Genomic DNA, 114,232 nt, shown 5'->3' with positions numbered 1-114,232 from the left:
CGAATCGGGCATTCCTGACGTGTCCGCGCGGGGGCGCGGGGAGTGTCAGTGGGTCGTGGTTCGATCGTCCGCGTGACACCGACCCCCACCCTCGCACCTCGTCTGGCGCCGCCCGGGACCGTTCCCGGCGGCGCCGGTCCCGTGCGCCTCGACGAGAGCCAGTCGGCCGCCGTCGAGACCGCGCTCGCCCGCCGCGCGACGCTGGTGCTGGGGGCGCCCGGCTCGGGCAAGACCACGATCGCCTGCGAGGTCGCCGTGCGTGCCCTCGCCGGTGGCACGAGCCCGGAGCGGGTGCTGGTCCTCGCGGCGTCGCGGCGCGCCGCTGCCCGGCTGCGGGACGAGGTGGCGGCACGGGCCGGGCGCACGGTCGGTGCGCCGATGGTCCGCACGGCGTCGTCGGCGGCGTTCGCCGTGCTCCACAAGCGGTCCGCGGCGCTGGAGCTGCCCGCCCCCACGCTGGTGTCGGGCCCGGAGCAGGACCTGGTGCTCGCCGAGCTGCTCGCGGGGCACGTGGCGGGCGAGGGCCGGCCGCTCGCGCTCCCGGCCGGCCTGCCGGAGGAGTCGCTCGGTCTGCGGGGCCTGCGCCAGGAGCTGCGCGACCTGCTCATGCGCGCGGCCGAACGCGGTCTCGGCCCGGTCGAGCTCGACGAGATGGGCCGGGCGAACGAACGCCCCGAGTGGGTCATGGCCGCGCAGCTCTACGAGGAGTACCTCGACACGATGGCGCTGCGGCTCGCGACGCCCGACGCGGGGCCGCGCTACGACCCGGCGGTCGTGATCGACGAGGCCGCGCAGGCCCTGCGCTCCTGGGCGGAGGACGTGCCCGGGGTGGCCCGCCCCGCCTGGGACCTCGTCGTGGTGGACGACTACCAGGAGGCCACGGCCGCGACGGTCCGGCTCCTGCGGGTGCTGAGCGACGACGGCGCGCGTCTCGTGCTGCTGTCCGACCCTGACGCGGCGGTCCAGACCTTCCGTGGCGCCGCACCCGGGCTCACCGGCCGCGCCGCCGCCCCCGCCGGCCCCGGGCGGGCCTTCGGCGCGTTCGACGCCGAGACGGTGGTGCTCGGCACGGTCTGGCGGCAGGACGCCGGACTGCGCGCGGTGACCCGCGCCGTGACCGACCGGATCCCCGTCTCCGCGAGCGCGCTCCACCGGCGGGCCGGCGGCCGCACCGAGACCGAGAGCGAGACCAAGGCCGAGAACGAGAACGCAACCGGCGCCGTCGATCCCGTCCAGGTGGCCGTGCTCGCGGGTGCGGCCCAGGAGGCCGCCTGGATCGCGCGCGAGCTGCGGGCCGAGCACCTGCTGCGCGGCACCCCCTGGGACCGGATGGCGGTGATCGCCCGCAGCGGCACGCGACTGGGGGCGCTCCGGCGGGAGCTCGTGTCGGCGTCGGTGCCGGTCGCGCTGCTCGGGTCGGACCTCCCGCTGCGGGACGAGCCCGCCGTGGCACCGCTCCTGGCGGCCGTGCGGACCTGCGCCGGTGCACCCCGGGGGAGCCTGGAGGCGCTGATCGCCGAAGAGCTCGACGGCTCCGCCCACGAGGTGCTCGACCCGGAGACGGCCGCGCTGCTGCTGGTCTCACCGCTCGGCGGGCTGGACGCGGTGGCACTGCGCAGGCTGCGCCGCGCGCTGCGGGCCGAGGAGCTGTCGGCGGGCGGCGGGCGGACGTCGGACGCGCTGCTCGTCGAGGTGCTCGCGGACCCGGCCCGGGCCGCGCTGCTGCCCACGCAGGTTCGGCGCGGGCCGCTCGCCGTCGCCCGCGTGCTGGCGGCCGGCCGCGAGGCCGCCGCCGAGGCCGGCGCCACCGCGCAGACGGTGCTGTGGGCGGTCTGGGCCGCGTCCGGGCTGGCCGAGCGGTGGAGCGCCGCGGCGCTCGCGGGCGGGCCGGCGGGACTGCGGGCCGACCGCGACCTCGACGCCGTGCTCGCGCTCTTCCGCGCCGCCGAGACGTTCGTGGACCGCATGCCGGGCGCGCCGGTCGCCGCGTTCGTCGACTACCTGGCGTCCCAGGACCTTCCGGCGGACTCGCTGGCGGCCTCGGCCCAGGGAGCGGGCGCCGTGGAGGCGCTCACGCCCGCCGGCGCGGCCGGCCGTGAGTGGGACGTGGTGGTCGTGGCCGGTGTGCAGGACGGCGTGTGGCCGGACCTGCGCCTGCGGGACTCCCTCCTGGGCTCGCAGGCCCTGGTCGAGCTCGTCGCCGGCCGGTCGCAGGACGGCCGGGTGGTCGGGTCGGAGGCCCGGCGGCAGGTGCTGACCGACGAGCTGCGCGCCTTCGCGGTGGCGGTGTCCCGGGCTCGGCGCCGGCTCCTGGTCACGGCCGTGGAGGACACGGAGGAGGCACCCAGCGTCTTCTGCGACCTCGTCGCGCCGCGGAACGACGGCGGCGACGGTCCCGACCCGCGCCGGGTACCGGTCGGGCCGCCGCTGGACCTGCGCGGTGTGGTGGCCGCGGCTCGCTCGGAGCTGGTGCGGTCGGCGGGGGGACAGGTGGCACGAGCCACGCCTGCCGTCGCGGCGACGCCGCCTGCCGAGCCCGAACCCGCACCCGAGCCCGCACCCGAGCCCGAGCAGGCACGCGTCGGGCGCACCGCCGTCGAGCACCCTGCCGCGGCGCTCCTCGCGGACCTCGCCGCGGCGGGCGTCGCGGAGGCCGACCCGAGCACCTGGTACGGCGTGGCCGGGGTGTCGAGCGAGGTGCCGTTGTGGGGCGAGCGGGACACGGTGACGGTGTCGCCGTCGAAGGTCGAGACGGTGACCACGTGCGCCCTGCGCTGGGCGTTCGAGGCGGCGGGCGGTACCCGGCCGGACGCCACCCACCAGACCCTCGGCACCCTGCTGCACTCGATCGCCCAGAGCCACCCGAAGGGGTCGCTCACGGATCTGCGCAAGGAGCTGGACCGGCGCTGGCCGGAGCTCGCCCTGCCCGACGGCTGGCCGTCGCTCCAGCTCCGCAAGCGGGCCGAGCGCATGGTGGAGCGCCTGGCGGACTACCTCGCCGACGCCGGCGAGCCGCTCCTGGTCGAGGCAGACTTCGACCTGCGGGTGGGCCGCGCGCGCCTGCGTGGTCAGGTGGACCGCGTCGAGGATGCGGGCGACGGCGCCGTCACGGTGGCCGACCTGAAGACCGGCAAGACCGCGGCCAGCAAGGACAAGGCAGCGGAGAACCCGCAGCTCGGCGCGTACCAGCTCGCGGTCGAGGAGGGTGCGCTCGACCTGCCGGAGGGCACGGTCAGCAAGGGCGCGAGCCTCGTCTACGTGGGGACCGAGACGGTCTCGGCGAGCGTCCGGAACCAGCCGGCCCTGGCGCCGGACGAGGACGGCAGCAGCTGGGCGCGGGACACCGTCGAGGGCGCCGCCGACACCATGGCCGCCGCGCGGTTCGCGGCACGGAACAACGACCTGTGCGAGGTGTGCGTGGTGCGACGCTCCTGCCCGCTGCAGCCCGAGGGACGGAACGTGGTCGAGTGAGCGAGCCCGAGATCCGGCTGTCGGCGCGTGCCATCGCACGCCTGCTCGGCCGCCACGAGCCCACCGACGAGCAGGTCCGTGTCATCGAGTCGCCGCTGGAGCCCGCGCTGGTCGTCGCGGGTGCCGGGTCGGGCAAGACCGAGACCATGGCCGCGCGCGTGGTCTGGCTCATCGCCAACAGGCTGGTCCAGCCCGAGCAGGTGCTCGGCCTGACGTTCACGCGCAAGGCCGCGGGCGAGCTCACCCAGCGGGTGCAGACCCGGCTGGCGCAGCTCAACCGCGCGCTGGGCGAGGAATCGGGCGAGGCGCTCGCCGGCCTGGACCTCGACCGGCCCACCGTCGCGACCTACAACGCCTACGCCGCGTCCCTCGTGGCCGACCACGGCCTCCGCCTCGGTGTCGAGCCCAGTGCCCGCCTGCTGGGCCAGGCGGAGCAGTGGCAGCTCGCCTCCCAGGTCGTCGAGTCCTGGGACGAGGACCTCGGCACCGACAAGGCTGTCAGCACGGTCACGGCGGCGGTCGTGGCGCTGTCCGGCGCCCTGGGCGAGCACCTCGTGGACCCGGCCGACGCGCGCGACCGGCTCACCGAGATGGCCGAGCACCTCGAGTCCGTCCCGCTCGGCCCGCGGCAGAAGAAGCGGACCAAGGACGTCGACAAGCTCATCGCGTCGGTGGCGGAGCGGGCCCGGTTCGTGGACCTCGTGGTCGAGTACCGGCGTCGCAAGCGCATCGCCGAGGCCCTCGACTTCGGCGACCAGGTCGCGTTCGCCGCCGAGCTCGCCCGGGACGTGCCCCTCGTGGGCGCCGCGGAGCGGGCCCGGTTCGAGGTGGTGCTGCTCGACGAGTACCAGGACACCTCCTACGCGCAGGTCGAGCTGCTGTCCGGGCTGTTCGGCGGCGGGCACCCCGTGACCGCCGTCGGCGACCCGCACCAGTCCATCTACGGGTGGCGTGGTGCCTCGGCGGCGGGCCTGTCCCGCTTCCCCGACCGCTTCCGGCACCGCGACGGCGCACCCGCCGCCGTGCACTACCTCTCGACGTCGTGGCGGAACGACGCCGCGGTGCTCGCCGCGGCGAACGTCGTGTCCGGCCCGCTGCGCTCGCGTACGGGCGCGGGCGGCAACGTCGAGGTGCCGCCGCTGGACCTTCGTCCCGGTGCGGGCGACGGCGTGGTCTCCGCGCACGTGGCCGCCACGCTCGAGGAGGAGGCCGACGCGGTCGCCGAGTGGGTCGCCGCACGCTGGCGCTCCGGTGCGCACCCGGACGGGCGCTCGACGGCGGCGGTCCTGTGCCGGGCACGGGCCCAGTTCCCCGCCCTGGAGGTGGCCCTGCGCCGGCGCGGCCTCCCGGTGGAGGTCGTGGGCCTGGGCGGCCTGCTGTCCACGCCCGAGGTGGTCGACGTCGTCGCGCTGCTCCAGGCCGCGCACGACCCGTCCCGCGGTGACTCGCTGCTGCGTCTGCTCACGGGTCCGCGCCTGAACCTCGGCGCCGCCGACCTGCATGCCCTGGGCTCCTGGGCGGCCGACCTGGCCCGCCTGGACGACCCGCGCCGAGCGGTCGCGGAGACCAGGCCGGAAGACGTCCCGCCGGCCGCGACCGCCGGGACAGCCACCGCGACCAGCGCCGGGACAGCCACCGCGACCAGCGCCGGGACACCCGCAGAGGCAGCCACCGGCACCACCGACGCCCTGGACGAGGACCCCCGCGTCGTCGAGGGTGACGTGACCGACCATCGCTCGATCGTCGACGCGCTCGACGACCTGCCGCCGGAGGGCACCCCCGCTCGTGACGGCCGGGTGCTGTCCGCCGATGCCCACCGACGCCTGACGGCCCTGGCCCGGCTGCTGCGCGACCTCCGTGGCCTCACCTACCTGTCGCTGCCCGAGCTGGTGGTCCAGGCCGAACGTGCGCTGGGCCTCGACGTCGAGGCGGCCACGGCCCTCGCGCTCGCGGGCGCCGGGGTCGGGGGAGCGGTGAGCGACCGCGGCCGGGAGCACCTCGACGCGTTCCGGGACGTCGCCGCGTCGTTCGCGCAGTCCTCGGACACCGCGACGCTCGGCGCCTTCCTCGCGTGGCTCGGCGTCGCCGGGGAGCGCGAGCGCGGCCTGGACATGCCGGTCCACGAGCCGGACCCGGACGCCGTCCAGGTGATCACCGCGCACGCCGCCAAGGGCCTGGAGTGGGACTCGGTCGCCGTGGCGGGCCTCGCCGACGGCGCCTTCCCCACGTGGGACCGGGGCGCCCGGTCCGGGGAGACATCGTCGGGCTGGCTCTCCGACCTCGGGGAGCTGCCCTACCACCTGCGCGGCGACGCCGACGACCTGCCGCGCTTCGACTGGGAGCACGCGTCCGACACCAAGGACCTGGTCGCGTTGCGTGACGAGTTCAAGGCCGAGTGCGGCGAGCACCGGCTCGCGGAGGAACGCCGGCTGGCGTACGTCGCGTTCACCCGCGCCCGGCGCGAGCTCTTCCTCACGGCCTCGTGGTGGGGTACGGCGAGCCGGCCGCGCGGCCTCTCCCCGTTCCTCGCCGAGCTGGTCGACGCGGGCCAGGTCACCGCCGACCTGTGGGCACCCATGCCGGAGCCGGACGCCGAGAACCCGCGCAACGCGGAGGAGATCACCGCGCTCTGGCCGGCCCCGGAGCACGCCGGCGCCGCCCCGGCGCAGCCGACGGCCCGCGACGTGCTGCGGGCCACGGCGGCGCTCGTGGACGATGCGGCGGAGGACCGCCTGGTGGCGCTCGCCGCCGCAGGGCTGCCGCCCGACGCGCTCACCGCACCGCGTGGCACCCTGGCGGACGCCGCCGGCCATGACCTGGTCGACCTCACCCGCATGCTGCTCGCCGAGCGTGACCGGCACGCGGACCGGGAGGTCGCGTTCCCCGCGCACGTGTCGGCCTCGGGGCTGGTCCGGCTCGCCGCGGACCGCGACGCCTTCGCGCTGCAGCTCCGCCGCCCGGTGCCGGTGCAGCCCACGGTCCACGCCCGCCGGGGCACCCGGTTCCACGAGTGGGTGGAGCAGTTCTTCACGTCCGCGACCCTGCTCGACGTCGACGACCTGCCGAGCGCCGAGGACGACGACCTGCCCGAGGACACCGACCTCGACAAGCTGCGCGACACGTTCCTGGGGTCGGAGTGGGCGGCCCGCACGCCGGTGGCGGTCGAGGCCGACGTCGAGACCCCGGTGGCCGGCGTCATGCTGCGCTGCCGCATGGACGCCGTCTTCCGGGACCCGGCCGCGGGACCCGACGCCGTGGTCGTCGTGGACTGGAAGACCGGCCGCGAACCGCTCGACGCCGCGGCGCGGGCGGCCCGCGAGGTGCAGCTCGCCGTCTACCGGCTGGCGTGGTCCCGCTGGACCGGGCTGCCGCTGGACCAGGTGAGCGCCGCGTTCTACTACGTGGGGTCGGACGCGACCGTCCGTCCGGACCGGCTGCTCGACGAGGCCGAGCTGGAGGCGCTGATCCGGGGCGCCTGACGCGCGTCGTCGCCCACGGGGGCGTCAGCCGCCCATCGGGCCGCCGAGCCACTCCTCGATGAGGGCACGGCCGATCGAGTTGCGGCCGTGCGGACTCAGCCGGCCCTCGGCGAGCGCCGCGGTGAGCTCGGCGCGCGTGAACCAGTCGGCCTCGGCGATCTCGTCCTCCTGCCGGACCAGCTCCGTGGTGGTCGCGCGGGCACGGAACCCCAGCATCAGCGACGCGGGGAACGGCCAGGGCTGGCTGCCGCGGTACTCGATCGACCCGGGGTCCACGACGACGCCGACCTCTTCCGCGGTCTCGCGGACCACCGCCTGCTCCAGGCTCTCGCCCGGCTCCACGAACCCGGCCAGCACCGACCGGCGGTCCGTGCCCCACTCGGGCCCGCGCGCGAGGAGGAGCCGGTCGTCGGCGTCGGTGATCGCCATGATCACCGCGGGGTCGGTGCGCGGGAAGTGGTGCGACCCGTCGGCCGGGCAGACCCGCACCCAGCCGGCCTGCGCCACGTCGGTGGGCGTGCCGCACAGCGGGCAGTGGGTGTGCGAGGCGTGCCACCGGGCGAGGGCGAACGCCTCGACCGCCAGGCCCTGCTCCAGGTCGGGCACGTCGAGCGTGCGCATCCCGGCCCAGTCGACGTCGAGCTCCGGCTCCGGGTCGGTCCCGGGCTCGGCCAGGACGGCCGCCAGGTAGGCGACGCCGTCGGCCTCCCCGAGGAACAGGTGGATGTGCGCGGTGAGGTGCGCGACGTCGGCCGAGGGGAACAGCGCGACCCGCGACCCGGTCGTGGCCACCCGGTCGCCGCGCAGCACCAGCACCCGGGTGCCCGGCTCCTTGCGGAGGTCGTCGACGAGCCGGGGTTCCGCGCGCCGGTGGGCGGCGCGGTCGTGGGCGGCGCGGAGGAAGGGGAGATCGAGAGGGAGCACTGCACGACGGTAGCCGCCCGGCGGGGTGAGCCGCCGGGCATCACGCGATATGGAGCGCCCACGAACCTTGTCTAGCAAGTCTTGTATTGCAAGTCTTGCTATGCAAGGTTACCGTGGGACCCATGACCGAGGAGCGCATCGCCACGAACCTCCGCAAGGGAGTGCTCGAGTACTGCGTGCTCGCGCTGCTCTCCCACGGCGAGAAGTACGGCCTCGAGCTGGCCGACGACCTCACCGGACGTGAGCTCATCGCGAGCGAGGGCAGCCTGTACCCGCTGCTCGCCCGCATGCGGGAGAACGGGCTCGTCGAGCCCCGGTGGGACGCGTCCGGCACCGGCCGGCCCCGCCGCTACTACGCCATCACCGAGCACGGCACCGAACAGCTCGCCACCTTCGCCCGCGTCTGGGCGTCGCTCGGCGCGCAGGTCGACGCACTTCTGGAGGGATCACGATGACGGAGAGGACCATGATGAACGCGAACACCGAAGGCGCCTACCTGCGTGACGTGGGCAGACGCCTGCGAGCGCTCACCCCGGAGCAGCGCGGTGCCGTGCTCGACGACGTCCGCGCGCACTTCGCGGACGCCGCGGACGCCGGCAGGTCTCCCGAGCAGGCGGTGGAGAGCCTCGGCGACCCGGCGACGTTCACCGCGCGCGTGCGGGCCGAGCTGGGTCACGACGACGGCCGGGCCGACCGGATCCGCCGTGTGCTGCAGTGGACGGCGGTGGGGACGGCGGCGTTCACCGGGATGTTCGTGTCGTTCCTGTGGCCCGACGACTCCCTCCCCGGCCTCGACGCCCGGTACGACGAGCACGGCTTCGGGATCGTGCTGTGGAACCTGCTCCCGGCGGTGGTGGCCGCGGTCCCCGTCGCCGTCCCCGCGCGTGCCCGCACCGTGGTCACCGCCGTGGTCGCCCTCGTGCTGACGGTCGTGACCGGTACCGCGCAGACGGTCTTCGTCCCCACTGCGATGCTCGCGTGGGCGGCCCTCGTCGTTCCGGTCCTCGCGCGCACGGGCCGGCCTGCCGTCGGCTGGCGCGTCGTCGGCGGCGCCCTCGCGGGTCTGCCGGCGCTCCTCACCCTGGGCGGTGTCGTCGCCGGGAGCTTCGACACCGATGTGTGGACCGTGCTGGCGCTGGTCGCGATGCTGGCCCTCGGCGTGCTGATCGCCCTCGGCAAGGTCTGGGCCGGCGCCGTGCTGGCCGCGCTCGGTGTGGTGGCGATGGTCTGGGCCACCCTGAGCCCGGGCCTCCTCTTCCTCGGTGTGTGGTGGGGCGGTGGCCTGTTCCTCGCTCTCGGCCTGAGCCATGTCCTCGCGCACTCCGCCGCGCGCCCCTCGGCTCGCGGGTAGCCGCACCGGACCCGGTCCGGATCCGCGGCGGATCCGGACCGGATCCGCCGCGGAGCCCGGGGACACGCCCCCGACCTGGTCCCTGGCACCGCGGGCGCTGCAATACGGTGTGCACGTGTCCCGCACGCCCCTCGCCCTCGCCGCCCTCTCGACCGCCGCCGTGCCCGGCCTCGACGCCCGGTCGGTCCGTGTCGGAGACCTCACGGGCGACTACGACGTCGCGGTCGTCACCGGTCAGGACGACCAGGAATGGGTGGTGCGCGCACCGCGCACCACCGTGGCCGGCGCCGCACTGGAGGCGGAGATCGAGCTGCTCGACGCGCTCCGGCTGTACATCGACACCGGGGTCCTGCCGTTCGTCGTGCCGCAGGTCGCGGGCTACGCGCTCCTGCCGGAGGGCGGCCGGGCGGTGGTGCACCGGCGGATCATCGGCAGCACCCTCGACGTCGAGTCGCTGGAGCCGGGCCCGGGGCTTGCCGCGGACCTGGGCCGGGCCATCGCCGCGATCCACGAGCTGCCGACGTCGGTCGTGGAGACGTGCGGGCTGCCCAGCTACACCGCCTCCGAGTACCGGGAACGCCGGCTGACCGAGGTCGACGAGGCGGCACGGACGGGCCGTGTCCCGCCCACGCTGCTGCGGCGCTGGGAGACGGCGCTGGAGGACGTGTCCCTCTGGAAGTTCCGGCCGGTCGTGTCGCACGGCGACCTCGCGCCGGACCAGCTCCTCGTGGACCGGCAGCGGGTCGTGGCCGTGTCGGGCTGGTCGGAGGCGCGTGTCGCGGACCCCGCGGACGACCTGGCCTGGCTCATCGCGGCCGCGCCGATCGAGGCGGTCGACTCGATCATGGAGGCGTACCAGCTGCGCCGCACGGAGCTGAGCGACCCCCGGCTCGCGGAGCGCGCGATGCTCGTGGGCGAGCTCGCGCTCGCGCGCTGGCTGCTGCACGGCGTGCGGCACCGGCTGCCCGAGGTGGTCGAGGACGCGACCTCGATGCTGGAGGACCTGGACGAGGCGACCCTCGACCAGGGCTGAACGGCGCGACCGGACGGGCACCCGGAGGAGCGCGGGGAAGCGCCGGGTACCGGTCCGGCCGGCCGGGTCGTGATCGGCCGGCTCGCGCCGGCCGGGGCCGTGGTCGGCCGGGAGCCGTCAGCAGCCGTCAGCAGCCGTCAGCAGCGGTCAGCACGGGGTCAGCAACTGGGTCAGCACGGGGTCGGCACAGCGTCAGCACGGCGTCAGCGGCAGCTCGAACGCCGCCGGGCCCCCGGCGGCACCGCCCGGGAGGACGCCGCGCCAGTACGCCCGCCGTCGTCCGGTGTCCCCGCGGGGGTAGGTGAGGCCCGCCTCGCGGGCCGCCCGTTCGACGTCGCGCATCGTGGACGCGCGGCCCGCCGGGACCGGCACCCGCCGGACCGGTCCGTCGGCCGGGTGCGCGTGCACCTCGCAGCCGGCGAGGTCCGGGCTCGCGCCGTGCCACACGCGCACGACGACGGCGGGGTCCGGCCCGCTGCCCGGCGGGACGTCGCCCGCGACGGTACGGACGGCCGCGGCGAGCTGTGCCGCCAGCGGCGACAGCCCCGGCCGGCGTGCCGCTGCCGGGACGAGCGAGTGCAGCACGGGGACGACGCCCTGCTCCTCGACGGTGCCGGCGATCTCGTCGGCCACGGCGTGGAGGCTGCCGGGGGCGTGGCCCATCGCCACGCCGCGCGCCGCCCAGACGAGCATGGGCAGGTCGTTGACCCCGTCGCCGACCGCCACGGTGCGCTCGGCGGCCACACCGAGGGCGTCGCGCACCCGGCCCAGGCCGAACGCCTTGTCGGTGCCGTGGGCGGTCACGTCGACCCAGTCGGCGCCCGCGGGCGTCACGGTCACGCCGGCCTCGCGCAGGTGCGTGACGTGGTCGGCGATCCGGTCGGCGTGGAGCACCACCCGCGCGCCGTGCTCGACGCGGAGCTGGCTGCCGGGGCTCAGGCTCTGCGGCCCGTTCAGCGCTCCCGGGGCGAACCGGCGGTTGACCCGCCAGCCGCGGCCGACCTCCTCGACGGCGACGAAGACGTCCGGGGCGAGTGCGACCGCCCGGCCGATCACGGGCCCGGTGGCGAACGTGCGCACCTCGACCACGTCGTAGCCCGACGGCGTCGCCGGGTCCAGCCGGACGGTCAGCGCGCCGTTCGAGCAGACCGCCCACCCGCGGGCCAGCCCGAGCCGGCGCGCGACGGACAGCATGCCCACGAGCGACCTGCCCGTCGCGAGCACCACGTGGTGCCCGCTCGCGCGGACCAGCTCCAGCGCGGCCACCGTCTCGGCCGGGATCCTGTCGTCCGGGCCGACCAGGGTCCCGTCGACGTCGAGCGCCACCAGGTGCGGCAGGACGCGGACGTCGTCCCGGCCCGGTGCCGGGACCGTCCTCGTGTCGCGCTCAGTTCCCATGCCCCTCGACCCTTCGCCCTGTGGTCCACCTCGCGGCACGACGGCTGCCGTGCGCCACGCACCAGCGTGACGATCGACGAATGCCCGAGTTGACACAGTTTGTGTCACATATTTTCTGAGGGCGGTATGGCCCTGTCGGACGCGCCCGACCTGGCCGTATGGTGTGATTTCGCCCGCTGTCCGGCTAGCAAGGGACGATGCGATGACCGACTACGACTCGATCGGCCCCCGGATCGCGCAGCAGCGCAAGGCGCGCGGCGTCACCCAGGTCGCCCTGGCGCACGACGCCGGGGTGAGCGTGTCGCTGCTGCGCAAGCTGGAGCAGGGCTCCCGGATCGCCTCCCAGCCGGTGGTCGCCGCGCTCGCCCGGGCGCTCCACGTCGACGTCACGACCCTCACCGGCCAGCCCTACGACCGCGAGGGGCCGGACCCCGACCGCATCCACTCCGCGATGCCCGACCTGCGCCGCGCGCTGGCGTACTGGGACCTGCCGACGGACCTGGGCGTGGCCCCGCGCGACCCGGCCGGGCTCGTGGACGACGCCGCCCGGATCGCCACCCTCTACCAACTCGACCGCAACTCCGAGGTCGCGCACCGCCTGCCGGCCCTGCTGACCGAGACGTTCGCCGCACTGCAGGACAGCGACGGGGAACGGCGCGACCTGCTGTGCGAGGCGTTGCTCGGCATGTTCTACGCCACCCACGCCGTCACCTACCAGTCCGGCTACGAGGACCTCTCCACCATCGTCGAGGACCGCATCGCCGGGATCGCGGCGGACCGGGGCGACCCGGTGGCGCAGGCGTTCGCGAGCTGGGTGCGCACCACGTCCCTGATGCGCCTGGGCGAGTACGACGTCGGCCTGCGCATCCTCGGGCAGGCGCTCGACGACGTCGACCCCGGACGGCGCGAGGACCCGGCGGCGCTGCGCGCGGTGGGGTCGCTCCACCTGCGGTCGGCCATCCTCGCCGCCCGGGCCAACCGGGCGGACGAGGCCGCGGCGCACGTCGCAGAGGCGGAGCGAGCCGCGGCGCACACCGGGCCGGACACCGACAACGACTGGCGCAACCTCGCCTTCGGGCGCACCAACGTGGCGATCCATGCGGTGGCGACCGCCGTCGAGTCGGGGGACGGCCCGCGTGCGCTCAAGCTCGCGGACGAGGTGCACTTCTCCGGCGACGTGCTGCGCCGGCTGCCGATCCGGGTCGGGCACCACCACATGGACGTCGCCCGGGCGCAGCTCTGGCAGGGACGGACCGACAGCGCGCTCGCGAGCCTGGAGAAGGCGCGGCGGCTCGCCCCGCAGCAGACACGCCGTCACCCCACCACGCGGGAGGTGACGCGGACGCTCGTGCGGTCGCACCGGCGCGCCAACGAGCCTCTCGCGCGGTTCTCGGCGTGGCTCGGCCGGGACGCGGACCGCTAGCGGCTCAGGCGGCCAGGGCCCGCCTCACGTCGACCAGCGACGGGTTCGTCGCGGCCGAACCGTCGGGGTACACCACCGTCGGGACGGTCTGGTTGCCGCCGTTGACCTGCTCCACGAAGGCGGCCGCCTCGGGGTGCTCCTCGATGTCCACGACGGTGTAGCCGATGCCCGCCGAGTCGAGCTGCGTGCGCAGCCGGCGGCAGTACCCGCACCAGGTGGTGGAGTACATCAGCACGGTGCCGCTCTCGGGAACCTGCGCGGTCAGCTCGGACATCGGTCCTCCTTGCCGGTGGGCATGTCAGTGGTTGCTGCGAGAATCGCAGACGATGCTCACCCAGACCAACTCCGCCGGTACCCCGAATCATCCGGGACCGCTGAGCCCCGACGCGATCCTCACCGCCCTCGACCCCGAGCAGCGCGAGGTGGCGCTCGCGCTCAACGGCCCGGTCGTCGTGCTTGCCGGTGCGGGCACCGGCAAGACGCGCGCCATCACGCACCGCATCGCGTACGGCGTCCGCATCGGCGCCTACAAGCCGACGGGCGTGCTCGCCGTGACCTTCACGGCGCGCGCCGCGGGGGAGATGCGCACGCGCCTGCGCGAGCTCGGCGTCCAGGGCGTGCAGGCCCGCACGTTCCACGCCGCGGCCCTGCGCCAGCTCAGCTACTTCTGGCCGCGCGTCGTGGGCGGCGCGCCCCCGCGCCTGCAGGAGTACAAGGCGCAGCTCGTCGCGGAGGCGGCACGCCGGCTCGGCCTCTCCGTGGACCGGGTGGCCGTGCGCGACCTGAGCAGCGAGGTCGAGTGGGCCAAGGTCTCGCTCGTGCTGGCCGACGACTACGAGAAGGCTGCCCGGGCGGCCGGCCGCGAGGCGCCGTCCGGCTACGACGCCCAGACGGTGTCCCGCCTGATCACCGCATACGAGGACGTCAAGACGGAACGCGGTGTCATCGACTTCGAGGACGTGCTCCTCATGCTCGGCGACATGCTGAACAGCCACAAGGCCGTGGCCGACGAGGTCCGCTCGCAGTACCGGCACTTCGTCGTGGACGAGTACCAGGACGTCTCGCCGCTCCAGCAGTTCGTGCTCGACCAGTGGCTCGGCGGGCGCTCGGAGCTGTGCGTGGTCGGCGACCCGTCGCAGACCATCTACTCCTTCACGGGTGCCACCCCGCGCCACCTCCTGGACTTCCGGCGCACCTACCCGCAGGCCCAGGAGATCCGCCTGGTCCGTGACTACCGCTCCACGCCCCAGGTGGTGCACCTGGCCAACTCCGTGCTCCAGCGCGCCGGCCGCGCGGGCGGTGCGCACCAGGCGCTGGAGCTCGTCGCACAGCGCAAGCCCGGCCCGCCGGTCACCTTCCACGCCTACGACGACGACGAGGCCGAGGCCAAGGGCATCGCCGCGCGCGCCGCGCGGCTCATCGGGTCGGGCCGTGTGCGTCCCAGCGAGATCGCCGTGCTGTACCGCACCAACGCCCAGTCGGAGGCCTTCGAGGCCGCGTTCGCCGACGCCGGCGTGGGCTACCTGGTGCGCGGCGGCGAGCGGTTCTTCCAGCGCAAGGAGGTGCGCGACGCGATCGTGCTGCTGCGCGGCGCGGCGCGGGCCGCCGATCCCGAGCTGCCCATGCCGGACCAGGTGCGCGACATCCTGGCGACCGCCGGGTGGGCCGACCAGGCCCCTGCCGCGCGCGGCGCCGCCCGTGAGCGCTGGGACGCCATGCAGGCGCTCGTCGCGCTCGCGGACGACCTGGCCGCCGCCGCGACCCCCGAGAACCCCGCGACGGTCGCCGGCCTCGTGGCCGAGCTCGACGAGCGCGCCTCCGCCCAGCACGCGCCCACGGTCGAGGGCGTCACCCTCGCCTCGCTGCACGCGGCCAAGGGCCTGGAGTGGGACGCGGTCTTCCTCGCGGGCATGAGCGAGGGCCTCATGCCCATCTCGCTCGCGGAGACCGACGCCGCCGTCCACGAGGAGCGCCGTCTGCTGTACGTGGGCATCACGCGGGCCCGCGAGCACCTCGAGGTCTCCTTCGCCCGCTCGCGGAACCCGGGTGGGCGCCCCACGCGGAAGCGCACGCGGTTCCTCGACGGGCTGTGGCCGGACGAGCCGCGCGCGGCGCGGTCCCGTGCCACGGCCAGGACCCAGCCCCGCGCGCTGCTGACCGGTGAGCACGACACCGCGCTCTTCGACGCCCTGCGCGACTGGCGGCTGGAGGTGGCGCGCGAGATCGACAAGCCCGCCTACACCGTGCTGACGGACGCCACGCTGGCGGCCATCGCCGAGATCCGACCTTCGGGCACGGCCGAACTCGCTCGCGTGAACGGCATCGGTCCGGCGAAGATCGACCGGTACGGCGCCGCGATCCTTGCGATCGTGGCCGGTGCGACGGGTTCCTGACGGTACTCTGAGGGGTCTTTCGTGGTGCGTCCGGCGACCCGCGAAAAACTTCTCGAGAAAAGTTCGAAAAAGAGTTGGCCCGCCACGGCGGCCCGGCATAGTGTTCAGATGTCCCTGACAGCAGTGGGCGAGACCGAGAGGTCTGGCCCGGATTCGAGTGAGGAGGTGGGTGTCTTGGAGATGAACATGATTCCGCAGACGGATCTGCACGTGTGCGGGTATGTGCTCGGTAGCGAGCCTGCCCCGGTCAACGGCGCAGCTCTGTCCTTCCGCGCGCGCACTCACCGCGGAGGCGTCAAGCCGTCCGCGCTCGCACCCGACTCCGCATCTCCAGGAGACTCGCCGGTCTAGACGACCGAAGAGATCCAGGCCGCGGAGTCCATCTGGGACCCGCGGCCTTAGTTTTTGCCCGGAGACCGGCCCACCAGCGGCCGGACCGGCAAAGACCTAGCCCGGGGTCCTGTACCACCCGACGTTCACCGACGACGTTCATCACACAGGACACAGGAGACAACCGTGCGCCTCACTGCGCTCCTCGACACTCTTCCCCAGGGCGGCTCGGGCCCCTGGGACCCGCCTCAACACCCCGCCACGAGCGGGACCGGTTCGGACTCGGCGGAGTTCAACCGGCTCATGGACACACTGCTGCCGTGCCGTACCAACGACCCGGAGCTGTGGTTCGCCGAGCACAGCGCGCAGGTGGAGCAGGCCAAGGCTCTCTGCCGCACCTGCCCCCTCATCGAGGGCTGCCTCGCCGGCGCCCTCGAGCGGAACGAGCCCTGGGGCGTCTGGGGCGGCGAGGTCTTCGTCGACGGCGTCGTCGTGGCCCGCAAGCGTGGCCGTGGCCGGCCCCGCAAGTCGGAGAACGTCGCCGCCTGATCCTTCAGGAGGGAAGGACCACGCACCCGCAGCGCGGGTGCGGGTCCACCTGGTGAGCTCGGGGTAGTCCTGCCGGGAGAGAGATCTCCAGGCACGCACCGACGGCCGCCGGCCGGTGCCCGTCCAGCTGGGCGAGCACCTGGCCGGCGGCCGTCGCCGATGCCAGGGCAGCGAGCGTTGCCTCGTGCGTCGGCTCCGTGGTCTCACGGAGCTGGGCGGCCAGTGCCGGCCACTCCCGGTCGGCGTCGGCGCGTGCGAGGTCCACGCACGCCACGCACGCCGACCGGCCCGGCCGGACGAGCGGACCGACCACGACGTCGGCCTCCCGCACCACCACGGGCAGGTGCGGCACCCCGAGACCCAGCAGCCGCTGGTAGCGCGCCGGGTGCGCGGCGTGCGGCTCGACCACCACCACGAGGTCCAGCTCCGTGAGGTCGAGCCCGCCGTCGTCCACGTGTGCCCGGGTGCGCGGGGAGCGCCGGGCCAGGAGCGAGCGGACGGCGTCGTGCCGGACCTGGCCGACGTCGGCCGGCCGCAGCCCGCCCAGCCCGAGGTCGGTGACCTGCACCGGCAGCGGGTCGTGCAGCACCAGGCAGCCTGTCCCCGCCGTCGCGAGGTGCTGCGCCACGCTGGTGCCCAGCCGGCCCAGGCCCATCAGGCCGACCGTCCGCCGGGCCCGGTCCGCGAGCGTGGCCAGGCCCGCGCCGTCCGGCCGCAGCATGCCGAGCACCGTCGCGTCCGCCGCCCCGTCGGCGGGCGCCGTCACCGCGCCCACCGTCCCCGCGACGGGGACCAGCACGCCCGCGCGGACCAGGACGGACACGATCTCGTCCCGCCGCTCGACCGGCACACCGCAGCGCGCGGCCGCCTGCTCGAGCGTGACGTGCCGCCGTTCGGCGACCTCGCCGAGCCACGTCTCCTCGGCCGGGGTGAGCCCCGACAGGACGAACGACCAGCGCGGGTCGGAACCGCACTGGACCTGCCCGCCGCCACGGCTGAGCACGGGCGTGCCGGGCCGCAGCCGGAGCAGGGGAGCGCGGTTCATGCCGACAACCATGCCCGACGGCGGAACCCGCTCCGGACCGCCGTCCACAGGTCCAGAGGTATCTTCAGCGCGTCAGGTGGCCCAGGAGTTCCCGAGTGCGCCCAGAGCCGAAAGCACGGCGCACCACTTGCCCGCCCGGTTACGGTGACCTTATGAGCGACCAGCACCAGCCCGGCGATTCCCCCCAGTCGTGGGAGGAGATGCTGCGCTCCATGCTCGGCGACGGCGCAGACGAAGTGATGGCCGAGATGCGGGAGCGGGGCATCGATCCGACCGCCCTCGGTGGCCCGCCCGACCCCGTGATGATGCAGTACGCGCTCGCCCAGGTGCAGAAGATGCTCTCCGCGGAGGGCACCGGACCTGTCAACGCGGACGTCGCGCACGACGTCGCGCGGCAGGTGGCCGTCAGCGAGGGCGACCCGTCGCTGACGGGCAAGCAGGCCAAGGACGCGACCGACGCCCTCGCGGTCGCCGAGCTCTGGCTCGACGCCGTCACCGACCTGCCGCCCGCGGGCGGCACCCGGCGCGCGTGGAACCGGTCCGAGTGGGTCGAGGCCACGCTCCCGGTGTGGAACGAGCTCGCGGCGCCCGTGGCCTCGTCGGTCTCGGAGGCGCTGGCCACGGTGCTGCGCGACCAGCTCCCGGAGGGGGTCGACGACGGCGAGGCGGTGCCGGGCATGCCCGCCGGCGTGCTGCACGGTCTGGGGGGATCGATCGACCCCACCCAGATGATGCGCCGGCTGGGCTCCGCGGTGTTCGGCATGCAGGTCGGCCAGGCCGCCGGCACTCTGTCGCGCGAGGTCTTCGGCGCCACCGACGTCGGCCTGCCGCTGCTCGACAGCCCCGACACCGTGCTGCTGCCCACGAACGTGGCGGCGTTCGCCGACGGCCTGGACGCCCCGCTGGAGGAGGTCCGGCAGTTCCTGGCGGTCCGCGAGGCGGCGCACGCGCGGCTGTTCACGCACGTCCCGTGGCTGCGTTCGCACCTGCTGTCCATCGTGGAGCGGTACGCGCGCGGCATCACCATCGACCTCGACGCGCTCGAGGCGCAGGTGCGCGACATCGACCTCGCCGACTCCGACGCGCTGCGCAGCGCGCTGTCGGGGGGCGTCTTCGGCCTGCAGAACACGGACGAGCAGAAGGCCGTGCTGCTCAACCTGGAGACCACGCTCGCGCTGGTGGAGGGCTGGGTGGACGAGGTGACGGCCGTCGCCACGCTGCCGCACCTGCCGCACGCCGTGCCGCTGCGCGAGATGATCCGTCGTCGTCGCGCGGCCGGGGGCCCGGCCGAGCAGACGTTCTCCACCCTCGTGGGCCTGGAGCTGCGGCCGCGCCGGTCGCGCGACGCCGCGACGCTGTTCTCGATCGTGGCCCGGGCGCAGGGCAGCGCGGGCCGTGACGCGGTCTGGGACCACCCCGACCTGCTGCCCGGCACCCAGGACCTGGACGACCCGTCGGGTTACCTGGTGCGCCGCGAGGCGGCCGAGAACGAGCACGCGGACGTCGACGCGGCGCTGCGGGAGATCTTCGGCGACGAGGAGGCGGCCGAGCCCCGCCCGGCCGGCGATGCCCGCCCTGCCGACGACCAGAGGGCCAGTGACGACCGCCCTGCCGACGACCAGGGGGCCGGCGACCAGGGGGCCCGCGACGACCAGGCGGACGACGGCCCGGCCGACGAACCGCGGGACGACGCGGACGGCGAGACCAGGTAGTCCCGCCCGGCCCGTCCGGCGTTCAGGCGTCGTCGCCGTCGTCGCTGGTGGGTAGCCCCGGTTCGTCCTGTGCGTGCGAGGCGCCCTCCAGGAACCCGCGCGCCCGGTCGGTCCGGGGGTAGACCTCCAGGATCTTCCAGAACTCCGGGCCGTGGCCGGCGTGCAGCAGGTGCGCCAGCTCGTGCAGCAGCACGTAGTCGAGCACCCACGACGGCATGCCCTGCACGCGGGTGGAGATGCGGATCGAGCCGTCCAGCAGCGTGCACGACCCCCAGCGCCGGCCCTGGTTCGCCGACCACCGCACGCTGGACGGCCGCGCCCGGCCGTCGAGGTACTTGGTCGACAGCTCGCAGGCCCGGTCCATGAGCTCCTGGTCGGACGGGCGGCGGCGCCGCTCCTTGTCCTCCAGCCGAGCCACCATCTTGGCCACCCACTCCCGTTCCTGCGCCCGAGAGAAGCGCGCGGGAATCGCGACGATGGTCCGTCCACCGTCGCGATATGCGCTCACCGTGGCGGTGCGACGGCGGCTCCGGCGCACCTCCACGGACGTCAGGGCGTCGTGGGCCACGGAACGACCGTAGCGTGTTATCGGCGTCCCGTGGGGTATAACACACCGTTCAAGTGGAAATTCTTTGCCCGGAGGCGTAGTGGTGGCGTCATGGGAACAGGTGCCGGGGGCCGCCGTCGGGCCGGGTTCGCGCCCTGGTTCATGGAACCCTCAGCCAAGTGCGGAATGATGGGGCGGTGACCGACATGCGTGACCGCCAGCCCACCCCGCAGCCCGAGCCGGCACCGTTCGAGGACCTGCCGCCCGAGGTCGCGCCGGTCACCCGTCGCACCGTCACGCTGGGTGTGTCCCTGCTGGCCACCGCGGTCCTGGCCGCGGTGGCGCTCGTGCTGCCCACGCCGTACGCGATGCGGTCGCCCGGCCCCACGGAGGACACGCTCGCCAAGGGCCTGATCGAGATCGAGGGCGCGCGCACCTACGAGTCGTCGGGGGAGCTGCTCCTGACGACCGTGTCCGTGCTGGGCGGTCCGGGCTACCCGGTGATGTCCGGGCAGGTGATCCAGGGCTGGCTCGACCCGCGGCGCTCGGTGCTGCCCGTGGAGGCGATCTTCCCCGAGGCGACCACCAAGGAGGAGCAGCGGGAGGTCAGCCAGGCGGAGATGGTCTCGTCGCAGGAGTCCGCGACGGCGGCGGCCCTGACCGAGCTGGGCTACGACGTGCCCGCGGTGCTCGACGTCGCGGGCACGGAGGAGGGCTCGGGGGCCGCGGGCAAGCTCCAGGAGGGCGACGTCATCACCCGGTTCCAGGGCGAGCCCGTCGGCACCTACGCGGACCTCATCACCGGGCTCGCCGAGACGGAGGCCGGCAGCACGGTCACGCTCGGCGTGCGGCGCGGCGAGCGCACCATGGACGTCGACGTCACGACCTCGGGCAACGGCCAGCGTGCCGTGCTCGGCGTCTACATCGACCCGCGGTACGACTTCCCCGTCGACGTCTCGATCCAGATCGAGGACATCGGCGGCCCGAGCGCCGGCACGATGTTCGCGCTCGGCATCATCGACCGGCTGACGGCCGAGGACGAGGCGAACGGACACATCATCGCGGGCACCGGCACGATGAGTCCCGAGGGCACCGTGGGGCCGATCGGCGGCATCGAGCAGAAGCTGTACGGCGCCGTGCGGGACAAGGCCGACTGGTTCCTCGCCCCCGCGGACAACTGCGACCAGGTGGTCGGCAACGTGCCCGACGGGCTGCACGTGGTCAAGGTCTCGACGCTGGCCGAGGCACGCGACGCCGTCGAGCAGATCGGGCGCGGTCACGGCGCCGACCTGCCGACGTGCCCCTGACGCCGGCGCGTATGCCGACCTGTTGACCGTGTGTTGTACATCTGGAGGATGTGGGAACCTTGTGCTGGGAACCTTGAGCACCGCCCGGCCGTTCCACCTGGGTACGGCCCAACCATTGATGACGTGAGGTAACGCAGTCGTGTCCTTCGCCGCAGCACCGCGCCGCCCATCTGGCGGCGGCGCCCCTCGAGCCCGACGACGCAGTCCGCTGGGGGTGGCGGTCGTCGCGGTCGCGGTCCTGATCGCGGCCCTGCTCCTCCTGGCCCAGTTCTGGACCGAGGTGATGTGGTTCACGCAGCTCGGGTTCTCCTCGGTGATCTGGACCGAGTGGGGCATGCGCGCGGCGCTGTTCGCCGCGGGCTTCCTGATCATGGGCGGGGCGGTGTTCTGGTCGTTCACCGCGGCGTACCGGTCCCGGCCGATCTACGCCCCGAGCACGCCCGAGCAGGCGACGCTCGACCAGTACCGCGAGGCCGTCGAGCCGCTGCGCCGGGTCGTGATGATCGCCGCGCCGGTCCTGGTCGGCTTCTTCGCGGGCGTCGCGGCGTCGGCGCAGTGGCGCACCGTGCTCCTCGCGTTCAACGGTGAGCCCTTCGGCGAGAACGACCCGCAGTTCGGCATGGACCTCGGGTTCTTCGTCTTCATGCTGCCCGCGCTGCGGTTCACGGTCGGGTTCCTCATCTCGGTGGTGGTCATCGCGGGCATCGCCGGCGTGATCACGCACTACCTGTACGGCGGCCTGCGGGTGGGCCCGGCGGCGGCCGGCGGCCCCCGCACCACCACCGCGGCGCGCGTGCACCTGGCCGTCGTCGGTGCGGTGCTCCTGCTCCTGATCGCCGCCAACTACTGGCTCGACCGGTACTCGATCCTGACCAACGCGGGCGACCGGTTCGACGGCGCCTCGTACTCCGACGTGCACGCGGTGATCCCCGCCAAGGGCATCCTCACCGTCGTCGCCATCTTCGTGGCCGCGCTGTTCGTCGTCACGGCGTTCCGTGGTGACTGGCGCCTGCCGGCGATCGGTGTCGGGCTCATGGTGGTGTCCGCCATCGCGATCGGCGGCATCTACCCCGCCGTCGTGCAGCGGTTCCAGGTGAACCCGAACGCGCAGGAGCTGGAGAGCGAGTACATCCAGCGCAACATCGACGCGACGCTCTCGGCGTTCGGCATCGAGGACATCGAGAAGGAACAGTACGACGCGACGACCCAGGCGGAGGAGGGCGCCCTGCGCGCCGACGCCGACACCGCCGCGTCGATCCGCCTGCTCGACCCGCAGATCGTGTCGCCGTCGTTCCGCCAGCTCCAACAGAACAAGCAGTACTACAACTTCAACGACTCCCTGTCGGTCGACAAGTACGAGATCGACGGCGAGTCGCGGGACACCGTGATCGCGGTGCGCGAGCTGAACCTCGACGGGCTGGGCCAGGACCAGCGCAACTGGGTCAACGACCACACCGTGTACACGCACGGTTACGGCGTGGTGGCCGCGTACGGCAACCAGCCGGGACCGGACGGCCGCCCGGCGTTCTTCGAGGGCGGCATCCCGTCGCAGGGCGCGATCAGCGACATGGAGGGCGAGTACGAGCCGCGCATCTACTTCAGCCCGAGCACCCAGACGTACTCGATCGTCGGCGCCCCGGAGGGCACCGAGCCGTGGGAGCTCGACTACCAGGCGGACGACGCGGACGACGGCGGCCAGGTCAACACGACCTTCACCGGCGACGCCGGACCGGACGTCGGCTCGTTCGGCAGCAAGCTGCTGTACGCGCTGAAGTTCGGCGAGGAGCAGATCCTGTTCTCGGACCGCGTGACGAGTGAGTCGCAGATCCTCTACGACCGTGACCCGCAGCAGCGCGTCAGCAAGGTCGCGCCGTGGCTCACCCTCGACAACCGGGTGTACCCGGCAGTCGTGGACGGCCGCGTGAAGTGGATCGTCGACGCGTACACCACCAGCGACGCCGTCCCGTACTCGACGTCCACGCCGCTGGACGAGGCCGTCGCGGACACCCTCACGCAGCAGCAGGGCGGCGCCGTCGTGCTGCCCGAGGAGGTCAACTACATCCGCAACTCGGTGAAGGCGACCGTCGACGCCTACGACGGCTCGGTCGACCTCTACGCGTGGGACGACCAGGACCCGATCCTCAAGGCCTGGACCAACATCTTCCCGGCGTCGGTCAAGCCGATGGACGAGATCTCCGGCGACCTGATGAGCCACCTGCGGTACCCGGAGGACCTGTTCAAGGTGCAGCGCACGCTGCTCAGCCAGTACCACGTGACGGACTCGGCCGAGTTCTTCTCGGGTCAGGACTTCTGGAACAACCCGACCGACCCGACGTCGGAGACCACCCCCGCGCCGCTGCAGCCGCCGTACTACCTGACGCTGCAGATGCCGGGCCAGGACGAGTCCACGTTCTCGCTGACCTCGACCTTCATCCCGGGCGGTAACACCGACCGTGAGGTGCTCACCGGGTTCCTCGCGGTGGATGCCGACGCCGGGAACGAGGCGGGCACCAAGTCCGAGGACTACGGCAAGCTACGCCTGCTCGAGCTACCCCGGGACACGACCGTGCCCGGCCCTGGCCAGGTGCAGAACAACTTCGACTCGAACCCGACGATCTCCGAGCAGCTGAACATCTTGCAGATCGGTGCGTCCACGGTGCGGCGCGGCAACCAGCTCACACTGCCGGTCGGTGGCGGCCTGCTGTACGTGCAGCCCGTCTACATCCAGTCGACCGGTGGCACGCAGTTCCCGCTGCTGCGCAAGGTGCTGGTGTCCTTCGGTGACGACATCGGCTTCGCCGACACGCTCGACGAGGCGCTGGACCAGGTGTTCGGCGGCGACTCGGGTGCGCAGGCCGGGGACGCCGGCACAGCCGAGGACGAGGCACCGGTCGCGCCGCCGGACGGCGAGACGGGTACCGACCCGACGACGGAACCCTCGACGGAGCCGTCCACGGAGCCCACCGACGGCGCCACCGAGGAGCCTGGCACCGCGCCCACCGGTGACCTGGACGCCGCCCTGCAGGAGGCTGCCGACGCCCTGGCGGACTCGGACGCCGCGCAGCGTGCCGGTGACTGGGCCGCGTACGGCGAGGCGCAGGACCGCCTGCAGAAGGCCCTGGAGGACGCGATAGCCGCCGAGGAGGCCCAGCAGCAGGGCTGATCCTTCGCAGCACAACCTGTCAGACCTGCAGGTCACTCCGGTGACCTGCAGGTCTGACTGCTTTACGGGAGCCGCCGGGCCACCACCACGGAGTTGATGACGTCGTCGGTGGGGTGCACGACCTCCAGCACCTCGAAGCCCGGCATCGCTCCGACGTCCACCGGCGGGTACAGGAGGGTGCGCAGCCCGCGCGCGCTGCGCGCCAGGAGCAGGGCACCGGGCCGCATGGCGCCCGCCATCCGCCGCAGGATCCCGGCCTTGGCCGACGGCGTCTCACCGACCAGCGCCGCGAGCACCACGGCGTCGTAGCCGGTGAGGTCGGCGTCGGCAGCGTCGGCCTGCTCGAACCGGACGCCCGGCGGGCCCACCCGGTCGCCGACCTGCCGGGCCAGGACGACCGCGGCGAGGTCCCGGTCCAGGCCGACGACAGGGCAACCGAGTGCGCCGGCGTACCCGAGGGTGCTGAGGGGGAGAGGGCCGCAGCCGACGACGGCCACGGTCGCCGGGGTGCCGCCCGAGCTCGTGAGCAGCCCGACCTCGAGGGCGGTGAGCCGCTGGTAGTTGTCGAGGTAGGGGAACGACGTCAAGGTGCTTCCGGGATCCGGCGCGGCGACGATGCGTTCCGCCCACGCGTGCTCCAGGGCGGTCTCACCGCGTGCGGACAGGTCGCGGACGGCGGCTCTGCGACGGCTGATCTCCTCGTGCGCCAGGATGTCGCGGGCCTGGCCCTCGGGCGCGGCGAGCACCGTGTGCACGAGGTCGCTGAACAGGGCGTCCGTGCGCGGGTCCGGTCGCAGGTGCGGGAGGGCGGCGAGCTGGTCCGTGAGGTGGGCGATGTGGTCGGCGGTCTGGGTGGTGTCGCTCAGCTCCGTCGTCATGGGGTCGATCGTTCCACGACCGGAACGGTTCGATCGCCTGTGACCTGCGTCTCGACGACCCGGCCCGGTTTGCATACCGGCGCTCGGGGTGCGTAGAGTAGGGATCACCGACGCGGGGTGGAGCAGCTCGGTAGCTCGCTGGGCTCATAACCCAGAGGTCGCAGGTTCAAATCCTGCCCCCGCTACACATGAGATGCCGCAAGGCATCGAGGACAGCCGGACCTACGGGATCGTAGGTCCGGCTGTTTTTTGCTGCGGCGGGTCGACGCCGCCCGCTCGGCAGGTGACCAGCAGGTAGCCTGTGAGCCGTGGTCGGCCCGAACGAAGTGCAGTGGCTCTCGCCTGACGAGAACGACGCCTGGATGTCCCTGTGCTGGTTGATGACCAAGCTTCCGGGGGCGATCGACGCGCAGCTGCAGCGCGACAGCGGCATCACCTTCTTCGAGTACGTCGTCCTTGCCTCCCTGTCCATGTCGCCGGGGCGGCGCATGACGATGACGGCCCTCGCGGAGTTCGCCAACGGGTCCCTGTCCAGGCTGTCCAACGTGGCCAAGCGTCTCGAGCAGCGCGGCTTGCTCGTCCGTGAGCCTGCTCCGGAGAACGGCCGCATCACCGAGGCGATGCTCACGGAGGCCGGGATGGCCGTGGTGGAGCAGGCTGCCCCCGGTCATGTCGAGAACGTGCGCCGGTGCGTGTTCGACGCCCTCGGCGCGGACCAGGTGACCCAGCTGCGCGACATCGGCCGTCAGGTCGCCGCTCAGGTGGAGCCCGGGCGCTCCTGGCCGCCCGGTGCCGAGAGCGCCGCGCTCTAGCCGTCGAGGTCGTCCGGTCGGCGCACGGGTGCATCGCGACACTTCATGCTTGACTTCAAGTTTGAAGTGAACCTACGATCGACGCCTCTCCGGCAGAAAGAGGAAGACCTCGTGAAGCTAGGAATCATGCTGCCCGTCTCGGGGCCGTACGCGTCGCCCGCCACCATCACCGTCATGGCGCAGGCCGCCGAGCGCCTGGGATGGGACTCGCTCTGGACCTACGAACGTCTGCTGCGCCCGATGGCGCCGATCTGGCCGGGCCCCGACGGCACGCTCGAGCGGGCGCCCGAGGTCTATCACACCACCTACGAGCCCCTGCAGACCCTGAGCCACGTCGCCGCGCTCACCAGCCGCATCACCCTGGGGACCAGCATCCTCAGCGCGCTGCTGCACACGCCGGTGGTGCTGGCCCGCCGCCTGGCGACGCTCGACCAGTTCAGCGGAGGCCGCGTCATCGCCGGGTTCGGGCAGGGCTCGATCCCCCAGGAGTTCGCGACGGCCAACGTGCCCTGGAAGCGTCGCGGGTCCGGTCTCGACGACATGGTGGCGGCCGTCCGCGCCGTCTGGGGCCCCGACCCGGTCGAGTACGACGGCCGCTTCTACTCGATCGAGGCCTCGGAGATCAATCCCAAGCCGGTGCGCGGCAGCATCCCCATCATCATCGGAGCCTTCACCGACGCCGGGATCGATCGCGCGGCCCGTATCGCGGACGGCATCACGCCCGTGGCCTTGTCCCTGGACGCCGTGGCGGCGCAGGCCGCCAGGTTCCGGCAGGGTGCGGAGCGGCTCGACCGGGACACGTCCGCCCTCATGGTGATCGCCCAGTCGAACACCCCGATGACTGCTGCACCGATGGGCGGGGACCGCCCCTTCCTCGGTGGTGCGCCGAAGCAGCTCGCCGAGGACATCGAGAAGCTCCGGGGTCGAGGGGTCGACGGCGTCACGTTCGCCTTCCCGTCGTCGGAGCCGGTGAACGTCCAGATCGAGATGCTCGACGAGCTGCGCACGCTCGTCCCGACGCACTAGGCGCCTCCGCGCGACGGTGCAGCGCCCTGCGCGAACGGGCCACCGCGACCATGCGTCGCTGACGCCGGTCGACGGTGGCCCGTGGTCAGGTCGGACGAACCCGGCTCAGAGGGAGTTGACGATCCGCTCGTGGTCGAGCTCGCCCGCACGGGTCTGGATGCCCGCGGCGAGCAGCGCGTGAGCCCGCTGTGTGACCTCGGGCCCGATCGTCGCCGTCAGCCCGTCGTTCTCGACCGCGTACGCCGCGCGCGGGATCTCCCCGGCCACCGTGTTCACGGCGGCCTTGACGGCGGAGACGACCTCTGGCCGCAGTCGCGCGATCCGTACCGCGAGGTCGCTGACGAAGGGGTCCAGCTCCGCAGCGGGCAGAGCGCGGTTCACCAGGCCGTAGCGCTCCGCCAGCTCGGCACCGACGAGCTCACCGCCCAGGATCAGCTCGAGAGCACGGGCGCGCCCGGTCAGGCGGGTCATGTGCACGGTTCCACCGCCCCCGGGAAGGATGCCCATGATGGCCTCGGTCTGGGACTGACCCGATCTGCCGATCGCGGCGAACCGCATGTCGAGGGACATGAGGAACTCGTTGCCGGCTCCTCGTGCGAAGCCGGACAGCTTGCCGATGGTGACCTGGGGCAGGCTGCGCACCTCTTCGCTCAGGACCTGCAGGATGTTCATGCCGTCCGGGACGGGTACGCCCGGCGCTGCGGCGATCGCGGCGCGGGTCGCGGCCGGCAGGGCCTCCGGGTCGGTGAGGTAGCCCATGTCTCCGTGGGCGCTGAAGAACTCGGGGTCGGCGCTGTCGAACACGATGACGCGGATGCTCTCGTCGCTCCGGGCCCGGTGCACGAACCCGCGCAGCGACGGCAGCAGGGTGCCGTCCATCAGGTTGAGCGGGGGGTGGTCCAGCGTCACGGTCGCGAGACCGTCCGAGATCGCGATCCGCAGGCCGGACAGGTCGTCGTAGTTCATGAGGGCTCCCTGGGGTGATGTGAGGTGGTGCGCCGGCGGGCCACGGCGCCAGACGCCGCGGCCCGCATGATTCGTCACCCTAGGAACCCACCAGGTTCCCGATCGGGAACCTACGCTTGTGCTATGTCAGGGTTGGCTGTCGACATGTTCGACGAAATCTGCCCGTCGCCGATGCAGCCGCTTCGGATGAAGGACAAGTGGGCGCCGATGGTGCTGCGCTGTCTGCAGGACGGTCCGCACCGGTTCTCCGAGCTGCGTGTCCCGCTGTACCGCACCACCGCCAAGGAGCTCACCCGGTCGCTGCGCAACCTGGAGCGCGACGGGTTCGTGAGCCGGGCGTCCACGGGACGTGCGGTGACCTACGAGCTCACCTCTCTCGGCCGTGGCCTGCTCGACCTGCTCTCCACGGTCTACGCGTGGAGCGACGAGCACGGGCAGGAGCTCCTCGACGCCTACGACCCGGACGGTGACGCCGGCTAGCCGGCGCCGCGCGGTGTGGTGGCGGCCAGCGCCCGGTCGACGAGGTCGTCGAGCACGGCGGTGGTCGCGGGCCTGCCCTCGAACGTGACCAGAACGAGGACCGCACCCGTCAGGAGCGCGAGCGTGGGCTCGACGTCACGTCGTGCGACGTGGGCCGTCAGGACCGCGCGCATCCCGCTGGTCCCCGTGTCGTACAGGCGTGTGCGCAGGCCCCGGACCACCTCGTTGCCGTGCGCCCGCTCGACGACACCCCCCAGGAGCCGGTCGAGGTGGCCGCGGGTGAGGTCGTCGGCGAAGTCCGCGAGTGCGGCACGGAGGTCGGCCCGTAGGTCGCCGGTGGCCGCCGGGTGGTCCGCGACGTCGCAGATCTGCTCGATCGAGGCACGGATCAGGTCGAGCCGCGTGGGCCAGTGGGCGTAGACCGTGGCCTTGGAGTAGCCGGCGCGGCGCGCCACCTCGGCGTGCGTGACCGCGTCCCACCCTTCCTCCAGCAGCAACGTGCTGGTCGCGCCGACGACGTCACGCCGGGTCCGCGCGACGCGAGGGTCCAGCACTTCTGCGGGTTCGCTCGGCATGGCCCCGATCCTACGAGTTGCTGAACTCCGTTGACACTGTTGAACGGCTAGTTCAATACTGTGCTGTATGACCAATAGCGGCGCGGACCCTGCGCACGCCCTCGCGGCCGCAGGCCCGCCGCGGGGCACGAGGATCTTCCAGCTTCCCACCGGCACGTACGAGACCCCGGCCGCCCTGGCCTTCCAGGGCGGCTCGTTCCGGGACCGGCGTCAGTTCGCCGCCACGGCGGTGCTGGTGCAGCACCCCGCGGGCGACGTGCTCATCGACGCCGGGTTCGGCGCGCAGGCCGAGGAGCACATCCGGATGCTGCCCGCGTTCCGGCGTGCGCCGCACAGCCTCGGCCCGACGGTGAGCGAACAGCTGGACGCCGCCGGTTACGACCGCGCCCGGCTGATCGGGGTGATCCTGACCCACTCCCACTGGGACCATGTCAGCGGCCTGGACTCGCTCGACGTGCCGGTGCTCGTGACCGAGGAGGAGCTGCGGTACGCGGACCGTCAGCGCGGCGACCGCGTGTTCCGGCGGGTCGCCGCAGGTCGTCACCTCCGGACGTACGACCTCGACGGCCCCGCGCACCTGGGGTTTCCGGCCAGCCACGACCTGCACGGGGACGGCTCGGTCGTCATCCTGCCGGCACCCGGCCACACCACCGGGTCGGTGGTGGTCGTCGTGACGGTGCGCCCCGACGAGCGCTACGCCTTCATCGGTGACCTCGCCTGGCAGCTCGACGGGATCACGCGTGGCGTCCGGCGGCCGCTCCTGATGCGCCTGCTCGCCGACAGCGACCCGGCGCAGATCCGCCGGGACCTCGCGCGGGTGACCGCGCTCTCGCGTCACATGCGGATCGTCCCTGCCCACGACGCGCGCGGGTACGACGGGATACCGCTGCTCGTGCCGGGCCACGGCACCGACCTCGACACGAGCGGGACGTGAGCCGGGCCTCATGAGCGGTTCGCTTTGAGTGGTTCGCTTTGAGCAGGTCGCGGTGAGCAGGTCGCGGTGAGCAGGTCACGGCGAGCAGGTCACACTGAGCGGGCCATCGTGAGCCGGACGAGCCCGGCTCGCACGCGCCGTCGGAGCCGGCCCGGCCACCGCTCCGCCGCCGCCCGCTCAGCCGACCGACAGCACCGTCTTGCCCGGTCCACGCCGGGACCCCGGCGCGAACGCCTCGGTCAGCTCGCGCCACGGCCGTACCGCTGACACGACGGGATCGAGCCGTCCCTCGTGGATCTCGGTGGCCAGCCAGGACATGTCCGGGCCGATGCCGGTCTCGGCGCCGAGGAAGAACGTCGTCAGCGTGCGGTCGTGCTGGTTGCTGTCGCCGAACAGTGCGCCGTACCCGAACCGCTCCTCCTCGCCCGCGGCGTGTCCCAGGGCGACGAGCGTCCCGCCCGGCGCCAGGCGTGCGAAGGCCCGCACGAGGTGCGACCCGCCCAGCAGGTCGATCGCGCCGGCCACCTCCCCGTCGAGGTCGTCCGGTGCCCGAACGACGTCGCGCGCCCCGAGCCGGAGCAGCAGCTCCCGCGCGCCGGGGTCCCGGGTGGTGGCCACGACGTGCGCGCCGCTGCGGGCCGCGAGCTGGACGGCGAACAGGCCGACCGCGCTGCTGCCGCCCAGGACGAGGACCCGCTTGCCGAGCACGGAGCCGAGCCGCCGCAGCCCGCGCAGGGCGCTCGTGCCCGCGACGGGGACGGCGCTCATGGCGTGCGGGTCGGACCCCTCGGGCGCAAGCCCGGCCGACTCGGCGGTGACGAGGCGCAGCTCGGCCCAGGCGCCGTGGCTGCCCAGCGAGACGACGGTCTGCCCGAGCCGGGGACCGGTGCCGTCGGCCGCCTCCGCCACGACGACGCCCGCGGCGTCCCAGCCCGGGACGAACCCGTCGGGCAGGCCGGCCAGGCCCTCCACGTCACCGTGGTTCGGTGCGAAGGCCTGGACCCGGACGACGGCGTCGTGCGGGCCCGGTGCGGGTTCCGGTACCTCGCGCAGGGTGAGCCGGGACGGGGACGAGTGATCGACGGTCCATGCGAGCATGGCGCTACTGTATGCCAACTGCCACTGAGTGCCAGTTTGCTAGGATGGCCACATGGTCGATGGCGGAGGGCCGGACGACAGGCGGGTGAGCGGGACGCTCAGGACCCGGCGCATCGCGCGCAACCGGCAGCGCCTCGTCGAGGTCGCGCTCCCCGCGTTCGCGGAGCTGGGCTACGACGGCGTGACGGTCGACCGGCTGTGCGACGAGGCCGAGGTGTCCAAGCGCGCCTTCTTCCGCTACTTCGCGGGCAAGGAGGACCTCGCGCTCACCCCGCTGAACGACGTCTGGCGCACCCTGATCGCCGACCTGGACGGCGTGCTGGACCGGCGTGGGCTCCTCCTCGATGTGGTGGGGGAGGCGCTCGGCGACGTCGTCGAGCGCATGCCCGACGGGTGGGAGCGGCTCGCGGTGCTCAGCACCCGGCTGAGCGCCACCACCCCGGCCATCGATGCCGCGGCGTACCTGACCTGCGAACGCTTCACCCGCCAGGTGCTCGACGCCGTCACCGGCCGGCTGGCCGGACGCCCGGACGCCGACCTGGTGGCGCGGGTCGTCTGCGCGGCCGCCATCGCGGTCCACCGGGCCGCCCTCGACACCTGGGCGTCCCGGCCCGGAGCCGAGCGCACGGCGACCCGGGCGGAGCTCCGTGCCCTGCTGCGCGCCGGGTTCGCCGACGCGCGGACGGCGCTCGCCGTCCGGCTCGACTGAGCCGGCGCGGAACCAGGCCGGGCTGACGCGCGGGTGGTGCGCCCGCCCCCGCGCGTCCGGCGGGGGTGTGCCGGGTCGCCGGAGCCTCAGCCCGCCGGCGGCTCCGTCGTGAACAGCCCGCGGTGCAGGATCGCCCGCGTCACGTCCAGGCGTGCCGGGGCCTCGATCACCGCCGAGGCGGCCTGCACCGCCATCGCCATCGGGAGGGTCAGCAGCACGTCGTCCGTGGTGATCGCCGGGTGGACCCGGCCGGCCGAGCGGGCCCGGCGCAGCAGCGGGTCCAGCGCGGCGGCCGTGCGGGCGCCCAGGTCCTTCGCGTCCGTCATCTCTCCGTCGGCCACGACGCGGGCCAGCCACGGAGCCTGGAACTGGACGTCGAGCAGGAAGTGGAACAGACGCTCGGCCCCGTCGTCGGCGTCGGTCAAGGTGGAGGCGCGGGTCTCGATGTCCGCGACGTTCTGCTCCAGCACCGCCGAGGCGAGCTCCTCCCGGTGGGCGAAGTGGCGGTGCAGGGTGGTGCGGCTCACGCCGGCCTCGCTCGCGATCTCCTCCAGGGGCACGTCCGGCCCGTGGGCCGCGAACGCCCGCCGCGCCGCCGCGAGCAGGAGCTCGCGGTTGCGCGCGGCATCGCGCCGCGTGCGTTCCGAGGTCATGGGGCGAGGGTAGCGGGCCGACGACGGCGGTGACGTCCCGGCCGGAGTTGAAAACGTACATCAATGTACGGTTAGCATGCGGTGCACGCGCAAGTTCACCCCTTCGGAGAGGTCTCCCCGTGAGCGACATGACCAGCGCCACCCCCAGCGGTACGTCCGCCGACATCGGCCCCGACTTCGACCCCGACGCGCTGCGGGACAGGTACCGGCGCGAACGCGACCGGAGGGTCCGGCCGGACGGCCTGGCCCAGTACCGGCGGGCGGCGGGGGAGTTCGGGTACTACGCGACCGACCCCTACACCGAGCGCGTCGAGCGGGAGCCGCTGGCCGACCGGGTCGAGGTGCTGGTCGTGGGCGGCGGGTTCGGCGGCCTGCTGACCGGCGCGCGGCTGCGGGAGGCCGGTGTCGAGTCGGTGCGGATGATGGACGAGGCCGGCGACTTCGGTGGCACCTGGTACTGGAACCGGTACCCAGGGATCCACTGCGACATCGAGTCGTACGTCTACCTGCCGCTGCTGGAGGAGACGGGCTACGTGCCGAAGTGGCGGTACGCGCCCGGCGAGGAGATCCGGCAGCACGCCGTGCGGATCGCCGAGCACTACGGGCTGTACCGCGACGCGGTGTTCCACACCCGGGTCACCGAGCTGCGCTGGGACGAGCGGGCCGACGAGTGGGTGGTGCGGACGGACCGCGGTGACGTGATGCGGGCCTGCCACGTGGTGGTCTCCTCCGGCACGCTGTCCCAGGCCAAGCTGCCCGGCATCCCGGGCATCGAGGACTTCCGGGGCCACACGTTCCACACGAGCCGCTGGGACTACGGGTATACGGGCGGCACCGCGGACGGCGACCTCACCGGGCTGGCGGACAAGCGTGTCGCTGTCATCGGCACCGGTGCCACGGGCCTGCAGGCCATCCCGCACGTGGCCCGGGACGCGCAGCACCTGTACGTCATGCAGCGCACGCCGTCGTCGGTGGACGTGCGGGACAACCGGCCCACCGATCCGGCGTGGGCGGCGTCGTTGCGGCCGGGGTGGCAGCGGGAGCGGATGGAGAACTTTCTCGCGATCCTCGCCGGGGAGGACGTCGGTGAGGACCTGGTCGGTGACGGCTGGACCGGTACCGCGCGGCTCCAGCGGAAGATGATCACGGGCGCGGTGGACCCGGGCGTCGACCCGGCCGAGCGCGAGCGGCTCGACGAGCTGGCCGACTTCGTCACGATGAACCGGATCCGCGCGCGGGTGGACGAAATCGTCCGGGACCCGGCCACCGCCGAGGCGCTCAAGCCCTGGTACCGGTACATGTGCAAGCGTCCCGGGTTCAGCGACGAGTACCTGCAGGCGTTCAACCGGCCGAACGTGACGCTCGTGGACACCGCCGACCACGGCGGCGTCACCCGGATGACCGGGACCGGCGTGGTGGTGGGCGACACGGAGTACGAGGTCGACTGCGTCATCTTTGCCACCGGGTTCGAGGTCGGGGTCTCCGGTGTGGTGTCCGGCACGCTGCCGGTCCACGGGCGGGGCGGCACCCAGCTCCTGCAGGCGTGGGGGCGTGGCCCACGCACGCTGCACGGGTTCTGCACCCACGGGTTCCCAAACCTGTTCCACCTGGGTGCGCTGCAGAACGCCAACTCGGTGAACTTCACGCACATCCTGGCCGAGCAGGCGGAGCACATCGCCGCCGTCGTCGCGCGGGCCCGCAAGACCGGGGCGCGGTACGTCGAGCCCACGGAGCAGGCACAGGACGCCTGGGCCGCCACCATCGCCGAGGTGGGTGCGGGCCAGGACAACTCGGCGTTCCTGGCCGAGTGCACGCCCGGCTACTACAACGGCGAGGGCACCCGCACGGGTGGTACGCCGACGTCCTACAGCCCGGGGCCCGTGGCGTTCCACCGGCTGCTGAGGGAGTGGCGGGAGGGCGACATGAGCGACGTGCTGGTCGCGCCGTCGGGTACCGGACCCTCCGGCGCCCTGCTGTCGGGCATCGCGTCCGCGGACCACGCGGCGACGGAGGGCTGAGCCGTGCGGGTACGCGCGCGCACGAGCGCACGGCGAATCGTCCGCGACGGCGCGGCCACCCTGGGTGCCCTGTCCCTGGCGCTCACGGCGGGTTGTGCCGCCGGACCGGCGGAACCCTCTGCCGCGAGCACGGCCGCGGGTACGGCGTCCGCCGACGTCGGCCGAGTCGTCGCCGAACGGGTCCTGCAGGTCACCTCGGTGCACGAGGTGACCGGGATGACCCTCCTGGAGGGCCCCACCTTCGCCGACGACGGCCGGCTCCACCTCGTCGACGTGACCGCTCCGGCGGGCGAGCCCAAGGTCCTGGCCGTCGACCTCGGCACACGGGCCGTCGAGCCGGTCTTCACCGATGAGTCGGGTGCCTACACCTCCGTCCAGCGCAGCTCGTACGACGGCAGGCTCTACCTCACCGACTACGTCGGCGGGCGCATCGTGAGCATCACCACGGACGGTCAGGACCCCCGCGTGTTCGCCCGGGGCCGGGTCGCCGGACAGGCCATGCACCCCGACGACCTCACGTTCGACGAGGAGGGGAACCTCTTCGTGTCCGACTCGTCGCCGGTCACCTACCCCGCGGGGACGGCGTCGGGTCGTGTGCTGCGGTTCGACCGTGCGACGGGCCGGGCCACGGTGCTCGCCGCCGGCCTGCCGAACCCCAACGGCATCTCCTTCGACGTCGGCGGGGACGCGCTCTGGGTGAGCCACCTCGACGCGAACCGGATCGACCGGCTCGTGCTCGACGAGGACGGGACGCGCGTCACCGCGGGCCACACCGCGATCCGCGTCGACGGCGGGGTGGCCCGGACGGACTCGAACGCCGTCGACGCCGCGGGGAACGTCTACCAGGGGATGCACGGCACACCGGAGGTCCGGGTCTTCGCGCCGGACGGCACGCACCTGCTGACGGTGTCGCTGCCCGAGGGCGACGAGGGACTGTCCTCCGCGACCAACGTGGCGATCCGGCCGGGCACGACGGACGCGTACGTGACCGTGAGCGGTCCGGCCGGTGGGTTCGTCTACCGGTTCGACGCGCCGGCCGAAGGGATCCGCCAGTCGAACGGAGGCTGACGGTTGAGCCAGCCGAATCGCGCACTTTCCGCTTGGATGGGGTGATAACGACCCATACCGCGACGAGGAGAGCACCCGATGAGCCAGGCAGCCCAGGTCGGCACCGTCTACCGGACCAGTCAGGACCTCCGGGACGCCGATCTGCCGCCCCTCGCCGTGGTCCTCGACGCCAGCGGGTACGCGGTCCAGCGGGACACCGACGGCAACTGGTACAGCGTGGCCTCGGTGAGCGCGTCGGACCTGGTGGGGACGTACACGCTGGTCCACCTGCCCACGGAGCCGCTCCCGGCGGCGTACGGGTCGGTCGTCATCACCGCCAGCGGCACGCCGTTCATGCGGCGCTGGGACGCCGCGACGGACGACCACTTCCAGCCGGAACGCTGGATCGGGCCGGACGGGGTCACCGTGACCGACGTCGACCTGCGCGGCCTGGGCATCGAGCGGGTGTGGGACGCCGGGCGGGCCGGGGCGACGGGCCCGGAGGCGGGGAACGGCCGGTCGCGGCGGAGCCGTGCGGCGTCCGGGGGGCCACGGCACCGCTGAACGGCGAACCGGGCGTGGCACGTCGCGTGCCACGCCCGGTTCGCCGTTCAGCGGTGCCGCCCTGTCGCCGGTGCTACCGCCGGTCGCGCGCGGGTGCGTCCTGCGTCTCGTCGGCCCGGGCCTCGTCGCTGCGGCCACCCTCGGCCTCGGCGCCGTCCTGCGGCCGGTGCTCGACCGCGTGGGCGGATCCGTCCGCGTCGCCGGAGTCCTCGTCCGCGTTCCGGGTGGCCCAGAGGCTCGTCATGGTGACGACGGCGAGCACACCGACGATCACGCCCAGCGACGCGAGGGTCGGGATCTCCGGGACGCCGGGCCAGACGCCGTGCGCCCAGTGCAGCACCAGCTTGACGCCGATGAACGCGAGGATCGTCGCGAGGCCGTAGCCGAGGTGGACCAGCTTGCTCAGGGCGCCCTGGAGCACGAAGTACAGGGCGCGCAGGCCGAGCAGGGCGAAGGCGTTCGTCGCGAACACCAGGTACGGGTCGCTCGTGATGCCGTACACGGCGGGGACCGAGTCCACGGCGAAGACGATGTCGGTGGCGAAGACGGCCACGACCACCACCGCGAGCGGGGTGAGCATGCGGCGCCCGTTCTCCCGCACGGAGAGGCGGGGGCCGCGGTAGTCGTCGGTGATGGGCATGAAGCGCCGGATGAGGCGGACCGAGCGCATCTGCGACACGTCGACGTCGTGCCCGTTGCCGCGGACCTGGTCGAGGAGGATCTTGACCGCCGTCGCCAGGAGGATGCCGCCGAAGAGCAGGAACGCCCAGCTCAGGTTCGCCAGGACGGCCGCGCCGAGCGCGATGAAGACGCCGCGCAGGACCAGCGCCCCGACGATGCCCAGCAGGAGGACGCGCTGCTGGAACGCCGGCGGTACCGCGAAGGCGCTGAGCAGCAGCATGAAGACGAACAGGTTGTCGACCGACAGCGACTTCTCGACCAGGTACCCGGTGAGGTACTGCACGCCGGTCGACGACCCGAAGGCGGCCCAGATCCAGCCGCCGAAGGCGAGGGGGAGGGCGATGTAGAAGGCGCTCCACCCGAGGGCCTCGCGCATCGACACCTCGTGCGGGCGCCGGGTGATGAGGAAGTCGACGACCAGCAGGGCGATGACGGCCAGGATGGTCACGGCCCACATCGTGGGGCCGGCGATCGACGTCAGGGCAGGGGCAGCGTTCGATGCTGTCGCGAGCAAGGAGTCTCCAAAGTAGTCGGCTCCGAGGTCTCCTTCGCCTTGGTGGGTGCCAAGGCCGCCGCCCGAGGTCGCTGGTGCGCCGTAATGACCGGACGATGTTGGTGAAGTACTCCCCCCGCGACCACCAGTCTACGGCACGTTCGTGGCGACCGGCATCCGGCGGGCCAGGCGGCCGATCGTGTCGAGCAGGTCGCGCACACCGCGCGGCGGGCGTGCGCCCGCCCAGACCGCCGTCAGCGGGCGGACGGCGCGCACACCCTCGATCCGTACCGGCACCATGCGGCCGGCCCGGACGTCCTCGCGCGCCGCGAGCGAGCTCAGCGCTCCCGGGGCGGTCCCCGCCGTCACCGTGCTGCGTACGCCGAGCGTCGTGGACAGCACCGCCGCCGGCTCCGCGGCCAGCGGGTGGCCCGCCGCCGCCAGGGCATCCTCCAGCGCCTGGCGCGTGCCGCTGCCCGGTTCGCGGAGCACGAGGCTCGTGCGTGCCAGGATCTCCGGCGAGACCGTGCCCCGCCGCGCCCACGGGTGACCGGCCGGCACCACGATCACCACCTCGTCCTGCGCGATGGTGACGGACCCGAGGTCGGCGGGCACCGTCGGCGCCTCGATGAAGCCGAGCTCCACGGTGCCGCCGCGCACGGCGTCGGCCACGCCGATGCTGTTCGCGGTGCTGAGCTGCACGGCCGGGCTCGCGTCGCCCACCGACGCGCGCCACCGTGCGATCCACTCGGGCAGCAGGTGCTCGGCGATGGTGAGGCTCGCCGCGACGCGCAGCGTCCGGCCGCGGCCCGCGCGCAGGGACTCGACCGAGTCGGTGAACTCGCGGGCGGCGGCCAGGAGCGGTTCCGCCCAGGCCACCACGAGCTCGCCGACGGCGGTCAGCGTGGAACCCCGGGGGGACCGGCTCAGCAGGACGACGTCGAGCCGCGACTCCAGGGACCGGATGCGCAGGGACACGGCCTGCTGCGTGACGCCCAGCCGGCCCGCGGCCGCCGTGAGGCTGCCGGACTCGGCCACGGCGGCGAGCGCCGTCAGTGCCTCCAGGTCCGGACCGCGCTCCATCCCGGCTCCCCCCACCGTTCGAGGACACAAGCGTAGCTTGTGCCCTGCGAAGGGACTGCCCCTACCCGAGGCGGCCCCGCGGGCGGACCGTAGGCGGTATGGCCCACGCACTGCTTCCCACCCCGCCGGTACCGACCACCGGAGGTGGCGCGTCGGAGCCTGCCACCGGAAGCGGTACCCCGGAACCACCGCGCCGGCGCCGGGTGCTGTTCCGGGGCCTGGAGTCGCCGTCCGACGCCGTCTCCGCCGTCACGCCCAACTGGTTCGCCGCGGTCATGGGCACCGGCATCGTCGCGAACGCCGCCGTGACCCTGCCCGTGCAGGTGCCCGGTCTGCGCGCGGCCGCGACCGTCGTCTGGGGCGCCGCGACCCTGCTGCTCCTGGTGCTGGCGGGCGCGACCGTCGCGCACTGGGTCCGCTTCCCCGCGGTGGCGCGCGGGCACCTGCTGCACCCCGTCACGGGGCACTTCTACGGGGCGCCCGCGATGGCCCTGCTCACCGTCGGTGCCGGGACCCTGCTGGTCGGCACCGACGTGCTCGGCCCGGCCGCGGCCCTGACCGTGAGCGCCGTCCTGTGGACGCTGGGCACGTGCCTCGGCCTCGTGACCGCGGTGCTCGTGCCCTACCTCACCTTCACGCGGTACGACCTGGCCGACGACGCCGCGTTCGGCGGCTGGCTCATGCCCGTCGTGCCGCCGATGGTCTCCGCGGCGACCGGCGCCCTCCTCGTGCCGCACGTCCCGGCGGGGCAGTGGCGGCTCACCCTGCTGCTGGCCTGCGGCGGCATGTTCGGGACGAGCCTGATCGCGTCCCTCGTGATCATCACGCTCGTCTGGTCACGCCTCGCACGGCACAAGACCGGACCCGCCGCGACCGTGCCGACCCTGTGGATCCTGCTGGGCCCGCTCGGGCAGTCGGTCACCGCGGCGAACCTGCTGGGCGGCGTCGCGTACACGGTGCTCGGCCCGCACGCATCGCGCGCGGTCGAGCTGGCCGCCGTGCTCTACGGCCTGCCGGTGCTCGGGTTCGCGCTGCTCTGGGCGGCCGTCGCCCTCGCGGTCACGGTGCGGACGGCGCGGGCGGGCCTGCCGTTCGGGCTGACGTGGTGGTCCTTCACCTTTCCGGTCGGCACCTGTGTCACGGGAGCGAGCGCCCTCGCGCTGCACACGGGCGCGGTGGCGCTCCAGGTGCTCGCCGTCACGCTCTACGTGGCGCTCCTCGGCGCCTGGGGAACCGTGGCCGCACGCACGTTCCGGGGTGCGGTCCTGGACGGCACGCTCCTCGCACCGCACCGTGCGTGAGGAGCGTGCCGTCCGCTGCCTCAGGAGGCAGGTGCCGCGCTCGGCGTGAGGACGCGCGCCATCGCCTGCGCGCGCACGCTCAGCTCCGCCGCCTTGAACGCGTGCTCCTGCGTCATCGCGGTCTCGGTGCGCTCCAGGCAGTCGAGGATGAGCCGGCCGAAGTACGGGTAGCCCACGTTCCCCTTGGCGACCAGGTGGCGCTCGCCCTCGCCGTTCGCCAGGAACACGTGCCCCGGCCCCTCGTCCGTGCCCACGTTCACGTACTTGCGCAGCTCGATGTAGCCGTCGGTGCCGAGGATGAACGTGCGGCCGTCGCCCCAGGTGCTGAGCCCGTCGGGCGTGAACCAGTCGACGCGGCAGTAGCCTGCCGCACCGTTGTCCATGACGATGTTGGCCTCGCCGAAGTCGTCCAGCTCCGGGTGCTCCGGGTGGTTGTAGTTGGCGATGGCGGCGTGCGTGACGGTCGCGTCCTCGGCGCCCGCGTAGTGCAGCATCTGCTCGAAGTTGTGGCTGCCGATGTCGCACAGGATGCCGCCGTACCGCTCCTTCTCGAAGAACCAGTCGGGGCGGCCCGTGCCCAGGCGGTGCGGGCCGAGGCCCATGACCTGGAGCACCCGGCCGATCGCGCCCCGCTCCACGAGCTGGTCGGCCAGCACGGCGGCCTCGACGTGGATGCGCTCCGAGTAGTACACGGCGTACTTGCGCCCGGTCCGCGCCGTCGCCTCCCGGGCGGCGTCGAGCTGCTCCAGCGTGGTCAGCGGGGCCTTGTCCGTGAAGTAGTCCTTGCCCGCCTCGATCGCGCGCAGGCCGAGGGCCGCCCGCTCCGACGTCACGGCGGCACCGGCCACCAGGCGCACCTCGTCGTCGTCGAGCACCTCCTGCTCGCTGCGGGCGACGCGGACGTCGGGGAACTTGGCGCGGAACGCCTCCACCTTGGCCGGGTCCGGGTCGTAGACCCACTTCAGGGTGCCGCCCGCCGACCGCAGGCCGTCGCACATGCCGTAGATGTGCCCGTGGTCCAGCCGCGCGGCGGCGAAGGGAAAGTCGCCCGCACCCACCACGGGGTCGGGAATCGGCTCGGGGGCGTAGCTCGCGCCGCTGGTCGCACTCATGTGGTCTGCTCCTGTGGTGTTCTGCTGGTGCCGCCCTGGTCGTCCTGGTCCTGGTCCTGGTCCTGGTGCGGGGCGCGGGTCACGCGGTGCTGCTGCCCACCGTGATGGCGCCGGGCAGGTCGCCCACCGACCCCGTCTTCTCGAAGAAGTGCGGCGCCCGCTCCACGAGCGTGCCCGTGCGGTAGTACGGGTCCTCGGGCCGCAGCGGCAGGTCGACCGTGCGGCGCTCGATGCCCGCCTGGTAGATCGCGGTGACCAACTCGACGGCGCGGCGTCCGTCGGCGCCGGTCACCGCAGGTGCGCGGCGCTCGCGGACCGCCGCCAGCGTGTCGCCGATCTGGCCCGGGTGCCCGAGGTGGGGCAGCGGCTCCCGGGCCGCGGCCAGCGCCTCGATCTGCGCCACCCGGTCGGGGTCGCCACCGGGAGCGGGGAAACCGTTCGGCTGGGGAGCGGAGGCCACGACCTTCCAGGGCTGGGCGACGCTCGCGTGCCGGCCCTGGACGACGATCGTCTGCTCCTCGCCGTGGTGCACCACGGAGCTGGTCACCTCGGCCAGGGCGCGGTCGTACTGCAGCACGGCCACGGACAGGTCCTCGACCTCGGCGTTCTCGTGCGCGGCGTTGGTCAGGACGGCGGTGACCGCGCGGGGCGCGCCGAGCATCCACAGGGTCAGGTCGAGGTGGTGGATCGCGTGGTTGAGCGTGCACCCGCCGCCCTCCGACTCCCACGTGCCGCGCCACCACAGGTCGTAGTACGCGGTGCTCCGCCACCAGGCGGAGCTCACCTGGACGTGCGAGACGGGCCCGGCGAGACCCGAGTCCAGCACCTCCTTGAGCGTGGCCATGTCGTCACGGAACCGGTTCTGCGCGACGACGGACAGCACGCGGTCGTGCTCGGCGGCAGCCGCGATCATCGCGTCGCACTCCTCCAGGGAGGGTGCCATCGGCTTCTCCACCAGCACGTCCACGCCGGCGCGCAGGGCGGTGACGGCCAGCTCGGCGTGGGTCGACGGCGGCGTCGTGATGCTCACCAGGTCGAGGTCCTCGGCGGCGAGCAGGTCCTCGATGCTCTCGTAGGCCCGCGCGTCGGGCACCTGGAGCCGTGCGCGCTGCTCGGCGGCCTTGCCGGGGACGATGTCGCACACGGCCACGACCTCGCACTCCTGGGCGAAGCGGCGGTATCCCTCGGCGTGCGCACCGGCGATACCCCCGGTGCCGACGATGCCGATCTTCAGCATGCTTCCTCCGGTTGACGTCGTCATCACCGCTGTATCATACGTATGATGCAGCGGTTCATCATCGTCACGGGCCGGTGCGTGCGTTGTCAAGGCCGGATCGGGCCGGTCGACTCCCGCCAGACCACGTGCTGCAGCGGCGCGGTCGGCTCGGGGGCCTCCTCGCCCCGCACCGCCGCGAGCAGCCGGCGCATGGCACGGCGGCCGGCCTCCCGGAAGTCCACGGGGATCGTGGTGAGCGACGGTGTGGTGTACGCGCTGAACTCGGCGTCGTCCCAGCCCGTCACGACGAGGTCGCCCGGCACCGACCACCCACGGTCCGTCGCGCCCCGCAGCACGCCGAGCGCCACGTTGTCGTTCGCTGCGATCACCGCGAGCGGCGGCGCGTCGTCGGGCAGGGCGAGGATCGCCGCACGGCCTGATGCGGGCGACCACGCCCCGCCGACGACGCCGAGCGACTCGACGCCGTGCCGGGCGACCTCGGCCAGGTAGACGTCCCGGCGGGCGCGTGCCGAGGCGAAGTGCTCGGGACCGGCCACGTGCAGGAACCGCCGGTGCCCGGCCTCGACGAGCGCGCCGATCACGGTGCCGAGCAGGCCGGCGTCGGCGAGCTCGCCGGTGGTGCGCATCTGCTCGTCGAACGCCGTGACGGCGACGACGGGCGCGGCGTCGTCGTCGAGGGAGAGGGCCTCCCGGACGACGGGCAGGAAGGTCAGGACGCCCTCGACCTGACCGCCGCGTGCCAGGTCAGCGACGCGCTCGGTGCGGTCCTCGGCGGTCCCGTCCACGCTGTGCGTGTCCACGGCGTAGCCCGCCTCGGCCGCGACCTCGGCCGCGCCCGTGAACATGCGCAGCCGGTTGTCCACGGTGGCGCCGGTGACGACGGCGAGCCGCCCCGACCGCTGGGTGCGCATCGACCGCGCCGCGAGGTTGGGCCGGTAGCCCATCGAGGCCGCCACCGCCAGCACGTGCTCCCGCGTCCGGGGCGCGATGGTGCCCTTGCCGGACAGGGCGTAGGAGACCGTCGACTGCGAGACTCCCGCGGCGCGCGCGACGTCGTGGCTCGTGGGGTGGCGGGCTGGCACGGTCACAGTGTCCCCTGGGGTGGTGGGCAGGTGCATCAGCGCACGGCCGTGGCATGCGGGCGGCATGCGGTGCTATGTGATGTATGTCCCTATGGTCATACGTGACTATTGATTGACTATGCAACTACAAACCGGTCAAATGAGTCATGCCGTGGGATGGTGTCGGCCCGCACGAGCTGCAGTCCGCCCGAAGCTCCCTACGTTTTCCTTGGGGGAAGTCGTGTCATCTGAGAGTGCGAACCGCAACGACCACCGGCATCGAGCCGACGACGGGACCCGGGGGACGACCCGGGTCGCGGTGACCGGGTACGGCGCTCTGACCCCGCTCGGCCTCGGGGCCGAGCCGACCTGGTCGGCGCTCCGGGCCGGGCGGTCGGGGATCCGGCACATCGGCGTCGACGTCGCGGACAACGCCCCCGTCCGGATCGCGGGCACGATCGATCCCGCCTACGTGGAGGCGGTGCCGGTCCGGGAACGGCGCAGGCTCGACCGCGCGGAGCAGTACACCCTGCTCGCGGGCCGGGAGGCGTGGGCGATGGCCGGCCGCCCGGAGGTCGACCCGGACCGGCTGGCGACCTCCGTCGGCACCGCGTACGGCGGCATCGGGTCGATCGGGATCCAGGAGCACGTGCGGGTGACCGAGGGCCCGCGGCGGGTGTCGCCCCATCTGGTGACGATGCTGCTGCCGAACGGTCCCGCGGCCTGGCTGTCCATCGAGCTCGGGGCCCGTGCCGGTGCGCACGCGCCGACCACGGCGTGCGCGGCGGGCGCCCAGGGGCTCGCGACCGGTCTGGACCTCATCCGCGCGGGCCGGGCGGACGTCGTCGTCGCCGGGGGCGCGGACGCGGGCGTCACCCCGCTGTCGCTGACCGGGTTCGCCCAGATGCGGGCGCTGTCGACCAACCCGGACCCGGCCGCCGCGTCGCGCCCCTTCGACCAGGACCGGGACGGTTTCGTCCTCGCGGAGGGCGCCGTCGTGCTGGTGCTCGAGCGCGAGGACCACGCCCGGGCCCGCGGCGCGACCGTGTACGGCTACCTCGACGGCGCCTCCGTCACGTCCGACGGCCGGGACATCGTCAACGCCGACCCCGCCAACCAGGCACGGACCATCACCGCGGCGCTGCGCGACGCCGACGCCGGGCCGGCCGACGTCGGCCTGGTCCACGCGCACGCCACCTCGACCCCCGCGGGCGACCGCAACGAGTCCGACGCGCTGACCGGCGCCGGGATCACGGCACCGGTGACCGCCACGAAGTCCATGACGGGGCACATGCTCGGAGCCTCCGGGGCGGCCGGGGCGCTGGCCGCGCTGCTGGCCCTGCGCGACCACGTCATCCCGCCCACCGTGAACACCGAGAAGGTCGACCCGGAGATCCCGCACGACGTCGTCACCGAGGCGCGGCGAACCGACGCGGACCTCGCGCTGGTGAACTCGTTCGGGTTCGGTGGGCACAACGTGGCGCTCGTGGTGCGGAGCCGCTGAGGCGGTGGCCCGGGCGGCGGTCAGCGCCGCCCGGGCGTCCGCGCGGCGTCGTCGTGCGTGTGCCGGGGTACGCGGAGCAGGCCGAGCTCCTGCGCCCGCGCCAGCGCCTCCCGGCGTCGCGAGACCCGGAGCTTGCGGTAGACGGAGCGGATCTGCGTGCGCACGGTGGTCACCGCCACGCCGAACCGTGCGGCGGCCTGCTCGGCGGTGAGGCCGGTGGCGAGCGCGCGCAGCACCTCCCGTTCTCGTGGCGTCAGGTGCACCAGCGGCTCCGGGGGCGGTGGGACGTGCCGGACGGTCACGGTGCCGGTGCGCAGCGGGTCCGGGACCCGGGCGAGCGCCGCCAGCTCGCCGAGCACGTCACGGGGCAGCGTGAGGAACGGGAGGACGTGCGCCGGCGTCGACCGCAGCCCGACGGCGGTCCGGAACGAGTCCCCGGCCCGCTCCCGCTGCCCCGACCGCAGGGCGGTGACGGCCTGGACCAGGTGGTGGCCCATCAGGTCGCCGACCGGCAGGTCGCGGTGCTGGAGCGCCTCCGCGGACAGCCGGGCCGCCTCGTGGTGCTCGCCGGCCAGGGCGTGCGCCCAGGCGGCGTGCAGGACCAGGGAGTCGACCTCCGCGTACCGGTCGGCGAGGTGGAGCACGCGGGTGCCGGCGCCGGCCCGTAGCAGCAGCGTGGCCTCGGCGCGGAGCACGAGCTCGCCGGTGAGCGTGGTGGGGTCCGGGTGGAGGGCGCCGTGCTCGTGCCGCGCGCGGTCGAGCAGGCGCAGACCGCGCTGGGGGTCGCCGAAGGACGCCTCGTAGGTGGCGGCCGCGTGGGCCACGAAGGGCCAGAGGTCGAGGTGCTCGGTCGCGGGCCCGATCCGGTGCAGGAGCTGTGCGGCGCGCGTGGCGTCCCCCTCGTGCACGGCCGTCAGCGCCCGGGCGATCTCGGCTCCGGCACCCGTCAGGCGCGTGATCCAGGCGTCCACCGTCCCGGACTCCTCGGCGGCGGTGAGCCAGGTGCGGGACAGGTCGAGATGGCCGCGGTACGCGGTGAGCAGCGCGAGGTGCGCGGCGGCACCCGGCGCGGCGAAGTGGGCGTGGGGCGGGTCGCCCGCCTCGGCGTGCGCCCTCGTGAGCAGCCGGGTGGCCCGGTCGAACGCCCCGGCCAGCAGCGCCGCGAGCCCGCGCTCCGCCGACAACCACCCCGGCCGCGCGGCGGCCCCGGTGCCCGACGCGGCCTGGTGCCCGGTGCCCAGCGTGGTCTGCGCGTCGGTCCAGGCCCCCAGCCGCTCGGCCCGCTCGTGGTCGCCCCGGAGGCGTTCGGCGACGACGGCGACCGTGCCCGCCGTGCCGAGGTCGCCGGGCCGGGTCACCGACGCCAGGCGCCTGCCGAACCGCAGGCCCGTGGCGGTGTAGAGCTGGCGTGCCCGGCGCAGCTGCCGGAGGTCGCCGTCGGCCAGGCCGGTGCGGTGGTGGGCGAGCAGGGCCGCGTGCGCCAGCCGTGGCCGGGCCTCGACGGTGGCCGCGGGCAGGCCCTGCACCGCACTCAGCACCTCGGGGGCGAACCTGCCCGGCAGGTCGTACCAGAGGGCGTCGAAGAGCACCTCGAAGCGGTCGGGATCACCGGACGCGAGCCCGGCGCGGACGTCCGCCCCGGTCGGGAGGTCGGACGGTCGCGGCACCTTTCGGATCCTGCCGTGGCGCCCGGGCGCGCGCCTCGGCCGGCCGGGGTGATCCGGGTGGTGAGACCGATGAAGTACCGGAGGAACTTCGGCGCCGTGCCCGGAGCCGGGTCGTCCGGCCGACGTCTGTGGTGGGAGCGGGAAGCACGCGAGCGACGCGTGTGAACAGGAAAGGAAACCCATGCACAGTCCGTCACAAGACCGTCGCACCGGTCGCAGGAGAAGAGGTCGTCACGTCGAGGTGGCTCCGGGGGCGCGGGACTCCCGGCGCAGTCTGCTCAGGCGCTTGATCGGTGGTGCGATGGCCGCCGTGACGGCGTGCAGCGGGCTCGTCGCCACGGCCGCGCCGCCCGCGTCCGCCGAGACCGTCTACGAGATCGACGGGGAGTGGGAGGCGAGCACGCCGGACACCGTGGGCCGCGGTGACGTGGTCAACGCCGTCTGGCGGATCAACGTCAACGACGACGAGGAGGCGCCGGCCAACGACCCCGTCGACGACGTGACGTTCACGGTCACCCTCGACAGGGGGCGGTTCAACGAGATCCCGGACCTGTGCCTCAAGGCCGACGTCGACCCGGTCTCGGCGATCTCCGCCGACGGCCGGACGCTCACCTGCAACCTGGGCACCGTCGAGCAGGGCACGGCGGTGATCGTGCAGACACCCGTGGTGGTCGAGGGCGAGACGGGCGAGGAGCTCACCGCCGTCGGCGAGACCAACGGGCTGGAGATGCCGCTGGACCCGATCGCCATCGAGAACGACTTCGCGATGGACATGCAGTTCGGCGGCAACACCACGTACTACCAGTGGGACGAGAACTACCGGTCGGTCGACCTGGACCTGGAGTGGGCACTGCGACTGGGCAAGGGCTCTGATCCTGGTCCCGACAGCGTGACCTACCGGCTGCGCTTCACCGAGAGCAACGGGGCGCCGGTCACCATCGGCACGAAGTACAACGGTGACACCGGCTGCACGCCGTTCAACGGCTACCGGGCCACCGGAGTCCCGTGGTCGGAGCTGCCGAACTACCCGGCCGACCAGCAGACGTCCTTCGTGGACAGCTGCACGCTGACGCCGGTCGCGGGCCAGCCGGGTGTGTTCGACCTGCGGCTGACCGGGATCAACTACGACCTCGCCACCGTGCCGCGGTACGACTCGACGGTCGAGCGGAACCCGCTGCCGACGGACTGGAACTACATCGCGAGCGGCAGCCTGTGGCTCCACGTCGCCACGAACCAGTCCGGCTCGCTCACCGTGCAGTCGAACGCCCCGACCTACACCTCGACGACCGGGCTGCGGTCCACCGACCTCCCGGGCAACAACAGCACCAGCAAGACCTATGTGCTGCCCGGTCGGTGGGCAGCCGCGTGGTACCGCCCCTTCACGGGGGCCGGCGGGACCAACTGGGACGACACCTACCGGGTCTCGCCCGGCACGACGGTGATGCAGTACCTCAACAACACCGCCGCCCGCCTGAACGCGCCCCCGACGGCGCAGCACGGCCAGTGCCTGGTGTTCGACACGACGTACGTCACGTACACCCCGCCGCCGGCCGGAACTGCCTTCCCGGCGATCCGCGGCTTCGCCCCCACGGGGGACGGCGGTGCGAGCGAGCTGGACAACCCGCCGGCGATCCAGTACTACGTGGGCAACGTCGCCAACCCGAACACGTTCAACTGCGGCTCCAACCCGGCGGGCTGGACCACGACCCAGCCCGCGGACCTGTCGACCGTGCAGGCCATCCGGATCCTCTACCCGGACTCGCTGCTCACGGCCGAGGGCTTCAACGGCATCCAGTTCGTCGGCTACACGACGATCAAGGACAACGTGCGGCCCGGCCAGGACATCTGGATGTTCGGCTCGGTCTACAACCCGGTCAGCGGTGTCTGGGAGGGTCCGGGCGAGCCCTGGAACTCGTCGGACATCACGGCCACGCCGGGTACGCGGTACCCGTTCACGAACGGGCGCCGTGACATCCTGCGGACCGTCACCGCCACCCCGGCGATCCGGAAGGCCGCGAGCCAGTCGACCGTCAAGCCGGGTGAGCCCGGGACGTTCACGCTGACCTACTCGGCGAACGGCTCGGGCGCGATCCCCGACACGGTGGACGGCTACGTGATCACCGACACGCTCCCGGCGGGCATGACCTACGTCGCGGGGTCCGCGAACCCGGCGCCCGTGGTGACCACCAACGCGGCAGGGCAGCAGATCCTGCGATGGACCCTGAACGATGTGCCGACCAACGAGGAGCACACCCTGACGTATCAGGCCGTGGCCGGTAACTCGGTCCGACCAGGTCAGGTGCTCACCAACACGGCCACCAGCACCTTCGGCGGAACGACCACACCGCCGGCGACCTCCCAGGTCACGATCACCACGAACGGTCAGACCCTGATCGGCAAGAGCACCGACCAGTGGTTCATCGCCAACCCGGACGGTTCCGGCGACGGCACGGGCTCGTGGACGGTGACGCTCAAGTCCGAGGACCCGCTGCCCCAGCGGTTCACGGACACGATCGACATCCTCCCGTACAACGGGGACGGCCGTGGCACGGACTACGCGGGCACCTACCGCGTGACCGGCGTCGACGTCCCGGCGGGTGCCACGGTCTACTACACGGACGCGGACCCGGCCACGCTCTCGGACGACCCCGCGCACGCCTCGAACGGCGCCGCCGGCAACCCCGCGGGCAACACGGTGGGGTGGACCACGACCGTGCCCGCCAACCCGACGGCGGTCCGCGTGATCGGCGGTCAGCTCGCCCCGGGCGCGTCGCTCGCCTTCAAGATCACCATCGAGACCGACGGCGCCGACCCGGGCGACGTCTGGGTCAACCGTTCCCAGGCGCGGGCCGAGCACACCCGGCTCGTCATGCGCACGTCCGAGCCGCTGACCATGGGCACGATGTACTCGGCGTCGCTCAAGAAGTACGTCCAGGCCGCCGACGGCACCTGGCACGACGCCAACGACCCGGCCGACTACCCGGTCTTCCGGGAGGGCGAGACCGTCCGGTACCGGATCGTCGTGGAGAACACCGGCCAGGGCACGCTGACGAACGTCGTCGTCTCCGACGACAAGCAGCCCGAGCTCGGGTCGTTCACCGTCGACGAGCTGGCGCCCGGTGACACCGAGACGCACGAGTTCGAGATCACGGCGGACGCCGCCGACGGCGACACCGTGGTCAACAACGCGTGCGCCGAGGCGGACCAGCCGGACGACTCGGAGACGCCGCCGGAGATCAACTGCGACCCGGCCGGGTTCGACATCGACGGCGAGCCGACGCACGAGAAGACCCTGATCTCCGCCACGCCGATCGGCGGCGGTCAGTGGGAGGTCGTGTACGGGATCGAGGTCACCAACGTCTCGCCCGCGGCGACGTCGTACTCCCTGGAGGACACGCTGCACTTCACCGACGAGGCGGACATCGTCTCGGCGCAGGTGACGGCATCGCCCGACGGCGTGACGCTGACCGATCCCGCCTGGGACGGGCAGGGCGACGTGAGCATCGCGTCCGGCGTCCCGCTCCTGGGCAACGACGACGACGGCTACGCGGCGCACGAGTACGAGCTGACCGTGATCGCGGACGTGCCGCTGCAGGTGCCCGGTGCGGGCAGCGCGGACGACCCGACCGAGTGCGGTCCGGACGGTGACGACTCGGACACCGCGTTCAACAACACGTCGCAGATGACGGACGCCCGGGACGAGACCGAGGAGGACCAGGCCTGCGCCGAGATCCCCTCGATCGACATCACGAAGTCCATCAGCGAGGGTCCGGTCCCGAACGGGGACGGCACCTGGACGGTCACCTACGACATCGTCGCGAAGAACTCCGGCAGGGCCGACGGCGAGTACGACATGACCGACAGGATGACGGCGGACGGTGACCTGGTCATCGAGTCCGGCCGGGTCGTCACGACCCCGGACGGCGTCACGGCGTCGCCCGGCTGGACCGGCCTGGGGGCCGACCAGACCTCGCCGGAGAACGTCATCGCCTCGGGCGTGAACCTGCCCGCCGGGGAGAGCCACACCTACCAGGTGGAGGTGGTCCTCTCGATCGACGACGAGGACGGCGCCGTGGTGATCACGCCGTGCTCGGCCGACCCGGGCGAGAACGGCGGCCTGTCGAACACCGCGCAGATCGAGCACAACGACCTGACGGACGACGACGCGGCGTGCGTCACGGTCGCGTACATCACCGTGGACAAGACGGTGGCCGAGGGCCCGACGCCGAACGGCGACGGAACCTGGACGGTCGTCTACGACGTCGTCGCCGAGAACGTCGGGGCGGCCGCCGGTGAGTACGACGTGTACGACCAGCTCCGCCTGGGCGGCGACGTCGACGTGGTGCGCAAGGGCGTGACCGGCCCGGCCGGCGTGTCCCTGGCGAGCGGCTGGACCGGCCTGGGGGACACGCCCGACGCGGCGGAGAACCTGATCGCCACCGGGGTGAGCCTGGACGCGGGCGCGACCCACAGGTACCAGGTCGAGATCGTCGTCTCGCTCGACGAGGAGACGGTCGACCCCGGCACCCTGGTCTGCCCGCCCCCTGGGTCGGGCGAGAGCGGCGGCCTGGCCAACGGCACGCTGCTGGACCACAACGGGATCGTGGGCGAGGACGAGGTCTGCCCGACCCTGCCGCTGATCACCATCGACAAGACGATCAGCGACGGCCCGACGCCGAACGGCGACGGGACGTGGACCATCACCTACGACCTGGTCGCGAGCAACATCGGCCAGGCCGAGGGCGACTACGACCTGACCGACCGGCTGCGGTACGGGGCCGGCATCGAGGTCAAGTCGGCCGAGGTGATGAAGGCCCCGGACGGCGTCACGCCGTCGGCCGGCTGGACCGGCCGGGGTGCGGACGGGTCCGACGAGAACGTCGTCGCGACCGACGTGGCCCTGCCCGCCGGGGACAGCCACACCTACCAGGTGGAGGTGGTCGTCTCGCTCGACGAGGGGGTCGTCACGCCGGACACGCTCCGGTGCCCGGAGCCCGGGTCCGGCGAGGCCGGTGGCCTGGCGAACGTCGGTGAGCTCACGCACAACGGCGAGACCCAGGACGACGACGTGTGCGCGCCGCTGCCGCTGATCGACATCACCAAGTCCCTCGCGGGCGCGGTGACGCCGGTCGACGGCGAGGACGGGGTGTACGACGCGAGCTACGAGATCACGGTCACCAACCGTGGCCCGGGCGCCGGCGCGTACGACCTGGACGACACCCTCGAACCCGGGGCGGGGGTGACGGTGGTGGGCGTCCAGGACGTCACCACCGATGCTCCGGACCCGGCCGGGATCAACCCCGGCTTCGACGGTGCCGACGACCCGCGGATCGTCAGCGACCAGCCCATCGCCGAGGCACCCCGCGCCCCGGTGGTGCACACCTACCGGGTCACGGTGCGGTACGCGGTCGACCTCGGTGCGGTCGACGTGCCCGACACCGCCGAGTGCACGCTCGACGGCGGCACCATCGACGGGGCGCTGAACAACGTCGCCGCCGTCACCTGGAACGGCATCGAGGATGCCGACGACGAGTGCGTGCGCCCCGGCAAGCCGACCCTGGACAAGTCCCTGGTCTCGGCCAAGCCCGTCGGGGACGGCACCTGGAAGGTGGTCTACGACCTGACCGTGGGCAACGTCGGCACCGAGCCGACCACGTACGACCTGGACGACGAGCTCCTCTTCGCCTCGGTCGTCACCCCGCGGGACGTCAAGGTCACCGGCCCGAAGGGCGTGACCCTGAACCAGGGGTTCGACGGTGACGGCGACCAGCGCATCGCCACCGACGTACGGATCGCAGGCCTGGACGACAAGGGCTACGCCCCGCACGTCTACCGGGTGACCGTGCTCGCGGAGGTCCCGCTGCACTTCGCGGAGGGCGACGTGGACGACGACGGGACGGGCTCGCCGGCCTGCACCGCGCCGCCCGGCCGCAACCTCCTCGAGCAGGGCCTGAACAACGCCGCGACCCTGACCGACGAGACCGGCGGCACGCAGACCGACACGGACTGCGCGCCCGTACCGTCGATCGACATCACCAAGTCCGTGGTCGGCGACCCGGTGGCCGGCAAGGACGGGACGTGGACGGTCACGTACGCGATCACGGCGGTCAACACCGGCGCCGCGGCGGGCGAGTACACCCTGACCGACCGGCTGCGGTTCGGTACGGGGATCCGGGTCGCCTCGGCCGAGGTGACGGACACGCCGCAGGGTGTGACCGCCGCCCGGACGTGGACGGGTCGGGGAGCCGACGGGGCTGCCGCGAACGTGGTGGCCACCGACGTGAACCTGCCCGCCGGGGGCAGGCACACCTACCGGGTGCAGGTGCGGGCCGTCGTCCCCGACGACTCGCGCGACGCCGTCGCGCTCGCCTGCCCCGAGCCTGGATCAGGCCGGCCCGGCGGGTTCGCGAACACGGCCGGGATCGGGCACAACGACCTGGCCGACACCGCGGAGGCCTGCGCCACCCCGCCGGGGCACGAGCCCCCGCCGGACGCCACGCCGCCCGCGAAGACGCCCCCGCCGCTGGCGATGACGGGTGCGGACCTCGGCTGGATCATCGCGGGAGCGGCGCTCCTGATCCTGCTCGGGGCGGCGGCCCTCGTCATCGCGCACCAGCGACGCAGCACCCGCTGACGCGACGGCGAGGTCCTGGACCGGGAGCCCCGCCGGCAGCCGCTTCCCTCGGCTGCCGGCGGGGCTCCCGCCGTGTGCGGACGCCGTGCGCGGACGCCGCGCCGGCGTCCGTCACCGACGGGCGGGCCGCCCGTCAGTAGAACCCGTGACCACCCTCACCGACGCACCGGCACGAGTCCAGCGACCGACGTACTACCGGGCGGTCGACGGCCTGCGCGGCGTCGCCGTGCTCTCCGTGCTGATGTATCACACGAACCTCTACGACAACGGCCTGTTCGGCGTGGACCTGTTCATGGTGCTGTCCGGCTTCCTCATCACCGTCACGCTCCTGCGCGAGGCGGAGCGGACCGGCCGGATCAGCCTGCCGGCCTTCTACCGGCGGCGCGCCAAGCGGCTCCTCGTCCCGCTCTCGGTCGTGCTGGGCGCCACGGCGGTCGCCGTGGCCCGGCTCGGGCGCGCCGACGAGGCCGACCGCGTGCTGCAGCAGGGCATCGCCTCGCTGTTCCACGTCGCCAACTGGGAGCAGATCGCCCGCGGCGACTCGTACTGGGACGTCATGGGCGTGCCGGGACCGCTGTCGCACATGTGGTCGCTGTCGCTCACCGAGCAGTTCTACCTGGTGTGGCCGCCGTTGCTGGCACTCGTCTGCGCCGTCGTCACCCGGCGGCGGCACGCGGTGGTCGCGGGGCTGGCGGTGGGCGCGGCCGTGGCGATGACAGCCGTGACCGTGCTGACCTACGACGGCGCCAATGCGGACCTGCTGTACCTGGGCACCCACACGCACGGCGTGGGGCTGATGGTCGGCGCGATCGCCGCCGTCGTGCTCGTAGGGACCCTCCGGCGCCGGGCCGCCGGGGTTCCGCCGCGCGTCGTCCTGTCCGGCCGTGTGGCGGGGGTGGTGACGTGCGCCCTGCTGGCGGCGATCGTGGCGGTGTCCGTGCGGACGAGCACCTACACGGAACCGTGGCTGTACCGGGGCGGCGGCATGACGGTCGTCGCGGTCCTCGGGGCGGGGCTGGTCCTCGCCCTGACGCGCGAGGACACCGCCGTGGCGCGGCTCTTCTCGGCCACCCCGCTGGTCGAGGCCGGCAAGCTCTCCTACGCGCTCTACCTGGTCCACATGCCGTTCTTCTGGGTCCTGCAGAAGACGCTGCCGGACCCCCGGCCGGCCGTCGTCGCGCTGGTGGGGATACCGCTGTCGGTCGTGCTGGCCGCCTTCGTACACCACATCGTGGGCGAGCCCGTGCGGATCCGGCGCTGGAACCGAGCGGGTGGGGTCTCCTTCGCGGTGCTCGGCGTCGCCGTCTGCGGGGCCCTGGTGGTCGCGCCCACCCTGGTCCGGCAGGAGTCGGGTGCGGGTGACGTCCGGGTGCTGGTCCTCGGGGACTCGTTGGGTCACGACTTCGCGACGGCACTGACGACGTCCGCCCCCGAGGAGTTCGCGGTGACGGACGCGGCCTTCAACGGCTGCGGCGTGTTCAGCCCGCAGACCAGCCGGACCACGGCGGTCGAGCAGGGCCCTGCGCCCGGCTGCCTGCCGTGGGAGCGGCGCTGGCGCGATGCGGTCCGTGAGTCCGCGCCCGACGTCGTGGTCGTCAACCTGGCCTGGGACGGCGCCGAGCAGCGGGTCGGCGGACGGTGGATGAACCCCTGCTCGCGCGAGTACGCCGCACGGTACGTCCGGCAGCTCGTGACGGCGCTCGACATCCTCGAGGAGGGCGATCCCGGCCGACCGGTGCTGCTGGCCACCTCGCGCGAGTTCACGCCCGTCGCGGCCCCGGAGTGGGCGGCCTGCCACACCGCCCAGCTCCGCGCCGTCGCCGCGCAGCGGGACTCCGTCGAGATGCTGGAGCTGCACGACGCCGTCTGCACGGACGACGCGTGCCGGCAGACGACACCCGACGGAGCACCCGCCTACATCGACACGGTGCACTTCACGCGGCCGGGCATGGCCTGGATCGCCCCGTGGCTCGGCGACGCGGTCAGGTCGGCCGCGCGGGCCGGATGAGCACCCGTGCCCGCCCGTCATGGGAGACCCGCGGCGTCGTCTGAGCACCTGTACCGGGTCGCGCCGGCCGGCGCGACCCCTCACCGGAAGGAACGGGACATGTACAACACCCCTGGCATCGCCACAGGCATCGGTACCGGCGCCGTCGGCACGGGAGTCCTCGCGGCGACGGGCTTCGAGTCCCTGTGGTTCGCCGTGGTGACGATCGGGCTCGTGGTGGGCGGGCTCGTCCTGGTCAGGGAGAGCCGGCGGCGCCGTGCGGAACCGGACCAGGACGCCTGAGGAGCAACCTGGGGCGGGCCGCCCGGCTCGCCCCCACGACGTGAGACACAGGGGGAACGTGTGGGTCTGCTCAGCCTGGTGGCCGCGATGATCGTCGTCAGCTCGACGACGTACTTCGTGCTGCTCATGGCCTCCGGCGTCCGCGGGATCCGGCGGCACGGCAGCCCTCTCGCCGTGCAGGGACGGGCCGAGTACGGCGTGGTGCCCGCGGCGGCGCAGGACGGCTGGAACGTCTACTTCCTGGTGCCGTGCCTCGACGAGGCCGAGGTGGTCCACCGCACCGTGACGGGCCTGGTCATCAACCCGGGCACGACCACCGTCGTCATCGACGACGGGTCGGACGACGCCACGGGCGCGATCGCCCTCGCCGCCGGTGCCGCGGGAGCTCGCGGCAGCGACGTGCACGTGGTCCGCCGCGAGCCGCCCCATGCCCGGCAGGGCAAGGGCGCGGCGCTGAACGCGGGCATCGCCCGCATCCGCGAGCTCGTGACCGGGCGCGGCCAGGACCCGGCGTCGGTGGTCGTCTGCGTCATGGATGCCGACGGCCGGCTGTCGCCCCGGGCGCTCGACCACGTGCTGCCGCTGTTCGAGCGGCCGCGGGTGGGCGGGGTCCAGCTCCAGGTGCGCATCCGCAACCGGACCTCGTTCCTCACCCGGTTCCAGGACTTCGAGTTCTGGGGGGTGGCGAGCGTGACGCAGGTGGGCCGGGCGGCCACCGGCACCGTCAGCCTCGGGGGCAACGCGCAGTTCACCCGGCTCACGGCGCTCGACCAGGCGGGCGAGCGCCCGTGGTCGGACTCGCTCACCGAGGACCTCGACCTGGCGATCACGCTCGCGCTGCACGGCTGGGAGCTGACCACCACGCCGTCCGCGTCCGTGGACCAGCAGGGTGTGGAGACCGTGCCCCGCCTGCTCCAGCAGCGCACCCGCTGGTACCAGGGGCACCTGATGGCGATCAGGCGGCTGCCCGCCATCTGGGGCTCGGCCCGCCTGTCGCACGCCGCGGCCCTGGAGCTGTCGTTCTACTGCCTGTCGCCCTGGCTGCTGACGCTCCCGTGGTCGGTGCTCTTCCACTACTGCCTGCTCACGGTGCTCCTGGACGGCTCCGCCCTGCTCGGCCGTGCGAGCACCCCCAGTACCGCGGTGGCCGTGGTGCTGGCCTGGTACCTCCTCGCCTTCGCCCCGGCGGTCTTCTCGGGCTGGCTGTACTGGCGGCGCGACCGGCGGGTCGGCATCTGGCAGGGCCTGCTGATGGGCAACTACCTGGTGCTGACGAACTACCTCTCCTACGCGTGCGCGTGGAAGGCGCTGGCGCGGGTGCTCCGCGGCGAGACCGCGTGGGTGAAGACCGCGCGGCACGGCGACGGCCCCGGCGAGCCGCGCTCCCGAGAGGTGATGCGGTCCCGGCAGGAGTCTCGGCAGGAACCCCGAGAGGAGGCGCCGTGGACGACGCCCTGACCGAGGCGCCGGACCCGTCGGTGGAGATCCGGATCGTGGGCGCCCGGACGCCGCCGCCCGCCGTCGGCCCGCGTCTCCTGGCGGCCGCGCCGGTGGCGGTGCTCGGGATCGCCGCGCTGCTCGGTGCCGACCGCTTCCGGCACGGCGAGGCCGTGCTCGCCGCCCGGCTGCTCGACCAGGTGTTCTCCCGGCCGGCGATGGTGCCCTCCGCCGGGCCCCTGCTCTCCTACGAGACCACGGCGGGCGGCGTGCCCGTCTGGGCCGCCGTGCTGGTGACCGGGCCGGTCTCGGCGTCGTGGTGGGTGGGCGGAGCGCTGCTCGCCGTGGCGCTGATGCTGGCCCTGTGGCGCCGTGCACCCGCGGCGGGGCTGCTGGTCGCGGGCATGACGACGGTCGCGGTGCTCGGCGTCGTCGGCACGGCCCGCACGGTGCTGGTCGTCGAGGCGACCGCGCGCTGGGGCGACACGGGGTTCGCCTGGATGATGCACACGGTGGGCGGCCCGGCCCTGATGGCCTCCACTCTGTGCCTGTGCGCGCTGCTGTTCACACCGGCCGGCCTGCTCGGGGTGGCGCGCCCCACGGGCGACGCCTGATCGCTGAGCCGCGTCGTCCCAGGTCACCGGGGTTCTGCCCGGCGGGTGACATCACAGCGGTGGCCGTCATCGCCCCCGCCCGCCTGCGTCGGTCACGGTGGCTCGCACCCGCGGGCCGTTCGTCCGAGCAGAGAGAAGCAGCATGCCCCAGACAGCTCGCCGCGAGGTCGCAGTGCTCTACGGGACCCGGCCGGAGGCCGTGAAGCTGGCCCCGGTCGTCAACGAGCTCAAGCGGCGGAACACCCACGTGCCGAGGGTGGTGACCTCCGGACAGCACCGCATGATGCTCGACCAGGTCAACGAGCTCTTCGACATCGTCCCCGACCACGACCTCGGCCTGCTGCGCCGGGGCTACTCGCTCGACGACGTCCTCGTCGGCGCCGTGCGGGGCTTCAGCGAGTACCTCGACGCGCACCCGGTGGACGCGGTGGTGGTGCAGGGCGACACCACGACGGCGTTCGCCGGCGCGCTCACCGCCTACCACCGCCAGGTCCCGGTGGTGCACGTCGAGGCCGGCCTGCGCACCGGCGACGTCTACTCCCCGTTCCCGGAGGAGGGGAACCGCAGGTTCATCACGACCGTCGCCGCCCGGCACTGCGCCCCCACGGACCTGGCCGCGCGCAACCTGCGGCACGAGCACGTACCCGCGCACCACATCACCGTCACCGGCAACACCGTGATCGACGCCCTCATGCACGCCGCGTCGCGGCCGGTGCGCATGAGCGACCCGGTCATCGAGAACGCCGTCCAGGAGGGGCGGCGGGTGATCCTGGTGACGGCGCACCGGCGTGAGTCCTGGGACGAGGGGATCGAGCGGGTCGCGCGGGCGCTCGCCGAGGTGGCCCGCCTCTTTCCCGACGTGCTCGTCGTGGTGCCGCTGCACGGCAACCCGATCGTGCGGGAGGCGATCGTGCCGGCCGTCTTCGGCGCCCCCAACGTCGTCCTCACCGACGCCCTGCCCTACGGCGAGCTCACGCGCCTCCTCTCGCGGGCGACCCTCGTGGTCACCGACTCGGGCGGCATCCAGGAGGAGGCGCCGGCGTTCGACGTGCCCGTGGTGATCACGCGCGACGCCACCGAGCGGCCCGAGCTGCTCGACGCCGGCGGCGGCGTGCTGGTCGGCACGCACACGCGGCACGTGGTGGACGCGATCAGCGCGCTGCTCACCGACGAGACGCTGCACCGGCGCATGGCGTCGGCACCCAGCCCGTTCGGTGACGGCCATGCCTCGAGCCGCGTGGTCGACGTGATCGAGAACCTGCTCGCCGCGCGGTCGGCCGAGGACGACGTCGCCGGGTGGACCCGGCAGGCACTCGCCCGCTGATCCGTGCGGCTCCCGCCGGTTGCTCGGCCCGTGCCCGGAAGCTGGGGTTCTCGGGCGCGGGCCGAGCTTCCGGCGGGAGCCGCGTCCCGAGAGGAGACATCCGTGCCCGATCTACACTCCAGCCCGCCGCCGCTCCCGCCCCTGCCCGACGAGGCGGTGCGGCTGGTGCGGCTCTCCCGCACCCTGACGCGGGCCGCCGTGGGCGTGCTCGTCGTCGTGCTCCTGGTCCTGGTGGTCGTGCTCGCCGTGGCGGGCCGGTACCCCGCGGCCGCGCTGGCGGCGTGGGTGCTCGTGCACCTGCTCGTCGTGCCCGTCGTCCGGCGGCGCCCAGAGTGACCGGCGCTTGAGCATGCATTCGCATGTTTTATCCCTCTGACCAGGCAGATCACCCTCCCGATCACCACTGTGTCTCGCGACACGCCGGTGGTGTCGCGGCGTCTCTCCCAACGCGTACACCGGTACGCCGACGGTCCGGCCGAGCGGTTCGGCCGTCGTGGCGAGGAGGGGATCTGGATGCCGATGACGACGGGGGCCTGGCAGCGCGAGATCGGTCCGGCGGGGCAAGGGGTCCGGGGTCCCGGGGCGGCGGACGAGGCGGCCGGTGAGCCGGAGGAGCCCGGCGACGTCGAGCTGTTCGGCCGGGCCCGCGCCGGGGACACGCTCGCGATCGACCTCGTCTGGCGGCGGCACTACCCGTACGCCGTCAAGGTCGCCCGGCGCTACACCCGCAACCCCGCCGATGCGGACGACCTGGCGGCGGAGGCGTTCGTCCGGATCCTGTCGCTGCTGCGCGAGGGGCGCGGCCCGCGGGAGCACGGCAAGACCTACGTGGCGCGCACCGTGCGCAACATCGCCACCGACCGGTCCCGCCGCCGGCAGCCGTCCATGGCGGAGATCGACGAGGCGCGCGACCTGCCCGCCCCGGACGACCCCGCAGCGGCCGCGCTGTCCGCCATGGAGCTCGGTGACGTGCTGGAGGGTCTGGCGGCCTGCCCGCCACGGCAGCGGTACGCGATGCAGATGACGGTGTTCGAGGGCGTCCCGATCTCCCTGGTGGCCGCCGACCTGGGCATCTCCAGCAATGCGGTGGCGGCCCTGCTCGTCCGGGCGCGCGAGTCGATCCGCCGGTTCGTGGCGCGAGGCGTCCACGAGCACGGGGCGGCCCGGGGCGCGCCGCACGGCTGACGCGGACGCCTAGGCGGCGTGGTCGGCGTCGAGGAGACGCCGTAGGGCGGCCAGGTCCGAGGGCAGCGGCCGTACCGTGATCCGGACCGGGGCGCGCAGGATGCTCGGGTTCTTCCGGGCCAGGCCGGCCAGGGTGTCCCGGGCGCGGGCGACGGACGCCAGCATCCGGCCCGCGGGCTCCGGCCGGCCGAGCACGACGGCGACCCCGTCCCGGTAGCCGGCCGGCCAGTCCTCGCCGAACGAGAGCCGGACCGCCTCGCCGAGCAGCACGTCGCGCTTCCACCGCACCAGCCGCCCGGCGGCGCTGACCCCGCCGACCCGCCCGTCGATGGTCACCAGCACCAGGGACCCGCCCTCCCGCGTGCTCTCGATGCCCGCGAAGACGTCCGCGGCGCGCGCCAGGAACTCGCCGTGCCGGGGCAGCCCGCTCATGCCGCGTGCCGCGAGCCGGGGGTCGGGTCCCGTCTCCGCCGTCTCCCAGCCGGTGGCGAACGCCACCGCCACCGACTGCGGCAGGTCGGTCAGGCACAGGTCGTAGAGCACCCCGATGTCGCGCAGGCCCTCGGCGACCCCCACGTCGGCCAGCGCGCGAGCGGTGCCGAGCGCCCGGGCGGGCGCCTCGGCGGCCAGCCCGTTCATCACGGCGTAGGCGAGCGGGACGACCGCCGGGCTCGACCAGTCCTCGGGCATGCGCCAGCCCTCGGCGACCGTGTGCCTGCGCCAGCGCGCGCACAGCGTGCCGAGTCCGTCGTCTCCTGCCGGTGCCTTGTTCATCGCCGGGCTAGACGGTGGCACAAGAGGGTGATGACGGCGCAACCGGAACGAGCTCCTGGATCGCGGATCACCCCCCGGATCACCCCGCGTGATGCGGGGGCATACCCCACCCGCCAGTAGTATTTTACGCAATCAGGACAACTCCATCGAGGTGCCAGGGAGTACTCCCGGATGGTCGACACGACCAGTTCCACTGCGTCTTCCGCTGTGTCTTCTGCTGCGTCTCCCACCGCGCCGCGCCCGTCGTCGCGCGCGACCCGGGACGCCTCCGACGAGGAGCTGCTCGCAGAGTTCCGCTCCGGGCACGATGCCGCCTTCGCCGAGCTCTACGCGCGGCACCACCGGACGGCGGCGTCCGTCGCCCGGCGTGTGGTGGGCCCGGGACCCGCCGCCGACGACGTGGTCGCCGAGTCGTTCACGGCGCTGCTGGCGGCCGTGCGACGCGGGGGCGGTCCGTCGGGCAACGTCCGGTCCTACCTGCTGACCACGGTGCGCAACACGGCCGTCGGCTTCCTGCGGTCGCAGCAGAAGGCCGTGCCCGCCGAGGCCGAGGTGATCGACCGCCCGCACGAGGACGGCGACGGGCTGGTCGCCGCCGACGACGACCACCGCGTCCGGCGTGCCTTCGCCGAGCTGTCGCCGCGGTGGCGTCGGGTGCTCTGGTACGTCGACGTCCACGACCTCCCGCCGTCCCAGGTGGCACCGCTCCTCGGGGTCTCGCCCAACGCGGTGTCGTCGCTGGCGCGACGGGCACGCGAGCGGTTGCGGCGCGCGTACCTGCAGGCCCATCAGGACCGGGTGGCACCCGGGTGCGAGGACTACGCCCCGCACCTGGCGCGGTACGTGGACGAGACCCTGGCCCTGCCGGTCCACCGCCGGGTCGGCACGCACGTGCTCGCGTGCGTGCACTGCGCGGCCGCCGTCGACCAGATGCGGGACCTGCGGCGCCGGATGCGCGGCCTGCTGCTGCCGCTCGGCCTGCCCGTCGCGGCGGCCGGCGAGCTGCCCGAGGAGCACGGTGCGGAGGGACTGCCCGACGGGTGGGCAGCGGTCCGTGGCGGGCACCGAGGGGTGCGCGCTCTGGGCCGGCGCTGGTGGTGGGCGCGACCCCGGGTCGGACGCCGGAAGATCGTGCTGGTGACGGCGTGCGTCGCCCTGTGCGCGCTGACGCTGTCCGCCGTCGCCGCCTCGGGCGTCGTGGGCGGGTCCGTGCCGGACGTCCCGGGGCTCACCGTCGCCGGATCGGCAGCCGGTGACGACGAGCCGGAGCGCGGCCCCGTGCCCGCGGGCGACAGCCGGCCACGGGGATCCGGGGGCCGGGACGACGCGGACCCGTCGACCGGTGGTGCGGGGGCGTCTCCCGGCCGCCGTGACGCCGCGGGTGACGTCAGGGACCGGGTGGACGGCACGGGCCGCACCGACGACCGGCCCGTGCGGTGGGAGGTGCCGGGCGACGGCGGCGGCCCGCCGCTGGTCGACCTGACGCCCCCGGCGCCGGGTCCGGTCCTCGGCGGGCGTCCGCCGTCCTCGCTGCCGCCGGACCCGGCACCCCCGTCGGAACCCGGCCCCCGCCCGACGGCGTCCCCCGTCCCGGAGCCGGACCCCCTGACCCTCGTGATCGAGCACGACGACCTGGGGGACCTGGTGCCCGGCCGGACCGGGGTGCTCGGCGCCACGGTGTCGAACCCGAACGCCGACCCGAGCGGCCGGGTGGTCGTCGAGGTGGTGCTGCCGGACGGTGTCACGCTCGACACCGCCGGCCGGGCACGCGCCGTCACCGCGTGGTCCTGCGACCAGGGCCCGTCCGCGCGGGTGGTCTGCACCGTCGGCACGATCGCGGCGGGTGCCACCTCCACCGTCCTGGTGCCGGTGCTCGTCGCCGCGGACCTCGCCGTGGGCGACGTCGTCCTCCGGCTGGACCTCCACGGGGAGGGCGTCGCCCGCACGAGCGTCAGCGAGCCCGTGCCGGTGCGTGCCGGGTCGCTCGCGGCACGGTACGTCGCCACCGGTGCGGTCGAGATCACCCAGGTGGGCGCACCCGTGCTGCACTGCGCGCCGGCCGCCCCGGGCTGTGCCGCGGTCGCCGCCGGCACCGCCACCGGTCCCACGCAGAACAACAACGCCTGGGCCATGGTGGCCGTGGACGCCCTGGGCACGGGCACCACGTCGTCCGCGGCCGTGCTCGACGTCCCCGTGGGGGCCGAGGTGCTGGCCGCGCGGCTCTACTGGTCGGGCGGGTGCGCGGGCACGATCCCGCCGGCCCGGGTGGCACCGCCCGGCGGGACGCTCACGACCGTCGAGAACGTCACCGTGGACCGCTCCGGGAGCCAGGTCTACCAGGCGAGCGCCGACGTGACCGACCTGGTCCGCGCCGGGGGAGCGGGCACGTGGGGCGTGGCCGACGTGTGCGCCACCGAGGCGGTGGGCGGGTACGCGGGCTGGGCCCTCGTCGTGGTGCACCGGCCGGCCGGGTCGGGCCCGGCGGGCCCCGGGCTGGCCATCGTGTACGACGGGCTGCTGCCCGTCTCGTCCACCGCGGGCGAGGGGCACTTCTCCGTCGCCGGACGGCCGGGCACCACCGCCCGGGTCGGCGCCGTGGTCTGGGACGGCGACCGCAGCGTGCCCGGCGACCAGCTCCTGTTCGACGGCGCGCCGCTGGTACCGCTCCGGTGGACAGGCGCCGGTCCGGGCGGTCCCGGATCGGGCGACAACGCCTTCGACTCCACGGCCTGGGGCTCCGCGTACGCCAACGCGCTCGGCGTCGACGTCAAGCCGTTCGAGCCCGCGTTCCTGACCTCGACGCGTGCGCAGCTCACCGCCGTCGAGACCAACGGCGACGCGTTCGTGGTGGGTGTGGTCACGGTCACGACCGGGAGCTGAGCCGCGCCCGCACCATCGGGTCCAGCAGCCCCAGCTCCCGGGCCCGCCGCAGAGCCTCTGCCCGGTCGTGCGCGCCCAGCCTCCGGTACAGCTCGCGGATCTGCGTCTTGACCGTGTTCCGCGAGACGAACGACACCCTGGCCACCTCGGTCGAGGTCAGGCCGTCGGCCAGATGGTGCAGCACGACGAGCTGCCGGTCGGGCACCACGACGAACTCGACCGGCACGGGTGCGCCGCGCCGGTCCAGCACCTCGTCGGCCCGCTCGCGCACCGCTGCGGGCGTGTCGACCGCGAGGCGGCGCAGCACCGAGGGCGCCGCCCACCAGTAGGGCAGGCCGCCGCCGGCCTGCTGTGCCAGCGCGACCGCCCGGGACAGCTCGCGCCGGGCGCCGTCGGGCACGGCGGGGCCGGCCCCCGCCGTGGAGATCCCTGCCGCGGCGGTCAGTGCCTCGGCCGCCAGGAGGTGCGCCTGGAGCCGTGCACCCGTCGTCCAGCCCGGGCCGTCGGCGGAGACGGCGGGCAACGCGTCGCGCGGCCGGCCCTGGGCCAGGCGGACGTGGGCGTCGAGCAGCGCGGCGGCCGGTGTCCGGAGGGTCAGCGCGTCGGCGACGACAGCGGCGTGCGTACCGCGGCCCAGCGCCAGATAGAGCCGGCCGAGATCGAGAGCGAGCAGCGGCGGGATGCGCACGTCGGCCTCGCTCGGGCCGCTGCGCGCGCTGCCGTCCGTGCCGCCGTCCGTGCCGCCGTCCGTGCCGCCGTCCGACGGGGTCAGGCCGCGCCGCGCGAGCACGTCCCGGAGCCGGTCCACGGCCGGCTCCTCCTGCCCGCGCAGCGCGCAGAGCATCACCTCGGCGTGCAGCCCGGCGAACCACAGGTCCGTCCCGGCCGCGTCGCGCACGGCGGACAGCAGGGGGTGGGCGAGCTCGTCGTCGAGGTGCTCCAGGCGGACGAGCGCGGCGGTCAGGGTGGCCGGGTCACCCACGGCCTCACGCCACCAGGCCGGTGGCTCGGGCAGCATGTCGGCCTCACCCGACCAGTCGGACGCGGACCGGACCCCGGAGTCCAGCGCGTGGACCAGGGCGGCCAGCTCCGCCGCGGCGGCGGCCAGTGGCAGCGCGCCGGAGGCCAGCGCCCCGAGGTAGGCCGCCTCGGCACGTCGGAGGGCCTCGTCGAGCAGCCCGGCCTCGGCGGCGGCGAGCCCGGCCTGCAGCTTCACGAGCACGCGGGCGACGTCGGACCCGGCCACGGTGTCGAGCAGCCCCCGGGCCACCCGCAGAGCGTCCATGGCCCGCCCCGACCGACGGAGGCCCGCGACCCGCGTGAACGTGGTGAGCGGGCTCTCGGGGCCGCCCGGGTCGGACGCGGGACGGCGGCCTTCCGCCTGCCGGAGCAACGGGTGCCGGGGGTCGCCGTGCCGGCCGGGGGTGGTGCGGGTCACGGACAGCAGGGCATGCAGCTCGGCAGGCACGTGCCCGGAGGGGGCGGACGCGACGGCGGCCCAGAGGGCGCCGTGCAGGGTCGCGTCGTGCCCGTCCAGGACGGCGGTCCAGGTGTCGTGCAGCAGATCACGGACGAGGGCCGGGTCGCCGGACTCGAGCGCGACCAGGAGCGCCCCTCGTGCGTCACCTGCCCCGGCTCGCCGACGGGCCGCCCTGGCGGCTCGCCGGGCCAGCTCGCCGGCGTCGCGGCCCCGCGCGTAGTCGAGCAGCGCGCGGCGCGCGTGCGGGTCGAGGGCCAGGTCGCCGTCCGGGCCGGCAGGGTCGTCGAGCACCAGGCCGGTGGCGACGAGACGGTCCATGAGGGCCTCGGCGCCGGGGACGGCGTCGAGCAGCCCGGTGGCGGCGAGGTCCGCGAGGCGGAACCGCGGGGCCAGGCCGGCCTCGACCAGCAGGCTGACGGCCTCCTGGGGCAGCACCGCGCGCAGGTAGGCCCCGCGGTGGGCGGCGGCCGTGGCCGCGACGGTCTCGTCCGTGACCGGGGTGCCGTGGGCGTTCGTGCGGCGCAGCTCCTCCAGGACCGGGTAGACCACCGGTGCCCAGCCCGCCACGGCCGTGACCAGCAGCCGCGCGTGCGACCGGGTCAGGGGCACCCCCGCCGTCGCCGCCGCGGTCCGGGCCTCGTCGGGGTGCACGGCGAGGTCCCGCAGGGTCAGCTCGGTGTGCCGGACCGCCGGTGCGTCCCCGTCCGCGGACCCGCCGGCCGGTGCCCAGCCGTCGGAGGTCGGCACCGGTCCGGGCAGGGGTACCGCGGTCAGCGCGACGACACGGCCGCGGCGCACCATCCGCGACACCCGGTCGAGGAAGGCCAGGGCGGCGCCCGACCCGTGTCCCAGCCGGTCGACGACGAGCACCGCGTCCTGGGTGTCGAGCGCGGCGGCCAGCGCCTCGGCCGACGGGTCCGGCTCCACTCCGGCGACCCCGGAGAGCCGGGCGCTCGCGGCGCGGCCGAGCGCGTCGCCGTCCAGGGACTCGCGCTCCGGCACGTCCACCCAGACGACCAGCCGCCCGCTGCGGAGCAGCCGCCGGGACCACAGCGCGACGGCGGTGCGGCGCCCGGCTCCGCGCGGCGTCCGCAGCAGCACCATCGCCGTGGGACCCGCCCGCAGCGCCTGGTCGAGCGCCAGCTCGACGTACGGCCGCCGGTGCGCGCCCGGCGGGAGCGCGGGCAGCAGCTCCCCGGCGCGCTCGAGCGACCCGGGTGGCGCCTCGCGGGACATCAGGCCGGGCCCTGCGGCCGTTGTCCTGCGCAGGGCTCGGTCGGTCGGAGCCACGCCGGGTGCCGGATGGTCCGCCGGGCCGGGCGGCGACGTCTCCACCAGGCCCCTCGACGGGGCGGGTGGTGCCGGGCAGCGCACGCGCGCGGCGGGACCGGAGCTTGGTTCACACTCGGGTAGGACGGTGGGCCGGCGCGAACGTGTCGGGTGACCTGGGTCACATCCCGCGCGGCCGTCCCGGGCGACTCGCGGGGCGGGGCGAGGCGCCCGGGGCGATCACGCCGTCGCGTGCGACGTCGCCCACGCGAGGGCGTGGTCCGCGATCTCCTCCCAGCCCGGCTGGGACACGAGGCGGTGCGTGCGGCCCGCGTACTCCCGGTACTCGACGACGGCGGGGCTGCCGGTCCCGGTGTACTTCGCGACGATCGCGCGGCCGATGGCCGGCGGCACCACGTTGTCGATCTCGCCCGTGATCACGAGGAACGGAGCGCGGTCGGCGCGGGCGTAGTCGACGTGGGTGACGCCGCCCCTCTCGTTCGGCACCGACGCGACGCCCTCGAAGAAGACCCGGTTGTACGACGGGACGGCGTACTGCTCCCAGAGCGCGTCCGACTCGGCGCGGGACACGTCGTTGCCGAACGTGAAGTGAAAGTGCGCCTTCGAGATCGGCTTGGCGCCGTTGCGCCCGAACGGGTTGGACAGGATCGGCAGGCCGGTACGCAGGGTGGACGCCGGCAGCGTGGTGACGCCGGCCGCCTGGCCGGGGGCGACGCCCACGTAGGCGGCGCCGAGGCCACGGTCGGCGAGCATCTGGGTGAGCACGCCGCCGAACGAGTGGCCCATGATGATCGGCTTGACCGGCAGCGCCCGGATGATGCGCTCGTAGTGGTCGGCGATCTGCTTCAGGCCGATGCCCTTGAGCGGTTCGGGGTTGGCACGCACGTCGGCGACGCTGCGGTCGTCGATGCCCGGCCAGCCCGGGACGATCACCTCGTGACCCGCGGCGCGGAACCGCTCGGCCCACGTGTCCCAGCTCCTCGGGGTCATCCACAGCCCGTGGATGAGGACGATCGGGCGCTTTCCGGTGGTGCTGTCGTCGGTGGTCGTCGTGTCGGGTGCGGCGTTCATGGTGGGGCTCCTTGCGGTCGGGGACCGGGTCCCCGGTCCGTCGTCAGGAAGAACGATCGTTCTTTCTCTGTTGTTCCCGACGGTAGCGCCCTCGCCCGGCGGGCGTCAACGCCAAAGAGAAAGATCGTTCTATGCTGAGTCGTATGGCACCCAGGACCACCGCCTCCCGAGCCCCGCGCAAGACAGCCGACGGCGGGTCCGAGGCGCGCGAGCGGTTGCTGCGGACGGCGTCCGAGCTCTTCTACGCGGAGGGCATCCACGTGGTGGGCGTCGACCGGATCCTCGCCGAGGCGGGGGTCACGCGCGCCACCTTCTACCGCCACTTCCCCGGCAAGGAGAAGCTCGTGGAGGCCTACCTGGGGGTGGAGGACGCGAACCTGCGTGGCGCGCTGGAGGGCGCACGGTCCGTGACGGACGACCCCGTGGAGCTCGTCGGGCTGATCATCCAGGGCATCGCCGAGGACGTCGCCCGGCACCACACCCGCGGCTGCCCCTTCATCAACGCCGCCGCCGAGTACCCCGACCCGGACAGCGGCGTGCGCCGCGCCGTGGACCAGCACCGCGCATGGTTCCGCGGCGTCCTGGAGGAGGCGCTCACCGCCTCGGGCGTGAAGGACCCCGTGACCGCGGCCGGCCAGCTCGTGCTGCTCCGTGACGCCGCTCTGGTCGGCGGCTACCTCGACGGCTGGGACACCGTGCGCGTGGCGTTCGTCGACGCGGCCCGGCAGGTCGCGGGCCTCGAGCCGGCGGCCTGAGCCGCGGTCCGGCGCCTGAGCCGCATCAGGCCGCGTCCACCCGAACGCAGCGCGGCCCACGTGGCACCGCACCGAACGAGGGGCGTCGGTTCGGCTCGTCGACGGGTGCCCGTCGGGCGGAGTTCACCCGTGGGTCAGCACCCGGCGGTTGCATGGGCGAGGCGCCCTGCCGCGCCGCCAGCACGGGTGAGTCCCCGCCGGGCACCCGTGCGGACACCCGCCACACCAGGCACGAGGAGACGACCATGCGCGGAAGAACCATCGTCGGAGCGGCCCTGGCGGCCGCGACCCTGCTCGCGGGGCTCGCCGCCGTCCCGGCATCGGCCGCCCCGGTGTCGGCCGCCCCGGTGTCGAGCGGACTGGCGTCGGCCGCCCCGGCGCCCGCGGCGCCGCTCCCGGTGACGCGGCCCGGGTGCGGTGCCGAGCTGGGCGAGCCGCACGACGCCGCCCACGCGCACAACGACTACGAGCACGACCGCCCGCTGTACGACGCGCTGGCCAGCGGTTTCACCAGCGTCGAGGCGGACGTCTGGCTGGTCGACGGCGAGCTCCTCGTGGCGCACGACCTGGTCGACGTCGACCCGGACCGCACACTGGAGAGCCTCTACCTCGACCCGCTCCAGGACCTGGCGCGCGGCCGGGACCGGAGCGTCTACCCCGGCTGGGACGGCAGCTTCCAGCTCCTCGTCGACATCAAGTCCGAGGGCGAGGCCACCTACGTCGCCGTCCACGAGGCGCTCGCGGAGCACCGCTCGATCCTCACGCGCTCGGTGCACGGCCGGGTCCGGACGGGCGCGGTGACCGCCGTCATCAGCGGCAACCGGCCGCTGGAGACCATGCGGGACCAGGACGTGCGGTACGCGTTCTACGACGGCCGGTCCGGCGACCTCGGGTCGGGGCTCCCGGCGTCCCTCATGCCGCTGGTCAGCGACAACTGGACGAAGCTGTTCACCTGGCAGGGCGAGGGCGCGATGCCCGCCGCCGAGCGCGAGCGCCTGCACGCCGTCGTGGACCAGGCGCACGCCGCGGGCTACCGGGTCCGGTTCTGGGCCACGCCGGACCAGCCGGGCGCGGCGCGCGAGGCGGTCTGGACGGAGCTCGTCGCCGCAGGCGTGGACCACATCAACACGGACGACCTGCCGGCCCTGGACGAGTTCCTCACGGCCCGCTGACCGCGGACCCCGTTGAGTGCTGGATATTCGCCCCTGAGGGGCTCCGAAAAGGGCGAATATCCAGCACTCGACGGGCGGTGGTCAGGAGGCGAGTGCGGCCGTCGGCGGGGTGCGGGCCGCGCGGAGGGCCGGGTAGAGGCCCGCGATCGCGCCGATGACCAGCGTGGCGGTGACCGCCACGACGATCGCTTCCGGTGGGAGGGCGAACGGCCAGCCGTTGACCGCGGCCATGATCCCCGTCGCGGCCGTCCCGAAGGCGCTGCCGAAGAGCCCGCCCAGCGCGGAGAGCAGGAGCGCCTCCGCGAGGAACTGCACCAGCACGTGCCGGCGGGTGGCCCCCAGGGAGCGGCGCAGGCCGATCTCGCGGCGCCGCTCGAGCACCGAGATGATCATGGTGTTGGCCACGCCGATCCCGCCCACGAGCAGCGCGATCGAGCCGAGGCCGAGCAGCAGGCCGGTGAACGCCTGGTTGGCGGCGGTCCGCGCCGCGAGCGCGTCGGACGGCCGGGACACCTCCACCTCGTTCGGCGCCTGCGGTGCGATCGTCGGGGCCAGCAGGGCGCGGACGTGCTCCACGGCGTCGTCGGCCGAGCGCTCGTAGATCATCGTCGGGCTGCCGTCGAAGCCGAACAGGTCGGCGGCGACGGCGGAGCCGACGAGCGCGGCGGTGTCGAGCTCGGGGGCCAGCGCCACCGGGTCGAGGATCCCCACCACGGTGAACGACGTGCCGCCGAGCCAGACCTGCGTGCCCGGCGACACCACCCCGAGACGTTCGGCGGCGACGCTGCCGAGCACCACCGCGGGAAAGCCCGCGGTGGCCGGGTTGAGCCACACCCCGGACCCGACCGTGCCGGAGACGACGTCGAGCAGGTTCTGGTCGGCCGCCATGGTCGCGATGCCGCCGGTGGCGTCGGGGTCGGACAGCGAGCTGCGGTAGACGGGCTGCGGCAGGGTCGCGGTGCTGCTCGCGCTCTCGACCCCTGCCACGCGCCGCACCTTGCCGAGGGTGTCGGGCGGCAGGGTGGTGCGGTCGCCCGTGAGGGTGCGGCCTGCCTGCGCGGTGAGCAGGTTGGTGCCGAGCTGCGCGAGCTGGTCGTTGAGGCGGGCCTGGCTGGACGACGAGACGCCCACCACGGCGACCATCGCCGCGATGCCGATGGCGATCCCCAGTGCGGAGAGCACCGCACGGGTCGGCCGGGCGCGCAGCCCCGTGGTGCCCAGACGCAGCACGTCCCGGCCGAGCAGCCGTGACCGGTCCGGTCCACGAACCTCCGGCGGCGGCCCTGCCGTGACCGGCGGGGGAGCGGTGACGGTGCTCATGCGCCGGCCTCCGGTCCGGTCGTGTCGCTGACCACGCGCCCGTCCCGGAGGGCGATCCGGCGCGGGAGCCGGCCGGCCAGCTCCGTGTCGTGGGTGATCACCACGACCGTGGTGCCCTGGGCGTTGAGCTCGTGGAGCAGCTCCACGATCGCCGCACCCGAGGTGCTGTCGAGGTTGCCCGTGGGCTCGTCGGCCAGCAGCAGCGGCGGGTCGCCGACGACGGCGCGGGCGATCGCCACCCGCTGCCGTTCGCCGCCCGAGAGCTGGTGGGGGTGGTGGTCGAGCCGTCGGCCGAGCCCCACGCGGTCCAGCGCCTCGGCGGCCCGCCGTCGTCGTTCGGTGCGGGGCACCCCGGTGTACAGGAGGCCGTCGGCCACGTTGTCCAGCGCGGTGACGCCGTCGGCGAGGTGGAACTGCTGGAACACGAACCCGATCCGGTACGCGCGCAGCGCGGACAGGGACCGGTCGTCGAGCTCGGACACGTCGAGCCCGTCGATGCGGGCGACGCCCGCGGTGGGCCGGTCGAGGGTGCCGATGAGGTTCAGCAGCGTGGACTTGCCGGAACCGCTGGGGCCCACGATCGCGACCAGCTCGCCGGGCATGATGCGCAGGGTCACGCCCGCGCAGGCCAGCACCGGCGGCTCCCCGTACGAGCGCCGGACGTCGTCGAGGGCGACCAGCGGGTTCAGCAGGCGCGTGGGCGGCAGGACCGTCGTGGTGGTCATCGCTGCGGCACCACCACTCGCTGGCCGGCCTCGACGTCGTCGCCGGAGATCTCGACCCGGCCGCCGGCGAACAGGCCGGTGGTGACGGGCACCTGGTACGTGGTGCCGTCGGCGCCCACGACCTCGACGCCGAACTGGTCGGGCGTGATGGCGATCAGGGCGCCCACGGGTACGGACAGCACGTCCTCCCGCCGTTCGCTGGGGATGTCCACGGTCACGGACGCCTCCTGGAAGGCCTTCGCCTCCTTCGCGGAGTCCAGGGCGACGACGACCGGGACGACCGTCGTGCGCTGCCCGGTGGCGTCCTCGGCCTCCGTGGGGGTGCCGACCGAGGTGATGGTCCCGCTCGTCTCCCGGCCGCCCGGCAGACGCACCGTGACCGGGTTGCCGATCACGGCGAGCTGCTGGTCGTCCAGGCCCAGGTCCATGCTCACGACCTGACTGGTCCCGGTCGCCTCGAACAGCTCGGCCCCGGGGCCGACCTGGCTGCCGACGCTCGCGGTCAGCGTGCCGACGCGCACGCCGCCGGCCGAGAACAGGACGGACCCCAGCGGCAGCTTGCCGGTGCGTTCGAGGTCGTTCGCCTCCTGCCAGTCCATGATCGCCGCGGTGGTGTACCAGTCGAACGTCTCGTCCGGCTCGACGTCGAGGTACCCCAGCGTCCGCAGGTTCTCCTCGAGCTGCCGCACGTCGGGTCCGTCGGTCATGCCCGCGGCGAGGTCGCGCCAGGCCGGCACCGTGCCCCGCAGCAGGAACACGGGCACGTTGTCGACGGCGTAGAGGCGCCCGCCGGGGCGCACCACGGAACCGGCGTCGGGCAGGCCGGTCACCACGCCACCGCGGGCGGACTGGACGGGCCTCGGGTCCGCGTACCGCAGCGTGCCCTGGGCGGTGGTGCTGCCCTCCAGGTCGCCGCGGACCACCTCGTCGGTGTCACCCCGGAACGCCTGGGCGGACTGGCCCTGCTCGTCCGCGGAGCTCGCGAAGGCGTGGATCCCGAGCCCCGCGCCCCCAGCCATCGCCGCCACCGCGGCCAGCCCGACGACGACGCGCCGGCGCCGCCGCCCGTGCACCCGCGCCATCAGCTGCCCAGCCCGGTCGAGCCGCCGACGCCCTGCGGTGCGCACTCGGCGAAGACGTCGTCCGGCACGTCCATGGGGATGGTCAGCGACTCGCCGGGCCCCGGGTCGGCCACGTCGATGCCGTTGTCGCGCAGGCAGGCGGCGATCTCCAGCCACTCGGCGCGCTGCTCCTCGTCCGACATCGACGGTCCGCCGCCAGGCGCGGCCGGTGGCCGGCCCAGCTCGCCCTGGCAGACCTCTGCCGCCTCCATGAACGCGTCGCCGGCCTGCGCCTCGACCGACCCGTCGCTGTTCGGGTCCGCCATGTCGACGCCCTGGTCGCGCATGCACGAGGCGAACGCGAGCTGGTAGTCCTCGAGGGACTCGAACTGCTCGGTGCCGCTGTCCGCGGTGCTCTCCGCGTCGGGTGCGTCGCCGGCGGTGCCGCAGGCGCTCAGTGCCACGAGCAGCAGGGGGACCGCCAGCACGGCGGCCAGGGACGGGGTTCGGCGCTTCGACATGAGGTGCTCCTCCGGTTCGGTGCCACGGTCTGTCCGTGGACGTCGCCCAGTCGAGCACCGGGGGTGTTGCCAGGGTGTTCAGGGTTTCCTTTACGTTCTCCCAACGCTGCGTGTGATTGCCTGGGCGAGGTTCGAGCAGGGTTTCGAGCAGGCCCGGGAGGTTCGTGGTGCGTGTACTGATCGTTGAGGACGAGCCCTACCTGGCCGACGCCGTGCGCGTCGGCCTCCGGCGGGAGACCATCGCCGCCGACGTCGTCCACGACGGGGCCGCGGCCCTCACGTCGGTCGCCGACGCCGCGTACGACGTCGTCGTCCTCGACCGGGACCTGCCCGGCGTCCACGGCGACGAGGTCTGCGCGCGCCTCGCGCGGGACCACCCCGAGGTGCGGGTGCTGATGCTCACGGCCGCCCGCACGCTCGACGACCGCGTCACCGGCTTCGAGCTGGGCGCCGACGACTACCTGCTCAAGCCGTTCGAGTTCCCCGAGCTCGTCGCCCGGCTGCGCGCGCTCGAACGCCGTACCCAGCCCGCCCGGCCTCCGGTGGTCGAGGCCGACGGGGTCCGGCTCGACGCGTTCCGCCGGGAGGTCTACCGCGACGGCCGGCTCGTGCGGCTCAGCCCCAAGGAGTTCGCCGTGCTGCAGGTGCTCATGAATGCCGACGGCGGGGTGCTCAGCGCGGAGGAGCTGCTGGAACGTGCCTGGGACGCCAACACCGACCCGTTCACCAACACGATCCGGGTCACCATCTCCAACCTGCGCCGCCGCCTCGGCGAGCCCTGGGTCATCCGCACGGTGCCCGGCGCCGGCTACCGGTTCGGGGGCTGACGTGCGCAGCGGACGGCTCACGATCCGGGCCCGGCTCACCCTGAGCTACGCCGGCCTCGTCACCGGGTGCGGCGCGGTGCTCATCACCCTCGTCTACCTCTACATGCGGTACGTGCCGAGCTACCGGATCGCCCCGGCGCAGGAGCTCCTCCCGGAGGACTACCAGCCCACGGGCCCGGCCGGGCGGGCACAGCCGGTGGACGCGATCCAGATCACCAGCGCCGAGGACTTCCTGAGCAACCTGCTGACGGCCTCGGCGGTCGCGCTGGTGGTGCTCGCGGTGCTCGGCGGCACGGTCGGCTGGCTGGTGGCCGGGCGCATCATCCGGCCGCTCGCCGCCATCAACGCCGCCGCCAACCGCGCCTCCACCGGCACGCTGGACCACCGCATCGGCCTCGACGGTCCCGCCGACGAGATCCACGACCTCGCCGGAACCTTCGACCGCATGCTCGCGTCGCTGGAGCGTTCCTTCGCCGCGCACCGGCGGTTCGCCGCCAACGCGTCGCACGAGCTGCGCACCCCGCTCGCCACCACCAAGACCATGATCGACGTCGCCCTCGCCGACCCCGACGCGGACCGGGCCGACCTGCGCCGGCTGGCCGAACGGGTCGGCGAGGTCAACCGGGCCAGCGTCGAGACCGTGGACGCGCTCCTCGACCTCGCCGCCGCGGACTCCGGTACGGCGGCCCGGGCCCCGGTGGACCTCACCGACCTGGTGCACGGCGTCGTGATCGCCCTTGCGGACGAGGCGGTCGACGGCGGCATCGACCTGACCGTCGAGGGTCCGCCGGTCGCGGCCCTGGGCGACCCCGTGCTGCTGCGCCAGGCCGTGACCAACCTGGTGCGCAACGGGATCCGGCACAACGTCCCCGCGGGGCACGTGACGGTCCGGGTCTCGGCCGACGCCGACCGCGCGTGCGTGACCGTGACGAACAGCGGCCCGGTGGTACCCCAGGAGTCGCTCGACGCGCTCACCGAGCCGTTCGTGCGCGGCGCCGGGCGGGCCTCCACGCGCGGCTCGGGACACGGGCTCGGCCTGGCCATCGTCGCGGCCGTCACCACCGCCCACGAGGGCACGCTCGCGCTGCACCCCAACCCGGAGGGTGGCCTCACGGTGCACCTGGACCTGCCCGGCGCGGGTGACCAGCGGGTGATCAGCGCCGCAGCTCCACCGCGCTGAGGCCGGCGAGGCTGAGGATCACGCGGTCGCCCGTGTCGACGACCGTCGCGAGCACCTGGTCGCACCCCGCGCACCGGGCCACCAGGCCGGGTGCGTCGGTGTAGACCATGGCCTCGGCGAGCGCGGCCATGTGCCCGCAGCCGCCGCAGCGTCCGCGCGCCGTGGTCACGTCGGCCGTGAAGACCTCGGAGAGCGCGCCCGCGAGCACGTTGCCGTCGAGGTGTGTCATCTGAGCCCTCCGAAGCGCTCGGTGTGGATGTCCCCGGGCTGGTGGCCGAGCTCCTGGAGCCAGCCCGCCACGGCCTCGACGAAGCCCGTCGAACCGCAGACGTAGACGCGCGGCCGTTCGGCCGCGGCGATGGTGCGGGCGGCCAGCGTGTCCCGGGTGAGCCGCCCGACAGCGTCGGGCCAGCCGTCCGGCGCCTCCCGCGTGTACACGAGGTCCAGGCCGAGAGCCGGGCCGGTCAGCGCGGCGAGCTCGTCGGCGAAGTAGACGTCGGCCGGTGTGCGGACCGAGTACAGCAGCCGGAAGGGCACGTCGTCGCCCGCGGCGCCGTGCGCCGCGGCCATGGCGTACAGCGGCACGACGCCGGAGCCGCCCGCCACGAGCTGCACCGGACGGCTGCTCTCACCGGGCCGCCAGACGAAGAACGCACCCAGCGGGCCGTGCAGCTCGAGCTGGTCGCCCGCCCGGAGCTCGCGGACCAGGAACGGTGAGACCTCGCCGTCGGGCAGCTCGTCGACCGCGAGCACCACCCGGCCGGGGGCCGTGGCCGTCGCCGGGGCGGATGCCGCGACGGAGTAGGAACGGCTCGCCTGGTAGCCGTCGGGGGCGGTCAGGCGCACGTCCACGTGCGCGCCGGCCTCGCTCCCCGGCCAGGTGGGCACGTCGAGCACCAGCCGGGCGGCGGACGGCGTCTCGCGGCGGGTCTCGGCCACGGTCGCCACGTGCCACGCGGGGCGGGTCCGCGGCGGGGCCGAGAGAACGGGCTCGGCGCTCACCAGTACCGCTCCTCCTTCCAGGGGTCCCCGTAGAGGTGGTAGCCGTACTGCTCCCAGAAGCCCGGGTCGTTGTCCGGCATCATCGTCAGGCCGCGCAGCCACTTGGCGCTCTTCCAGAAGTACAGGTGCGGCACGAGCAGCCGGGCCGGGCCGCCGTGCTCGGGGTCGAGCGGAGCGCCGTCGGCCTCCACGGCGATCCAGGCCTTGCCGTCCAGCAGGTCCTCGAGCGGGACGTTCGTGGTGTACCCGCCGTAGGAGTGCGCCATGACGAACTCGTGCTCGGACTCGACGTCCTCGAAGACCTTGTCGAGGCTGACGCCGCGCCAGGACATGTCGAGCCGGGACCAGTGCGTCACGCAGTGGATGTCCACCGTGACGTCCTCGACCCCCAGCGCGAGCAGCTCGTCCCAGGACCACCGGTGGTCGGTGCCCGTCTCGTCACGGATCGTGAGCTCCCAGTCCGCCGTGTCCACGTGCGGTGTGGGCCCGGCGCTGAGCACCGGCCAGTCCTGGACCAGCGTCTGGCCCGGCGGGAGGCGGTCGTCCCGCTCACGTCGGCGGCCGGAGAAACCACGGGTGGCGAAGGACATGCTGACTCCCGTCCGGGTGACCGGGGCCGGGCGGGGTGGCCCGGCACGATGGTGGCACCAGCGTAGGGCCGCCCGTGGCACCGGGGCGCGGGAAAGCGCCCGTCCGTGCGGGCGAACTTGCCCGGGCCGCCCGACGCCGGGCGGCGCGCCGTCTACGCTGTGCCGCATGGAGCACGACAGGCCCGTGATCCTGCTGGTCGCCGGCGAGCACGCCGACGTCGTCGAGCAGGAGTTCCGCGCCCGGTACGACCGGGACTACCGGATCGAGCTGACCGCGGGCGCGGAGGCCGCCCTGGACCGTGCGCGGGCGCTCGTCGCCCAGGGCGAGCAGATCGCGATGATCGCCGCCGAGCAGCGCCTGGACGACGGCACCGCGATCGAGCTGCTGCACCAGGTGCCCGCCGTCGTGGCGACCGCGCGGCGGGTCGCGCTGGTCCCGTTCGAGATCTTCGCCGAGAGCCTGGACGACCTGCGGGCCGCGACGATGCGGCGTGAGCTGGACACGTTCGTCATCCTCCCGCGCGGGCCCCGCGACGAGGAGTTCCACACCGCGCTGATCGAGCTGCTGTCGGAGTGGAACTGGTCGGTCGGCCGCCCCGTGGTGACGGTGACGGACCTGGTGGCGGAGCCCGGCGACCGGGCCGCCGCGGCGATCCGGGACCTGCTGGAGCGGCTCGGCTTCCCGTACCGCTCGCTCACCCCCGCCGACGACGACGCGCACGCCATCCTGGAGGCCGCCGGCCCCGGGGCGGAGCTGCCCGTGGTGAGCACGCACACCGGCCGCACGCTGTCGGGGGCGACGTCGGCGGCGGTCGCCGAGTCGATCTACGGCGGGTTCGACTCGATCCCGGACGGCGTGATCGCGGACGTCGCGATCGTCGGGGCCGGTCCCGCGGGGCTGGCCACCGCGGTCTACGCGGCGTCCGAGGGGCTGGCGACGGTGGTGCTCGAACGGGACGCGATCGGGGGGCAGGCCGGGTCGAGCTCGATGATCCGCAACTACCTCGGGTTCCCGCGCGGGATCTCGGGGATGCGCCTTGCGCAGCGGTCCCGCATCCAGGCGAGCCGGTTCGGCGCGCGCTTCTTCACGGGGCGCCCCGCGATCCGCGTGGAGCCCGGACCGCCGAACGAGCCCGAGCACCAGCACGTGCACGTCACGGGCGCGCAGCTCTGCGCGCGCACCGTCGTGCTCGCCACCGGGGTGGCCTACCGACGCCTGGGCGTGCCGGGAGTCGAGGAGCTCGTGGGTGCCGGCGTGTACTACGGCGCGGCCACGTCGATGGCGCGCGAGATGCAGGACCGCGACGTCTACGTGGTCGGTGGCGGCAACTCCGCGGGGCAGGCGGCCGTGCACCTCGCCAAGTTCGCCGGCGGGGTGACGATCCTGGTGCGCCGGGCGAGCCTCGCCGAGACGATGTCGGACTACCTGGTGCGCGAGATCGAGGCCACGCCCACCATCCAGGTGCGCACGCGGACGGTCGTCGCCGACGGCGGCGGCGAGGGCTGGCTCCAGTGGCTGCGCCTGGAGGACCTCGACACCGGCGAGCACACGAAGACCTCCGCCGACGGCCTGTTCTGCCTGCTCGGTGCGGAGCCGGACTGCGCGTGGCTGCCCGAGGGCGTGGCGCTCGACGAGCGCGGCTTCGTGCTGACCGGCCGCGACGTGCCCCGGGAGTCCTGGGTCGACGGGCACCCGCCCGCGAGCCTGGAGACGACGGTGCCGGGCGTCTTCGCCGTCGGCGACGTGCGTGCGGGGTCGATGAAGCGGGTCGCCTCCGCGAGCGGCGAGGGCGCGTCCGTGCTGCCGCTCGTGCACGCCCACCTGGCGCGGCTGCGCGCCCGCGAGTTCGGCGCCTGAAACCAGACATCCGACCGATAACGATGCATTCGCATCGTTCCGCGTGCGGTGCGCGCGGACCGCTCCTACGGTGGCGGCTGTGAAGCGGAGCACAGGGGGCCTGGGTGTACTGGCGGCGGCGGTGCTGGTCGCGCTGAGCGCGATCGCCCCGACGGCGACCTCGGCAGCGACGACGGCGGACTGGGCGGACTGGGAGCCGTTGACCGGCTCGGCCGGCGACTGGTCGACCACCATGCAGGTGCCCGCGGCGGGCTTCCCGGCCGCAGCGGTCACCTCGGACTCCCGCGGTGGCGTGGGCGTGATCTCGGGGGCGTCCTCGTGGCTGAGCGCCGCGACGCCGCCGGGCGAGGTGTTCGGGTCGAGCCGCGGCCAGCAGTACCTCAACCTGCGGCCGCAGGCCGACCGGCCCACGGCGCCGTCGACCACCACGTACACCTTCGAGCGGCCGACGCCGGCCGCCGGCTGGGCGTTCGTGCTCGGCGACATCGACGCGGACCGTGCGGTGGTGACGGCGCTCGACCCCGACGGCCGGGAGCTGTCCGCGGCGGAGCTCGGCTGGCAGGGCGGCTTCAACTACTGCGCTGCCGAGGGGGCGCCGTCGTGCACGGGCGACCCGGCGGACGTGCCCGCCTGGGACCCGGCCACGCGCGAGCTGATCGGCAACGCGGCCGCGAACGACACCTCGGGCGCCGCGGGCTGGTTCCGCCCCACGACGCCGATCTCCAGCCTGACCGTCGAGTTCTTCCAGCGCAGCGGGTTCCCCGTGTACCAGACCTGGTTCGCGTCGCTGGCCCGCGACATCGCCGGCACGGTCGACCTGGTCGACGCGTCCGGTGCCCCGCAGGGTGTGCTGCCCGGCGCCACCCTGACGCTCTTCGGCCCCGACGGCACCGAGCTGGCCACCACCACCTCGGACGACAGCGGGCAGTACGGCTTCCCCGGCTACACCGCGGCGCCGGGCTACCGCGTAGAGCTGACGACGCTGCCGGAGGCGGACGACGCGCACCCGTACGGGCTGGTCCCGTACGGCGAGCGGGTGGTCGCCGACCTCGACCTCACGGACGCCGACGCCACGGGCGTCGACTTCGCGGCCCGCGACATCGTGCCGGTCGCCGTCAGCGGCACCGTCCTGACCGAGGACGGCGAGCCGGTCCCCGGCGCGACGGTCACCCTCACGCCGGTCGGCGGGGGCACGCCCCGGACGGCCGTCACGGACTCCACCGGCGCGTACCTCGTCGACAACGTGGGCTGGGACGCCGAGAACGGGCAGCCCCAGGAGTACACCTTCGCGCTGAGCGACCTGCCCGACGGGTTCGTGGTGGGGGCGGTGCCGGACTCCGTCACCGTGGAGGTGGACCAGGAGGAGCCCAGCACCGGCAACGACTTCGTGGTGCGGGCACCGGCCTCGGTCTCCGGCACGGTGACGTCGGGCGGTGAGCCCGTCGCGGGCGCCGTCGTGACGCTGGAGGGCCCCGGCGGGACGGTCACCACCACCACGGCCGCCGACGGCACCTACCGCTTCGACGACGTCCTGGCGGGCGACCACGTCGTGAGCGTCGAGGCACCCGACGGCTACCGTGTCGACGGCCCGGCCACGCAGGACGTCACCGTGGGGAGCGAGGACGTGACCGGCGTGGACTTCGCCCTGACGACCCCCGGCACGATCGGCGGCACCGTGACCGACGACGCCGGCGAGCCCGTGGCCGGTGCGACCGTTACCGTGGCCGGGCCGGACGGCCCCGTCGAGCTGGTCACGGACGCCGAGGGCGGGTACTTCGCGGGCGACCTGCCGCCGGGCGACTACACGATCACCCTGACGGTGCCCGAGGGCTACACGGCCGGCACCACCGAGCGCTCGGTCACCGTGACCGACGCGGGGGAGAACTGGCTCACGGAGGACTTCGAGGTCGCCCAGGAGCCCGTCGAGCCGCAGGACCAGCCGGTCGGCGGGACGGTCACGGACACCGACGGCAGCCCCGTGCCGGGCGTCGAGGTGGTCGTGACGGACGGCGACGGACAGACCGTCGCCACCGCGACGACCGACGACGAGGGCGCCTGGGGCGCCGAGCTGCCGACGGGGTCGTACACCGCCGTCGTCCAGCCGGGTGAGGGGCACGTCGTGGAGGGTGACGACTCGATCGCGTTCGAGGTCACGGACGCCGCGGTCAGCGGCCTCGACTTCGTGCTGAGCGCTGCGGGCGAGGCCCCGAGCCCGGGCCCGGGGCCGGACCCCGACCCGTCGTCGGCGCCGTCGGCCGAGCCCGCACCGGGCACGCAGGAGCCGGGCGACCTGGCGGCGACCGGCGCGACGGTCGGTTCGGTGGCGCTGGCGGCCGGCGTGCTGCTCGCCCTGGGTGTCGCCCTGGTCCGCGGCTCCCGCCGCATGTCGGCCGCCCGCACCCGCCACCCGAACCGTTGAGCGCGGGGTTGTTCGTCGGTCAGGACCGGTCCTGGCCGACGAACACCCGGCACTCGACGGGTTAGCGTGGGGGCGTGAGCGTTATCTCCTCGGATGTCGTCGTCGTCGGGCTGGGTGGGTTCGGGAGTGCCGCGTTGTGGCGGCTGGCCGAGCGGGGTGTGTCCGTCGCCGGCATCGACCGGTTCGACGTGGGGCACGACCTCGGGTCGTCGCACGGTGTGACACGGCTGTTCCGGGTCGCCTGCATGGAGCACCCCGGGCTGGCGGCCGTGGCCCGGAAGTCCCTGGACCTGTGGACGGAGCTGGGGGAGCGGTACGGCGAGACGTACGTCGAGCAGACCGGCTGCCTCAGCGTGGGTGGCCCCGCCTCGCGCCCGATCCAGGGCACCACCGCGGCGGCCGCGGCGGCCGGCGTCGAGGTGGCGCACCTGTCGCACGAGGAGCTGGTGCGCCGCTACCCGCAGTACGCGGGACACGACGCGGAGACCGTGGGGGTGTTCGACCCCGAGGGCGGCCTGTGCTTTCCCGAACGGAACGTGCGGGCGCAGGTGCGCGCGGCCGCCGAGGCGGGGGCGCGGGTCTACCCGGGCACGCGTGTGACCTCGATCGAGCTGGTGGACGGCGGCGTGCGCGTCGTGACGCCGACCGCCGTCTTCGAGGCCGGCCAGGCCGTGGTGACGGCCGGTGCCTGGAACGCGAAGCTCCTGCCCGGCCTGCCGCTGCGTCCGCGGCGCACCCCGCTGTACTGGTTCGCTCCCCGGATGGACGCGGCGCAGTCGTTCGACCTCGCGCACTTCCCGTCGTTCATCTACGAGCTGGCCGACGGGCGCAGCGTCTGGGGGCACGGCAGCGGCGACGGTTTCCACATCAAGATCGGGCTCGGCGACCACGGCCACGACGACACGGACCCGGACGAGCTCGACCGCTACATCCACCCGCGCGCCGACGTCGACCGGCTCGCGTCCGCGGTCGCGGCGGCGTTCCCGCAGGTGGATCCGGTCCCGGTGAAGGCCATCCCGTGCATGATCACCAACTCCCCGGACGAGCAGTTCCTCGTGGGCCGGCCGGGCGGCGACCCGCGCCTGGTGATGGCCGGCGGGGACAGCGGCCACGGGTTCAAGCACGCTGCCGGCATCGGCGAGCTGCTCGCCCAGATCGCCGTCGGGGAGCGGCCGTACGGCGACATCGGGTTCATGGACCCGGACCGTTTCGCGGCGTAGGCCGTGCGAATCCGCCGGTCCTGCGACCCAGGTCTGGAAAGTGGCGCCGAGCACCCCCTGACATGCGGAAAGATGCGCCCATGAGGTTCGAGTACTTCACCGTCCCTGACGACGAGACCGCAGCGCTGACCGTCGACGGCGGCGACATCGAGGCGAGCGTGGCATCGCACGTCGTCGACCCCGCCTCGGTGCTGGGCCAGCTGGAGCGGCTGCTCGGCGGTCCGGTCGGGGACGACGGGCTGCGCAGCGCGCAGCTCGTCGCCGAGAGCCCGGACGGCGCCCGGCTGGTCATCCGGCTGTCCAACCACCTGGTCACGCTGTTCGGCATGGTGCGGCCGGCGACCCTGGACGACCTCGTCAGGCACTGGTCGCTGTCCCGGCGTTTCCGCCGTGCCGAACCGGAGGACCTGCGCGCCTTCGCCGCCGGCCTGAACGAGCTGTGCCAGGGCAGCGGCAGGCGCGTGTACTGCCGCGCGACGGCCGACGAGGCCGAGCTCACCGCGGCGATGGCACCCGCCGGCGCTGCGCCCGCGGGCGCGTCCGGGTCCGACGAGCCGCGGCCCCTGCCCCGGCGGCGCTGACCGCGCGGGGCTCCCCGTCACGCGGCCGGGACGTCGGGAAGGTCGAGCCGGCTCCGGTCGCCGTCGACGCCGTGGGCCAGCGCGCCGGCGACCTCGTCGTGCGGCACCCCGAGCCGGACCGCGCTCACCTCGTCGAGGCGCCGGTACTGCTCGGGGGTCAGGTCCAGGTCCGACGCGGCGAGGTAGCTCTCCAGGTGAGCGGGCGTGCGGGGGCCGACGATCGGGATCATCGTCGTCCGGGCACGGTCGCCCCGCCCGCGCAGCCAGGCGAGGGCCACCTGCACCGGCCCTGTGCCGGTCTCCTCGGCGACGGCGAGCACCGCGTCGAGCACGGCGTCGGCCCGTCCGCCGCCCGTGGTCGGCCCCGGGGCGCCGAGCCGGCCGGACTCGCCCCGCCGGTACTTGCCGGTGAGCAGACCGCCCGCCAGCGGCGAGTACAGGAGCACACCGAGGCCGTGCGCCTCCGCCATCGGGAACAGCTCACGCTCCGCCGACCGCTCGGCGAGGCTGTACTCGGTCTCGATGCCCACCACCAGCCGCCGGCCGGCCAGCTCGGAGCGCACGGCCGCGCCGGCGACCCGCCAGGCCGGGAAGCCGGAGAACCCGCCGTAGCGGATCTTGCCCGCGCGCCTGAGGTCGTCGAGCCCCTCGAGGATCTCCGACGTCGGGGTGATCCCGTCGGAGAAGTGCGGCATGAACACGTCCACGTGGTCGGTCCCCAGCCGCGCGAGCGTCTGCTCCAGCGAGCGGACCATCGTCCGGCGGCTGTTGCCGGTGGTGCCGGGACGCACCGGCACCGCGCGGCTCCCGGTGTACTTGGCGATCAGCACGTAGTCGTCGCGGTCCCGGCCCAGCAGCGAGCCCAGGACGGTCTCGGCCTCGCCGTCGCGGTAGATGTTCGACACGTCGAAGGTCGTGCCACCCGCCCCGACGAACGCCTCGAAGATCGCCCGGGCACCCTCCAGCCCGGTGGCGGTGGGCGAGGATCCGAACCCGGCCGTGCCGAGCACGTGGTCCGACACGCGGAGCCCGTGGTGTCGGCCGAGGATCTTGTAGCGCACGAGCGTCTCCCTTGCTTTCGGCAACCCGCGGTACGATCGGCGACGCTAGCATAAAAAAACGAACGGTCATTCTCTTATGCCCCGAGTCAGCCAGGCCCACCTCGACACCCGCCGCCGGCAGATCCTCGACGCCGCGCGCGCCTGCTTCGCCACGCGAGGCTTCGCCCGCACCTCCATGACCGACCTGGTGGAGGCGTCCGGCCTGTCCACCGGTGCGATCTACCGGTACTTCCGGAGCAAGGACGAGATCGTCGCCGCCACCTGCGACGAGGCGGGCCAGGCCCTGCCGGACGAGCTGACGGCCGTGTCCGTGCGCCGGTTCCTGGACGACCTCCGCACGCTGGCGCGCGAGCGGGACCATGCCCGGCTCGTCGCCCAGATCTATGCCGAGGCCGCCGTCTCCCCGCCTCTCGCCACCGTCGTCCGGCGGCAGCTCGCGGAGCTGCGCGACGCCGTCGCCGACCGCCTCCCCGCGCGCCCGCGCGACGAGGCCGAGGCGACTGCGGAGGCGTTCGTGGCGCTCTGCCACGGGTACACCCAGCAGCTCGCCGTGCGCGGCGACGTCGATCCCGAGCCGTTCGCCCGGGCGTTGACAGCGCTCGTCCGCCCGTAGGGGGTTTTACCTACTGACAGGTTAGTAAGTAAATCGGTAGGGTGAGGTGCCGCCGCGACGACGCGGCGCCAGACCCTGCCGGAGGCCGCCATGTCGCGTTACAGGTCACGTGTTCGGAAGGTGGTCGGCGCGCTGGGCGCCGTCCTCCTCGCCGGTCTGCTGGGGGTGGTCGCGTCCCCGGGCGCGGTCGCCGCCTCGACCGGCACGATCGTCGGCGCGGGGAGCGGCAGGTGCCTCGACGTGACCGACGGGTCCACGGCCAACGGCAACCGGCCGCAGATCTGGGACTGCACGTCGGGCAACGCCAACCAGACCTGGACCTTCGCCGACGACGGCTCCGTGCGCGGGCGCGGCAAGTGCCTCGACGTGGCGAACGGTTCGACCGCGGACGGCGCCGTCGTGCACCTGTGGGACTGCTACTCCTCGCTCGCGAGCCAGCGGTGGACCCTGACGGCGGCCGGAGACCTGGTCAACCAGGCCGCGAACAAGTGTCTCGACGTCACGGGCGGGGCCACGGCCAACGGGGCCACGGTGCAGCTCTGGACCTGCACCGGCGCCGCCAACCAGAAGTGGAGGCACAACGGGAGCTCCGTGCCGCAGCCGAACCCCGACCCGGTCCTGCCGGACCCGGCCAACCCCGACCTCGGCCCGAACGTGGCCGTGTTCGACACCTCGATGTCCGACTCGGCGATCCAGGCGAAGCTGAACAGCGTCTTCGACGCGCAGGAGACCAACCAGTTCGGCCCGCAGCGCCAGGCCCTGCTGTTCTACCCGGGCTCCTACGACGTCGACGCGAACGTCGGCTTCTTCACGCAGGTCGCGGGCCTGGGCCTGGTGCCGGACGACGTGAACATCAACGGCCACGTGCACGTCGAGGCCGACTGGTGGCCGGACGGCTCGCAGAACGCCACGCAGAACTTCTGGCGCTCTGCGGAGGGCCTGTCCGTGACGCCCGCCGACGGCAACGACCGGTGGTCCGTCTCCCAGGCGGCGCCCTACCGGCGCATGCACCTGCGCGGGGGTCTCGCCCTGTCCGACGGCGGCTGGTCGTCCGGCGGGTTCATCGCGGACTCGAAGATCGACGGCCAGATCAACTCCGGTACCCAGCAGCAGTTCCTCACCCGGAACTCCGCCATGGGGAGCTGGACCGGGTCCAACTGGAACCAGGTGTTCGTGGGCAGCACGGGGGCGCCGTCCAACAGCTTCCCGAACCCGCCCTACACGACCATCGGGGCCACACCGAAGGTGGCCGAGAAGCCGTACCTCTACGTGGACGACAACGGTTCCTACCGCGTCTTCGTCCCGGCGGTCCGGTCCGGTTCGGTCGGCACCACGTGGGCGAACGGCGACCCGGCCGGCCGGTCCCTGCCGATCGGCGACTTCCACGTGGTGCGGCCCGGGGACTCCGCGGCCAGCATGAACACGGCCCTCGCCGCCGGCAAGCACCTGCTGGTCACGCCGGGCACCTACCCGATCAACCAGACGCTCCAGGTCAGCCGCGCGGACACCGTGGTGCTCGGGCTGGGCCTCGCCACCTTCGTGCCGCAGGGCGGCATCGACGCCATGCGCGTGGCCGACGTCGACGGCGTGCGCCTGGCCGGCATCATGTTCGACGCCGGCACGGGCGGCTCGAACGTGCTGCTGCAGGTGGGCCCGGCCGGCTCGTCGGCCGACCACGCGGCCAACCCGACGGTGCTGTCCGACGTGTTCATCCGGGTGGGCGGCTCGATCGCCGGCAAGGCCGTGGTGAGCATGGAGGTCAACAGCGACGACGTGATCGGCGACCACGCCTGGATCTGGCGCGCCGACCACGGCAACGGCGGCACGGTGGGCTGGACCGTCAACACCGGCCGCAACGGCCTGATCGTGAACGGCGACGACGTCACGATGTACGGCCTGTTCGTGGAGCACTACCAGCAGTACCAGACCATCTGGAACGGCGAGCGCGGGCGCACGTACTTCTACCAGAACGAGATGCCGTACGACCCGCCGAACCAGGCCGCGTACATGAACGGCTCCACCGAGGGCTGGGCGGCGTACAAGGTGGGCGACGCCGTGACCGACCACCAGGCCTGGGGGCTGGGCAGCTACGCGTTCTTCAACGTCAACCCGGCGGTGGCGAACGCGCGGGCCTTCGAGGTGCCGGTGCGCTCCGGCGTGCGGTTCCACAACATGGTCACCGTGTCGCTGGGCGGGGTGGGCACGATCCGGCGGGTCATCAACGACACGGGGGAGACGGTCAGCTCGGCGCGCCAGGTCACGTACCTGACGACGGGGCCGTGACGGACTGATGTCCGTTCAGCAGGCTCCGGGCGACCGTCAACCCTCGAGCGACGGTCGCCCGGGGCCTGCTGAACGCGGGTCAGGAGGCCGAGGGCGTCAGCGCTGGGCCGACGGGCGCACGATGATCTCGTTCACGTCCACGTCGGCCGGCTGGTCCAGGGCGAACGAGATCGCGCGGGCGATCGCGTCCGCCGGGATCAGGTTGCGGCGGAACGACTTCATGTAGGTCTGCGCGTCCGCGTCGGAGATGTGGTCGGCCAGCTCGGTCTCGACCGTGCCGGGTGTGATGGTGGTGGCCCGGATGCTCGGGTCGGACTCCATCCGCAGGCCCTCGGTGACGGCCCAGGCCGCGAACTTGGTGGCGGAGTACACGGCCGACGTCGGGTACACCTCGTGCGCGCCGATCGACGCGACCGTGACGACGTGGCCGCCGCCCTGCCGCCGGAAGTGCGGCAGCACCGCGGCGATGCCGTGCAGCAGGCCGCGCACGTTGACGTCGATCATGCGGTCCCACTCCTCCACGAGGAGCGCGTCGAGCCGGGACAGCGGCATGACGCCCGCGTTGTTCACGATGACGTCGATGCGGCCGTGCTCCTCGACCACGGCGTCGACGGCCGCGCGGACGGCGTCGGCGTCGGTCACGTCGAGGCGGACGGCGCTCGCCGTGCCGCCGTCCGCCCGGATGCGGTCGACGACCGCGCCGAGGCGGTCGGTGCGGCGAGCGGCGAGCACCACGCGGTGGCCTTCCGCGGCGAGCCGGAGCGCCGTGGCCTCGCCGATGCCGCTGCTGGCGCCGGTGACGAGGACGGTCTTGGGGGTACGGGGTTCTGTGCCGGTGTTCATGGCTCCAGGTTCCGGAGCCGGGGGCCGCCGTGGAAGGACGGCGTCTTCCTGGGTGCACCGCACCCTGGCTCCGCGCCGCCGGGCGGGTACGGTCGAGGCATGACCTCCTCCCCGTCCCCGCTCGGCGACTTCCTCCGTGGCCGGCGTGACCGGCTCACCCCGGAGACGCTCGGACTGCCCGTCTACGGCCGCCGCCGCGTCGCGGGCCTGCGCCGGGAGGAGGTGGCGATGCTCACCGGCGTGAGCGTGGACTACTACGTGCGCCTGGAACAGGGCCGCGAGGTGAGCCCGTCGCCGCAGGTGCTCGACTCGCTCGGCGAGGTGCTGCGCCTGGACCACGAAGGCCGCCAGCACCTGTACCGCCTGGCCGGGCTCAGCCCCCGGCCGGAGCCCCCGGCCCCGGTCGAGGAGGCGGACGCGTCCCTGGTGGAGCTGATGCTCTCGTGGGCCGGCAGCCCCGCGCTGCTGTTCGGGCGCGCGTTCGACGTGCTCGCGGCCAACCCGCTCGGCGAGGCGCTGTTCGGCGGCTTCGCGTTCTCCCGGAACCTGACCCGTGCCACGTTCCTCGACCCCGCGGCGCGCACGTTCTACCCGGACTGGCACCGCGTCGCCGAGAACACGGTGGCAGGCCTCCGCCTGGCCGACGGGCTCACCCCGGGCCACCCGCGCATCCGGGAGGTCGTCGACGAGCTGCGGGTCAAGAGCCCGGACTTCGTGGCCATGTGGGACCAGCACGACGCGCGGGGCAAGCGGCTCACCGTCAAGCGGTTCCAGCACCCCGAGGTGGGGTACCTGGAGCTCGACGTGCACGCGTTCGAGGTGCGGGGCGCCACCGGGCAGGAGCTCGTGGTGTATCACGCGCGGCCGGGATCGGCGTCGGCCGAGGCGCTGTCGCTGCTGGGGTCCATCGCCGCGACCAGGGCGCTCGGCTGAGCGTGGTGCGTGTGGCCGAGCGCACGGGGCCGGCCGCCGCGGCGTCTGTCAGACTTGAGCCGTGACAGACCGGATCCCCACCGGAGTACCTACCCGGCCGGGTCCCCGGCCGCGCGTCGACATCCCGTACCCGCGCCTGTCCCCCGGGCTGCGCAGCTACTTCGCCACCGAGGGCGGCGGAGCGACGCTCCTGCTCGCGGCGTCAGCGATCGCGCTCGTGTGGGCCAACGTCGCGTTCGGCTCGTACCACGCGATGTGGGAGACGCCGGTCAACCTCACGGTCGGCACGTGGGAGCTGCACCTGACGCTGCACCACTGGGTCAACGACTTCCTCATGGCCGTGTTCTTCCTGGTGGTCGGCGTCGAGGTGAACCGCGAGCTCACGGTCGGCGAGCTGCGCAGCTTCCGTGCCGCGTCGGTGCCGCTGTTCGGCGCCATCGGCGGGCTGGCGGTCCCGATCGGCATGTACCTGCTGATCAACCCGTCCGGGCCCGACGCGTCCGGCTGGGGCCTGCCCATGTCCACGGACACGGCGTTCGTGATCGGCGTGCTCGCCCTGGTCGGCCCGCGCTGTCCCGACCAGCTCCGCATCTTCCTGCTGACCCTGGCGATCTTCGACGACATCGGCGCCATCGCCCTGCTCGGCATCTTCTACTCCGACGCGCTCATGGTGGGTGCGCTCGTGCTCGCGGCCGTGCTCACGGTCGTGCTGTTCGCCATGCGCTGGATCGGCATCTGGCAGATCGCGCCCTACCTGATCATCGGGGCGGTGCTCTGGGTGGTCGTGCTGGAGTCGGGCCTGCACCCGACGCTGGCGGGCGTCGTCGTGGGCCTCGCGGTGCCCACGGCCCGCCGCGGGCACGACGACGAGGCGCGCTGGTACTTCCGGATGTACGGCCGCGCCCTGATGGAGGAGCTCGATCCGGCACGCTCCCGCCTGGCCGTCAGCGCGGCCCGGTCGGCCGTCCCGACGAGCGACCGGCTGCTGGACGCGCTGCACCCGCTGAGCTCCTACGTCGTGGTGCCGGTGTTCGGGCTCGCCAACGCGGGCGTCGTGCTGTCGGGGGAGTCGATCAGCGCCGCGCTGGACAGCCCGGTGACCCTCGGCGTGCTGGTCGGCCTCGTGCTCGGCAAGGGCCTCGGCGTCTTCGCCGGGGCGATGGTCGCGCTGGTCACGGGGCTGGGCAGCCTGCCCGGTCAGGTGCGCTACGGGCACCTCGCGGGTGGCGCGTTCCTGTGCGGCATCGGGTTCACCATCGCCCTGTTCGTCAGCGAGCTCGCCTTCGACGACGAGGCGCTGATCAACGAGGCCAAGGTGGGCATCCTCGTCGGCTCCCTGCTCGCGGGCGTCATCGGCACCGTGATCCTGCGGTACTTCGGCGACCGGCTGCCGCTGTGCTCGCCGCACGAGGCCCAGGGGCCGCCGCCGCTGCCGGACGGGGCGTGGCGCGCGCCGGTCTGACGCCCGCCACCCCCGTCGTGGTCACCGGCGCCAGCGGGACGTCCGCTTGCGCGTCAGTCCCATCGTGTCCCGCAGGTCGGTGACCGTGACGTCGCCCTTGTAGGGCTCGCCGTTGACGAACAGCGTGGGCGTGCCGTGCACCCCCGCGTCGATGCCGTCCTGGTAGTCGGTGCGCACGGCGTCGGAGAACCGCTGCGCGGCGTCGCCCACCAGGGCGTCGGTGTCGAGCCCGAGCTGCTCCCCGTAACGCACCAGCGACGCGTCGTCGAGGCTGTCCTGGTGCTTGAAGAGCAGGCCGGCCATGGGCCAGAACGCGCCCTGGTGCCCGGCGGCCTCGGCGGCCAGGGCCGCCGTCAGCGCGTACGGGTGCGGCTCGAACAGGGGGAAGTGCCGCCACACCAGGCGGACCTGGCCCTCCGAGCCGTTGATCAGCTCGTGCAGCACGGGCTTGGCCGCGCCGCAGTAGGGGCACTCGAAGTCACCGAACTCCACGATCGTGAACGGCGCCTCGGGGTTGCCGAAGGCCCAGCGGAACGCGAAGTCGGGATCGTGCACCCCGCTCGGCAGCGCGAGCGGGGTGGCTTCCCGCGTGCCGTCGGATTCGTCGGTCGTCATGGCGTCATCCTCCCATCGGGCCCGTCGTGGCGGCGTGTGCCGGGGCGCACGGCGGGGTCGGTCGTGGTCGTGGTCAGGCCCGCGCCGTCGCGACGTCGAGCAGCGTCTCCGCCGCCGCGCGCGCGTGACGCGCGGCCTCCGGCGTGCCCGCGATGGCGGCGGTGGTCTGCGCGCCCTCGGCGAGGATCGCGAGCTGCGGCGCGAGCTCGGGCGGTGCGCCGACGTCGGCCACGAGGCGGGCGACGTACTCCTGGAAGGTCCGCTTCTGCTCGCGGACGGCGGCGGTGACCGCCGGTGAGGAGGCGCCGAGCTCGCCGTGGGTGTTGATGAAGGCGCAGCCCCGGAAGTCGGGTTCTCGGAACCAGGCGTCCAGGAAGTCGAAGATGGCCAGGATCCGTTCGCGGGCCGACGTCGCGCGCGCGGAGGTGGAGGCGAGCCCGTCGTCCCAGATCGTCGTGCGGTGGCGGAGCACGGCCACGATCAGCTCGTCCTTCGAGGCGAAGAGCGAGTAGATGCGCTTGAGCGAGACGCCGGCCGCCGTCCGTACGGCGTCCATGCCCACCGCCTGCACGCCGCGCGCGTAGAAGAGCTCGTCCGCGGCCCGGACGACGGCCTCCCGGGCGGTCTTCTCGTCGATCATCGTGTGCTCACTCCGATTCACCCTCTCCGGTGCCCCGCACGACTTGCGCGGAGAACGTTCGTTCTCTACTGTAGCTGACATCGGCGGAGAACGATCGTTCTCCGCCCGGAACGAAGGATCGAGAGGGCTGGATCATGGGTTTCATCACGGTCGACACCGAGAACAGCACCACCACGGAGCTCTACTACGAGGACCACGGCACGGGTCAGCCGGTCGTGCTCATCCACGGCTACCCGCTGGACGGCAACAGCTGGGAGCGCCAGTCGCGTGAGCTGATCGCCGCCGGCTACCGGGTCATCACCTACGACCGCCGCGGCTTCGGCAAGTCGAGCAAGGTGGGCGCCGGCTACGACTACGACACCTTCGCCGCCGACCTGAACGCGGTGCTGACCACGCTCGACCTGCGCGACGTGATCCTGGTGGGCTTCTCGATGGGCACCGGCGAGCTCGCCCGCTACGTCAAGAACTACGGCCACGAGCGCGTCGCCAAGCTCGCGTTCCTGGCCTCGCTGGAGCCGTTCCTCGTGGCGGCCGACGACAACCCGACCGGCGTGCCGCAGTCCGTGTTCGACGGCATCGAGCAGGCCGCCCGCAGCGACCGCTTCGCCTGGTTCACGCAGTTCTACCAGGACTTCTACAACCTGGACGAGAACCTCGGCAGCCGAATCAGCCAGGAGGCCGTGACGGCCAGCTGGAACACGGCCACGGGCAGCGCCCCGGTCGCGGCGTACGCCGTGGTCTCGGCCTGGATCGAGGACTTCCGGGCCGACGTCGAGGCCGTGCGTGCCGCCGGCAAGCCGTCCCTGATCCTGCACGGGACCAAGGACAACATCCTGCCGATCGACTCCACCGCGCGCCCGTTCCACGCCGCCTTCCCCGAGGCCCAGTACGTCGAGGTCGAGGGTGCGCCCCACGGCCTGCTGTGGACGCACGCGGACGAGGTCAACAAGGCCCTGCTGGCCTTCGTCAAGGCCTGATTCCCGGCGCCTGACCTGGTACCCGGGCGTGCGTGCCCGCGCCGGTGACCCCGCGCGGTGACGGTCGGGAGAAGGTCAGGCAGTCGGGAGAAGGTCAGGTGGTCGGTAGAAGGTCAGGTGGTCGGTACCTCGGGGTGCCGACCACCTGACCTCTTGCCGACCGCGCGGGCGGCACCGAGCGCGCCGGCGCCGCGCTGACCGCGCGGGCCGTGCCGCCGCCGCAAGGGGGTCAGCGGGGGAGGGGGCCCGTGTACGTGGCGCGCGAGCGTTCCACGTCGGTCATGTGCGCGTCGCCCCACTCGCCGAGGGCGGCGAACACGGGCTGGAGGCTGCTGCCGAGCTCCGTGATCCGGTACTCCACGCGCGGCGGCACCTCCGCGTAGATCCGGCGCTGCACGAGGCCGTCCCGTTCGAGCTGGCGCAGCCGCTGGGTCAGCACCTTGGGTGTCACGCCGATGCGCCGCTCCAGCTCGACGAAGCGCTGTGTCCCGTGGGCCTGCAGCACCCACAGGATGGGCGTGGTCCACCGGCTGAAGACCAGGTCGACCACGGGGGAGATGGGGCAGGCGGTGGCCGGGTCGTCGTCCGGCTGGGGGCACCACACGCTGCTCGGTCCCGAGGTGGTGTCCGGCGGGGTGCTCGACATGGTGGGCTCCAATACTTTCCTGAGGGAACCTACTGTATCCGCGCTCGTAACGTCGGCGGCACCGCGGCCGCGAGGGCCGCACGGCCCCGGTCGGGGGCCGTCTCGTACGCACGGAGGAGCGCACATGATCGTCGTCACCGGAGCCACCGGAAACGTGGGCCGGCCCCTGGTCGCCGAGCTTGCCCGGCGGGGCCACGAGGTCACCGCCGTGTCCCGGGCGGGCACCGCCCCGCACGCCCAGGCCCGGGTCCGCGGCCTGAGCGCCGACCTGGCCGATCCCGGCGGCCTCCGCGCCGCCGTCACCGGCGCGAGCGCGATGTTCCTGCTGGTGCCGGGCTCGGGCGAGCACCTCGACACCGAACGGATCATCGGCACGGCCGCCGAGGCGGGCGTGCGCCGTCTGGTGCTGCTGTCGTCCCTGGGCGCGGCGACGCGCGCCGACTCCGTCTCGCACGGGCCGCTCGCCCGGCTGGAGAAGCTGGTGCGGGGCTCGGGCCTGGAGTGGACGGTGCTGCGGCCCGGTGACTTCGCCAGCAATGCCCTGGCCTGGGTGCCGTCCGTGCGGGCGGAGCGCACGGTGCACGCGCCGTTCGGCGACGTGGCGCTGCCCGCCGTGGACCCGCTCGACATCGCCGAGGTCGCGGCCGCCGCCCTGGCGGACGACGGCCACGCGGGCCGCACCTACGCGCTCACCGGTGCGGCCGCGGTCTCCCCGCGCGACCGCACGAGGGCGCTCGCCGAGGTGCTCGGCACACCGCTCGTCTTCGCCGAGCAGACCCGGGAGCAGGCGCGTGCCGACATGCTCGCGTACATCCCGGAGCACGTCGTGGACGGCACGCTCGCGATCCTGGGGGAGCCGACGCCGCAGGAGCAGGCCGTCAGCCCCGACGTCGAGACCGTGCTGGGACGCCCGGCCCGGACCTTCGCGGACTGGGCGCGGCGGAACGCGGCGGCGTTCGCGGGGTGACGTCGCCGCCTGTCACGTCCGCCCCCTGGCGGTCCGGGGCGGGCCGGTACCGGGTGACCGGATCGGTCCGCCCCGCGACCTGATCCTGACTCCCGACGGGGCCGCGGACCGGCTCAGACTGGGGACATGAACAGAGCCTTGATCGTCGTGGACGTCCAGGAGTCCTTCCGTGTCCGGCCCCAGTGGGCCGACACCCTCAACCCGGGGATCGCGGAGCCCGTCAACCGGCTGGTCGACCTCGCCCGCGCGGCCGGCGACCTGGTGGTCTGGGTGCTGCACACCGAACCCGGTTCGGGCACCCCGTTCGACCCCGAGAGCGGCCACGTGCGGCTGTTCGCGGAGCTGCACGAGCCGCGCGCCGGCGAACCGGTGCTGCGCAAGACCTCGCACAACGCCTTCACCACGACCAACCTGCAGCAGGTCCTCACCGCCCACGGCGTCGGCGAGCTGCGGGTGTGCGGCATCCGCGCCGAGCAGTGCGTGGAGACGACGACGCGGGTCGGCTCCGACCTCGGGTACGCCGTGACGTTCGTCAGCGACGCGACGAGCACCGACCCGCTGGGCCGGTTCAGCGCCGCCGACATCCTGGAGCGTACCGAGGCGGTGCTCCGCGACCGGTTCGCGCGCATCGCGACCGTCGCCGAGCTCGAGGCCGAGGACCGGGCCAGCGCCGGGGACGCGGCGGGAACCCGTGCCGAGGTGGCAGCATCGGCGGGGTGACCACCGTCCTGTTCGTGCTCCTGCCCGGGGTCCACCTGCTCGACCTGGCGGGACCCGCCCAGGCGTTCTTCGCCGCGGGCGACTTCGGGCACCCGTACGACCTGCGGTACGTCGCGGGCGCGGCTGCGGCTGCGGGGGCGGACGCCGGGGCCGGCGCCGACCGCCCCGGTGCCCCCGCCGCCGTGGCACCGGTCCTCTCGGCGCAGGGCCTCCCGCTGCTCGCGGGGGCTGAGTGGCCGGCGCTCGGCGCGGACGACCTCGTCGTCGTGCCCGGGTGGCGCGTGGGGGACGACCGCCAGGCCTGGCCGCTCGTGAGCGACGCGGTCCGCGAACGGCTGGGTGCGCACCACGCGGCGGGCGGCACCGTCGCGAGCGTGTGCGCCGGCTCGGACGCGCTGGGCCAGGCGGGGCTGCTCGACGGCCGGCGCTGCACCACGCACCATGGGCTCCAGGACGAGCTCGCCGTGCGGTACCCCCGTGCGCACGTGGTGCGCGACGTGCTGTTCACCACGGACGACCGCGTCATCACCTCCGCCGGGATCGCCAGCGGCATCGACCTGTCGCTCCACCTGCTCGCGATGCGGCACGGTCCGGCCCTCGCCGCCCGCGTGGCCCGCGAGATGGTGGTGTACGCCCGCCGCAACGGCGCGGAGCCGCAGGCCAGCGCGATGCTGCGGCACCGGGCGCACCTCGACGACACGGTCCACACCGTGCAGAACCACATCGACACGCACTTCACGCACACCCTGCCGCTGGCCGACCTCGCGGCCCGTGCGGGTGTCGCGGAACGCACCCTGACCAGGCTGTTCACCCGGGCCGCAGGGCTGACGCCCCTGCGCTACCAGCAGCTGCTGCGGCTGGAGCGCGCCGAGCACCTGATCGGTCACGGCGCCACCGTCGAGTCCGCGGCGCACGCCGTCGGTTTCCAGGACCCGCGGATGCTGCGCCGGCTCCGGAGCGCCCGCTAGCGTCAGGCGCCCGCCCCGCCGTCCACCTGCAGCACCGCGCCCGTCACGTACGACGCGCGGTCGCTGAGCAGCCACGCGGCGGCCTCGGCGATCTCCTCGGGCTGCGCCGCACGGCGCAGCGGGACCCCGGGCGCGAGCTGCTCCATCAGCCCGGGCGTGTACTCCTCCCAGGTGCGGATCATCTCCGTGAGCGTGCCGCCCGGGGAGACGGCGTTGACCCGGATGCCCTCGGGCCCGTAGGTCACGGCCGCGGACTCGGTCAGGCTGTTCACGCCCCGCTTCATGGCCCCGTAGGCGGGCAGCACCGGGTTGGCCCGCAGGCTGCCGATGCTGGAGTTGTTGACGATCGCGCCGGTGCCCGCCGTGGCACGGATCGCGTTGATCTCGGCCACCATCGACAGCCACGGCCCGCGCAGGTTCACGGCGTAGACGCGGTCGAAGTCGGCCTCGGACACCTCGTCCAGCGGCTGCGGCGGGGTGAACGCCGCGGCGTTGTTGAACGCGATGTCCAGCCGCCCGTGCCGCGCCACGACCCGGTCGACGGCGGCCCGCACGCTGCCGGCGTCCGCCAGGTCGGCCACCGTGTGGTCGGCGGTGCCGCCTGCGGCCCGGACCTCCTCGGTCACCGCGGCAAGCTCGGACTCCGTGCGCGCCGCGAGGAACACGGCGGCGCCCTCCCGGGCGAACAGCCGGGCCGCGGCCGCGCCGATGCCGCGGCCCGCACCGGTGATGAAGGCGACCTTGCCGGCCAGGAGGCCGGTGCCGGTCGCAGGGGTGGTGTGGTGGGTTGTTGTGCTCATGCCGACGAGCCTGCGCCGCCCGCACCGACCGTAGCCAGGCACCGCCGGTACCTGGCTACGGTCGCGGCGGGCGCCGATACTCGGGGGTATGCACAGAGCCCAGCTCGCGACGTTCCTGCGCGGCCGGCGCGAGCGGATCCGTCCCGCCGACGTCGGCCTGCCCGCCGGGCGCCGTCGCCGGACGCCCGGGCTGCGGCGGGAGGAGGTGGCGCAGCTGGCCTTCATCTCCACCGAGTACTACACCCGGCTGGAGCAGGCCCGCGGCCCGCACCCCTCGCGGGAGGTGGTGGGCGGCCTCGCCCGCGCGCTGCGCCTGTCCGACGCCGAACGCGACCACCTGCACCAGCTCGCCGGGCTCCCACCGGGCCCGCCCCCGGGGCCGCCACGCACCGTGCGGCCGAGCGTCCAGCTCATGCTGGACCGGCTGCCGCAGTCCGCCGCGTTCGTGACCTCCGCCATGCTGGAGGTGATCGCCTGGAACGGCCTCGCGGCGGCCCTCATGGACGACTTCTCGGCGCTGTCCCGGCGGGACCGCAACCTGGCGCGCCATGCGTTCCTCGGCTCCGAGGACCGTGCGGACCGGCTGTACGGCGTGTCGGACGGCGACGAGTTCGCCCGCTCGGCCGCCGCCCGGCTGCGCCGTACCGCGGCCCGGTACCCGGACGACCCCGAGGTCGCGGAGCTGGTCGACGACCTGCTCACCGGCAGCCCGGAGTTCGCCGCGCTGTGGGCCGCGGGTGACGTGGACACCGCCCCCATGCTCCGCAAGACCTTCCAGCACCCCGTCGTGGGCCCGGTCACCGTGAACTGCGACGCGCTCGACCTCACCGACCAGGACCAGCACGTGGTGGTCTACACGGCCGACCCGGGGTCGCCGTCGGACGAGGCGCTGCGGCTGCTCGCGGTGATCGGCACCCAGCACATGAGCAGCGCGACCTGAGCGGGGCCGCCAGGCCCGGCCGGCGGCCCCGCTCAGGCGGTCAGGGCCGGCGGCTCGCCCGGTCCGCGAGCAGGCCGCCGACGGCGGGCACGAGCGCCAGCAGCCAGACGCGGTGCCGCCCGCGGGCCAGCGACGCCGCGGTGACCAGCACCGCGAGGTAGACCATGCCGTGCAGCGGTCCGACGGCGCTCGCGAGGCCCGGGTGGTGCACCGTGGCCAGGTTGCCGAGCAGCACCAGCACGGTGACGAGCTCCACCGCGCCGAGCACCCGCAGGGCCGCGCCGCCGGTCACAGCCCGGCCCCCGTCGTCGACCCGGGGCGGTAGACCATGAGCACCACCACGACCGCCCAGAGGAGGTTGAACACACCGGCGTGCACGGCGAGGCGGCGCGCCGGGTCGCCCTCCGCGGGAGCCGCGCCGTCCAGCGCCTCCAGCACACGCCGCTGCCCCGGCAGCACGAGCACGATCAGCACGGCGGCTGCCGCCGCGGTCAGCACCATGGACGTGATCAGCCACGCGTCGGACAGGACGCCCAGGCTCGCCCCCGTGGCGTACCCGAGCACCGGTACGGCGACGCCGACCACCGCGTAGACCCGCGTGACACGGTGCAGGAGGCGGGCCGCAGCGGCGGCGCTCGCGTCGTCGGGCGCGGCCAGCGCGCGCCGGGCGGCACGCGGGAACATGCTCGCGGTGATCGCCACCGGCCCGACGGTGAGGATGGCGGCCAGGACGTGCAGGGAGAGAAGGAGCGCGGTCATGCCGCGCCCGCCAGGGTGGTTCGCATGCGGTCATCGTCCGCGTGCGGGCCCGGGAGCCGACAGTGGCCCGGCTGCCAACGACCTCCGGGATCTGGCCAGGGGCGGGCGCAGGTCGTTCAGGTCAGCAGGCCCACGACCACCGCGAGCACACCCAGGGCGGGGACCAGACCCTGCTTGAGCGCCGCACCCCGCTTGGCGGGGTCGGAGACCACGAGTACCACCGACGCCGCGACCATCGAGCCGGCACCCGCGAGCACGAGCGCCGTCCCCGCCGCCGTCGACCCGGCCGCCGTCAGGACGATGCCGACCACCGTGACGATCGCGAGGAACAGGTTGTAGTACCCCTGGTTCAGGGCGAGCTGCCTGGTCGCCTCGGCCTCCTCGGCCGTCGTGCCGAACGTCGCCCGGGTGCGCGGGTCGGTCCACGCGAACGACTCCAGGCAGAAGATGTAGACGTGCACGAGGGCCGCGACGGCCGTGAGCACGAGTCCGGCGATCAGCAAGGTTGTCCTCCGGGTTCGGGGGCCGGGCGCCGACGGCGGCCGGGTGGTCGGCAGTATCTCAGGGCTCCACCCGCTCGTCCTCGGGAATAGCCGGCGCGTCCCGATGGCTCCGTTGTACATGGAGTGGGAGATGACGGCGCTGAGGCGCGAGCGGCTGCCCGCCGGTGCGGTGCGATCCCGGCCGGGGGCCCTCTGGGCCGTCGTGCTGGCCGGCGCCGCGACGCTGGAGACCGCAGGAGCCCGCCACCAGGTCCGGGCCGGTGATGCCGTGCTCGTCGGCGCCCGCACCGCGCACCGCCTCACTGCCGACGACGAGACCGACCTGGTGCACGGCGACCTGCGGCAGGCCGTCCCCTCGGTGACGCTGCCCAGCCCGCTGGTCGTGCGCGGTTTCGACGAGCGGCAGCGCGGCGTCGTCGCGCTGGTGACCGCGTGCCCGCTGGACGCGATCTCCAGCCCCGCACCGTTCGCCGCGAGCTATGCCGGCCTGGTCGGCGCGGCGATGACGGCGCTGTGGCAGGCCGACGCGCACGCCGGGCCGGAGTGCGGCGGCGCGGACGGTGCTGCCGACATCCAGGTGGCCGACGTCGTGGCCGCGCTGGCGGCCGACCCCGGCGAGCCGTGGACCCTCGACCGGATGGCGGCGCTGGTGCACCTGTCGCGCTCCGCCCTGACCGAACGCTTCCGGCGAGCCACCGGGCACAGCCCGATGCGGATGCTGCGCGAGGTGCGCATGCACCGGGCCCGTACCCTCCTGGCCGAGGGCAGCCTGCCCGTCACGCGCGTGGCGTTCGAGGTGGGCTACGGCTCGGTGGCGGCGTTCAGCCGTGCGTTCGCGGCCGACCACGGTGTCTCGCCCCAGGCGTGGCGGGCCGGTCCGCAGTCGGCGGGCACCCCGCCGGCCGCGATCGCGATCCCCACGGGTCCCGGGCCCGTCGTGGCCGGTGCGCTGCCGCGGCCGGCGGACCGGGCCGGCCGGCCCTGGGTGCCGTCGGTCCCGTCAGCGGCGCGGCACCCGCAGGACCGCCCAGCCGAGGCCCGCCGCGACCGCCGCTCCCGCACCGACCAGCAGCAGCGACTGGACGCCGTGCCCGTCCAGTAGGGCGCCGCCGAGGGAAGAACCGGCGGTGATCGCCACCTGGAACGCGGTGACCTGCAGGGACATGGCCGACTCGGCACGTTCGGGCTCGACGCGGGTGACCCAGAGCTGCGTGATCACCGGCATCATGCTCATCGAGAGACCCCACAGCACCACCGCGACGGTCAGCACGGGCACCGACGTGGCGGCCGCGGTGAGCAGCAGGGACGCGGACAGCGCCACGGGTGCCAGGGCGGCCAGCGGCCGCAGCCACCGGGCGAGGAATCCCGCCAGCACCGTGCCGGCCACGCCGCCCAGCCCCCAGGCCAGCAGCATCCACGTGGTGGCGCCCGCGTCCACGCGCTCGATCGCGATGCGGATGTACGGGTACGCCGCGAAGTTGCCGAGCGCCACCAGCACCACGCAGGCGATGCCGGCCATCAGCCGCCCGTTGCGCACGGCCTCGCGCAGCATCCGCAGGCCCGCCCCCGGGTGGGGCGGGACGGACGGCAGGGTCAGGCCGAGCGCCACCGCGCCGAGCCCGGTGAGCACGGCCGAGCCGGCGAAGGTGGCCCGCCAGCCGACGGCGTCGCCCACCACCGAGGCGAGCGGGACGCCCACGACCGTCGCGATGCTGGTCCCGAACGCCAGCGCGGAGGACACCACGTGGTCCTTGCCGGGCACGGCGTGCGTGCCGGCACCGAACGCGAACGACCAGTACCCCGCGAGCGCGACGCCGAGCAGCAGCCGGCCCGCCAGCAGCACCGCGAAGCTCGGCGCGAGGGCCACCGCGACGTTCGACAGGGCCGCGGCCACCAGCAGCGACACGAGCACGGTGCGCCGGTCCGTGCGCGGCAGGAGCACCGCGATGCTCGGTGCCGTGAAGGCTCCGGCGATCGCCGTCGCCGCGACGGCCAGCCCCGCACGCCCTTCGCTCACGCCGACGTCGACGGCGAGGGCGGGCAGCACGCTCGCGGGCAGGAACTCGCTGAGGACCACCATCGCGATGCCGAACGACAGGGCGACGACGGGGGTCCAGGTCGGGAGGCCGGGACGGGTGCCCGGCCGGCCGGGGACGGTCGCCGTGCCCGGGGTGCCGGACGGCGACGGGGTGCGCACAGAGGTGCTCGACGTGGGCATGGACCCAGCCTGCGTGCCGCACGCGTCCGGTGGTTGATCGCGCGACGGGGCCGTTTGATCGCCCGGCCGCTACCGGCGAGGAGGCCCGTCGTGCCCGGCAGGGTCCGGCTGCGCCGGGCGCCCCGCACGGTCCTGGCGCCATGCCCGGATGCCCGCCACGACCGACGCCGCGATCACCACCCCCGCCACCACGTACGCGATGGGGCGCACGGACGGGTCGGACGCCGCGAAGTAGCCGAGCACCGTGATGAGCACCCCCCAGCTCAGTGCGCCGAACACGTTCGCCGTGAGGAACCGCAGGTACGGCATCCCCGCGATGCCCGCGATGACCGGCACGAACACCCGCGCCCACGGCATGTAGCGCCCGATCACCACCGACCACCAGCCGAACAGCTCGTAGAACCGCTCCGTGCGCACCACGGTGGCCTGCACCCAGCGGCCCTTGCGCGAGGCGAGGTACGGCCGCCCGTACCGGCGCCCCAGCAGGAACGCGACCTGGTCGCCCGCCACGGCGGCGACGCCCACGCCGACGGCGAGCACCCAGATGTCGATCCGCTCGGTGGACCCCGCGACGATGCCCGCGCCGAACAGCAGGCCGTCGCCGGTGAGGAACGGGATGAACACGCCCACGAAGAACGCGGTCCCGACGAAGACCAGACCCCAGACCACCAGGTAGAACGCGAGCGGCCCGAGCACGTCGAGCCAGCCGGCGACGTCGTCCGACACCGCGGTCCTGATCATCTCGGGTGGCCTCCGGTCGGCTGGGGAGCGGGTTGGTTAGGACAGCCTAATCCGTGCCCGGCCCGGCTCCGGTCACGCGCCCGGCCGGTCCACCACCCGTGACATCACCAGGGCCGTGCGGGTCTTGACCACGTGGGTGACGGTGCGGATGCGTTCCACGGTGCGCTCGATCTCCTCCATGCTGGTGGCCATGACGTGCACCATGGCGTCGGCGTCGCCGGTCACGGTGGAGACGCGCACCACCTCCGGGATGGGGGCGAAGTCGCGCTCCAGCACCTTGGGGGACACGATGCCGGAGCAGAAGATCTCGACGTAGCCCTCCAGGATCCAGCCCATCGCCTGCGGGTCCACGCGCACGGTGAAGCCCGCGATCTCCCCGCGGGCCATCATGAGGTCGACCCGTCGCTTCACCGCGGGGGCCGACAGGCCCACGGCGTTGCCCACCTCCTGGTACGTCGCGCGACCGTCCCTCAGCAGCTCCGAGACGATTGCCCGGTTCACGGCATCCATGAACGAATCGTTCAATGAGCCGTGTGATTTTGCAAGATTCAGCGGCTGAGAACGCAACGAATGCTCGCCTGTTGTGAACCGCTCGGGCCGTAGCCTCGCGCCATGACGCAGACCACCGCGCAGCGGACCGCCACGCCGCGGCACTACCTCATGTGCCCGCCCACGTACTTCGACGTCGTCTACGCCATCAACCCGTGGATGGACCCGTCCTCGCCCGTCGACACGGCCAAGGCCCTCGCCCAGTGGGAGGCCCTGCGCGACGCCTACGTGGCGCGCGGCCACAAGGTCGACGTCATCCAGCCCGAGCCGGGCCTGCCCGACATGGTGTACGCGGCCAACGGCGGCATCGTCGTCGGCGGACGGGCGCTCGCCGCCCGGTTCACCTACCCGGAGCGCGCGGCCGAGGGCCCCGCGTACGACCGCTGGTTCGGCACGCCGGCCGCCGAGGGCTACCGCCGGCTCGGCGAGGCGAACGAGGTCATGGAGGGTGAGGGCGACCTGCTGCTCATCGGCAAGCTGCTGCTCGCCGGCACGGGCTTCCGCACCACGCCCGCCGGCCACGCCGAGGTGGCCGAGCGCCTGGAGCTCGCCGAGCAGGGCATCGAGCTGGTCCCGCTCGAGCTGGTCGACCCGCGCTACTACCACCTCGACACCGCCCTCTCCGTGCTGGACGACGGCGCCGTCTCCGGCGAGGTCGTCGTCGCCTACCACCCGGAGGCGTTCAGCCCCGCCGCGCAGGAGACCCTGCGTGAGCGCTTCCCCGACGCGATCCTGGTCGGCGCCGAGGACGCCGCCGTGCTGGGCCTGAACGTCGTCTCCGACGGGCTGCACGTCTTCCTCAGCGACCGCGCCGGTGCCTACGCCGACGCGCTCAAGGAGCGCGGCTTCGTGCCCGTCGGCATCGACCTGTCCGAGATCTTCAAGGGCGGCGGCTCCGTCAAGTGCTGCACGCTCGAGCTACGCCCCGAGACCACCACGCCGTCCGCCGTGCCCGCGCTGACCGGCACGGCGCTGGCCAGCGCCGTCGTCGCGAGCGCGGTGCTCGCCGACGCAGCCGCCACGACCGCCGCCCCCGCCGCCCCCGAGGAGACCCGATGACCACCGTCCCGTACCTCGACGTCGCCGCCACCGCCCGCTGGGTGGCCCGCCGCGGCCCCGAGGCTGCCATCGCCGCGCTGACCGACGCCCTGGACCGCGACTTCGCGCGCTGGCCCGAGCTCGACAAGCGCCCCCGCATCGCCTCGCACTCGCCGGAGGGCGTCATCGAGCTGATGCCGACGTCGGACGCCGAGACCTACGGCTTCAAGCTGGTCAACGGCCACCCGCTCAACCCGGCCAACGGCTTCCAGACGGTCACCGCGATCGGCATGCTGGCCGACGTCGGCAACGGCTACCCGACGTTCCTCGCCGAGATGACGCTGCTCACGGCCCTGCGCACGGCGGCGACGTCGGCCCTGGCCGCGCGCTACCTGGCCCCGGAGAACTCGCGCACGCTGGCCCTGATCGGCTGCGGCTCGCAGGCCGAGTTCCAGGCCCTCGGCATGCGCGCCGAGCTGGGCATCGAGACGCTGCGGGTCTTCGACGTCGACCGCGACGCGATGGAGAAGCTGGCGAAGCACGCCAAGGCGCTCGGCTTCGACGTCGTCCTGGCTGACGATGCCGCGGACGCGGTGCGCGGCGCCGACGTCATCACCACCTGCACCGCCGACAAGCAGAACGCGACCGTGCTGCACGACGCCGACGTGTCCGGCGGCGTGTTCATCAACGCGATCGGCGGTGACTGCCCCGGCAAGACCGAGCTGGACCCGGCGATCGTGGCCCGCGCCAGCGTGTTCGTGGAGCTGCCGGAGCAGACCCGCATCGAGGGCGAGATCCAGCGCCAGGCCGCCGACTTCCCGGTGACCGAGCTGTGGCAGGTCGTCACGGGGGCCGCGCAGGGCCGCCGGAGCCAGGACGAGCTGATCGTGTGGGACTCCGTCGGGTTCGCCGTGGAGGACTGGACCACGCTGAAGTTCGTGCTGGCGGACGTGACGGCGAACGCGCCGGAGCTTCTCGGCCACCTCGACCTGATCGCCGAGCCGTCGGACCCGAAGGACCTGTTCTCCCTGGTCGCCGAGGCCTGACCGGGGCACGCCACCGGACCGGACACGCCCCGGGACTGGGCACGTGACCCGACGGGGCACGCGACCCCGACCGGGGCACGCCACCGGACAGGGGCGCGCGACCCGACCGGGCACGCGACCCGACCGGGCACGCCACCGGACCGGGCACGCCACCGGACCGAGTGCGCCCAGCCGACGTGGCCGCCGCCCGCGTGCCGCTCCGGCACGGCGGCGCCCGGCGTGTCGCCGTCGGGCGTGTCGCTCCGGGAGAGTGTGGTGCGCGGGGGTGTGTTGCGGTGCGTAGACGTTGTCTACCCACCGCAACACACCCCCGCGCACGTAGGCGCGCCCGGCGCGACACGCCCTGCGACACGCCGAGGGCGGCAGGCCGGCGCCTCGTCGGACGGCGCCTCGTCGGACGGAGCGTCGCCGGGCGGAGCGTCGCCGGGCGGAGCGTCGCTGGACGAGCCTGGCAGGCGCCGTTCAGAGGAGCTCGGCGCGGAGCTTCGGCTCGGTGTCGAACGCGTGGAAGGGGTGGGTCGGTACCGTCAGGCGGTGGTGGCCCAGGCGGAGCAGGTCCTGGTCGACGCCGCCCGGGGTGAGCATGAGCATCCAGTCGGCCGCCATGTCGTACAGCTCGGGCTCCAGGTAGCCGATCTTCACCACGACGACGTCGGTGCTGCGCGGGTCCAGGCCGATCGCCGTGAAGTCGCGCTCCAGGTGGTACGGCTTGCGGCGCTCGGTGAGGATCACGCGCAGCCCGCCCACGCGGACGACGGCGACGATGCCCGCGTCGGGGTCGCCCTCGCTCACGTGTTCCACGACCCCGCGCAGGCGGACGGGGCCGTGCGGCCCGTCGTCGACGCGGGCGCCGGCTTCGACGTCGACCGATGTGCGCGGCCCGTGTGCCGCCCAGGCTGCCGCGACGGCGCGTGCGGCCTCGGCGTCGGGCAGGGAGGCGTAGATCGCGGTGCGGCCGCCCTCCTCGACCGGGCGTGCGAAGGCCGGCTCCGCCAGCAGGCGCGCGAGCGTCCAGGTGACGTCGCCGGCGCCGCCCGCCGTGGGGTTGTCGCCCGAGTCGGACAGGAAGTACGGCCGGGCCTCGCTCGCCAGGGCCGTCGCGACGCACTCCTCGTAGGGGGCGGCCGGCGCGACGAACGCGAAGTCGTCGCGCGCGTCCCAGTACCGCCGGGCGAGCTGCTCGGCCTCGCGCACGATCACCTCCTCGTCGTCGCCGGTCACGACGACGGCGGCCCGGCAGCTCGGCTCGTCCGCCCACGCGTACCCGACCCAGAGCGCCGCGTCGACGACGCCGGGGAGATCGGCCGCGCGGGCGACGTCGGCGTAGATCGATGCCGCCGGCTCGATGCGGGTGCTGGTCTTCTCGCCCGGCAGCAGCACGGGGACCTGCAGCCACGCCTTCTTCGGGGCGCCGCCCGACTCCAGCCGGGCGAGCAGGTTCGCGGCCGCGCGCTCCCGCGTCTCCCAGGCGTCCTCGTGCGGGGCCATCCGGTAGCAGGTGATCAGGTCGCTCACCTGCGCCAGCTCGCGCGGCACGTTGCCGTGCAGGTCCATCGTGGTGCTGATCAGCGTCCCGGGGCCGACGGCGGCGCGCACCGCCGCGGCCAGGTCCGCCTCGGCGTCGTCCCGCCCCACCACGGTCATGGCGCCGTGGATGTCCAGCAGCAGGCCGTCGTACGGGCCGTGCTCGTCCTGCTGCGCGCGCAGGGTCGCCACGATCTCGTCGCGCACCGACTCGTACACGTCGGCCGGCACGGCGCCACCGGGCAACGACCGGGCATGCAGCACGCCGGTCCAGTCCGCGGCGTCGCGCAGCGGGGCGCCGTCGGCGAGGAACGGGTAGTGCGCCACGAGCTCCGCGCCGCGGCGGAGCGTGAAGGCCCCCCACCCGGAGCGGTGCGGGGAGAACGTGCTGGACTCGATCGACATGCCGGCGATCGCGACCCGCGGGCGGGTGGTGGTCATCGTGGTCCTTCCGACGCTGTGGAGGGGGCAGGGGACTGCGGGGCGGCCAGGGCGTGCGGGACGAGGGCGTCCTCCAGCAGGCGGCCCACGCCCACGAGGTTCGCGTCGGCCCCCAGACCGGACGGCGCGATCACGAGGTCGCGGGTCATCAGCGGGTGGGCACCCTCGTAGATCTGGCTCCGGATCGCCGAGACGAACGGCTCCAGCGTCGACAGCGCGCCGCCCAGGTACACGGCGCCGGGGTTGAAGAAGTTGACGACCGTGCACAGCGCCGCGCCCAGGTGGCGGCCGGCGGTCCTGGTCAGGGTGGTCGCCACGGGGTCGGCGTCGCGCACGAGGGCGAGCACGTCGGCGGTCGCCGCGACGTCGTACCCCTGCTCGCGCAGCAGCCGCACCAGGGCCGCGCCCGAGGCCACGGTCTCCAGGCAGCCCCGGTTGCCGCAGGTGCACGGGGTGTCGCCGCCGGCGGGGATCCGCGTGTGCGTGATGTCGCCCGCCGCACCGCCCGCGCCGCGGTACAGCCGGTCGTCGACGAGGATGCCGGCGCCGATCGCCGTGCCCGCCTTGACCGACACCGAGTGCCGGGTGCGCCGGGCGTGCCCGAAGTGCTCGCCCACGGCCATCGCGTTCGCGTCGTTCTCGACCACGGCGGTCACGCCCAGGGCGTCCTCCAGCCAGGAGCCGACGTCGAACCCTGACCACCCGGGCATGCGCGACGGGCTGTCGAGAGCCCGCCGCGTGACGTCGACGGGGCCGGGCAGGGAGATGCCGACGCCGAGCAGGTGGCCGGGGTCGGTGCGGTCGACGGACGAGTCGCCGGGTGCGGCGACCGTGCCGGCCAGCCCCCGCAGGGCGGCCGTGACCTGCGTGAGGACCTGCTCGGGTCCGTCCGCGATCGCCAGGGCGACCTCCGTCGTCGTGACCAGCTCGCCGCCGTGCCGGAGGATGCCGAGCCGGGCGTGCGCGCCGCCGACGTCGACCACGCCGAGGTGGCCCGTGCTGCCCGGGACCCGGAGGGAACGGGGACGCCGTCCGCCGCTGGACGCGCCCTCGCCCGTCTCCTCCAGCGTGCCCGCGGCGAGCATCGCCTGGACGCGCTGGGACACCGTGGAGGCAGCGATGCCGAGCGACTCGGCGATCTCCTTGCGCGACCGGGCACGGCCGCTCGACACGAGCACGACGATCTCCCGTTCGAGCCGCGGGGCGGCGACTCGGGGACGCGTGGGCTGGGGCACGGGCCTCCTCCAGGACTTCTTGCACGGACGGGACTTCTCGCGCGGAGTTGCTTCACATGTGGAGCAAGTGACGGAGAGAGTCTGCACCACGCCCCAGGCCGGATTCCGCACCGCGGGCTTTGTGCGGTCCCGAATTAACAGACTTGTTACGGATATCGGATAGATCCAGGAAACTTCATCCGTCTACGGTGCTCGATTATTCGGCTGCCGAAGAAAGTCCCTCCGGGATCGGCGGCCCCGCAGACCAAGGAGACCCAGATGCGCACCACGCAGGCCGGACGGGCCGCACGGCTGGCCGTCGGCGCGGCCGCCGCCGTCGCCCTCCTCGCCGGATGCTCGACGTCCTCCGGTGCGGACGAATCAGCCGCCCGCACCGACGTGAACTACGCCCTGCCCGCCAACGCGACCCCCAACTGGATCGTCCCGCTGGGGATCGCGGGCAAGCTCGCGACCCACAACTCCGCCATCACGCGCACCCTCTGGGAGCCGCTCGTCGCCTACGACGGCTCAGAGGGCGAGGTGGGGCGCGTGGCGCAGGCCGATCTCGCCGACGAGATCACCTTCTCCGACGACGGCCGCACCGCGACCATCACCCTCGACGAGGGCCGCACCTGGAGCGACGGCGAACCCGTCACCTCCGCCGACGTGAAGTTCTGGTTCGACCTGGTCAAGGCCAACACGGACGTCTGGGCCAGCTACTCCGAGGGCCGCATGCCCGACAACGTGACCGAGGTGGCCACCCCCGACGAGACGACCGTCGTGCTGACCTTCGACAAGGTCTACAACCCGGAGTGGCTGCAGGCCTCGCAGCTCACGCTCGTCGTGCCGCTGCCCGCCCACGCCTGGGCCAAGGCCGCCGACGACGAGGAGCCGGACCCGGCGCTCGCCGAGACGAAGGAGGGTGCCAAGGCGATCTTCGACTACCTCGTCACGCAGGGCGAGGACCTGGGCACCTACGAGACGAACCCGCTGTGGCAGACCATCAACGGGCCCTACTCGCTGACCGGGTTCACCGACGCGGGCCAGGTCGAGCTCACGAGGAACGAGAAGTACGACGGCGACGACGCCGCCTCGATCGACACCGTCAACCTGCTGCCGTACACCTCCACCGACGCCGAGGTGAACGCCGTCCGCTCCGGCGCCGTCGACTACGGGTACATCCCGACCACGGGCCTGGACGCGCCGGAGCAGTACGAGTCGCTCGGGTACGCCGTCGAGCCGTGGGCCGGCTGGTCCATCACCTACCTGCCGTACAACTTCAACCACCCCGAGCTGGGCCCGGTCTACCGCCAGCTCTACGTGCGCCAGGCGCTCCAGCACCTCGTGGACCAGGAGCAGATCTCCGACGTCATCTGGAAGGGTGCCGCGCTGCCCGGCTACGGTCCGGTGCCGCAGAACCCCGAGAGCGACTTCCTGTCCGACGAGCAGAAGGCCAACCCGTACCCGTTCGACCCCGAGGCCGCGGCCGCTCTGCTGGCCGACCACGGCTGGACCGCCGGGTCCGACGGCGTGCTGGAGTGCACCCGTCCGGGCGACGGCGACGACGAGTGTGGCACGGACGTCGAGGAGGGCCAGAAGCTGGCCATCACGATCCTGACGCAGAGCGGCTCGGCCGAGACCGACAACATGTTCGCCGAGATCAAGTCGACCTTCGAGCAGGCCGGCGTCGGCGTGACCATCGAGAGCGCGCCGCTGAACACGGTGCTCTCCTCGATCGCCCCCTGCACCGCCGACCAGCCCGACTGCGACTGGGAGCTGCCGTTCTTCGGCACCGCCGGGAGCTGGTACTTCGGTGGCTACCCGAGCGGCGAGCGCGTGTTCGGCACGGGTGCGGCGTCGAACTTCGGCTCGTACTCCGACGAGGAGCTCGACACCCTCATGCACGACTCCACCGAGAGCACCGACCCCTCGGTCATGCAGGAGTACTCGAAGTTCGGCGCCGAGAACCTTCCGGTCATGTGGCTGCCCAACCCCGTCTACCAGGTCTCGGTGATCAAGGAGGGGCTGGAGGGCACCACGCAGGACCCGCTCGCCAGCTTCCACCCGCAGCGCTGGAGCTGGGCCGGCTGACATGACGACAGCCATCCCCGCCCAGAGCGGGGCCGAGGTCGCCGTCGTGCCGCCCACCCGGGCGGCGCGCGGCGGCTTCGGCCGCTTCCTGATCCGGCGCGTGCTCCAGGCCCTCGTCGTGATCCTCGTGGTCAGCGTCATCGTGTTCGCACTGCTGCACGCGCTGCCGGGCGGACCCGCCCGCGGCGTGCTCGGGCAGCAGGCCACGCCCGAGCAGATTGCCGCCTTCGAGGCCGCCAACGGCCTGGACCAGCCCGTGGTGCTCCAGTACCTGTCGTTCCTCGGGCGCTCGCTGACGGGCGACCTCGGGGAGTCCTACCTGCTCAACCAGTCGGTGGCCGACGCGATCGCGCTGCGGCTGCCCAAGACGCTGCTGCTCACCGGGCTCTCGCTCGTGGTCGCGGTGCTGATCGCCGTGCCGGCCGGCGTCTACCAGGCCGTGCGCCGCAACCGCGCCGTCGACTACTGGCTCTCGACGCTCGCGATCGTCGCCTACTCGACACCCACCTTCTTCCTGGGCATGCTCCTGATCCTGCTGCTCAGCCAGACCACCGGGCTGTTCCCGGCGGCGGCGCCGCAGGGCACAGGGGTCGCCGAGGTGCTGGCACAGCCGGCCGCGCTGGTGCTGCCGGTGCTCACGGGCGCCGTGCCGATCGTGGCCACGTTCAGCCGGTACATGCGCTCCGCGACGCTAGACAACCTGGGCGAGGACTACGTGCGCACCGCCCGCGCCAAGGGCACCGTCTACCGCCGCGTGGTGCTGCGGCACGTGCTGCGCAACTCGCTCACCCCGGTGGTCGCGATGCTGGGCTACTACCTGCCCGTCATGTTCGGCGGGGCGCTCGTGGTCGAGCAGCTCTTCAACTACCCGGGCATGGGCCTGCTGTTCTGGAGCGCCGCGCAGAGCAGCGACTTCCCGGTGCTGCTGGGCTGCGTGCTGGTCATCTCGGTGGCCACCGTCGTGGGCTCCCTGCTGGCCGACCTGGTCCAGGCCCTCCTGGACCCGCGCACCCGGGGAGGACTGCGATGACCGCGCTGCGCAGGTTCGCCCGCAACCGGCTGGCCGTGGTGGGCGCCGTCGCGCTCGCCGTGCTGGTGCTGTTCGTGCTGGTCGGCCCGCTCGTGTACCCCACCGAGCAGGTCGCGACCGACCTCGGCGCCGCCAACCTGCCGCCCGGCGCCGACGGGCACCCGCTGGGCACCGACGCGCTCGGCTACGACAACCTGGGCCGGCTCATGGTCGCCGGGCGGGTGTCGCTGCTGGTCGGCGTGCTGGCCGGGGCGCTCGCGACGGTGGTGGGCACCCTGTGGGGGGCCGTGGCCGGCTACGTGGGCGGCGTCGTGGACGCCGTCATGATGCGGGTGGTCGACGCCGGCATCGCGATCCCGGCGATCTTCCTGCTGCTGGTGCTCTCCACCATCGTGCGGCCGACGGTCGGCATGATGATCGTCGTCCTCGGCCTGGTCTCCTGGCTGGTCCCGGCACGGCTGATCCGCGCAGAGGCCCTGTCGGTCCGCACCCGCGACTACGTGGTGGCGGCCCGCGCGATGGGCGCCTCGCACGGTCGCACCGTGCTGACGCACGTCATCCCCAACACCGTGGGCACCGTGGTGGTGAACGCGACCTTCCAGGTGGCCGACGCCATCCTGCTCGTGGCCTACATCAGCTTCCTGGGCATGGGCGTGCAGCCGCCCACCACGGACTGGGGCGCGATGCTCAACGACGGCATCAACTACATCTACCAGGGCGCCTGGTGGCTCATCCTGCCGCCCGGCCTCGCGATCGTGGTCGTGGTGTGCGCCCTGAACTTCGTGGGCGACGGGCTGCGCGACGTCGTGGACGTGAAGGGGAGGGCGGCATGAGCGAGGTCGTACTGCGCATCCGGGACCTGGACGTCACGTTCACCACCGACTCCGGGGAGGTGCCCGCCGTGCGGGGCATCGACCTGGAGGTGGGGCGCGGCCGGGTGGTCGCGCTGGTGGGCGAGTCCGGCTCGGGCAAGAGCGTCACGTCGCTGTCCGTCCTGGGCCTGCTGCCCGGCACGGCCCGCGTCGCGGGCTCGGTCGAGCTGGCCGACGACGACGGTCTCCGTGACGTGGTGACCACGCCCGAGGAGCAGCTCGTGGACCTGCGCGGTCGCGTGGCGTCCATGGTGTTCCAGGAGCCGATGACGGCGCTCAACCCGACCATGACCCTCGGCGACCAGATCGCGGAGGCTGTGCTGAACCACGAGCCGGTGCCCCCGGCCGCCGCCCGCGAGCGCGCCGTCGAGCTGCTGCGTTCCGTGGGCATCCCCGAGGCGGAGCGGCGGGCGCGGCAGTACCCGCACGAGCTCTCGGGCGGGCAGCGGCAGCGGGTGGTCATCGCGATCGCGCTGGCCTGCGAGCCGCGCCTCATCGTCGCGGACGAGCCGACGACGGCGCTCGACGTCACTGTGCAGGCGGGGATCCTCGACCTGCTGCGCTCGCTCGTGGCGGAGCGGGGGACCGCGTTGCTGCTGGTCACGCACAACATGGGCGTGGTCGCCGACCTCGCGGACGAGGTGGCCGTGATGCGCGCCGGGCGGATCGTGGAGCACGGGCCGGTGGAGCAGGTGCTCCTCGCACCGGAGCACGAGTACACGCGCACGCTGCTCGACGCGGTGCCGGCGGTGCCGCCGGCCGGGCGGGTCGTGGAGCGGGGTACGGAGCGCGCCGAGGGGCGGGCGGCCGGTGCCGGCTCTGGTCCGGGTGGCGGTCCTGGCACGACGGACGATGCACGTCCCGGGGTCGGTGCCGCGGCATCTGCCGGCTCGGGATCTGCCGGCTCGGCATCTGGCGGCGAGGCGGGCTCCGTCGACGAGCGGGAGGTCGTGCTGGACCTGCGCGGCGTCAGCCTCGACTACCGGGTGGCGGGCCGGCACGTGCGCGCCGTCGAGCGGCTGGACCTGACGGTGCATGCGGGCGAGATGCTGGGTCTGGTCGGCGAGTCCGGCTCGGGCAAGTCGACGGCGGGGCGCGCGTGCCTCGGCCTGCTGTCGCCGTCCGAGGGCGAGGTGCTGCTGCTCGGCACGTCCGTGGGCCGTGCCCGGGGCCGCGCGCGGCGGCGTCTGCTGGCCGACGTCGGCGTCGTGTTCCAGGACCCGGGCGCCTCGCTGGACCCGCGCCGGCTCGTGGGTGAGTCGATCGCGGAACCGCTGGTCATCCACGGCCGCGACGGGCGGCGACCGTCCGCCGCCGAACGCCGCGCGCGGGTCCGCGAGCTGCTCGACGCCGTGCGCCTCCCCGCCGGGGCCGAGCGCCGCTACCCGCACGAGTTCTCCGGCGGGCAGCGGCAGCGCATCGGCCTGGCCCGGGCGCTGGCGTTGCGGCCCCGCCTCCTGGTGGCCGACGAGCCCACGAGCGCCCTCGACGTGTCCGTGCAGGCCGAGGTGCTGGGCCTGCTGCGCGACCTGCACGCGGAGCTGGGCTTCGGCTGCCTGTTCATCAGCCACGACCTCGGCGTCGTGCACGAGCTGACCGACCGCGTGGCCGTGCTGCGCGGCGGACGCCTGGTGGAGAGCGGCCCCACGGCGCAGGTGTTCGCCGCACCGCGCGACGTGTACACGGCCGAGCTGCTGGCCTCGGTGCCGACCCCGGACCCGACGGCACAGCGCGAGCGGCGCGAGGCCCGGCTGCGGCTCGGTGTCGGGTGACGGGCGCACCGACCGCCGGCGTCGACATCGGCGGCACCAAGATCCGCGCCGCCGTGGTCACACCGGGCGGCGAGGTGCTCGCCTCGGCGACCGCGCCGACGCCGTCGGGCGGTGCGGCGATGCTCGACGTCTCGGCAGACCTGGTGGCGCGTGCCGCGGCGTCGGCCGGGGTGCCGGTGGCGGCGGTCGGCGTCGGCGCGGCGGGCGTCGTGGACCCCGGCACGGGCGAGGTGCTGGCGGCGAGCGACTCGTTCGTCGGCTGGGTGGGCACGGACCTGCGTTCCGGGCTCGCGTCCCGGACCGGTCTGCCGGTCACGGTCGCGAACGACGTGGACGCGTTCCTCGTCGGGGAGGCGACCTGGGGTGCGGTCCGCGGCGTCCGGTCGGCGGCGGGCATCGCGCTCGGCACCGGCGTCGGGGGCGCGTTGTGGCTGGACGGCGGGCTGTACCGGGGCGCCGGTGCGGCCGGGGAGATCGGGCACATGCCCGGGTTCGGCGACGCGCCGTGCACCTGCGGGCAGCGGGGGCACCTGGAGACGCTGGCGTCGGGGCGGTCGGTGGAGCGGCGGTATGCCGAGCTGGTGTCGGAGGGGGTGGGGTCTTGGGGTGTTGGGGCCGGGGGTGTGGGGCCTGCGGAGGTGCGGCCTGCGGAGGTGGGGTCTGCGGAGGTGGGGTCTGCGGAGGTGGGGTCTGCGGAGGTGCGGCCTGCGGGGGTCGCGGCCGAGGGGGTAGGGGCCGAGGGGGTGGCGCCTGCCGGGCGGGGTTTGGACGCGCGAGGCCGAGGCTTGGACGAACGGGGCGGGTCCGGGCCCGTCGGTGCGGCCGAGATCGAGGTCCGGGCTCGGGCCGGGGACCCGGTGGCGCTCCGGGTGCACGCGGACGCGGGGCACGCCGTCGGGTCGGCGGTGCTCGTCGTGGCCGCACTGCTCGACGTCGGCCACGTGGTGGTGGGCGGCGGCCTGGCGCGCGCGTGGGACCTGCTGGAACCCGCCCTTCTGGCGCGGCTCCGCGAGGCGCCGCCCGTGTCGGGGCACCCGGTCGAGGTGCGTCGTGCTGCCCTCGGCGGCGATGCGACGGTCGTGGGTGCGGCAGCCCTGGCGCGGCGGCCCGCGAGCTGACGCGACGCGCTGCTGCGGTGCGCTCCTGCTTGATGCGCTCCTGCTTGGTGCGCTCCTGATCCTGGCGGTCCGACCGCCCGGGTCGGTCGAGTGTTGGGCATACCGGTCTGACCGCCAGGGTCGGTCGAATGCCGGGCATACCGGCTCCGACCGCCTGGATCGGTCGAATGCTCGGCATGCCGGCGTCGCCACAGAAAGGTGCGCTTCTACCCCGTCATCAGGCCCAAGATCGTGTCGGTTTCTGGGCCTGATGACTGGGTAGAAGCGCACTATCGGAGGGGTGTCACGCGTGCCACCCCGCTCAGGCTGGCGCGCCCGCCAAACCACGGGTCGGCGCGCCCACCCCGCGGGTCGGCGTGCCCGCTACCCCACGCCGGTCGGCAAGCCCCTCATCGCGCGGGCCCGGAAACCCGCTAAGGCAGCGTCCAGCGCTGAACAGTGCTCCCGTCGCAGTTGGCGATCTCCGTGCGGGTGCCGTCGTTCTGCACCCGGCCCACGGGCTGGAGGCAGCGCCCGGACTGCGGGTTGCGCAGCGCCTGGGTGCCACTCACGGCGGTCCACTGCTGCGCCCCCGTGCCGTTGCAGTCCCAGAGCTGGACCGGGGTGCCGGCCGC

Annotated in this window: 96 protein-coding genes and 1 tRNA gene (1 of these 97 only partly in view); 56 read left to right on the top strand and 41 right to left on the bottom strand. The window is 73.9% G+C overall.

Annotation, left to right across the window (positions count from 1 at the left end):
* The first annotated feature begins 72 nt into the window (after positions 1-72).
* Together ACIG47_RS14470 and ACIG47_RS14465 are read left to right on the top strand one after the other, a co-directional pair.
* Positions 73-3,471, top strand: coding sequence for a PD-(D/E)XK nuclease family protein (locus ACIG47_RS14470; RefSeq protein ID WP_397431587.1), 3,399 nt, complete (start codon positions 73-75; stop codon positions 3,469-3,471).
* Positions 3,468-6,950, top strand: a complete 3,483-nt coding sequence (locus ACIG47_RS14465) for a UvrD-helicase domain-containing protein (protein WP_397431586.1) — start codon at positions 3,468-3,470, stop codon at positions 6,948-6,950. Before ACIG47_RS14470 ends, ACIG47_RS14465 begins: the two co-directional genes overlap by 4 nt.
* 24 nt (positions 6,951-6,974) lie before the next feature.
* Here ACIG47_RS14465 and nudC read toward each other — a convergent pair whose 3' ends face one another.
* Positions 6,975-7,874, bottom strand: coding sequence for an NAD(+) diphosphatase (gene nudC, locus ACIG47_RS14460; RefSeq protein ID WP_397431584.1), 900 nt, complete (start codon positions 7,872-7,874; stop codon positions 6,975-6,977).
* Positions 7,875-7,996: 122 nt separating this feature from the next.
* Here nudC and ACIG47_RS14455 point away from each other — a divergent pair, with 122 nt between their 5' ends.
* The 3 genes from ACIG47_RS14455 (at position 7,997) to ACIG47_RS14445 (ending at position 10,258) form a co-directional block, all read left to right on the top strand.
* A complete protein-coding gene (locus tag ACIG47_RS14455) occupies positions 7,997-8,329 on the top strand; it encodes a PadR family transcriptional regulator (RefSeq protein ID WP_397414372.1) in 333 nt (110 codons plus the stop codon).
* On the top strand, positions 8,326-9,225 hold the full coding sequence (locus ACIG47_RS14450) for an HAAS signaling domain-containing protein (protein ID WP_397431583.1): 900 nt from the start codon (positions 8,326-8,328) through the stop codon (positions 9,223-9,225). Before ACIG47_RS14455 ends, ACIG47_RS14450 begins: the two co-directional genes overlap by 4 nt.
* A 115-nt stretch (positions 9,226-9,340) precedes the next feature.
* Positions 9,341-10,258, top strand: coding sequence for a macrolide 2'-phosphotransferase (locus tag ACIG47_RS14445; protein ID WP_397414366.1), 918 nt, complete (start codon positions 9,341-9,343; stop codon positions 10,256-10,258).
* 192 nt (positions 10,259-10,450) lie between these two features.
* Here ACIG47_RS14445 and ACIG47_RS14440 read toward each other — a convergent pair whose 3' ends face one another.
* The gene (locus ACIG47_RS14440) at positions 10,451-11,656 is read right to left on the bottom strand and encodes an HAD family hydrolase (protein WP_397431581.1); all 1,206 of its coding nucleotides are present in this window, start codon (positions 11,654-11,656) and stop codon (positions 10,451-10,453) included.
* Positions 11,657-11,858: 202 nt separating this feature from the next.
* Between ACIG47_RS14440 and ACIG47_RS14435 the strand changes: the two genes are divergently transcribed.
* On the top strand, positions 11,859-13,079 hold the full coding sequence (locus ACIG47_RS14435; protein ID WP_397431580.1) for a helix-turn-helix domain-containing protein: 1,221 nt from the start codon (positions 11,859-11,861) through the stop codon (positions 13,077-13,079).
* A gap of 4 nt (positions 13,080-13,083) precedes the next feature.
* On the opposite strand, the gene ACIG47_RS14430 is transcribed toward ACIG47_RS14435, so the two are convergent.
* Complete coding sequence (locus ACIG47_RS14430; protein ID WP_397431578.1) at positions 13,084-13,353, bottom strand: mycoredoxin; 270 nt, start codon at positions 13,351-13,353, stop codon at positions 13,084-13,086.
* Positions 13,354-13,405: 52 nt separating this feature from the next.
* On the opposite strand from ACIG47_RS14430, the gene ACIG47_RS14425 reads away from it, so the two are divergent.
* Together ACIG47_RS14425 and ACIG47_RS14420 are read left to right on the top strand one after the other, a co-directional pair.
* Entirely contained in the window at positions 13,406-15,472 is a 2,067-nt protein-coding gene (locus ACIG47_RS14425; protein WP_397431576.1) for an ATP-dependent helicase, read from the top strand.
* A 516-nt stretch (positions 15,473-15,988) separates the two neighbouring features.
* On the top strand, positions 15,989-16,351 hold the full coding sequence (locus ACIG47_RS14420) for a WhiB family transcriptional regulator (protein WP_397414356.1): 363 nt from the start codon (positions 15,989-15,991) through the stop codon (positions 16,349-16,351).
* Positions 16,352-16,355: 4 nt separating this feature from the next.
* On the opposite strand, the gene ACIG47_RS14415 is transcribed toward ACIG47_RS14420, so the two are convergent.
* Positions 16,356-17,396, bottom strand: a complete 1,041-nt coding sequence (locus tag ACIG47_RS14415; protein ID WP_397431574.1) for a TOMM precursor leader peptide-binding protein — start codon at positions 17,394-17,396, stop codon at positions 16,356-16,358.
* A 152-nt stretch (positions 17,397-17,548) separates the two neighbouring features.
* Here ACIG47_RS14415 and ACIG47_RS14410 point away from each other — a divergent pair, with 152 nt between their 5' ends.
* Positions 17,549-19,108: a zinc-dependent metalloprotease gene (locus ACIG47_RS14410; protein WP_397431572.1), complete on the top strand. Its 1,560-nt coding sequence runs from the start codon at positions 17,549-17,551 to the stop codon at positions 19,106-19,108.
* Positions 19,109-19,130: 22 nt separating this feature from the next.
* On the opposite strand, the gene ACIG47_RS14405 is transcribed toward ACIG47_RS14410, so the two are convergent.
* A complete protein-coding gene (locus ACIG47_RS14405) occupies positions 19,131-19,676 on the bottom strand; it encodes a SprT-like domain-containing protein (RefSeq protein WP_397414350.1) in 546 nt (181 codons plus the stop codon).
* 185 nt (positions 19,677-19,861) lie between these two features.
* Between ACIG47_RS14405 and ACIG47_RS14400 the strand changes: the two genes are divergently transcribed.
* Both ACIG47_RS14400 and ACIG47_RS14395 read left to right on the top strand, forming a co-directional pair.
* Positions 19,862-20,962, top strand: coding sequence for a PDZ domain-containing protein (locus ACIG47_RS14400; RefSeq protein WP_397431790.1), 1,101 nt, complete (start codon positions 19,862-19,864; stop codon positions 20,960-20,962).
* 139 nt (positions 20,963-21,101) lie between these two features.
* Complete coding sequence (locus ACIG47_RS14395) at positions 21,102-24,125, top strand: UPF0182 family protein (RefSeq protein WP_397414348.1); 3,024 nt, start codon at positions 21,102-21,104, stop codon at positions 24,123-24,125.
* Positions 24,126-24,187: 62 nt separating this feature from the next.
* Here the strand turns inward: ACIG47_RS14395 and ACIG47_RS14390 are convergent, their stop codons facing one another.
* The gene (locus ACIG47_RS14390) at positions 24,188-25,003 is read right to left on the bottom strand and encodes a nicotianamine synthase family protein (RefSeq protein WP_397431571.1); all 816 of its coding nucleotides are present in this window, start codon (positions 25,001-25,003) and stop codon (positions 24,188-24,190) included.
* Between the two features lie 111 nt (positions 25,004-25,114).
* Here ACIG47_RS14390 and ACIG47_RS14385 point away from each other — a divergent pair.
* The 3 genes from ACIG47_RS14385 to ACIG47_RS14375 all read left to right on the top strand — a co-directional run bounded on the left by ACIG47_RS14385 (position 25,115) and on the right by ACIG47_RS14375 (position 26,841).
* Positions 25,115-25,188: transfer RNA gene (locus tag ACIG47_RS14385), tRNA-Met, on the top strand.
* Positions 25,189-25,311: 123 nt separating this feature from the next.
* Entirely contained in the window at positions 25,312-25,815 is a 504-nt protein-coding gene (locus ACIG47_RS14380; protein ID WP_397431569.1) for a MarR family winged helix-turn-helix transcriptional regulator, read from the top strand.
* Between the two features lie 111 nt (positions 25,816-25,926).
* A complete protein-coding gene (locus tag ACIG47_RS14375; RefSeq protein WP_397431567.1) occupies positions 25,927-26,841 on the top strand; it encodes a TIGR03619 family F420-dependent LLM class oxidoreductase in 915 nt (304 codons plus the stop codon).
* A gap of 105 nt (positions 26,842-26,946) precedes the next feature.
* On the opposite strand, the gene ACIG47_RS14370 is transcribed toward ACIG47_RS14375, so the two are convergent.
* The gene (locus ACIG47_RS14370) at positions 26,947-27,807 is read right to left on the bottom strand and encodes an enoyl-CoA hydratase/isomerase family protein (protein WP_397431565.1); all 861 of its coding nucleotides are present in this window, start codon (positions 27,805-27,807) and stop codon (positions 26,947-26,949) included.
* A 123-nt stretch (positions 27,808-27,930) separates the two neighbouring features.
* On the opposite strand from ACIG47_RS14370, the gene ACIG47_RS14365 reads away from it, so the two are divergent.
* The gene (locus ACIG47_RS14365; protein ID WP_397431563.1) at positions 27,931-28,287 is read left to right on the top strand and encodes a winged helix-turn-helix transcriptional regulator; all 357 of its coding nucleotides are present in this window, start codon (positions 27,931-27,933) and stop codon (positions 28,285-28,287) included.
* Here ACIG47_RS14365 and ACIG47_RS14360 read toward each other — a convergent pair.
* Positions 28,284-28,862: a TetR/AcrR family transcriptional regulator gene (locus ACIG47_RS14360; RefSeq protein WP_397431562.1), complete on the bottom strand. Its 579-nt coding sequence runs from the start codon at positions 28,860-28,862 to the stop codon at positions 28,284-28,286. The genes ACIG47_RS14365 and ACIG47_RS14360 overlap by 4 nt on opposite strands.
* Positions 28,863-28,929: 67 nt before the next feature.
* Here ACIG47_RS14360 and ACIG47_RS14355 point away from each other — a divergent pair, with 67 nt between their 5' ends.
* Positions 28,930-29,796 (top strand): MBL fold metallo-hydrolase, encoded by an 867-nt coding sequence (locus ACIG47_RS14355; RefSeq protein WP_397431560.1) that lies wholly within the window; start codon positions 28,930-28,932, stop codon positions 29,794-29,796.
* A gap of 177 nt (positions 29,797-29,973) precedes the next feature.
* On the opposite strand, the gene ACIG47_RS14350 is transcribed toward ACIG47_RS14355, so the two are convergent.
* Positions 29,974-30,894, bottom strand: coding sequence for a zinc-binding dehydrogenase (locus ACIG47_RS14350; protein ID WP_397431559.1), 921 nt, complete (start codon positions 30,892-30,894; stop codon positions 29,974-29,976).
* Between the two features lie 52 nt (positions 30,895-30,946).
* Between ACIG47_RS14350 and ACIG47_RS14345 the strand changes: the two genes are divergently transcribed.
* Positions 30,947-31,603 carry a TetR/AcrR family transcriptional regulator gene (locus ACIG47_RS14345; protein ID WP_397431557.1) on the top strand — a complete coding sequence of 219 codons (657 nt, stop codon included), beginning with the start codon at positions 30,947-30,949 and terminating at the stop codon, positions 31,601-31,603.
* A gap of 86 nt (positions 31,604-31,689) precedes the next feature.
* Here ACIG47_RS14345 and ACIG47_RS14340 read toward each other — a convergent pair whose 3' ends face one another.
* Entirely contained in the window at positions 31,690-32,256 is a 567-nt protein-coding gene (locus ACIG47_RS14340; RefSeq protein WP_397431555.1) for a TetR/AcrR family transcriptional regulator, read from the bottom strand.
* Between the two features lie 128 nt (positions 32,257-32,384).
* Between ACIG47_RS14340 and ACIG47_RS14335 the strand changes: the two genes are divergently transcribed.
* The 3 genes from ACIG47_RS14335 (at position 32,385) to ACIG47_RS14325 (ending at position 35,885) form a co-directional block, all read left to right on the top strand.
* Positions 32,385-34,274 (top strand): flavin-containing monooxygenase, encoded by a 1,890-nt coding sequence (locus ACIG47_RS14335; protein WP_397431788.1) that lies wholly within the window; start codon positions 32,385-32,387, stop codon positions 34,272-34,274.
* A 3-nt stretch (positions 34,275-34,277) separates the two neighbouring features.
* A complete protein-coding gene (locus tag ACIG47_RS14330; protein ID WP_397431553.1) occupies positions 34,278-35,342 on the top strand; it encodes an SMP-30/gluconolactonase/LRE family protein in 1,065 nt (354 codons plus the stop codon).
* Positions 35,343-35,420: 78 nt separating this feature from the next.
* The gene (locus ACIG47_RS14325) at positions 35,421-35,885 is read left to right on the top strand and encodes a hypothetical protein (protein WP_397431551.1); all 465 of its coding nucleotides are present in this window, start codon (positions 35,421-35,423) and stop codon (positions 35,883-35,885) included.
* A 73-nt stretch (positions 35,886-35,958) separates the two neighbouring features.
* Here the strand turns inward: ACIG47_RS14325 and ACIG47_RS14320 are convergent, their stop codons facing one another.
* Positions 35,959-37,023 carry a TerC family protein gene (locus ACIG47_RS14320; RefSeq protein ID WP_397431787.1) on the bottom strand — a complete coding sequence of 355 codons (1,065 nt, stop codon included), beginning with the start codon at positions 37,021-37,023 and terminating at the stop codon, positions 35,959-35,961.
* Positions 37,024-37,209: 186 nt separating this feature from the next.
* Entirely contained in the window at positions 37,210-38,142 is a 933-nt protein-coding gene (locus ACIG47_RS14315) for a LysR family transcriptional regulator (RefSeq protein ID WP_397431549.1), read from the bottom strand.
* A gap of 98 nt (positions 38,143-38,240) precedes the next feature.
* Between ACIG47_RS14315 and ACIG47_RS14310 the strand changes: the two genes are divergently transcribed.
* Entirely contained in the window at positions 38,241-39,443 is a 1,203-nt protein-coding gene (locus ACIG47_RS14310; RefSeq protein ID WP_397431548.1) for a TDT family transporter, read from the top strand.
* 20 nt (positions 39,444-39,463) lie between these two features.
* On the opposite strand, the gene ACIG47_RS14305 is transcribed toward ACIG47_RS14310, so the two are convergent.
* The 3 genes from ACIG47_RS14305 to ACIG47_RS14295 all read right to left on the bottom strand — a co-directional run bounded on the left by ACIG47_RS14305 (position 39,464) and on the right by ACIG47_RS14295 (position 42,874).
* Complete coding sequence (locus ACIG47_RS14305; protein ID WP_397431547.1) at positions 39,464-40,555, bottom strand: Gfo/Idh/MocA family protein; 1,092 nt, start codon at positions 40,553-40,555, stop codon at positions 39,464-39,466.
* A gap of 79 nt (positions 40,556-40,634) precedes the next feature.
* Positions 40,635-41,816: a Gfo/Idh/MocA family protein gene (locus ACIG47_RS14300; protein WP_397431785.1), complete on the bottom strand. Its 1,182-nt coding sequence runs from the start codon at positions 41,814-41,816 to the stop codon at positions 40,635-40,637.
* Positions 41,817-41,878: 62 nt separating this feature from the next.
* Positions 41,879-42,874 (bottom strand): LacI family DNA-binding transcriptional regulator, encoded by a 996-nt coding sequence (locus ACIG47_RS14295; RefSeq protein WP_397431545.1) that lies wholly within the window; start codon positions 42,872-42,874, stop codon positions 41,879-41,881.
* A 220-nt stretch (positions 42,875-43,094) separates the two neighbouring features.
* Between ACIG47_RS14295 and ACIG47_RS14290 the strand changes: the two genes are divergently transcribed.
* Positions 43,095-44,357 (top strand): beta-ketoacyl-[acyl-carrier-protein] synthase family protein, encoded by a 1,263-nt coding sequence (locus ACIG47_RS14290; RefSeq protein WP_397431543.1) that lies wholly within the window; start codon positions 43,095-43,097, stop codon positions 44,355-44,357.
* Between the two features lie 20 nt (positions 44,358-44,377).
* Here ACIG47_RS14290 and ACIG47_RS14285 read toward each other — a convergent pair whose 3' ends face one another.
* Positions 44,378-46,024 (bottom strand): LuxR C-terminal-related transcriptional regulator, encoded by a 1,647-nt coding sequence (locus tag ACIG47_RS14285; RefSeq protein WP_397431541.1) that lies wholly within the window; start codon positions 46,022-46,024, stop codon positions 44,378-44,380.
* A gap of 301 nt (positions 46,025-46,325) precedes the next feature.
* Here ACIG47_RS14285 and ACIG47_RS14280 point away from each other — a divergent pair, with 301 nt between their 5' ends.
* From ACIG47_RS14280 to ACIG47_RS14245, 8 genes are all read left to right on the top strand, one after another.
* On the top strand, positions 46,326-52,658 hold the full coding sequence (locus ACIG47_RS14280; RefSeq protein ID WP_397431539.1) for a hypothetical protein: 6,333 nt from the start codon (positions 46,326-46,328) through the stop codon (positions 52,656-52,658).
* 145 nt (positions 52,659-52,803) lie between these two features.
* Positions 52,804-54,666, top strand: a complete 1,863-nt coding sequence (locus ACIG47_RS14275) for an acyltransferase family protein (protein WP_397431537.1) — start codon at positions 52,804-52,806, stop codon at positions 54,664-54,666.
* Between the two features lie 99 nt (positions 54,667-54,765).
* A complete protein-coding gene (locus ACIG47_RS14270; protein WP_397414293.1) occupies positions 54,766-54,948 on the top strand; it encodes a hypothetical protein in 183 nt (60 codons plus the stop codon).
* Positions 54,949-55,008: 60 nt separating this feature from the next.
* On the top strand, positions 55,009-56,406 hold the full coding sequence (locus ACIG47_RS14265) for a glycosyltransferase (RefSeq protein WP_397431536.1): 1,398 nt from the start codon (positions 55,009-55,011) through the stop codon (positions 56,404-56,406).
* A complete protein-coding gene (locus tag ACIG47_RS14260; protein ID WP_397431535.1) occupies positions 56,391-56,999 on the top strand; it encodes a hypothetical protein in 609 nt (202 codons plus the stop codon). The genes ACIG47_RS14265 and ACIG47_RS14260 overlap by 16 nt, the downstream gene beginning before the upstream one ends.
* A 142-nt stretch (positions 57,000-57,141) precedes the next feature.
* The gene (gene wecB / locus ACIG47_RS14255; protein ID WP_397431533.1) at positions 57,142-58,323 is read left to right on the top strand and encodes a non-hydrolyzing UDP-N-acetylglucosamine 2-epimerase; all 1,182 of its coding nucleotides are present in this window, start codon (positions 57,142-57,144) and stop codon (positions 58,321-58,323) included.
* Positions 58,324-58,425: 102 nt separating this feature from the next.
* A complete protein-coding gene (locus ACIG47_RS14250; protein ID WP_397431532.1) occupies positions 58,426-58,659 on the top strand; it encodes a hypothetical protein in 234 nt (77 codons plus the stop codon).
* A gap of 177 nt (positions 58,660-58,836) precedes the next feature.
* On the top strand, positions 58,837-59,508 hold the full coding sequence (locus tag ACIG47_RS14245; protein WP_397431530.1) for an RNA polymerase sigma factor: 672 nt from the start codon (positions 58,837-58,839) through the stop codon (positions 59,506-59,508).
* 9 nt (positions 59,509-59,517) lie between these two features.
* Here the strand turns inward: ACIG47_RS14245 and ACIG47_RS14240 are convergent, their stop codons facing one another.
* Entirely contained in the window at positions 59,518-60,282 is a 765-nt protein-coding gene (locus ACIG47_RS14240) for a hypothetical protein (protein ID WP_397431528.1), read from the bottom strand.
* A gap of 207 nt (positions 60,283-60,489) precedes the next feature.
* Here ACIG47_RS14240 and ACIG47_RS14235 point away from each other — a divergent pair, with 207 nt between their 5' ends.
* Positions 60,490-63,162, top strand: a complete 2,673-nt coding sequence (locus ACIG47_RS14235; RefSeq protein ID WP_397431526.1) for a sigma-70 family RNA polymerase sigma factor — start codon at positions 60,490-60,492, stop codon at positions 63,160-63,162.
* On the opposite strand, the gene ACIG47_RS14230 is transcribed toward ACIG47_RS14235, so the two are convergent.
* Complete coding sequence (locus ACIG47_RS14230; RefSeq protein WP_397431524.1) at positions 63,146-65,932, bottom strand: LuxR C-terminal-related transcriptional regulator; 2,787 nt, start codon at positions 65,930-65,932, stop codon at positions 63,146-63,148. The genes ACIG47_RS14235 and ACIG47_RS14230 overlap by 17 nt on opposite strands.
* A 219-nt stretch (positions 65,933-66,151) precedes the next feature.
* On the bottom strand, positions 66,152-67,003 hold the full coding sequence (locus ACIG47_RS14225) for an alpha/beta hydrolase (protein ID WP_397431523.1): 852 nt from the start codon (positions 67,001-67,003) through the stop codon (positions 66,152-66,154).
* 143 nt (positions 67,004-67,146) lie between these two features.
* On the opposite strand from ACIG47_RS14225, the gene ACIG47_RS14220 reads away from it, so the two are divergent.
* The gene (locus ACIG47_RS14220; RefSeq protein ID WP_397431521.1) at positions 67,147-67,758 is read left to right on the top strand and encodes a TetR/AcrR family transcriptional regulator; all 612 of its coding nucleotides are present in this window, start codon (positions 67,147-67,149) and stop codon (positions 67,756-67,758) included.
* A gap of 245 nt (positions 67,759-68,003) precedes the next feature.
* Positions 68,004-68,930: a phosphatidylinositol-specific phospholipase C/glycerophosphodiester phosphodiesterase family protein gene (locus ACIG47_RS14215; RefSeq protein ID WP_397431519.1), complete on the top strand. Its 927-nt coding sequence runs from the start codon at positions 68,004-68,006 to the stop codon at positions 68,928-68,930.
* An 81-nt stretch (positions 68,931-69,011) separates the two neighbouring features.
* On the opposite strand, the gene ACIG47_RS14210 is transcribed toward ACIG47_RS14215, so the two are convergent.
* The 4 genes from ACIG47_RS14210 to ACIG47_RS14195 are packed head-to-tail and all read right to left on the bottom strand — an operon-like array spanning position 69,012 to position 72,557.
* Positions 69,012-70,250, bottom strand: coding sequence for an ABC transporter permease (locus ACIG47_RS14210; RefSeq protein WP_397431517.1), 1,239 nt, complete (start codon positions 70,248-70,250; stop codon positions 69,012-69,014).
* Positions 70,247-70,975, bottom strand: coding sequence for an ABC transporter ATP-binding protein (locus ACIG47_RS14205; RefSeq protein WP_397431515.1), 729 nt, complete (start codon positions 70,973-70,975; stop codon positions 70,247-70,249). The genes ACIG47_RS14210 and ACIG47_RS14205 overlap by 4 nt, the downstream gene beginning before the upstream one ends.
* Positions 70,972-72,057 carry an efflux RND transporter periplasmic adaptor subunit gene (locus ACIG47_RS14200; protein WP_397431514.1) on the bottom strand — a complete coding sequence of 362 codons (1,086 nt, stop codon included), beginning with the start codon at positions 72,055-72,057 and terminating at the stop codon, positions 70,972-70,974. The genes ACIG47_RS14205 and ACIG47_RS14200 overlap by 4 nt, the downstream gene beginning before the upstream one ends.
* Positions 72,057-72,557: a hypothetical protein gene (locus ACIG47_RS14195; protein ID WP_397431512.1), complete on the bottom strand. Its 501-nt coding sequence runs from the start codon at positions 72,555-72,557 to the stop codon at positions 72,057-72,059. Before ACIG47_RS14195 ends, ACIG47_RS14200 begins: the two co-directional genes overlap by 1 nt.
* Positions 72,558-72,724: 167 nt before the next feature.
* Here ACIG47_RS14195 and ACIG47_RS14190 point away from each other — a divergent pair, with 167 nt between their 5' ends.
* Both ACIG47_RS14190 and ACIG47_RS14185 read left to right on the top strand, forming a co-directional pair.
* Complete coding sequence (locus ACIG47_RS14190) at positions 72,725-73,384, top strand: response regulator transcription factor (RefSeq protein ID WP_397414258.1); 660 nt, start codon at positions 72,725-72,727, stop codon at positions 73,382-73,384.
* Position 73,385: 1 nt separating this feature from the next.
* A complete protein-coding gene (locus tag ACIG47_RS14185; protein ID WP_397431510.1) occupies positions 73,386-74,564 on the top strand; it encodes a sensor histidine kinase in 1,179 nt (392 codons plus the stop codon).
* Here the strand turns inward: ACIG47_RS14185 and ACIG47_RS14180 are convergent.
* From ACIG47_RS14180 to ACIG47_RS14170, 3 genes are read right to left on the bottom strand one after another with little or no spacing between them, the layout of a single operon-like run.
* A complete protein-coding gene (locus ACIG47_RS14180; protein WP_397414253.1) occupies positions 74,539-74,793 on the bottom strand; it encodes a DUF6510 family protein in 255 nt (84 codons plus the stop codon). The genes ACIG47_RS14185 and ACIG47_RS14180 overlap by 26 nt on opposite strands.
* The gene (locus tag ACIG47_RS14175) at positions 74,790-75,566 is read right to left on the bottom strand and encodes an FAD-binding oxidoreductase (RefSeq protein ID WP_397431508.1); all 777 of its coding nucleotides are present in this window, start codon (positions 75,564-75,566) and stop codon (positions 74,790-74,792) included. Before ACIG47_RS14175 ends, ACIG47_RS14180 begins: the two co-directional genes overlap by 4 nt.
* The gene (locus tag ACIG47_RS14170; RefSeq protein ID WP_397431506.1) at positions 75,563-76,156 is read right to left on the bottom strand and encodes a molybdopterin-dependent oxidoreductase; all 594 of its coding nucleotides are present in this window, start codon (positions 76,154-76,156) and stop codon (positions 75,563-75,565) included. Before ACIG47_RS14170 ends, ACIG47_RS14175 begins: the two co-directional genes overlap by 4 nt.
* A gap of 166 nt (positions 76,157-76,322) precedes the next feature.
* On the opposite strand from ACIG47_RS14170, the gene ACIG47_RS14165 reads away from it, so the two are divergent.
* From ACIG47_RS14165 to ACIG47_RS14150, 4 genes are all read left to right on the top strand, one after another.
* Positions 76,323-78,014: an FAD-dependent oxidoreductase gene (locus ACIG47_RS14165; RefSeq protein ID WP_397431505.1), complete on the top strand. Its 1,692-nt coding sequence runs from the start codon at positions 76,323-76,325 to the stop codon at positions 78,012-78,014.
* Between the two features lie 79 nt (positions 78,015-78,093).
* Positions 78,094-80,433 carry a carboxypeptidase regulatory-like domain-containing protein gene (locus tag ACIG47_RS14160; RefSeq protein WP_397431504.1) on the top strand — a complete coding sequence of 780 codons (2,340 nt, stop codon included), beginning with the start codon at positions 78,094-78,096 and terminating at the stop codon, positions 80,431-80,433.
* Between the two features lie 74 nt (positions 80,434-80,507).
* Positions 80,508-81,653, top strand: a complete 1,146-nt coding sequence (solA, locus tag ACIG47_RS14155) for an N-methyl-L-tryptophan oxidase (protein WP_397431502.1) — start codon at positions 80,508-80,510, stop codon at positions 81,651-81,653.
* Positions 81,654-81,733: 80 nt separating this feature from the next.
* Positions 81,734-82,234 (top strand): hypothetical protein, encoded by a 501-nt coding sequence (locus ACIG47_RS14150; protein WP_397414238.1) that lies wholly within the window; start codon positions 81,734-81,736, stop codon positions 82,232-82,234.
* 17 nt (positions 82,235-82,251) lie between these two features.
* Here ACIG47_RS14150 and ACIG47_RS14145 read toward each other — a convergent pair whose 3' ends face one another.
* A complete protein-coding gene (locus tag ACIG47_RS14145; protein WP_397431500.1) occupies positions 82,252-83,295 on the bottom strand; it encodes an aldo/keto reductase in 1,044 nt (347 codons plus the stop codon).
* A 76-nt stretch (positions 83,296-83,371) separates the two neighbouring features.
* Between ACIG47_RS14145 and ACIG47_RS14140 the strand changes: the two genes are divergently transcribed.
* Both ACIG47_RS14140 and ACIG47_RS14135 read left to right on the top strand, forming a co-directional pair.
* Positions 83,372-83,908, top strand: coding sequence for a TetR/AcrR family transcriptional regulator (locus tag ACIG47_RS14140; protein ID WP_397431499.1), 537 nt, complete (start codon positions 83,372-83,374; stop codon positions 83,906-83,908).
* A 90-nt stretch (positions 83,909-83,998) separates the two neighbouring features.
* Complete coding sequence (locus tag ACIG47_RS14135) at positions 83,999-86,191, top strand: ricin-type beta-trefoil lectin domain protein (RefSeq protein ID WP_397431497.1); 2,193 nt, start codon at positions 83,999-84,001, stop codon at positions 86,189-86,191.
* Between the two features lie 96 nt (positions 86,192-86,287).
* On the opposite strand, the gene ACIG47_RS14130 is transcribed toward ACIG47_RS14135, so the two are convergent.
* Positions 86,288-87,034, bottom strand: coding sequence for an SDR family oxidoreductase (locus tag ACIG47_RS14130; RefSeq protein WP_397431496.1), 747 nt, complete (start codon positions 87,032-87,034; stop codon positions 86,288-86,290).
* A 99-nt stretch (positions 87,035-87,133) separates the two neighbouring features.
* Here ACIG47_RS14130 and ACIG47_RS14125 point away from each other — a divergent pair, with 99 nt between their 5' ends.
* Together ACIG47_RS14125 and nhaA are read left to right on the top strand one after the other, a co-directional pair.
* On the top strand, positions 87,134-87,967 hold the full coding sequence (locus ACIG47_RS14125) for a helix-turn-helix transcriptional regulator (protein WP_397431495.1): 834 nt from the start codon (positions 87,134-87,136) through the stop codon (positions 87,965-87,967).
* Positions 87,968-88,028: 61 nt separating this feature from the next.
* The gene (nhaA, locus tag ACIG47_RS14120; protein ID WP_397414222.1) at positions 88,029-89,429 is read left to right on the top strand and encodes a Na+/H+ antiporter NhaA; all 1,401 of its coding nucleotides are present in this window, start codon (positions 88,029-88,031) and stop codon (positions 89,427-89,429) included.
* A gap of 21 nt (positions 89,430-89,450) precedes the next feature.
* Here nhaA and ACIG47_RS14115 read toward each other — a convergent pair whose 3' ends face one another.
* Together ACIG47_RS14115 and ACIG47_RS14110 are read right to left on the bottom strand one after the other, a co-directional pair.
* Positions 89,451-90,044, bottom strand: coding sequence for a DsbA family protein (locus tag ACIG47_RS14115; RefSeq protein ID WP_397414220.1), 594 nt, complete (start codon positions 90,042-90,044; stop codon positions 89,451-89,453).
* A gap of 73 nt (positions 90,045-90,117) precedes the next feature.
* Positions 90,118-90,684 carry a TetR/AcrR family transcriptional regulator gene (locus ACIG47_RS14110; RefSeq protein ID WP_397414218.1) on the bottom strand — a complete coding sequence of 189 codons (567 nt, stop codon included), beginning with the start codon at positions 90,682-90,684 and terminating at the stop codon, positions 90,118-90,120.
* 134 nt (positions 90,685-90,818) lie between these two features.
* Between ACIG47_RS14110 and ACIG47_RS14105 the strand changes: the two genes are divergently transcribed.
* Positions 90,819-91,661, top strand: coding sequence for an alpha/beta fold hydrolase (locus tag ACIG47_RS14105; RefSeq protein ID WP_397431494.1), 843 nt, complete (start codon positions 90,819-90,821; stop codon positions 91,659-91,661).
* A gap of 229 nt (positions 91,662-91,890) precedes the next feature.
* On the opposite strand, the gene ACIG47_RS14100 is transcribed toward ACIG47_RS14105, so the two are convergent.
* A complete protein-coding gene (locus tag ACIG47_RS14100) occupies positions 91,891-92,307 on the bottom strand; it encodes a winged helix-turn-helix transcriptional regulator (RefSeq protein WP_397431493.1) in 417 nt (138 codons plus the stop codon).
* Positions 92,308-92,431: 124 nt separating this feature from the next.
* On the opposite strand from ACIG47_RS14100, the gene ACIG47_RS14095 reads away from it, so the two are divergent.
* From ACIG47_RS14095 to ACIG47_RS14085, 3 genes are all read left to right on the top strand, one after another.
* Positions 92,432-93,274: an SDR family oxidoreductase gene (locus ACIG47_RS14095; RefSeq protein WP_397431491.1), complete on the top strand. Its 843-nt coding sequence runs from the start codon at positions 92,432-92,434 to the stop codon at positions 93,272-93,274.
* 126 nt (positions 93,275-93,400) lie between these two features.
* Positions 93,401-93,994 carry a cysteine hydrolase family protein gene (locus tag ACIG47_RS14090; RefSeq protein WP_397414209.1) on the top strand — a complete coding sequence of 198 codons (594 nt, stop codon included), beginning with the start codon at positions 93,401-93,403 and terminating at the stop codon, positions 93,992-93,994.
* Positions 93,991-94,962 (top strand): GlxA family transcriptional regulator, encoded by a 972-nt coding sequence (locus ACIG47_RS14085; protein ID WP_397431489.1) that lies wholly within the window; start codon positions 93,991-93,993, stop codon positions 94,960-94,962. The genes ACIG47_RS14090 and ACIG47_RS14085 overlap by 4 nt, the downstream gene beginning before the upstream one ends.
* Before the next feature lie 2 nt (positions 94,963-94,964).
* On the opposite strand, the gene ACIG47_RS14080 is transcribed toward ACIG47_RS14085, so the two are convergent.
* The gene (locus tag ACIG47_RS14080; RefSeq protein ID WP_397431488.1) at positions 94,965-95,762 is read right to left on the bottom strand and encodes an SDR family NAD(P)-dependent oxidoreductase; all 798 of its coding nucleotides are present in this window, start codon (positions 95,760-95,762) and stop codon (positions 94,965-94,967) included.
* Positions 95,763-95,850: 88 nt separating this feature from the next.
* On the opposite strand from ACIG47_RS14080, the gene ACIG47_RS14075 reads away from it, so the two are divergent.
* Positions 95,851-96,702, top strand: a complete 852-nt coding sequence (locus ACIG47_RS14075) for a helix-turn-helix transcriptional regulator (RefSeq protein ID WP_397431486.1) — start codon at positions 95,851-95,853, stop codon at positions 96,700-96,702.
* Between the two features lie 40 nt (positions 96,703-96,742).
* On the opposite strand, the gene ACIG47_RS14070 is transcribed toward ACIG47_RS14075, so the two are convergent.
* The 3 genes from ACIG47_RS14070 to ACIG47_RS14060 all read right to left on the bottom strand — a co-directional run bounded on the left by ACIG47_RS14070 (position 96,743) and on the right by ACIG47_RS14060 (position 97,964).
* Positions 96,743-96,994 (bottom strand): hypothetical protein, encoded by a 252-nt coding sequence (locus ACIG47_RS14070; RefSeq protein WP_397431485.1) that lies wholly within the window; start codon positions 96,992-96,994, stop codon positions 96,743-96,745.
* Entirely contained in the window at positions 96,991-97,461 is a 471-nt protein-coding gene (locus ACIG47_RS14065; RefSeq protein ID WP_397431483.1) for a DUF2269 family protein, read from the bottom strand. Before ACIG47_RS14065 ends, ACIG47_RS14070 begins: the two co-directional genes overlap by 4 nt.
* Positions 97,462-97,577: 116 nt before the next feature.
* Positions 97,578-97,964 (bottom strand): DUF1304 domain-containing protein, encoded by a 387-nt coding sequence (locus ACIG47_RS14060; RefSeq protein ID WP_397431481.1) that lies wholly within the window; start codon positions 97,962-97,964, stop codon positions 97,578-97,580.
* Positions 97,965-98,094: 130 nt separating this feature from the next.
* On the opposite strand from ACIG47_RS14060, the gene ACIG47_RS14055 reads away from it, so the two are divergent.
* The gene (locus ACIG47_RS14055) at positions 98,095-99,066 is read left to right on the top strand and encodes a helix-turn-helix domain-containing protein (protein WP_397414193.1); all 972 of its coding nucleotides are present in this window, start codon (positions 98,095-98,097) and stop codon (positions 99,064-99,066) included.
* On the opposite strand, the gene ACIG47_RS14050 is transcribed toward ACIG47_RS14055, so the two are convergent.
* The 3 genes from ACIG47_RS14050 to ACIG47_RS14040 form a co-directional block, all read right to left on the bottom strand.
* Positions 98,965-100,182, bottom strand: coding sequence for an MFS transporter (locus tag ACIG47_RS14050; protein WP_397431480.1), 1,218 nt, complete (start codon positions 100,180-100,182; stop codon positions 98,965-98,967). The two genes, ACIG47_RS14055 and ACIG47_RS14050, sit on opposite strands and share 102 nt — an antisense overlap.
* Before the next feature lie 69 nt (positions 100,183-100,251).
* Positions 100,252-100,923 carry a DedA family protein gene (locus tag ACIG47_RS14045; protein ID WP_397431478.1) on the bottom strand — a complete coding sequence of 224 codons (672 nt, stop codon included), beginning with the start codon at positions 100,921-100,923 and terminating at the stop codon, positions 100,252-100,254.
* Positions 100,924-100,995: 72 nt separating this feature from the next.
* Positions 100,996-101,433, bottom strand: a complete 438-nt coding sequence (locus ACIG47_RS14040) for an Lrp/AsnC family transcriptional regulator (protein WP_119139119.1) — start codon at positions 101,431-101,433, stop codon at positions 100,996-100,998.
* Positions 101,434-101,535: 102 nt separating this feature from the next.
* On the opposite strand from ACIG47_RS14040, the gene ddaH reads away from it, so the two are divergent.
* Entirely contained in the window at positions 101,536-102,531 is a 996-nt protein-coding gene (gene ddaH, locus ACIG47_RS14035; protein WP_397431477.1) for a dimethylargininase, read from the top strand.
* The gene (locus ACIG47_RS14030) at positions 102,528-103,556 is read left to right on the top strand and encodes an ornithine cyclodeaminase (RefSeq protein ID WP_397431476.1); all 1,029 of its coding nucleotides are present in this window, start codon (positions 102,528-102,530) and stop codon (positions 103,554-103,556) included. Before ddaH ends, ACIG47_RS14030 begins: the two co-directional genes overlap by 4 nt.
* A gap of 462 nt (positions 103,557-104,018) precedes the next feature.
* Here the strand turns inward: ACIG47_RS14030 and ACIG47_RS14025 are convergent, their stop codons facing one another.
* Positions 104,019-105,521: a M81 family metallopeptidase gene (locus tag ACIG47_RS14025; RefSeq protein WP_397431474.1), complete on the bottom strand. Its 1,503-nt coding sequence runs from the start codon at positions 105,519-105,521 to the stop codon at positions 104,019-104,021.
* Positions 105,518-106,756 (bottom strand): ROK family protein, encoded by a 1,239-nt coding sequence (locus ACIG47_RS14020; RefSeq protein ID WP_397431472.1) that lies wholly within the window; start codon positions 106,754-106,756, stop codon positions 105,518-105,520. The genes ACIG47_RS14025 and ACIG47_RS14020 overlap by 4 nt, the downstream gene beginning before the upstream one ends.
* Before the next feature lie 258 nt (positions 106,757-107,014).
* On the opposite strand from ACIG47_RS14020, the gene ACIG47_RS14015 reads away from it, so the two are divergent.
* The 5 genes from ACIG47_RS14015 to ACIG47_RS13995 are packed head-to-tail and all read left to right on the top strand — an operon-like array spanning position 107,015 to position 113,618.
* Positions 107,015-108,826: a peptide ABC transporter substrate-binding protein gene (locus ACIG47_RS14015; protein WP_397431470.1), complete on the top strand. Its 1,812-nt coding sequence runs from the start codon at positions 107,015-107,017 to the stop codon at positions 108,824-108,826.
* Position 108,827: 1 nt separating this feature from the next.
* Complete coding sequence (locus tag ACIG47_RS14010; RefSeq protein ID WP_397431469.1) at positions 108,828-109,856, top strand: ABC transporter permease; 1,029 nt, start codon at positions 108,828-108,830, stop codon at positions 109,854-109,856.
* Positions 109,853-110,689 (top strand): ABC transporter permease, encoded by an 837-nt coding sequence (locus tag ACIG47_RS14005; RefSeq protein ID WP_397414175.1) that lies wholly within the window; start codon positions 109,853-109,855, stop codon positions 110,687-110,689. The genes ACIG47_RS14010 and ACIG47_RS14005 overlap by 4 nt, the downstream gene beginning before the upstream one ends.
* Positions 110,686-112,500 (top strand): dipeptide ABC transporter ATP-binding protein, encoded by a 1,815-nt coding sequence (locus tag ACIG47_RS14000; RefSeq protein ID WP_397431467.1) that lies wholly within the window; start codon positions 110,686-110,688, stop codon positions 112,498-112,500. The genes ACIG47_RS14005 and ACIG47_RS14000 overlap by 4 nt, the downstream gene beginning before the upstream one ends.
* Positions 112,497-113,618: an ROK family protein gene (locus ACIG47_RS13995; RefSeq protein ID WP_397431465.1), complete on the top strand. Its 1,122-nt coding sequence runs from the start codon at positions 112,497-112,499 to the stop codon at positions 113,616-113,618. The genes ACIG47_RS14000 and ACIG47_RS13995 overlap by 4 nt, the downstream gene beginning before the upstream one ends.
* Positions 113,619-114,031: 413 nt before the next feature.
* On the opposite strand, the gene ACIG47_RS13990 is transcribed toward ACIG47_RS13995, so the two are convergent.
* Positions 114,032-114,232 carry the end of a family 16 glycosylhydrolase gene (locus tag ACIG47_RS13990; RefSeq protein WP_397414168.1) on the bottom strand. It continues 1,086 nt past the right edge of the window, so the window shows 201 of its 1,287 coding nt (coding positions 1,087-1,287); its start codon lies off the right edge, out of view; it ends in the stop codon at positions 114,032-114,034.

This window comes from Promicromonospora sp. NPDC052451, assembly GCF_044547525.1.
Classification (GTDB): Bacteria; Actinomycetota; Actinomycetes; order Actinomycetales; family Cellulomonadaceae; genus Promicromonospora.
This window is presented reverse-complemented; position numbering and strand designations above follow the sequence as displayed.

What these genes read in the sequence shown, in the direction of transcription:
- ACIG47_RS14455 (WP_397414372.1), top strand. Translation starts at nt 7,997, where the DNA reads ATGACCGAGGAGCGCATCGCCACGAACCTCCGCAAGGGAGTGCTCGAG.
- ACIG47_RS14450 (WP_397431583.1), top strand. Translation starts at nt 8,326, where the DNA reads ATGACGGAGAGGACCATGATGAACGCGAACACCGAAGGCGCCTACCTG.
- ACIG47_RS14440 (WP_397431581.1), bottom strand. Translation starts at nt 11,656, where the DNA reads ATGGGAACTGAGCGCGACACGAGGACGGTCCCGGCACCGGGCCGGGAC.
- ACIG47_RS14435 (WP_397431580.1), top strand. Translation starts at nt 11,859, where the DNA reads ATGACCGACTACGACTCGATCGGCCCCCGGATCGCGCAGCAGCGCAAG.
- ACIG47_RS14430 (WP_397431578.1), bottom strand. Translation starts at nt 13,353, where the DNA reads ATGTCCGAGCTGACCGCGCAGGTTCCCGAGAGCGGCACCGTGCTGATG.
- ACIG47_RS14425 (WP_397431576.1), top strand. Translation starts at nt 13,406, where the DNA reads ATGCTCACCCAGACCAACTCCGCCGGTACCCCGAATCATCCGGGACCG.
- ACIG47_RS14415 (WP_397431574.1), bottom strand. Translation starts at nt 17,396, where the DNA reads ATGAACCGCGCTCCCCTGCTCCGGCTGCGGCCCGGCACGCCCGTGCTC.
- ACIG47_RS14410 (WP_397431572.1), top strand. Translation starts at nt 17,549, where the DNA reads ATGAGCGACCAGCACCAGCCCGGCGATTCCCCCCAGTCGTGGGAGGAG.
- ACIG47_RS14400 (WP_397431790.1), top strand. Translation starts at nt 19,862, where the DNA reads ATGCGTGACCGCCAGCCCACCCCGCAGCCCGAGCCGGCACCGTTCGAG.
- ACIG47_RS14390 (WP_397431571.1), bottom strand. Translation starts at nt 25,003, where the DNA reads ATGACGACGGAGCTGAGCGACACCACCCAGACCGCCGACCACATCGCC.
- ACIG47_RS14370 (WP_397431565.1), bottom strand. Translation starts at nt 27,807, where the DNA reads ATGAACTACGACGACCTGTCCGGCCTGCGGATCGCGATCTCGGACGGT.
- ACIG47_RS14365 (WP_397431563.1), top strand. Translation starts at nt 27,931, where the DNA reads ATGTCAGGGTTGGCTGTCGACATGTTCGACGAAATCTGCCCGTCGCCG.
- ACIG47_RS14360 (WP_397431562.1), bottom strand. Translation starts at nt 28,862, where the DNA reads ATGCCGAGCGAACCCGCAGAAGTGCTGGACCCTCGCGTCGCGCGGACC.
- ACIG47_RS14355 (WP_397431560.1), top strand. Translation starts at nt 28,930, where the DNA reads ATGACCAATAGCGGCGCGGACCCTGCGCACGCCCTCGCGGCCGCAGGC.
- ACIG47_RS14350 (WP_397431559.1), bottom strand. Translation starts at nt 30,894, where the DNA reads ATGCTCGCATGGACCGTCGATCACTCGTCCCCGTCCCGGCTCACCCTG.
- ACIG47_RS14345 (WP_397431557.1), top strand. Translation starts at nt 30,947, where the DNA reads ATGGTCGATGGCGGAGGGCCGGACGACAGGCGGGTGAGCGGGACGCTC.
- ACIG47_RS14340 (WP_397431555.1), bottom strand. Translation starts at nt 32,256, where the DNA reads ATGACCTCGGAACGCACGCGGCGCGATGCCGCGCGCAACCGCGAGCTC.
- ACIG47_RS14335 (WP_397431788.1), top strand. Translation starts at nt 32,385, where the DNA reads ATGACCAGCGCCACCCCCAGCGGTACGTCCGCCGACATCGGCCCCGAC.
- ACIG47_RS14325 (WP_397431551.1), top strand. Translation starts at nt 35,421, where the DNA reads ATGAGCCAGGCAGCCCAGGTCGGCACCGTCTACCGGACCAGTCAGGAC.
- ACIG47_RS14320 (WP_397431787.1), bottom strand. Translation starts at nt 37,023, where the DNA reads ATGTGGGCCGTGACCATCCTGGCCGTCATCGCCCTGCTGGTCGTCGAC.
- ACIG47_RS14315 (WP_397431549.1), bottom strand. Translation starts at nt 38,142, where the DNA reads ATGGAGCGCGGTCCGGACCTGGAGGCACTGACGGCGCTCGCCGCCGTG.
- ACIG47_RS14310 (WP_397431548.1), top strand. Translation starts at nt 38,241, where the DNA reads ATGGCCCACGCACTGCTTCCCACCCCGCCGGTACCGACCACCGGAGGT.
- ACIG47_RS14305 (WP_397431547.1), bottom strand. Translation starts at nt 40,555, where the DNA reads ATGAGTGCGACCAGCGGCGCGAGCTACGCCCCCGAGCCGATTCCCGAC.
- ACIG47_RS14300 (WP_397431785.1), bottom strand. Translation starts at nt 41,816, where the DNA reads ATGACGACGTCAACCGGAGGAAGCATGCTGAAGATCGGCATCGTCGGC.
- ACIG47_RS14280 (WP_397431539.1), top strand. Translation starts at nt 46,326, where the DNA reads ATGGCCGCCGTGACGGCGTGCAGCGGGCTCGTCGCCACGGCCGCGCCG.
- ACIG47_RS14270 (WP_397414293.1), top strand. Translation starts at nt 54,766, where the DNA reads ATGTACAACACCCCTGGCATCGCCACAGGCATCGGTACCGGCGCCGTC.
- wecB (WP_397431533.1), top strand. Translation starts at nt 57,142, where the DNA reads ATGCCCCAGACAGCTCGCCGCGAGGTCGCAGTGCTCTACGGGACCCGG.
- ACIG47_RS14245 (WP_397431530.1), top strand. Translation starts at nt 58,837, where the DNA reads ATGCCGATGACGACGGGGGCCTGGCAGCGCGAGATCGGTCCGGCGGGG.
- ACIG47_RS14240 (WP_397431528.1), bottom strand. Translation starts at nt 60,282, where the DNA reads ATGAACAAGGCACCGGCAGGAGACGACGGACTCGGCACGCTGTGCGCG.
- ACIG47_RS14225 (WP_397431523.1), bottom strand. Translation starts at nt 67,003, where the DNA reads ATGAACGCCGCACCCGACACGACGACCACCGACGACAGCACCACCGGA.
- ACIG47_RS14220 (WP_397431521.1), top strand. Translation starts at nt 67,147, where the DNA reads ATGGCACCCAGGACCACCGCCTCCCGAGCCCCGCGCAAGACAGCCGAC.
- ACIG47_RS14215 (WP_397431519.1), top strand. Translation starts at nt 68,004, where the DNA reads ATGCGCGGAAGAACCATCGTCGGAGCGGCCCTGGCGGCCGCGACCCTG.
- ACIG47_RS14210 (WP_397431517.1), bottom strand. Translation starts at nt 70,250, where the DNA reads ATGAGCACCGTCACCGCTCCCCCGCCGGTCACGGCAGGGCCGCCGCCG.
- ACIG47_RS14205 (WP_397431515.1), bottom strand. Translation starts at nt 70,975, where the DNA reads ATGACCACCACGACGGTCCTGCCGCCCACGCGCCTGCTGAACCCGCTG.
- ACIG47_RS14200 (WP_397431514.1), bottom strand. Translation starts at nt 72,057, where the DNA reads ATGGCGCGGGTGCACGGGCGGCGGCGCCGGCGCGTCGTCGTCGGGCTG.
- ACIG47_RS14195 (WP_397431512.1), bottom strand. Translation starts at nt 72,557, where the DNA reads ATGTCGAAGCGCCGAACCCCGTCCCTGGCCGCCGTGCTGGCGGTCCCC.
- ACIG47_RS14180 (WP_397414253.1), bottom strand. Translation starts at nt 74,793, where the DNA reads ATGACACACCTCGACGGCAACGTGCTCGCGGGCGCGCTCTCCGAGGTC.
- ACIG47_RS14170 (WP_397431506.1), bottom strand. Translation starts at nt 76,156, where the DNA reads ATGTCCTTCGCCACCCGTGGTTTCTCCGGCCGCCGACGTGAGCGGGAC.
- ACIG47_RS14165 (WP_397431505.1), top strand. Translation starts at nt 76,323, where the DNA reads ATGGAGCACGACAGGCCCGTGATCCTGCTGGTCGCCGGCGAGCACGCC.
- ACIG47_RS14150 (WP_397414238.1), top strand. Translation starts at nt 81,734, where the DNA reads ATGAGGTTCGAGTACTTCACCGTCCCTGACGACGAGACCGCAGCGCTG.
- ACIG47_RS14140 (WP_397431499.1), top strand. Translation starts at nt 83,372, where the DNA reads ATGCCCCGAGTCAGCCAGGCCCACCTCGACACCCGCCGCCGGCAGATC.
- ACIG47_RS14135 (WP_397431497.1), top strand. Translation starts at nt 83,999, where the DNA reads ATGTCGCGTTACAGGTCACGTGTTCGGAAGGTGGTCGGCGCGCTGGGC.
- ACIG47_RS14130 (WP_397431496.1), bottom strand. Translation starts at nt 87,034, where the DNA reads ATGAACACCGGCACAGAACCCCGTACCCCCAAGACCGTCCTCGTCACC.
- ACIG47_RS14125 (WP_397431495.1), top strand. Translation starts at nt 87,134, where the DNA reads ATGACCTCCTCCCCGTCCCCGCTCGGCGACTTCCTCCGTGGCCGGCGT.
- ACIG47_RS14115 (WP_397414220.1), bottom strand. Translation starts at nt 90,044, where the DNA reads ATGACGACCGACGAATCCGACGGCACGCGGGAAGCCACCCCGCTCGCG.
- ACIG47_RS14110 (WP_397414218.1), bottom strand. Translation starts at nt 90,684, where the DNA reads ATGATCGACGAGAAGACCGCCCGGGAGGCCGTCGTCCGGGCCGCGGAC.
- ACIG47_RS14105 (WP_397431494.1), top strand. Translation starts at nt 90,819, where the DNA reads ATGGGTTTCATCACGGTCGACACCGAGAACAGCACCACCACGGAGCTC.
- ACIG47_RS14100 (WP_397431493.1), bottom strand. Translation starts at nt 92,307, where the DNA reads ATGTCGAGCACCCCGCCGGACACCACCTCGGGACCGAGCAGCGTGTGG.
- ACIG47_RS14095 (WP_397431491.1), top strand. Translation starts at nt 92,432, where the DNA reads ATGATCGTCGTCACCGGAGCCACCGGAAACGTGGGCCGGCCCCTGGTC.
- ACIG47_RS14090 (WP_397414209.1), top strand. Translation starts at nt 93,401, where the DNA reads ATGAACAGAGCCTTGATCGTCGTGGACGTCCAGGAGTCCTTCCGTGTC.
- ACIG47_RS14080 (WP_397431488.1), bottom strand. Translation starts at nt 95,762, where the DNA reads ATGAGCACAACAACCCACCACACCACCCCTGCGACCGGCACCGGCCTC.
- ACIG47_RS14075 (WP_397431486.1), top strand. Translation starts at nt 95,851, where the DNA reads ATGCACAGAGCCCAGCTCGCGACGTTCCTGCGCGGCCGGCGCGAGCGG.
- ACIG47_RS14065 (WP_397431483.1), bottom strand. Translation starts at nt 97,461, where the DNA reads ATGACCGCGCTCCTTCTCTCCCTGCACGTCCTGGCCGCCATCCTCACC.
- ACIG47_RS14055 (WP_397414193.1), top strand. Translation starts at nt 98,095, where the DNA reads ATGACGGCGCTGAGGCGCGAGCGGCTGCCCGCCGGTGCGGTGCGATCC.
- ACIG47_RS14050 (WP_397431480.1), bottom strand. Translation starts at nt 100,182, where the DNA reads ATGCCCACGTCGAGCACCTCTGTGCGCACCCCGTCGCCGTCCGGCACC.
- ACIG47_RS14045 (WP_397431478.1), bottom strand. Translation starts at nt 100,923, where the DNA reads ATGATCAGGACCGCGGTGTCGGACGACGTCGCCGGCTGGCTCGACGTG.
- ACIG47_RS14040 (WP_119139119.1), bottom strand. Translation starts at nt 101,433, where the DNA reads ATGGATGCCGTGAACCGGGCAATCGTCTCGGAGCTGCTGAGGGACGGT.
- ddaH (WP_397431477.1), top strand. Translation starts at nt 101,536, where the DNA reads ATGACGCAGACCACCGCGCAGCGGACCGCCACGCCGCGGCACTACCTC.
- ACIG47_RS14030 (WP_397431476.1), top strand. Translation starts at nt 102,528, where the DNA reads ATGACCACCGTCCCGTACCTCGACGTCGCCGCCACCGCCCGCTGGGTG.
- ACIG47_RS14025 (WP_397431474.1), bottom strand. Translation starts at nt 105,521, where the DNA reads ATGACCACCACCCGCCCGCGGGTCGCGATCGCCGGCATGTCGATCGAG.
- ACIG47_RS14015 (WP_397431470.1), top strand. Translation starts at nt 107,015, where the DNA reads ATGCGCACCACGCAGGCCGGACGGGCCGCACGGCTGGCCGTCGGCGCG.
- ACIG47_RS14010 (WP_397431469.1), top strand. Translation starts at nt 108,828, where the DNA reads ATGACGACAGCCATCCCCGCCCAGAGCGGGGCCGAGGTCGCCGTCGTG.
- ACIG47_RS14005 (WP_397414175.1), top strand. Translation starts at nt 109,853, where the DNA reads ATGACCGCGCTGCGCAGGTTCGCCCGCAACCGGCTGGCCGTGGTGGGC.
- ACIG47_RS14000 (WP_397431467.1), top strand. Translation starts at nt 110,686, where the DNA reads ATGAGCGAGGTCGTACTGCGCATCCGGGACCTGGACGTCACGTTCACC.